Source organism: Cellulomonas sp. Leaf334 (assembly GCF_001424195.1).
Lineage (GTDB): Bacteria > Actinomycetota > Actinomycetes > Actinomycetales > Cellulomonadaceae > Cellulomonas.
On sequence record NZ_LMOO01000005.1, the window covers coordinates 803,965 to 919,307 of the forward strand.

At 72.3% G+C, this 115,343-nt stretch carries 103 protein-coding genes (2 of these 103 only partly in view); 64 read left to right on the forward strand and 39 right to left on the reverse strand.

The annotated features are described in order from the left end of the window. The 3 genes in view from mca to ASF78_RS14050 are tightly spaced (each overlapping or abutting the next) and all read left to right on the forward strand, a layout consistent with a single transcriptional unit that may run on beyond the window. On the forward strand, positions 1-24 hold the 3' end of the coding sequence (gene mca / locus ASF78_RS14040) for a mycothiol conjugate amidase Mca (protein ID WP_082495102.1). 825 nt of this gene lie to the left of the window's left edge; 24 of the gene's 849 nt are visible here — the last part of the coding sequence; the start codon falls outside the window, past its left edge; the stop codon is at positions 22-24. Further along, positions 21-389 (forward strand): hypothetical protein, encoded by a 369-nt coding sequence (locus tag ASF78_RS14045; protein WP_056590377.1) that lies wholly within the window; start codon positions 21-23, stop codon positions 387-389. Before mca ends, ASF78_RS14045 begins: the two co-directional genes overlap by 4 nt. Beyond that, positions 386-1,219: a carbon-nitrogen hydrolase family protein gene (locus tag ASF78_RS14050; protein ID WP_056590380.1), complete on the forward strand. Its 834-nt coding sequence runs from the start codon at positions 386-388 to the stop codon at positions 1,217-1,219. The genes ASF78_RS14045 and ASF78_RS14050 overlap by 4 nt, the downstream gene beginning before the upstream one ends. A gap of 4 nt (positions 1,220-1,223) precedes the next feature. On the opposite strand, the gene ASF78_RS14055 is transcribed toward ASF78_RS14050, so the two are convergent. Next, positions 1,224-1,958 carry a hemolysin III family protein gene (locus ASF78_RS14055; RefSeq protein ID WP_056590382.1) on the reverse strand — a complete coding sequence of 245 codons (735 nt, stop codon included), beginning with the start codon at positions 1,956-1,958 and terminating at the stop codon, positions 1,224-1,226. A gap of 251 nt (positions 1,959-2,209) precedes the next feature. Between ASF78_RS14055 and ASF78_RS14060 the strand changes: the two genes are divergently transcribed. Together ASF78_RS14060 and ASF78_RS14065 are read left to right on the forward strand one after the other, a co-directional pair. Next, positions 2,210-2,971 carry an isoprenyl transferase gene (locus ASF78_RS14060; RefSeq protein WP_056590952.1) on the forward strand — a complete coding sequence of 254 codons (762 nt, stop codon included), beginning with the start codon at positions 2,210-2,212 and terminating at the stop codon, positions 2,969-2,971. A gap of 375 nt (positions 2,972-3,346) precedes the next feature. Further along, positions 3,347-4,726, forward strand: a complete 1,380-nt coding sequence (locus ASF78_RS14065) for a PhoH family protein (RefSeq protein ID WP_056590385.1) — start codon at positions 3,347-3,349, stop codon at positions 4,724-4,726. Positions 4,727-4,798: 72 nt separating this feature from the next. On the opposite strand, the gene ASF78_RS14070 is transcribed toward ASF78_RS14065, so the two are convergent. Further along, positions 4,799-5,311, reverse strand: coding sequence for a MarR family winged helix-turn-helix transcriptional regulator (locus ASF78_RS14070; RefSeq protein ID WP_056590388.1), 513 nt, complete (start codon positions 5,309-5,311; stop codon positions 4,799-4,801). Between the two features lie 58 nt (positions 5,312-5,369). Between ASF78_RS14070 and ASF78_RS14075 the strand changes: the two genes are divergently transcribed. Further along, the gene (locus ASF78_RS14075; protein WP_056590391.1) at positions 5,370-5,984 is read left to right on the forward strand and encodes a class I SAM-dependent methyltransferase; all 615 of its coding nucleotides are present in this window, start codon (positions 5,370-5,372) and stop codon (positions 5,982-5,984) included. A 7-nt stretch (positions 5,985-5,991) separates the two neighbouring features. Here the strand turns inward: ASF78_RS14075 and ASF78_RS14080 are convergent, their stop codons facing one another. From ASF78_RS14080 to ASF78_RS14095, 4 genes are read right to left on the reverse strand one after another with little or no spacing between them, the layout of a single operon-like run. Beyond that, the gene (locus ASF78_RS14080) at positions 5,992-6,714 is read right to left on the reverse strand and encodes an ABC transporter ATP-binding protein (protein ID WP_056590394.1); all 723 of its coding nucleotides are present in this window, start codon (positions 6,712-6,714) and stop codon (positions 5,992-5,994) included. Then, complete coding sequence (locus ASF78_RS14085; RefSeq protein ID WP_082495060.1) at positions 6,711-7,772, reverse strand: ABC transporter ATP-binding protein; 1,062 nt, start codon at positions 7,770-7,772, stop codon at positions 6,711-6,713. The genes ASF78_RS14080 and ASF78_RS14085 overlap by 4 nt, the downstream gene beginning before the upstream one ends. Positions 7,773-7,794: 22 nt before the next feature. After that, a complete protein-coding gene (locus ASF78_RS14090; protein WP_056590397.1) occupies positions 7,795-10,581 on the reverse strand; it encodes an FtsX-like permease family protein in 2,787 nt (928 codons plus the stop codon). Beyond that, positions 10,578-13,871 carry an FtsX-like permease family protein gene (locus ASF78_RS14095; RefSeq protein ID WP_056590400.1) on the reverse strand — a complete coding sequence of 1,098 codons (3,294 nt, stop codon included), beginning with the start codon at positions 13,869-13,871 and terminating at the stop codon, positions 10,578-10,580. The genes ASF78_RS14090 and ASF78_RS14095 overlap by 4 nt, the downstream gene beginning before the upstream one ends. A gap of 187 nt (positions 13,872-14,058) precedes the next feature. On the opposite strand from ASF78_RS14095, the gene ASF78_RS14100 reads away from it, so the two are divergent. Both ASF78_RS14100 and ASF78_RS14105 read left to right on the forward strand, forming a co-directional pair. Beyond that, positions 14,059-14,685, forward strand: coding sequence for a PadR family transcriptional regulator (locus ASF78_RS14100; protein WP_056590402.1), 627 nt, complete (start codon positions 14,059-14,061; stop codon positions 14,683-14,685). Continuing rightward, a complete protein-coding gene (locus tag ASF78_RS14105; RefSeq protein WP_056590404.1) occupies positions 14,675-16,300 on the forward strand; it encodes a DHA2 family efflux MFS transporter permease subunit in 1,626 nt (541 codons plus the stop codon). The genes ASF78_RS14100 and ASF78_RS14105 overlap by 11 nt, the downstream gene beginning before the upstream one ends. A gap of 49 nt (positions 16,301-16,349) precedes the next feature. Here the strand turns inward: ASF78_RS14105 and ASF78_RS14110 are convergent, their stop codons facing one another. Both ASF78_RS14110 and ASF78_RS14115 read right to left on the reverse strand, forming a co-directional pair. Next, positions 16,350-17,747, reverse strand: coding sequence for a class II fumarate hydratase (locus ASF78_RS14110; protein ID WP_082495061.1), 1,398 nt, complete (start codon positions 17,745-17,747; stop codon positions 16,350-16,352). Between the two features lie 22 nt (positions 17,748-17,769). Further along, on the reverse strand, positions 17,770-18,426 hold the full coding sequence (locus ASF78_RS14115; protein WP_056590410.1) for a carbonic anhydrase: 657 nt from the start codon (positions 18,424-18,426) through the stop codon (positions 17,770-17,772). A 96-nt stretch (positions 18,427-18,522) separates the two neighbouring features. On the opposite strand from ASF78_RS14115, the gene ASF78_RS14120 reads away from it, so the two are divergent. Genes ASF78_RS14120 through ASF78_RS14135 form a run of 4 tightly spaced genes read left to right on the forward strand, consistent with a single transcriptional unit; the run spans position 18,523 to position 22,895 of the window. Further along, complete coding sequence (locus tag ASF78_RS14120; protein ID WP_056590413.1) at positions 18,523-19,818, forward strand: extracellular solute-binding protein; 1,296 nt, start codon at positions 18,523-18,525, stop codon at positions 19,816-19,818. Beyond that, complete coding sequence (locus ASF78_RS14125; RefSeq protein WP_056590416.1) at positions 19,815-20,774, forward strand: carbohydrate ABC transporter permease; 960 nt, start codon at positions 19,815-19,817, stop codon at positions 20,772-20,774. Before ASF78_RS14120 ends, ASF78_RS14125 begins: the two co-directional genes overlap by 4 nt. Next, the gene (locus ASF78_RS14130; RefSeq protein ID WP_056590418.1) at positions 20,774-21,622 is read left to right on the forward strand and encodes a carbohydrate ABC transporter permease; all 849 of its coding nucleotides are present in this window, start codon (positions 20,774-20,776) and stop codon (positions 21,620-21,622) included. The genes ASF78_RS14125 and ASF78_RS14130 overlap by 1 nt, the downstream gene beginning before the upstream one ends. A gap of 16 nt (positions 21,623-21,638) precedes the next feature. Then, positions 21,639-22,895 carry an ABC transporter ATP-binding protein gene (locus ASF78_RS14135; RefSeq protein ID WP_056590421.1) on the forward strand — a complete coding sequence of 419 codons (1,257 nt, stop codon included), beginning with the start codon at positions 21,639-21,641 and terminating at the stop codon, positions 22,893-22,895. Positions 22,896-22,943: 48 nt separating this feature from the next. On the opposite strand, the gene ASF78_RS14140 is transcribed toward ASF78_RS14135, so the two are convergent. The 3 genes from ASF78_RS14140 to xseA form a co-directional block, all read right to left on the reverse strand. After that, positions 22,944-23,876: a carbohydrate kinase gene (locus ASF78_RS14140; protein ID WP_056590424.1), complete on the reverse strand. Its 933-nt coding sequence runs from the start codon at positions 23,874-23,876 to the stop codon at positions 22,944-22,946. Beyond that, complete coding sequence (locus ASF78_RS14145; RefSeq protein WP_056590427.1) at positions 23,873-24,163, reverse strand: exodeoxyribonuclease VII small subunit; 291 nt, start codon at positions 24,161-24,163, stop codon at positions 23,873-23,875. The genes ASF78_RS14140 and ASF78_RS14145 overlap by 4 nt, the downstream gene beginning before the upstream one ends. Before the next feature lie 137 nt (positions 24,164-24,300). Beyond that, positions 24,301-25,557, reverse strand: coding sequence for an exodeoxyribonuclease VII large subunit (gene xseA, locus ASF78_RS14150; protein WP_056590430.1), 1,257 nt, complete (start codon positions 25,555-25,557; stop codon positions 24,301-24,303). Between the two features lie 223 nt (positions 25,558-25,780). Between xseA and ASF78_RS14155 the strand changes: the two genes are divergently transcribed. Next, positions 25,781-26,827, forward strand: a complete 1,047-nt coding sequence (locus ASF78_RS14155; protein ID WP_056590433.1) for a 4-hydroxy-3-methylbut-2-enyl diphosphate reductase — start codon at positions 25,781-25,783, stop codon at positions 26,825-26,827. Positions 26,828-27,000: 173 nt separating this feature from the next. Here ASF78_RS14155 and rmuC read toward each other — a convergent pair whose 3' ends face one another. After that, positions 27,001-28,347: a DNA recombination protein RmuC gene (gene rmuC, locus ASF78_RS14160; RefSeq protein WP_056590436.1), complete on the reverse strand. Its 1,347-nt coding sequence runs from the start codon at positions 28,345-28,347 to the stop codon at positions 27,001-27,003. Between the two features lie 78 nt (positions 28,348-28,425). Between rmuC and ASF78_RS14165 the strand changes: the two genes are divergently transcribed. From ASF78_RS14165 to ASF78_RS14200, 9 genes are all read left to right on the forward strand, one after another. Then, positions 28,426-29,193, forward strand: coding sequence for an ABC transporter ATP-binding protein (locus tag ASF78_RS14165; RefSeq protein ID WP_056590439.1), 768 nt, complete (start codon positions 28,426-28,428; stop codon positions 29,191-29,193). Further along, entirely contained in the window at positions 29,169-30,728 is a 1,560-nt protein-coding gene (locus ASF78_RS14170) for a hypothetical protein (protein WP_056590442.1), read from the forward strand. Before ASF78_RS14165 ends, ASF78_RS14170 begins: the two co-directional genes overlap by 25 nt. A 27-nt stretch (positions 30,729-30,755) precedes the next feature. Next, positions 30,756-31,829, forward strand: coding sequence for a redox-regulated ATPase YchF (gene ychF / locus ASF78_RS14175; RefSeq protein WP_056590444.1), 1,074 nt, complete (start codon positions 30,756-30,758; stop codon positions 31,827-31,829). A gap of 90 nt (positions 31,830-31,919) precedes the next feature. Continuing rightward, positions 31,920-32,630, forward strand: a complete 711-nt coding sequence (locus ASF78_RS14180) for a nucleotidyltransferase domain-containing protein (RefSeq protein WP_056590447.1) — start codon at positions 31,920-31,922, stop codon at positions 32,628-32,630. 17 nt (positions 32,631-32,647) lie between these two features. After that, entirely contained in the window at positions 32,648-32,959 is a 312-nt protein-coding gene (locus ASF78_RS22435) for a hypothetical protein (protein ID WP_156374173.1), read from the forward strand. 418 nt (positions 32,960-33,377) lie between these two features. Further along, positions 33,378-33,806 (forward strand): hypothetical protein, encoded by a 429-nt coding sequence (locus ASF78_RS14185; RefSeq protein WP_056590450.1) that lies wholly within the window; start codon positions 33,378-33,380, stop codon positions 33,804-33,806. A 121-nt stretch (positions 33,807-33,927) separates the two neighbouring features. Further along, on the forward strand, positions 33,928-35,001 hold the full coding sequence (locus ASF78_RS14190; protein WP_056590453.1) for a DUF4157 domain-containing protein: 1,074 nt from the start codon (positions 33,928-33,930) through the stop codon (positions 34,999-35,001). Continuing rightward, positions 34,998-35,345 (forward strand): hypothetical protein, encoded by a 348-nt coding sequence (locus ASF78_RS14195; RefSeq protein WP_156374174.1) that lies wholly within the window; start codon positions 34,998-35,000, stop codon positions 35,343-35,345. The genes ASF78_RS14190 and ASF78_RS14195 overlap by 4 nt, the downstream gene beginning before the upstream one ends. A gap of 111 nt (positions 35,346-35,456) precedes the next feature. Beyond that, the gene (locus ASF78_RS14200; RefSeq protein WP_056590459.1) at positions 35,457-36,404 is read left to right on the forward strand and encodes a sugar phosphate isomerase/epimerase; all 948 of its coding nucleotides are present in this window, start codon (positions 35,457-35,459) and stop codon (positions 36,402-36,404) included. A 6-nt stretch (positions 36,405-36,410) separates the two neighbouring features. Here ASF78_RS14200 and ASF78_RS14205 read toward each other — a convergent pair whose 3' ends face one another. Further along, a complete protein-coding gene (locus ASF78_RS14205; protein ID WP_156374175.1) occupies positions 36,411-36,848 on the reverse strand; it encodes a hypothetical protein in 438 nt (145 codons plus the stop codon). A 132-nt stretch (positions 36,849-36,980) separates the two neighbouring features. Then, positions 36,981-37,259, reverse strand: coding sequence for a GlsB/YeaQ/YmgE family stress response membrane protein (locus ASF78_RS14210; RefSeq protein WP_056590465.1), 279 nt, complete (start codon positions 37,257-37,259; stop codon positions 36,981-36,983). 89 nt (positions 37,260-37,348) lie between these two features. Between ASF78_RS14210 and ASF78_RS14215 the strand changes: the two genes are divergently transcribed. Together ASF78_RS14215 and ASF78_RS14220 are read left to right on the forward strand one after the other, a co-directional pair. Continuing rightward, a complete protein-coding gene (locus ASF78_RS14215) occupies positions 37,349-38,014 on the forward strand; it encodes a response regulator transcription factor (RefSeq protein WP_056590468.1) in 666 nt (221 codons plus the stop codon). Positions 38,015-38,055: 41 nt separating this feature from the next. Further along, a complete protein-coding gene (locus ASF78_RS14220) occupies positions 38,056-38,784 on the forward strand; it encodes a class I SAM-dependent methyltransferase (protein WP_056590470.1) in 729 nt (242 codons plus the stop codon). Here ASF78_RS14220 and ASF78_RS14225 read toward each other — a convergent pair. Beyond that, complete coding sequence (locus ASF78_RS14225; protein WP_056590472.1) at positions 38,775-39,443, reverse strand: hemerythrin domain-containing protein; 669 nt, start codon at positions 39,441-39,443, stop codon at positions 38,775-38,777. The two genes, ASF78_RS14220 and ASF78_RS14225, sit on opposite strands and share 10 nt — an antisense overlap. 107 nt (positions 39,444-39,550) lie before the next feature. Between ASF78_RS14225 and ASF78_RS14230 the strand changes: the two genes are divergently transcribed. Then, positions 39,551-40,033, forward strand: a complete 483-nt coding sequence (locus ASF78_RS14230) for a CGNR zinc finger domain-containing protein (RefSeq protein WP_162243365.1) — start codon at positions 39,551-39,553, stop codon at positions 40,031-40,033. Here the strand turns inward: ASF78_RS14230 and ASF78_RS14235 are convergent. Then, on the reverse strand, positions 40,024-40,572 hold the full coding sequence (locus ASF78_RS14235; protein ID WP_056590479.1) for a GNAT family N-acetyltransferase: 549 nt from the start codon (positions 40,570-40,572) through the stop codon (positions 40,024-40,026). The genes ASF78_RS14230 and ASF78_RS14235 overlap by 10 nt on opposite strands. Continuing rightward, the gene (locus ASF78_RS14240) at positions 40,569-41,033 is read right to left on the reverse strand and encodes a nitroreductase family deazaflavin-dependent oxidoreductase (RefSeq protein ID WP_056590482.1); all 465 of its coding nucleotides are present in this window, start codon (positions 41,031-41,033) and stop codon (positions 40,569-40,571) included. Before ASF78_RS14240 ends, ASF78_RS14235 begins: the two co-directional genes overlap by 4 nt. Before the next feature lie 366 nt (positions 41,034-41,399). Here ASF78_RS14240 and ASF78_RS14245 point away from each other — a divergent pair, with 366 nt between their 5' ends. From ASF78_RS14245 to ASF78_RS14255, 3 genes are all read left to right on the forward strand, one after another. After that, entirely contained in the window at positions 41,400-43,238 is a 1,839-nt protein-coding gene (locus tag ASF78_RS14245) for an ABC transporter family substrate-binding protein (RefSeq protein ID WP_056590486.1), read from the forward strand. A 189-nt stretch (positions 43,239-43,427) separates the two neighbouring features. Beyond that, positions 43,428-44,948 (forward strand): ABC transporter permease, encoded by a 1,521-nt coding sequence (locus tag ASF78_RS14250; RefSeq protein ID WP_056590489.1) that lies wholly within the window; start codon positions 43,428-43,430, stop codon positions 44,946-44,948. After that, positions 44,945-46,021, forward strand: a complete 1,077-nt coding sequence (locus tag ASF78_RS14255; protein ID WP_056590492.1) for an ABC transporter permease — start codon at positions 44,945-44,947, stop codon at positions 46,019-46,021. Before ASF78_RS14250 ends, ASF78_RS14255 begins: the two co-directional genes overlap by 4 nt. Positions 46,022-46,044: 23 nt before the next feature. Here the strand turns inward: ASF78_RS14255 and ASF78_RS14260 are convergent, their stop codons facing one another. Next, the gene (locus ASF78_RS14260; protein ID WP_156374176.1) at positions 46,045-46,647 is read right to left on the reverse strand and encodes a PH domain-containing protein; all 603 of its coding nucleotides are present in this window, start codon (positions 46,645-46,647) and stop codon (positions 46,045-46,047) included. 74 nt (positions 46,648-46,721) lie between these two features. Between ASF78_RS14260 and ASF78_RS14265 the strand changes: the two genes are divergently transcribed. From ASF78_RS14265 to ASF78_RS23325, 7 genes are all read left to right on the forward strand, one after another. Then, positions 46,722-48,557, forward strand: a complete 1,836-nt coding sequence (locus ASF78_RS14265) for an ABC transporter ATP-binding protein (protein ID WP_056590498.1) — start codon at positions 46,722-46,724, stop codon at positions 48,555-48,557. Positions 48,558-48,695: 138 nt separating this feature from the next. Beyond that, positions 48,696-50,546, forward strand: a complete 1,851-nt coding sequence (locus ASF78_RS14270; protein ID WP_056590501.1) for an ABC transporter substrate-binding protein — start codon at positions 48,696-48,698, stop codon at positions 50,544-50,546. Positions 50,547-50,652: 106 nt separating this feature from the next. Then, on the forward strand, positions 50,653-52,593 hold the full coding sequence (gene typA / locus ASF78_RS14275) for a translational GTPase TypA (RefSeq protein WP_056590504.1): 1,941 nt from the start codon (positions 50,653-50,655) through the stop codon (positions 52,591-52,593). A 38-nt stretch (positions 52,594-52,631) separates the two neighbouring features. Then, a complete protein-coding gene (locus ASF78_RS14280) occupies positions 52,632-53,561 on the forward strand; it encodes a PIG-L family deacetylase (RefSeq protein ID WP_235518582.1) in 930 nt (309 codons plus the stop codon). A 5-nt stretch (positions 53,562-53,566) separates the two neighbouring features. Then, positions 53,567-53,977 (forward strand): DUF6113 family protein, encoded by a 411-nt coding sequence (locus ASF78_RS14285; RefSeq protein ID WP_156374177.1) that lies wholly within the window; start codon positions 53,567-53,569, stop codon positions 53,975-53,977. Further along, the gene (locus tag ASF78_RS14290) at positions 53,974-54,459 is read left to right on the forward strand and encodes a flavin reductase family protein (protein WP_056590512.1); all 486 of its coding nucleotides are present in this window, start codon (positions 53,974-53,976) and stop codon (positions 54,457-54,459) included. The genes ASF78_RS14285 and ASF78_RS14290 overlap by 4 nt, the downstream gene beginning before the upstream one ends. A gap of 757 nt (positions 54,460-55,216) precedes the next feature. Beyond that, complete coding sequence (locus tag ASF78_RS23325; protein WP_056590515.1) at positions 55,217-57,913, forward strand: VanW family protein; 2,697 nt, start codon at positions 55,217-55,219, stop codon at positions 57,911-57,913. Here ASF78_RS23325 and ASF78_RS14300 read toward each other — a convergent pair whose 3' ends face one another. Continuing rightward, positions 57,914-58,186: a hypothetical protein gene (locus tag ASF78_RS14300; RefSeq protein ID WP_056590518.1), complete on the reverse strand. Its 273-nt coding sequence runs from the start codon at positions 58,184-58,186 to the stop codon at positions 57,914-57,916. It lies immediately after the preceding gene. 84 nt (positions 58,187-58,270) lie between these two features. On the opposite strand from ASF78_RS14300, the gene fdxA reads away from it, so the two are divergent. The 3 genes from fdxA (at position 58,271) to ASF78_RS14315 (ending at position 61,247) form a co-directional block, all read left to right on the forward strand. Continuing rightward, positions 58,271-58,597 (forward strand): ferredoxin, encoded by a 327-nt coding sequence (fdxA, locus tag ASF78_RS14305; RefSeq protein ID WP_028050935.1) that lies wholly within the window; start codon positions 58,271-58,273, stop codon positions 58,595-58,597. A 10-nt stretch (positions 58,598-58,607) separates the two neighbouring features. Further along, a complete protein-coding gene (dapC, locus tag ASF78_RS14310; RefSeq protein WP_200940607.1) occupies positions 58,608-59,738 on the forward strand; it encodes a succinyldiaminopimelate transaminase in 1,131 nt (376 codons plus the stop codon). A gap of 198 nt (positions 59,739-59,936) precedes the next feature. Further along, on the forward strand, positions 59,937-61,247 hold the full coding sequence (locus tag ASF78_RS14315) for a citrate synthase (protein ID WP_056590521.1): 1,311 nt from the start codon (positions 59,937-59,939) through the stop codon (positions 61,245-61,247). On the opposite strand, the gene ASF78_RS14320 is transcribed toward ASF78_RS14315, so the two are convergent. Together ASF78_RS14320 and dapD are read right to left on the reverse strand one after the other, a co-directional pair. Further along, complete coding sequence (locus tag ASF78_RS14320) at positions 61,244-62,122, reverse strand: hypothetical protein (RefSeq protein ID WP_056590524.1); 879 nt, start codon at positions 62,120-62,122, stop codon at positions 61,244-61,246. The two genes, ASF78_RS14315 and ASF78_RS14320, sit on opposite strands and share 4 nt — an antisense overlap. Then, on the reverse strand, positions 62,119-63,078 hold the full coding sequence (dapD, locus tag ASF78_RS14325; RefSeq protein ID WP_056590527.1) for a 2,3,4,5-tetrahydropyridine-2,6-dicarboxylate N-succinyltransferase: 960 nt from the start codon (positions 63,076-63,078) through the stop codon (positions 62,119-62,121). Before dapD ends, ASF78_RS14320 begins: the two co-directional genes overlap by 4 nt. Positions 63,079-63,122: 44 nt before the next feature. Between dapD and dapE the strand changes: the two genes are divergently transcribed. The 6 genes from dapE (at position 63,123) to ASF78_RS14350 (ending at position 69,216) form a co-directional block, all read left to right on the forward strand. After that, positions 63,123-64,211 (forward strand): succinyl-diaminopimelate desuccinylase, encoded by a 1,089-nt coding sequence (gene dapE / locus ASF78_RS14330; protein ID WP_056590530.1) that lies wholly within the window; start codon positions 63,123-63,125, stop codon positions 64,209-64,211. Between the two features lie 47 nt (positions 64,212-64,258). Continuing rightward, entirely contained in the window at positions 64,259-65,092 is an 834-nt protein-coding gene (locus ASF78_RS14335; protein ID WP_056590534.1) for a TIGR00730 family Rossman fold protein, read from the forward strand. Beyond that, positions 65,089-65,997, forward strand: a complete 909-nt coding sequence (gene folP / locus ASF78_RS14340; protein WP_200940608.1) for a dihydropteroate synthase — start codon at positions 65,089-65,091, stop codon at positions 65,995-65,997. Before ASF78_RS14335 ends, folP begins: the two co-directional genes overlap by 4 nt. After that, the gene (locus ASF78_RS14345) at positions 65,994-67,262 is read left to right on the forward strand and encodes a hypothetical protein (protein WP_156374178.1); all 1,269 of its coding nucleotides are present in this window, start codon (positions 65,994-65,996) and stop codon (positions 67,260-67,262) included. The genes folP and ASF78_RS14345 overlap by 4 nt, the downstream gene beginning before the upstream one ends. A gap of 176 nt (positions 67,263-67,438) precedes the next feature. Then, positions 67,439-67,606 (forward strand): DUF3117 domain-containing protein, encoded by a 168-nt coding sequence (locus ASF78_RS22060; protein WP_013772033.1) that lies wholly within the window; start codon positions 67,439-67,441, stop codon positions 67,604-67,606. A gap of 38 nt (positions 67,607-67,644) precedes the next feature. Next, positions 67,645-69,216, forward strand: coding sequence for a M17 family metallopeptidase (locus ASF78_RS14350; protein ID WP_369816334.1), 1,572 nt, complete (start codon positions 67,645-67,647; stop codon positions 69,214-69,216). Positions 69,217-69,355: 139 nt separating this feature from the next. Here ASF78_RS14350 and ASF78_RS14355 read toward each other — a convergent pair whose 3' ends face one another. Together ASF78_RS14355 and ASF78_RS14360 are read right to left on the reverse strand one after the other, a co-directional pair. Further along, positions 69,356-70,240, reverse strand: a complete 885-nt coding sequence (locus ASF78_RS14355; protein ID WP_056590540.1) for a dienelactone hydrolase family protein — start codon at positions 70,238-70,240, stop codon at positions 69,356-69,358. Between the two features lie 283 nt (positions 70,241-70,523). Continuing rightward, positions 70,524-71,156: an O-methyltransferase gene (locus ASF78_RS14360; RefSeq protein WP_056590959.1), complete on the reverse strand. Its 633-nt coding sequence runs from the start codon at positions 71,154-71,156 to the stop codon at positions 70,524-70,526. A 174-nt stretch (positions 71,157-71,330) separates the two neighbouring features. On the opposite strand from ASF78_RS14360, the gene sigE reads away from it, so the two are divergent. The 8 genes from sigE (at position 71,331) to ASF78_RS14400 (ending at position 78,790) form a co-directional block, all read left to right on the forward strand. Beyond that, a complete protein-coding gene (sigE, locus tag ASF78_RS14365; RefSeq protein ID WP_056590543.1) occupies positions 71,331-71,951 on the forward strand; it encodes an RNA polymerase sigma factor SigE in 621 nt (206 codons plus the stop codon). Beyond that, positions 71,948-72,937, forward strand: a complete 990-nt coding sequence (locus tag ASF78_RS14370; protein ID WP_056590546.1) for a zf-HC2 domain-containing protein — start codon at positions 71,948-71,950, stop codon at positions 72,935-72,937. Before sigE ends, ASF78_RS14370 begins: the two co-directional genes overlap by 4 nt. Continuing rightward, positions 72,934-74,499 (forward strand): S1C family serine protease, encoded by a 1,566-nt coding sequence (locus ASF78_RS14375; protein ID WP_056590548.1) that lies wholly within the window; start codon positions 72,934-72,936, stop codon positions 74,497-74,499. Before ASF78_RS14370 ends, ASF78_RS14375 begins: the two co-directional genes overlap by 4 nt. A gap of 60 nt (positions 74,500-74,559) precedes the next feature. Next, positions 74,560-74,961 (forward strand): twin-arginine translocase TatA/TatE family subunit, encoded by a 402-nt coding sequence (locus tag ASF78_RS14380; RefSeq protein ID WP_056590551.1) that lies wholly within the window; start codon positions 74,560-74,562, stop codon positions 74,959-74,961. 71 nt (positions 74,962-75,032) lie between these two features. Then, a complete protein-coding gene (gene trpS, locus ASF78_RS14385) occupies positions 75,033-76,073 on the forward strand; it encodes a tryptophan--tRNA ligase (protein WP_056590554.1) in 1,041 nt (346 codons plus the stop codon). Continuing rightward, positions 76,070-76,642, forward strand: coding sequence for a 2'-5' RNA ligase family protein (locus ASF78_RS14390; RefSeq protein WP_056590557.1), 573 nt, complete (start codon positions 76,070-76,072; stop codon positions 76,640-76,642). The genes trpS and ASF78_RS14390 overlap by 4 nt, the downstream gene beginning before the upstream one ends. 9 nt (positions 76,643-76,651) lie before the next feature. Then, the gene (locus tag ASF78_RS14395; protein WP_056590560.1) at positions 76,652-77,674 is read left to right on the forward strand and encodes a YihY/virulence factor BrkB family protein; all 1,023 of its coding nucleotides are present in this window, start codon (positions 76,652-76,654) and stop codon (positions 77,672-77,674) included. Positions 77,675-77,794: 120 nt separating this feature from the next. Further along, entirely contained in the window at positions 77,795-78,790 is a 996-nt protein-coding gene (locus ASF78_RS14400; protein ID WP_056590564.1) for a YihY/virulence factor BrkB family protein, read from the forward strand. A 6-nt stretch (positions 78,791-78,796) separates the two neighbouring features. Here ASF78_RS14400 and ASF78_RS14405 read toward each other — a convergent pair whose 3' ends face one another. The 5 genes from ASF78_RS14405 to sdhC all read right to left on the reverse strand — a co-directional run bounded on the left by ASF78_RS14405 (position 78,797) and on the right by sdhC (position 83,173). After that, positions 78,797-79,555, reverse strand: coding sequence for an aminoglycoside phosphotransferase family protein (locus tag ASF78_RS14405; RefSeq protein ID WP_235518585.1), 759 nt, complete (start codon positions 79,553-79,555; stop codon positions 78,797-78,799). A 90-nt stretch (positions 79,556-79,645) separates the two neighbouring features. Then, positions 79,646-80,422: a succinate dehydrogenase iron-sulfur subunit gene (locus ASF78_RS14410; protein ID WP_056590570.1), complete on the reverse strand. Its 777-nt coding sequence runs from the start codon at positions 80,420-80,422 to the stop codon at positions 79,646-79,648. Further along, positions 80,422-82,272, reverse strand: a complete 1,851-nt coding sequence (sdhA, locus tag ASF78_RS14415) for a succinate dehydrogenase flavoprotein subunit (protein WP_056590573.1) — start codon at positions 82,270-82,272, stop codon at positions 80,422-80,424. The genes ASF78_RS14410 and sdhA overlap by 1 nt, the downstream gene beginning before the upstream one ends. A 35-nt stretch (positions 82,273-82,307) precedes the next feature. Beyond that, positions 82,308-82,766: a succinate dehydrogenase, hydrophobic membrane anchor protein gene (gene sdhD, locus ASF78_RS14420; RefSeq protein ID WP_056590576.1), complete on the reverse strand. Its 459-nt coding sequence runs from the start codon at positions 82,764-82,766 to the stop codon at positions 82,308-82,310. Next, a complete protein-coding gene (gene sdhC / locus ASF78_RS14425) occupies positions 82,766-83,173 on the reverse strand; it encodes a succinate dehydrogenase, cytochrome b556 subunit (protein WP_082495065.1) in 408 nt (135 codons plus the stop codon). The genes sdhD and sdhC overlap by 1 nt, the downstream gene beginning before the upstream one ends. A 152-nt stretch (positions 83,174-83,325) precedes the next feature. Between sdhC and ASF78_RS14430 the strand changes: the two genes are divergently transcribed. From ASF78_RS14430 to ASF78_RS14475, 10 genes are all read left to right on the forward strand, one after another. Then, positions 83,326-84,426 carry a mannose-1-phosphate guanylyltransferase gene (locus ASF78_RS14430; protein ID WP_056590581.1) on the forward strand — a complete coding sequence of 367 codons (1,101 nt, stop codon included), beginning with the start codon at positions 83,326-83,328 and terminating at the stop codon, positions 84,424-84,426. A gap of 105 nt (positions 84,427-84,531) precedes the next feature. Continuing rightward, complete coding sequence (locus ASF78_RS14435) at positions 84,532-85,704, forward strand: amidohydrolase (RefSeq protein ID WP_056590585.1); 1,173 nt, start codon at positions 84,532-84,534, stop codon at positions 85,702-85,704. A 208-nt stretch (positions 85,705-85,912) separates the two neighbouring features. Continuing rightward, the gene (locus tag ASF78_RS14440) at positions 85,913-87,007 is read left to right on the forward strand and encodes a BMP family protein (protein WP_056590588.1); all 1,095 of its coding nucleotides are present in this window, start codon (positions 85,913-85,915) and stop codon (positions 87,005-87,007) included. Between the two features lie 122 nt (positions 87,008-87,129). Continuing rightward, positions 87,130-88,722, forward strand: coding sequence for an ABC transporter ATP-binding protein (locus ASF78_RS14445; protein ID WP_056590591.1), 1,593 nt, complete (start codon positions 87,130-87,132; stop codon positions 88,720-88,722). After that, complete coding sequence (locus ASF78_RS14450; RefSeq protein ID WP_056590594.1) at positions 88,719-90,008, forward strand: ABC transporter permease; 1,290 nt, start codon at positions 88,719-88,721, stop codon at positions 90,006-90,008. The genes ASF78_RS14445 and ASF78_RS14450 overlap by 4 nt, the downstream gene beginning before the upstream one ends. After that, on the forward strand, positions 90,005-91,306 hold the full coding sequence (locus ASF78_RS14455) for an ABC transporter permease (protein ID WP_056590597.1): 1,302 nt from the start codon (positions 90,005-90,007) through the stop codon (positions 91,304-91,306). Before ASF78_RS14450 ends, ASF78_RS14455 begins: the two co-directional genes overlap by 4 nt. A 5-nt stretch (positions 91,307-91,311) precedes the next feature. Beyond that, positions 91,312-91,707 (forward strand): cytidine deaminase, encoded by a 396-nt coding sequence (locus ASF78_RS14460; protein WP_056590601.1) that lies wholly within the window; start codon positions 91,312-91,314, stop codon positions 91,705-91,707. Further along, a complete protein-coding gene (locus tag ASF78_RS14465; RefSeq protein ID WP_056590604.1) occupies positions 91,704-92,999 on the forward strand; it encodes a thymidine phosphorylase in 1,296 nt (431 codons plus the stop codon). The genes ASF78_RS14460 and ASF78_RS14465 overlap by 4 nt, the downstream gene beginning before the upstream one ends. A gap of 39 nt (positions 93,000-93,038) precedes the next feature. Next, positions 93,039-93,260, forward strand: coding sequence for a hypothetical protein (locus tag ASF78_RS14470; RefSeq protein ID WP_056590607.1), 222 nt, complete (start codon positions 93,039-93,041; stop codon positions 93,258-93,260). A 37-nt stretch (positions 93,261-93,297) separates the two neighbouring features. Further along, positions 93,298-94,455: an adenosine deaminase gene (locus ASF78_RS14475; RefSeq protein WP_082495066.1), complete on the forward strand. Its 1,158-nt coding sequence runs from the start codon at positions 93,298-93,300 to the stop codon at positions 94,453-94,455. A gap of 90 nt (positions 94,456-94,545) precedes the next feature. On the opposite strand, the gene ASF78_RS14480 is transcribed toward ASF78_RS14475, so the two are convergent. From ASF78_RS14480 to ASF78_RS14495, 4 genes are read right to left on the reverse strand one after another with little or no spacing between them, the layout of a single operon-like run. After that, positions 94,546-95,406 carry an aldehyde dehydrogenase family protein gene (locus ASF78_RS14480; RefSeq protein ID WP_056590610.1) on the reverse strand — a complete coding sequence of 287 codons (861 nt, stop codon included), beginning with the start codon at positions 95,404-95,406 and terminating at the stop codon, positions 94,546-94,548. Continuing rightward, positions 95,403-96,899, reverse strand: coding sequence for an aldehyde dehydrogenase family protein (locus tag ASF78_RS14485; RefSeq protein ID WP_056590612.1), 1,497 nt, complete (start codon positions 96,897-96,899; stop codon positions 95,403-95,405). The genes ASF78_RS14480 and ASF78_RS14485 overlap by 4 nt, the downstream gene beginning before the upstream one ends. A gap of 11 nt (positions 96,900-96,910) precedes the next feature. After that, entirely contained in the window at positions 96,911-97,915 is a 1,005-nt protein-coding gene (gene deoC, locus ASF78_RS14490; RefSeq protein WP_056590615.1) for a deoxyribose-phosphate aldolase, read from the reverse strand. After that, positions 97,912-98,880 carry a sugar-binding transcriptional regulator gene (locus tag ASF78_RS14495; protein WP_056590618.1) on the reverse strand — a complete coding sequence of 323 codons (969 nt, stop codon included), beginning with the start codon at positions 98,878-98,880 and terminating at the stop codon, positions 97,912-97,914. The genes deoC and ASF78_RS14495 overlap by 4 nt, the downstream gene beginning before the upstream one ends. A 225-nt stretch (positions 98,881-99,105) precedes the next feature. Between ASF78_RS14495 and ASF78_RS14500 the strand changes: the two genes are divergently transcribed. Further along, positions 99,106-101,418: a DUF6055 domain-containing protein gene (locus ASF78_RS14500; protein WP_056590620.1), complete on the forward strand. Its 2,313-nt coding sequence runs from the start codon at positions 99,106-99,108 to the stop codon at positions 101,416-101,418. Here the strand turns inward: ASF78_RS14500 and ASF78_RS14505 are convergent. The 5 genes from ASF78_RS14505 to ASF78_RS14525 all read right to left on the reverse strand — a co-directional run bounded on the left by ASF78_RS14505 (position 101,415) and on the right by ASF78_RS14525 (position 109,620). Then, positions 101,415-103,256 carry a phospho-sugar mutase gene (locus ASF78_RS14505; protein ID WP_056590625.1) on the reverse strand — a complete coding sequence of 614 codons (1,842 nt, stop codon included), beginning with the start codon at positions 103,254-103,256 and terminating at the stop codon, positions 101,415-101,417. The two genes, ASF78_RS14500 and ASF78_RS14505, sit on opposite strands and share 4 nt — an antisense overlap. Before the next feature lie 13 nt (positions 103,257-103,269). Next, positions 103,270-103,623, reverse strand: a complete 354-nt coding sequence (locus ASF78_RS14510; RefSeq protein ID WP_056590628.1) for a Rieske 2Fe-2S domain-containing protein — start codon at positions 103,621-103,623, stop codon at positions 103,270-103,272. After that, on the reverse strand, positions 103,620-106,124 hold the full coding sequence (gene nirB, locus ASF78_RS14515; protein ID WP_082495067.1) for a nitrite reductase large subunit NirB: 2,505 nt from the start codon (positions 106,122-106,124) through the stop codon (positions 103,620-103,622). Before nirB ends, ASF78_RS14510 begins: the two co-directional genes overlap by 4 nt. Before the next feature lies 1 nt (position 106,125). After that, a complete protein-coding gene (locus ASF78_RS14520) occupies positions 106,126-108,714 on the reverse strand; it encodes a molybdopterin oxidoreductase family protein (protein ID WP_056590631.1) in 2,589 nt (862 codons plus the stop codon). A gap of 66 nt (positions 108,715-108,780) precedes the next feature. After that, positions 108,781-109,620, reverse strand: coding sequence for a purine-nucleoside phosphorylase (locus ASF78_RS14525; RefSeq protein ID WP_056590634.1), 840 nt, complete (start codon positions 109,618-109,620; stop codon positions 108,781-108,783). A gap of 48 nt (positions 109,621-109,668) precedes the next feature. Here ASF78_RS14525 and ASF78_RS14530 point away from each other — a divergent pair, with 48 nt between their 5' ends. Beyond that, positions 109,669-111,126, forward strand: coding sequence for an NAD(P)H-quinone dehydrogenase (locus ASF78_RS14530; RefSeq protein ID WP_056590637.1), 1,458 nt, complete (start codon positions 109,669-109,671; stop codon positions 111,124-111,126). 86 nt (positions 111,127-111,212) lie between these two features. On the opposite strand, the gene ASF78_RS14535 is transcribed toward ASF78_RS14530, so the two are convergent. Both ASF78_RS14535 and ASF78_RS14540 read right to left on the reverse strand, forming a co-directional pair. Next, on the reverse strand, positions 111,213-113,546 hold the full coding sequence (locus tag ASF78_RS14535; protein ID WP_056590642.1) for a glycoside hydrolase family 31 protein: 2,334 nt from the start codon (positions 113,544-113,546) through the stop codon (positions 111,213-111,215). 30 nt (positions 113,547-113,576) lie between these two features. Then, positions 113,577-115,343, reverse strand: partial view of an endonuclease/exonuclease/phosphatase family protein gene (locus ASF78_RS14540; protein WP_056590645.1) — the 3' portion only. The gene runs 189 nt beyond the window's last position; the window shows 1,767 of its 1,956 coding nt (coding positions 190-1,956); its start codon lies off the right edge, out of view; the stop codon is at positions 113,577-113,579.

The window sequence follows — 115,343 nt, forward strand, 5'->3', positions numbered from 1 at the left end:
CTGTTCGCCGGGCTGCGCGGATGATCGGCACCCTGCTCCTCGTCGCACCGAGCCCGTCGCCGACGGACGTCACGATCGACGGCACACCGCTGGGCTCCCCGGGGTTCCTCGGCTTCGTGTTCACGTTCGCGCTCGCGGTCGCCGTCGTCTTCCTGTTCCTGTCGCTCACCAAGCAGCTGCGGATCGTCGACCGCCGAGCGAAGACGCTGGGGCTCGACGACGAGGACGACCGCGCGGCCGGTCCGCACGCGGACCTCGGGCTGGTCGACGCCGGCGCCGGTGGGCCGGACCCCGAGGTCGACGCGGACGTCGAGGTCGCACCCCGGGACGTCCTGCCCGACGACCAGCCGCCCCGGAGCACGCCGGACGACCCGAGCGCCTCCCGATGAGTCCCGCGCCCCAGCCGCCGCAGCGTCCGTCCGTGCGGGTGACGGTGGCGCAGCTGCAGGTCAGTGACGACCACACGGCCAACCGCGAGGTCGTCGAGGACGCGTTCCAGACGGCGTCCCGGGCGAGCGCCGACGTGCTGGTGCTGCCGGAGTACGCCTCCGGGTTCGACCCTCGTGGTGTCGGCGTCGAGCATGCGGAGCCGCTCGACGGCCCGTTCGTGACGATGCTCCGCACGCGCGCGAGGGCGACGGGTGTGGCGGTGCTGGCAGGGACGACCCTCCCTGCGGACGGCGACGACCCGCGTGCGGTGAACGCGGTCGTGGCCGTCGACGGGTCCGGTGCACTGGTCGGCGTCTACCGCAAGGTGCACCTGTACGACGCGTTCGGGCAGCGGGAGTCGGACCGGCTGGTGCCGGGTCCGTCGGACGCGCCGCCCCTCGTGCTCGAGGTGGGCGGCCTGACGTTCGGGGTGCTGACCTGCTACGACCTGCGGTTCCCGGAGTCGGCGCGCCGGCTGGTCGACGCGGGTGCACAGGTGCTCGTGGTCCCTGCCGCGTGGGCGTCCGGCGAGCTGAAGGCGATGCACTGGCGGACGCTGGCCATCGCCCGGGCCATCGAGAACACCGCCGCGGTGGTCGCCGTCGGGCAGGCCGGCCGGGGTGTCGTCGGGCGCTCGCTCGTGGTGGCGCCCGACGGGGTCGTCGGCCTGGAGATGGACGCCGAGCCGCAGGTGCGGACGGTCGATGTGGACGGTGCGGCGCTGCTGCGCGTCCGGGAGCAGAACCCGTCGCTGGGCAACCGGCGCTACGCGGTCGTCCCTGTCGTCTGAGCCGTCAGGCGGACCCGTACGACGCCAGGGACACGGCGACGTAGTGGCAGCCGTACCCGACCACCGTCAGCACGTGGAAGATCTCGTGGAACCCGAACCAGCGGGGGCTCGGGTTGGGCCACTTGGTGCCGTACACCACCGCGCCGAGCGTGTACGCGAGGCCGCCGCCGGCGATGAGCAGGACGATCGCGAGGCCGCCGGACCGGTAGAAGTCCGGGAAGAACCAGACCGCGACCCAGCCGAGCGCCACGTACACCGGGACGTAGACCCAGCGGGGCGCGCCGAGCCAGAACACGCGCGCGAGCAGGCCGACGATCGCGCCCGACCAGACGACGATCAGCAGCGTGCGGGCGGTGTCGGCGGGCAGCAGCAGCAACGTCAGGGGCGTATAGGTGCCGGCGATGATGAGGAAGATGTTCGTGTGGTCGAGCCGGCGCAGGACCCCGGCGACCTTGGGCGACCAGTGGCCCCGGTGGTAGACCGCGCTGGTGCCGAAGAGCATGACGGCGGTGACGCCGAAGACGGCGGTGGACCACTTGGCGAGCGGCGTCGGCGACAGGACGACCAGCACGACCGACGCGACGAGCACGAACGGGGTCACGCCGGCGTGGATCCAGCCCCGCAGGTGCGGCTTCACGCTCTCGGCGACCCGCTCGACCAGTCCCTCGTGCTCGACCTCGGGCGACGCCGGGGCCGGTGCGCCCGGCTGTCCGGGGGCGGGCGCGGGGGAGGAGCTCATGGACCGGACTCGATTCGTCAGCGGGAACCTACGACACCGTAGGTTACGACAGCGTAGGTAAGGTGTCGACCACGCCGTGGGCGATGTGACGCGGTCGACGCGACAGCATCGAAACTACCCCGCGCCGGCCCACCGGCGGGAGCTGTGAAGGTCCCGTGCGCTGACGTCCCACGGGCAGGGGACCGGGTCCGCCGAGCGCCCCCGGCGAGTACGGTGAGCGAGTTCCCGTCGCCTGGACCGAAGGAGTGCGCGTGCGTCTGCCCCACCCGCTCTACGGGCTGTACGAGCGTCGGCTGGCGGCGTCGCTCCCGGAGGACGGACTGCCCCGCCACGTCGGCGTCATCCTCGACGGCAACCGCCGGTGGGCACGCAGCGTGGGGGAGTCCACCCGGCACGGGCACCAGGCGGGCGCGGACAAGATCGCCGACCTGCTCGAGTGGAGCGAGGACATCGGGGTCGAGGTCGTCACGCTCTGGATGCTGTCCACGGACAACCTCGCCCGCAGCGCCGACGAGCTCGAGCCGCTGCTGCGGATCATCGAGGACGCCGTGGCGGCACTCGCGGCCACCGGCCGGTGGCGGATCCAGGCCGTCGGGGCGCTCGAGCTGCTGCCCGAGCAGACTGTGCGGGCCCTCGTGGCCGCGCAGGACGCGACGGCCCTGGTCGTCGGCCTGCACGTGAACGTGGCGGTCGGCTACGGCGGGCGCAAGGAGATCGCCGACGCCGTGAAGTCGTTCCTGCGGGAGCACGCCGACGCCGGCTCGAGCCTGGACGAGCTCGCCGAGGCGTTCGACGTCGAGCACATCGCCGAGCACCTGTACACGAAGGGGCAGCCGGACCCCGAGCTCGTGATCCGTACGTCGGGGGAGCAGCGGCTCGGCGGGTTCCTGCTCTGGCAGAGCGCGCACTCGGAGTTCTACTTCTGCGAGGCGTACTGGCCCGACTTCCGACGTGTCGACTTCCTGCGCGCGGTGCGCGCGTACGCCGCGCGGGAGCGCCGCGGCGGACGCTGACGCCGTCCGGGTTAATTCTGCGGACGCCTGTCCAGGTCCCCCGGGGCCGATCTGCGGCTCCCACCTGCGGCTCTGCGGCGAGCCGGCCGTCGGGGCCGCGAAACGTCAGATGAACGGCGTGTAACACCTTCGCGTGCCTCCCCGTGGCGGCGTCCCGACGGGCTTATGTTCCGCCGTAGAGGACAGCGACCGCCGTCCCCGGGAGGCCAGCCCATGGAGCATCCGCTCCGGGAGGAGGGCCGGATCCGGCCCTCTGTTCCTGGAGGGGCCGACCGCCCCCGTCCCGTCGCCGTACGTCGGTGCGTGGTCCTGCTCTGGCAGGACGCCGGTGTCCGGTGCCCGTCTCGGCGCACCTAGCGCCAGAGGGAGCCTGCCGTGGTCAGCAAGGCGCAGCTCGACCCCCAGTCGACGACCCCCGTCACCGTGACTGATGGCCGCAAGACCCACGTGCTCGACACCTCGGTGCTCCTCTCGGACCCGCGGGCGATCCTGCGGTTCGCGGAGCACGACGTGGTCCTCCCTGTCGTCGTCATCACGGAGCTGGAGGCCAAGCGGCACCACGCCGAGCTCGGGTACTTCGCCCGGTCCGCCCTGCGGATGCTGGACGACCTGCGCATCGAGCACGGCCGCCTCGACATCCCGATCCCCCTCGGCGACGACGGCGGCACCCTGCGGGTCGAGCTGAACCACACCGATCCCAGCGCCCTGCCCGACGGTTTCCGGCTCGGCGACAACGACAGCCGGATCCTCGCCGTCGCGGCCAACCTCTCGGCCGAGGGGCGCGACGTCGTGGTCGTCTCGAAGGACCTGCCCATGCGCGTGAAGGCGTCGGCGGTGGGGCTGACCGCGGAGGAGTACCGCGCGGAGCTCGCGGTCGACTCCGGGTGGACCGGGATGGACGCCCTGGACCTGGCCGAGCAGCAGATGGCGGCCCTGTGGGAGCACGAGTCGGTGCCGCTCGCGGAGGTGGCGACCGGTTTCGGCGGGGGGAGCCAGAACCCCAACGACATGCTCTGCCACACCGGTGTCGTGCTGCACAGCCCTCGCGGGTCCGCTCTCGGGCGGGTCACCGCGGACAAGCACGTCCAGCTCGTCCGGGGCGACCAGGACGTGTTCGGCCTGCACGGACGCAGCGCGGAGCAGCGGATCGCGATCGACCTGCTGCTCGACGAGGAGATCGGCATCGTCTCGCTCGGCGGGCGCGCCGGGACCGGCAAGTCGGCGCTCGCGCTGTGCGCGGGGCTGGAGGCCGTGCTGGAGCGCCGGCAGCACCGCAAGGTCATGGTGTTCCGGCCCTTGTACGCGGTCGGTGGCCAGGACCTGGGCTACCTGCCGGGGAGCGCGGACGAGAAGATGAACCCGTGGGCGCAGGCCGTCTTCGACACCCTGGGGGCGCTCGTCTCCAAGGAGGTCGTCGAGGAGATCATGGACCGCGACATCCTCGAGGTGCTGCCGCTCACCCACATCCGCGGGCGCTCGCTGCACGACGCGTTCGTGATCGTCGACGAGGCCCAGTCCCTCGAGCGCAACGTCCTGCTGACCGTGCTGTCGCGCATCGGGCAGAGCTCGCGCGTGGTCCTCACGCACGACGTGGCACAGCGCGACAACCTGCGGGTGGGCCGGCACGACGGGGTCGCCGCCGTGATCGAGGCGCTCAAGGGCCACCCGCTGTTCGCGCACATCACGCTGACGCGCTCGGAGCGCTCACCTGTCGCCGCCCTGGTGACCGAGCTGCTGGAGAGCATCGAGGTCTGAGGCGCCGTCGGACGCCCGGGCACCCGCAGCGGGGGCCCGGGCGTTCTGCTGCGCCAGGGCGAGGTCCCGTGGTCAGTGGTCGGTGCCGTGCCCGTCGTGGTCGTGCCCGTGGTGGTCGTGCCCGTCGTACCCTCCGTGCCCCGCGTCGAGCTCCCGGACCAGCGCGCCGAGCCCGATGCCGAGCGCGCGCCGTTCGTCGGGGCTCAGCCGCCCGAGCAGCCGGCCGTGGTGCTCGCTCAGATCGGCACCCACCCGCTCGGCGACGTCCAGCCCGGCGGCGGTCAGCTGCAGCCGGTACAGGCGACGGTCGTCGGCGTCACGCTCGCGACTGAGCCAGCCGCGGTCCACCATGCCCGCGGCGAGGCGACTGACCGTGCTCTTCTCGAGCCCGAGCCGGGCGGCCAGCTCCTGCTGGGACAGCTCCCCCGCCTCGACCAGCTCGCCGAGCGCGAAGGTCTCCGACACGGACAGCCGGATGCCGGCGTGCTCGTGGGGCCGCTGGACCGACTCGAGGAAGCCGCTCGAGCGCACGATCTGCTGGATGAAGCGGCGCAGCGCGTCGTCAGGGAAGGTTGTGTTCTGCAACTGTTTCGCCTACTGTCGCCGTAAGAGTTGTGACGTACAACTGTAGGGGAGATCGTTCATGACCGACACCGAGCACCACCACGGGCGTGGGCGCCTGCACGGCCACCTGACCCCCCACGGCCACGGGATGGGCCCCATGAACGACCCGGCGCGGTACGCGCGCGTCTCCGGTCGCCTGTCGGGCCGGCTCTACCGGCGCGTCGCCCGCGACGTCGCTGCCCTCCGGCTCCCCGACGGGGCGCGCGTGCTCGACGTCGGCACCGGCCCCGGGAGCGTGCCGCGCCTCATCGCGGGGGCCGCGCCCGGGCTCCGGGTCGACGGGATCGACCTCGCGCCCGAGATGATCGCCTGGGCGCAGCAGACCGTCACGCCAGGCGTCACCTACACCGTCGCCGACGCCGCCGCGCTGCCGTTCCCCGACGCCACGTTCGACGTCGTCGTCTCCAGCCTCAGCCAGCACCACTGGGCCGACCCGGTCGCCGGTCTGCGGGAGATCCGCCGCGTGCTGCGCCCCGGCGGCCAGGCGTGGGTGTACGACATGCGGTGGGCGCTCCCGGAGACGAGCACCGTGTCCGCGGGGCTCGGCGCCGGGACGTCCGTCGTGCGCGAGCGGCGGCTCGCCCGGACCTCGTGGCTGAACCCCGTCGGGCGCCTCGTGCTGCGTCCCGCCTGACCGGCCGTCAGGCGTCGACGAACTTCCCGTCGGCGATGTGCAGCACGCGGTCGGCCAGCGACACCATGAGCGGGTCGTGGGTGGACACGATGGCGGTCATCCCCTCGGCCTCGACGACCGCGCGGATCAGCGCCATCACCGCCGTGCCGGTCTCGGTGTCCAGCTGCCCCGTCGGCTCGTCGGCCACCAGGAGGCGGGGGGAGTTGGCCAGCGAGCGGGCGATCGCGACGCGCTGCTGCTGACCGCCGGACAGCTCGCCGGGGCGCTGCAGAGCGTGCGGGCCGAGGCCGACCAGGTCGAGCAGGAGCTGCACGCGCGCCTCCCGGTCGGCGGTCGGCAGCTTGCGCAGCCGCAGCGGCACGCCGACGTTCTCCGCGGCCGACAGGACCGGCACCAGGCCGAACGTCTGGAACACGAACGAGACGACGTCGCGGCGCAGCTCGACCAGGCCACGCTCGTCGAGCGTCGAGACCTCCCGCCCGTCCACGACCACGCGGCCGCCGTCGGGCTTGTCCAGCCCGCCGATCACGTTGAGCAGCGTCGTCTTGCCGGATCCGGAGCGGCCGACGAGCGCGACCAGCTCACCGGGCGCGATCGTGAAGGACACGTCCTGGAGGGCGTGCACGGCGGCCGAGCCCGTGCCGTACGTGCGGCTGACGTGCTCGACGCGGACCACGGGCTCCGTGCCGGCGGAGGCCGTCGGGGCGGGGGTGGTGAGGGCGGTGGTCACCGGTCTGCCTCCTGGTCGGCGGGTGCAACGGGCGGAGCCGGGACGACGGGGACCGCCCCCGTGGGGGTCGCGGAGTGCCGGCCCGCAGGCCGAGCGGGGTCGCGCGTCGGCACCGGCCGGTCCGGCCACAGCGAGACGTGCGACTCCTCGAGCGCCAGCCGGACGCGGCCCACCAGGTTCAGGGCGTCCCGGTACTCACGCGGCAGCTGCACCCGGCCGGCCCGGTCGAGCACGGCCAGCTCCTCGGCGACCACGTGCTCGGTGCCGTCGTCGCTGGTGTGCGTCCGCCGGACGGTCTCGGAACTGGTGCGGCCGTCGCGGATGGCGACGGTCCGCTGCACGTGCTCGCTGACCCCGGGGTCGTGCGTCACGACGACGACCGTGGTGCCCAGCTCCCGGTTGACGGTGCGCAGGCCCTCGAGGACGTCGTGCGAGGTCGCGGAGTCGAGCTCACCCGTGGGCTCGTCGGCGAACAGGACCTGTGGCGCGTTGGACAGGGCGACCGCGATCGCGACGCGCTGCTGCTCGCCGCCGGACATCTGCCCCGGCCGGCGGTCGGCGCAGTAGCCGACGCCGAGGACCCCGAGCAGCTCGGACGCCCGACGGTCGCGCTCCTTGCGGGGGACCCCGGCGAGCGCCATCGGGAAGGCCACGTTCTCCGTGCCGGTCAGGTACGGCACGACGTTGCGGGCGGTCTGCTGCCAGACGAAGCCGACCATGGATCGCCGGTACTCCACCCGCTGCTTGCCCGACATCGCCATCAGGTCCCACGGGCCGACGCGCACCTTGCCCGCGGTGGGGACGTCCAGGCCGGACAGCACCGACAGCAGCGTCGACTTGCCCGAACCGGAGGCACCCACGATCGCGACGAGCTCGCCGTCCTCGACCAGCAGGTCCAGGCCCTGCAGCGCCTGCACCTCGACGCCCTCGGACTGGTAGATGCGCACCAGGGAGTCGCACACGATGAGCGCGTGCTCGCCGAAGTCCCCGGTCCGTCTCCGGGCGCGCGCCTCGAGCGTGTCCAGCGTCGGCTCCTCGACCGTCTGCACCGCGTTCATCCGTGCCTCCTTGTCGTCGTGCTCATCGCTCGCCCACCCGCAGGACCTCGCCCAGCCGGTCCCGGCGCCGGACCGCCGACTCCACCGCCACCGCCACCGCGAGCGAGCCCAGCACCACGGCGGTCGCCACGACGATCGGGACCCACGTGACCTGCAGCGACGTCGCCGCCGGGTGACCCGTGAGCAGGTCCAGCCCCAGCGCACCCATGAGCGCCCAGGGGACCGCGATGCCGATGGCCGTCCCCGCCAGCACCGCGGCGAGGGCCAACGGCGCGAGCTCACCGAACGTCATCGCCCGTGCGGTCCGGGCGTCGAGCCCGAGCGTGCGGAGGGCGGACAGCGTGCGACCGCGCTCGCGGCTCGTCGCCACGACGGTGAGCACCAGCCCGAGCGCCGCGTACCCGGCGAGGATCACGCCCGTCGCGACGAGGAGGGCGAGCAGGCCCGCGTTGAGGGGCGACGTCCGCCACGTGCTCAGCCAGTCGACGCGCTCGGTCACGGTGATCCCGGGGGACTCGGCCACCCCCGTGTCGCGCACCGCGGCCACGGCACCGGGACCGTCCACCCAGGTGGTCGTCGCGGGCAGCTCGTCGCCGGACACCGAGGCGAAGAGCTCGCGGTCGACGACGACGACCCCCTTCGCCGTGGACAGCGTCGATGCCTCCGCGGGCAGGACCGGCGGGTTGTCCGCGTCCCCGATGACGTCGAGGGCGACGAAGTCGTCGGCACCCATGATGGCCGGTGCGATGAGCTCCGCCGTGCTGCGCAGGGACGGGGAGATGAGTGCCGGGACGCTGTCGTCGTCGGTGGACCCGAGCGACGTCAGCCCCGGGTCCACAGCGCGGCCGTGGGCGAGGAGGATCTGCGCCAGGTCGGCGGAGTCCACGAGCATGACCTGTGCCTTGACCCCGCTCGACCGGCCGAACGTGCGCTCGCTCAGGACGGTTGCACCGGCGACCGCCGTCACCCCGGGCGCGTCGCGCAGCTCCGCGACGACCGCCGGGTCGAGCCCTCCGTCGATGCGGACCTCCGCGCCGACCACGATCTCGGCGGCGGTGTCCTGGCCCGCGGAGACCGTGACGGCGGTCGTCCCGCAGAAGACCACGAGCGCGATGGCGATGGTCAGGGTGAGGAGCGGGACGCGCGTCCCGGCGGTGCGGCCCGCGCGGGCCGTCGCGACGATGGGCACGAGCGAGCGCTGACGCGCGGCGATGCCGGACAGGCCACGCAGCAGGGGCGGCAGCACGCGCGCCAGGAGCACGGTCGCGGCGCCGGCCAGGAGGACCGGAGTGGACGCCAGCAGCAGGTCGACGCCGCCGGTGGCGGTCTGCACGAGCCCGCGCCCCCGTGCCGAGACCAGCGCCGCGGCGGCGATCACGACCAGTGCGAGCTCGGCCGTCAGGCGGCGCACGCGGCGGCGTCCGAGCACGCGCTCGCGGTCCGCGCGGTTGGCGGGCAGCCGACGCCCCGTCCAGGCTCCGGCCACCACGACCGCCGCGGCGAGCGCGGGAGCCGTCGCGGCGACCAGCACGATCGTCGCGGCCACGACCCACGTGCCCCGGGGGTCGGGCACGATCAGCCATGCCCCGGCGGCACCCACCGCGGTCGCCAGCACGACGATCGGCACGCTCTCGACCAGCCCTCGCAGACCGACCGACGCGACGGACGCACCTCGGGCGCGCTCCGCGAGCAGGAAGGTCTCGCGGCGCACCACCAGCAGGCGCGCGGCGAGGACGAGCGTGAGCGCCCCGACGGCCGCGAGGCCCACGAGGAGAACCGAGGTCTGCGCCGTGCCCGCCAGCAGCCGGGCGTCGGCGACGCGCAGCACCGTGTCCAGGTCGCTGCCGACCGACGGTGGCCGCCCGTCCGACCCGGTCAACGGACCCGGCACCGCGACGATCTGGGTGACCGCCTGCGCGATCGCGCGGGTGTCGGTCGCGCGCAGGTCGGCCGGGACGACCGGGAAACGGTAGCTCGTGCTCATCGAGGTCCCGGTCTGCAGCCCGTCGGGCAGGGACGCGTCCGAGGTGAGCAGGCCTGCGCGACCGACGAGGGCGGCCGTCGCGGGTGCCGGCTGGGGTTCGCGGAGGTCGGCGAACGTGGACCACACGGGTGATGTCGGGTCGACCGGCTCGTACAGACCGGTCACGACGGCCACGGCGTCGCCGCGGGTGGGGCCGGTCAGTGGCAGCCGCGCGCCGATCTGGATCCCGAGCTGCTCCGCAGCGGCGACCGACACCCCGACCTCGACCACGCGCGGGTCCGTCGACCCGGCCGGGAGCAAGGGCGTCATGCGGGGCTCGATCCCGGTGACCCACCGGACGACAGGGTCGTCGGTCGTCGGGGTGCCGAGGTGCACGATCCGGGTGCCGATCAGGTCGTCGCCCAGCCGCGCGGTGAGGGGACCGCTCTGGACCGAGGTGACGACGGGCCCCGTCACGGCCTGGACGGGCTCCGGGAGCGAGGTCGCCATGTCCCTCGCCGCGTTCGCGACCAGGGTCGCCGCGTTGTCGATGCGCTGGGGCCGGCCCGAGGCGTCGACAGAGCCGACTCCCGGCCTGCCCAGCACGGCGACGAGGTCGGCCGCCGGTCCTGCGTCCCGGACGGCGCCCTGGACGCCCGCGTCGGCGGTCCGCAGCACGATCCGGGGGACCGCGAGCGCGATGAGCACGGTGACGGCGAGCACGACGGCGGCCAGCACCAGGAGGCCGGCATCCTGCCGGCTGCGTCGGCGCGCGACGAGGGCCGCGTCTCCCGTGGTCGAGCGCCAGCCCGCCGCGGTCCGTGTGCGCAGCGTCGTGGTCGTCATCGCTCGTCCCCCAGTCGCAGGAGCTCGCCCGACGCGCGCTTCAGCAGGGAGCTGGTGGTGAGCGCGACGGCGCCGCCGACGAGCACGACGAGCACGACGACGAGCGTCGCCTGCGAGAGCCAGGGCCACTGCACGACCACCGCCGGGATGGGTCGGCCGCCCTCGGCTGACACGGTGACCAGCGGGGCGACCACCTGGCCGAGCACGGCGCCGAGGGTGAGCCCCGCGAGCAGGCCGAGCACGCCGAGGATCCCGTGCTCGACCAGCACGGAGCGGACCAGGCCGGACCGTGCCGTCCCGAGCGCCTGCAACCGTGCCAGCTCGAGCCGGCGGGTCCGCACCGCCACGGTCGCGCTCATGGCGAAGCCCGCGACCGCGAGGGCCACCGCGGCGGCGGTCACGATCCACAGCGCAGCCTGCACGCCGACGCGCAGCGGCCCGTCGATGGCGACCGCGCGTGCCGTGACCCGGTCGACGGCGACGCCGAGGTCCTCGTGCCGGACGTGCTCGACCACTCCGGGCGCGCTCGCGTCGGGAACCTGGAACCACCACTCGTCGAGCAGCTGGCTCGTCGACGACCCCAGCAGGCTGGCACGCGTGAGCAGGTCCCGGTCGACCAGGACGGCGGCGCCCTTCGGCAGGCCGGGCAGGTAGGCGACCTCCCGCTCCATGACCACCGGCACCCGCACCCCGTCCAGGTCGAGCACGAGCTCGTCGCCTGCCTGTACCGCGAAAGCGGTGGCCAGCGTGTCGGTCACGACGACCGGGATCGGGCCGGGGGCCTCGAACGTCGCCGCGGCGAACCCGGAGCGCCCGAAGAGGATCACGAACGGGTCGATCGCGCCGGTGATGCGCAGGACCTCGTCGGTGGTCCGGACCGCAAGCAGCGGCCGGGTGTTGTTCTCCTGGAGCGCGCCCTGCACGGTCCAGGGCGCAGCGGTGAGCACGACGGAGGTCACGGTGTCGGCCGTAGCCCCTTCGGGACGCTCGACGACGCGCAGGTCCCGCACGCTGATGTCCAGGCGGGCGTCCGCCAGGCCGTCGCCGAGCAGCGACTCGGGGTCGATGTCGCCGGGAAGGATCTGCGCCACGATCCCGACGAGGCGCAGGCCGCTGGCGGTGTCCGGCAACGGGACGGCCACGTCGTCCGCGACGCCGACCACGGGGATCGGCGTCAGCTCGACCGGGGTGCGTGTGCCGAGCGGGTCCTCGAGGACGACGCTGAGCAGCAGCGTGGCGGCGACGGCGGGGGACAGGGAGCTCTCGATGTCGAGGACGAGGCCGGTGGGCGTGCCCGGGAGCGCGATGCCGGTCGCGGGTGCGGTCGGTTGCAGGGCCTCCGTGACGACGCCCCAGGACGGGGACATGCGGCCGCGCAGGAGGGCGTCCGCCTGGGTCGTGTCGAGCGCGAGGAGGTTCACCGAGCGGCCCCGGCTCTCGCCGGGGGTGTCGGCGGGGTCGCCCACGGTCACCGACCGGAACGTCACCGGGCTGGTGGCCTGCACGTCGGACAGGCCCGCGACGGCGGTCGCCTGCGCGATGCCCGAGCCGCCCATCCGGTCCAGCCGCAGGTCGGTCCCCACGGCGAGGTCCACCTGGTCGGCCTGCGACGTCCGCCAGGTGTCGAGGAAGGACTGCGAGAACGAGCCGACCGCCAGGGCGAGCGTGAGCAGCAGGACCGCCCCTGCCGCCCGGCCGGGCCGGCGACCGACCTCCCAGGCGGCGAGCGGGGCGATGAGCGACCGGCTGCGGGTGGCCAGCCGCTCGCCGAGGTGCGCGACCAGAGGCAGCAGCCGCAGCGCCAGGACGGCCCCGGCGAGCATCAGGAGGGCGGGCGCGGCCACGAGGACCGGGTCGAGACGCGCCGAGCCGGCCTCGACGACGGGCGACTTGTAGGCGCGGAGCTGCCACACCGCGAGGCCGGCGAGCACGAGGAGCGCGAGGTCGACGCCGGACCGGGCGACCCCGCCGCGGCGGTCCTGGCGGACGAGCTGCTGCTCGGCGTCGACGACGCTTCCCCGGCGGCGCAGCAGAGGCCCGAGCAGGACGGCCGCGAGGACGAACGAGGAGACGACGCAGGTGATCCACAGCGACGGCGGGCGGCCCGGGTCGTGGTTCAGGCCCGCCTCGGCGAGCGGGCCGACCGAGGTGATCGCCTGGAAGATCAGGCCCGCCAGCCACGGCGACACGAGGGTGGTGACCAGGGCGACCCCGGCGGCCTCGAGCGCCGCGAGCCCGAGCAGCTGTCGACCGGACGCCCCGCGCGACGACATGAGCGTCTGCTCGGGGGCGCGGCGGTCGGCCAGCAGCCGTGCGGCCAGCAGCAGCACCGTGACGCTGAGCACGACGAGCATGAGCCCGATGATCACGAGGCTCACCCGGGTGACCGCGAGGTTGCCGAGGGCCACGTCGATGGTGGTGTCGAGGCGCGAGCTGAACACCGTGGACACGGTCAGGAGGTCGGTCGCGGCGACCAGGCTGGCCTGGGCGTCCTCGAGCCGGGTACGCAGCGCCTCGACGGCCCCCTGCGGGCTGGCGTCGAGCTGCGGTGACGCGACGAGGGTGGCCCGCGCGACGCCGCCCGGTGCGGCGAGGGCCTCGGGGGCCACGACGAACGGGCCCCAGGCGTCGGTGACGACGAAGCCGAAGCTGCCCGGCACCGGGTACCGCGGATCGTGCTCGGTGCCCACGAGCAGGTCCCGGGTCCAGACGGTGGACGGTCCGTTCAGCTCGTGGATCCCGATGACCACCACGGCGCTGTCCTCGGAGGTCGCGAAGCTCATCACCGGGATCTCGCTGCCGACGGTCCAGCCGTACGTGTCGGCGGCCACCTTCGGGACGGTGACCTCGATCCGTCCGGTGGGGTCGGTCGCCGTCGTGGGCCACTCCCCGGCGACGAGGGTGGCGTGCGACGGCACGTCGGGGTAGGCGGCCAGGTAGGCGAGGGGCGGGATGACATCTCCCTCGCCGGTCAGCCGGTGCATGGGCGAGGTGAGCCACTGGGTCCGGGTGGAGGGGATCTCGCCGAGGAGCTCGTCGAGGTACTCCTCGCCCGCTCTGGCGGCGAGCAGGGGGTCCCCGCGGTCGAGCGAGAGGTCCACGTCGATGTCGGTCGACGTCGCGGGCGCCTGGGTGAGTGCGGCGTCGAGCGCACGGTGCTCGCTGGAGAACAGCAGGAGCGCGAACGTGCCGAGCAGGCTGGCGCCGACGAGCGCGACGGCGACCACCGTGACCAGGAGGGTCCGCTGGGCGGCGGCGCGGTGGCGCAGCACGCGCAGGCTCCAGCCCATTCGACCTCCTCGTCCCGGGGGCGCAGCGGAACGGGGGACGTCGCTGCGCGGTCCGGCGATCGTAAAGGAGCAGACAGGGAGTGTGGGAGCGATCCCGCAGTTGTGATCGAACCGATACGAACCTGCGCGACAGCGGGCACTCCGCCAGGTATATTCCGACCGGAATATTGGATCTGGAGGTGACAGGATGGCCGAGCTCTCGGCGGTCGCGGTGCTGGTGCTCGGGCTCCTGCACGAGCAGCCGATGCACCCCTACCAGCTCCACCAGACCCTCGTGGAGCGCGGGGACACCCGCATCGTCCGCGTCAACCCCGGCGCGGTCTACCACGGCGTCGAGCGGCTCGAGCGCGACGGCCTGGTCGAGGTGGTCGGCACCGACCGCACCGGCAAGCGACCCGAGCGCACCACCTACCGGATCACCGACGCCGGCCGGACAGAGTTCGCCGCCCGGCTCACCAGCCTGCTCGGCGACGAGCACCCGACCTACCCGCTCTTCTCCGTCGGGCTGGCGGAGGCCAACGAGCTGCCGGCCGCCGACGTCGTGGCGCAGCTCGTCCGGCGACGGGACCGAAAGGTCGCCCACCGCGACCACCTCGCCGCGTCCTACAGCACCGTCAGCGGCATGGGCCTGCCCCGCCGGTTCCTCCTCGACGTCGACCACGACCTGGCCACGCTGCGCGCCGAGGTCGACTGGCTCGACCGCACGATCACGGAGCTGCAGTCCGGCGCCCTCGACTGGACCAGCCCGATCCCCGACTCGTTCCACGAGGCCAAGGCCTCGATACGCAACCCGAGGACATCTCATGAGCTCTGAGCAACCCCGCGCGCTCGTCGACCTGCACGGGCGCAGCCCGTGGAGCATCCTGCCCGCCCTGTGCCTCGGCTTCTTCATGATCATGGTGGACACCACGATCGTGAACATCGCCATCCCGTCGCTCGTCGCAGCGTTCGACGCCGACCTGACGGCGGTCGGCTGGGTGAACAGCGCCTACCTGCTCACGTTCGCGACGCTGCTGCTGGTCACCGGCCGGCTGGGCGACCGGTTCGGCCCGCGCCCTGTGTTCGTCCTCGGACTCGTCATCTTCACCGTCACGTCCCTGCTCTGCGGGCTGTCGGGGTCGATCGAGATGCTCATCGCCGCCCGCGCGCTCCAGGGCGTCGGTGCCGCGCTGATGACCCCGCAGACCATGTCGATGATCACCCGGGTCTTCCCGCCGCAGAAGCGTGGTGCGGCGATGGGCCTGTGGGGTGCCGTCGCCGGCATCGCGACGATCACCGGCCCGGTGCTCGGCGGCCTGCTCGTCCAGACGGTCGGCTGGGAGTGGATCTTCTACGTCAACATCCCCGTCGGCGCCGTCGCCCTCGTGCTCGCGCTGCGGACCCTGCCCACGCTCGCCACGGCGAACAGGTCGTTCGACGGCCTCGGTGTCCTCCTCTCCGTCGTCGGCATGTTCCTCGTCGTGTTCGGTCTCCAGGAGGGGGCGACCTACGCCTGGGGGACCATCACCGGACCGATCACGGTGTGGGGCGTCATCGGCGCCGGGCTGCTCGTGCTCGTCGGCTTCGTGCTCTGGCAGCGCCACCGCGGCAGCGACGCGCTGCTCCCGCTGACCCTGTTCCACAGCCGGAACTTCTCGCTGTCCAACGTGGCCGGCGGTGCCGTGACGTTCGCGATGATCGGCATCTTCTTCCCGTTCACGCTGTTCCTGCAGGAGGTGCTCGGCCTGAGCCCGCTGAACGCGGCGCTCGTCGGGCTGCCCGGCTCGCTCCTGTCCGGGGTCGTCGCCCCCTTCGCGGGCCGGCTGTCCGACAAGGTCGCCGGGAAGTGGGTCGTCGCCAGCGGGTTCGCCATCCTCTCGGTCGCGATCACGTGGCTCGCGCTCGCCGTCCAGCCGGACGCTCCGGTGTGGCACCTCGTCCTGCCGATGACCCTGTTCGGCATCGGCACCGGCGCGCTGTTCTCGCCGCTGGCCAACCTGGCCACCTCGGGGCTCGACGGCCGGACCGCGGGCGCCGGTGCGGGGGCGTTCAACACGACCCGGCAGATCGGCGGCGTCATCGGCTCCGCCGCGATCGTCGCGATGCTCACGTCGCGGCTCGCCGTCACCATCCCGGCCGCCGCGGAGGCCGCCGCCGACCAGGTGCCCGAGCAGTTCCGCCGGTCGTTCGTCGACGGGTTCGCGTCGGGGGACTTCGCGAGCGGTGCGGCCCCGCAGCTGCCCTCGTCGGTGCCGGCGGACGTCGCAGCGCAGATCGGGCAGGTCGCACAGCAGGCGGTGCACAGCGGGTTCGCGACCGCCGTGACGCAGACGATGCTGCTCACGGTCGCGGTGCTGGTGCTGGGGCTCGTCTCCAGCCTCGCCATGAAGGGTGGCCGTCCGGTGCACCACGCGCCGGCGGCAGCAGCGAAGGTCCCCGCCGAGGTCTGACGGGTACGACGAAGGCCCCGGGGCGATCCCCGGGGCCTTCGTCGTCGGCTCAGGCCTGCGGCGGCCTCGTCATGCTCAGCACGTCCAGTGCGCTGTCGAGCTGCTCCTCGGTGACCTCGCCGCGCTCCACGAAGCCCAGGTCGATCACGGCCGCCCGCACCGTGATCCCGTGCTTCACGGCGTGCTTGGCGATCTTCGCGGCGGCCTCGTACCCGATCACGCGGTTCAGCGGCGTGACGATCGACGGCGACGACTCGGCCAGCGCGCGGGCGCGCTCCACGTTGGCGACGAGCCCGACCACGGTCTTGTCCGCGAGCAGCCGCGACGCGTTCGCGAGCAGCCGTACCGACTCCAGCACGCCCGCCGCGATCACGGGGATCTGTACGTTGAGCTCGAACGACCCGCTCGCACCGGCCCACGCGACGGTGGCGTCGTTCCCGACGACCCGCGCCGCGACCATGAGCACGGCCTCGGGGATCACCGGGTTGACCTTGCCGGGCATGATCGACGAGCCCGGCTGCAGGTCGGGGATCGCGATCTCGCCGAGGCCCGTGTTCGGGCCGGAGCCCATCCAGCGCAGGTCGTTGCAGATCTTGGTGAGGCTGACCGCGATGGTGCGCAGCGCACCGGACAGCTCGACCAGCCCGTCGCGCGAGCTCTGCGCCTCGAAGTGGTCGCGCGCCTCGGTCAGCGGCAGCCCGGTGTCCTCGCGGAGCAGCGCGATGACGCGCTGCGGGAAGCCGGCCGGGGTGTTGATGCCGGTGCCGACCGCGGTACCGCCCAGCGGGACCTCGGCGGTGCGGGGGAGCGCCGACTCGAGCCGCTCGATGCCGTACCGGACCGCGGCCGCGTACCCGCCGAACTCCTGCCCGAGCGTCACCGGGGTGGCGTCCATGAGGTGCGTCCGGCCGGACTTCACGACGGTCGCCCACTCGACGGACTTCGCCTCGAGCGCCTCGGCCAGGTGCGCCAGCGCCGGGATCAGGTCGCGGACGACGCCCGCCGTCGCGGCCACGTGCACCGACGTCGGGAACACGTCGTTCGACGACTGCGACGCGTTCACGTGGTCGTTCGGGTGCACGTCGCGCCCGAGGCGTCGCGTCGCCAGGGTCGCGAGGACCTCGTTGGTGTTCATGTTCGAGCTGGTGCCCGAGCCGGTCTGGTAGACGTCGATCGGGAAGTCGCCGTCGTGGGCACCGCTCGCGACGTCGTCGGCGGCAGCGACGATCGCGTCGGCGACGTCCTGCTCCAGCACGCCCAGCTCGGCGTTCGCGCGGGCCGCGGCCTTCTTGATGCGGGCCAGCGCCTCGATGTGGCTGCGCTCGAGGCGGCTGCCGGAGATCGGGAAGTTCTCGACCGCCCGCTGGGTCTGTGCGCGGTAGAGGGCGTCGACGGGGACGCGCACCTCACCCATCGTGTCGTGCTCGATGCGGAACTCAGAAGTCATGCGAGCCATCCTGCCGCACCTGTCAGGCCCCGACGTCCCCCAGCGACTCCGTCAGGTGCACGGTCCCGTCGGCCAGCGTGTACTCGAGCCCGATGATCGCCACGCGGCCCTCGGAGACGGACTCCGCGAGCGAGCGTGAGTACCCCTGGATCATCTGCACGGTGTGCCGCACGTGCTCGTGGCCGAGCACCGCGGGGTCCAGGGTGCCCAGCGCGCCCAGGCCGCCGCCGCCCAGGTTGACGATGCTGGGGATGACCCGGTCGACGATCGCGCGCACGAACCCGGTCGGCAGCTCACCGGTCGTCAGCGCGGTCGTCGCGGCGGCGACCGCGCCGCAGCTGTCGTGACCGAGGACCACGACCAGCGACGCCCCGAGCACGTCGACGCCGTACTCGATGGACCCGACGACCGTCGTGTCGAGCACGTGGCCGGCGGTGCGGACCACGAACACGTCGCCGAGGCCCTGGTCGAAGATGATCTCGGCGGCCACCCGGGAGTCCGAGCAGCCGAAGATCACCGCGAACGGGTGCTGGGCGACGCTGAGCTCGGAGCGGTGGTCGACGCCCTGCGACGGGTGGATCATCTCGCCGCGGACGAACCGCTCGTTCCCCTCGCGCAGCGCGGACCAGGCTTCGGCAGGTGTGGTGGGACGAGGCACGGCGCCATGCTCGCAGGTCATGCGGCGAAACGGGAGACCGTCTCCGGTGGCGGGCACCCGACGGGGGGAGTAGCAAAGGACCTGAGGCGACGACGTCTCGGTCTCGGGAGGTGTTCCGTGCGACGACGCACACGAGCTCTCGCCCTCGTCCTCGGTGCTGCGGTCGCTGCTCCGCTGGCGGCGTGCGCGGGATCCGGCGACGGCACCCCGGTGCTCACCTGGTACATCAACCCGGACGACGGCGGCCAGGCCACCATCGCCCAGGAGTGCACGGAGTCCGCGGAGGGCAAGTACGCGATCGAGACGTCCGTCCTGCCGCGCGACGCCAGCGCACAGCGCGAGCAGCTGGCGCGCCGGCTGGCCGCCAAGGACTCGTCGATCGACATCATGAGCCTGGACCCCCCGTTCATCCCGGAGATGGCCGAGCCCGGGTTCCTGGCGCCCGTCCCGGACGACGTCGCGGAGCGCGTGACGCAGAACGTCGTGGCAGGCGCCCTGGCCGGGGCGACATGGGACGACGAGCTGGTCACCGTGCCGTTCTGGGCGAACACGCAGCTGCTCTGGTACCGCAAGTCGGTGGCGCAAGCCGCGGGCCTCGACCCGGCCGCGGCCGCGGTGACGTGGGACCAGATCATGACCGCGGCCAAGGACCAGGACAAGTACCTCGCCGTCCAGGGCACCAAGGCGGAGTCGCTGACCGTCTGGATCAACGCGCTCATCGCCTCCGCAGGCGGGACGATCATCGAGAACCCCGAGGCCCCGGCCGACGAGGTCGAGCTCGGGCTGGAGAGCCCGGCCGGTGAGGCCGCCGCGACGATCATCGGCACGATCGGCAAGGAGAACCTCGGTGGCCCGGGGCTGCCGACGGAGGACGAGGGCGCGTCGCTGTCCATCTTCCAGGGCGACAAGGGCTCCTTCATGGTCAACTGGCCGTTCGTCTGGTCCGCCACGAAGGCAGGCGTCGAGGACGGCACCTTCGACCAGGCCCTGCTCGACGACATCGGCTGGGCGCTCTACCCGCAGGTCACCGAGGACCAGGAGACCGCGCCACCGTACGGCGGGATCAACCTCGGGATCGGCGCCTACAGCAAGTACGTCGACCTCGCCTACGAGGCGGCCGAGTGCATCGTGACCCCCGAGCACCAGGCGCAGTACTTCGCGACGAACGGCAACCCGCCGTCCAACACCGAGGCGTTCGACGACCCCGCCGTCGTCGAGGCGTTCCCGATGGCGGACGTCATCCGGGAGTCGCTCGAGCTCGCGGTGCCGCGACCGCAGACCCCGTACTACAACGAGGTGTCCACCGGTCTGCAGCAGACGTGGCACCCGCCGAGCGCCGTGACACCGGAGGTCACGCCGACCAAGTCGAGCGACCTGATCACCGCCGTGCTTCGAGGGGAGCAGCTCCTATGACCACGGTCGCCGACAAGAGGCCGGACCTGCGCGACGCCGCAGCGAAGGCCGGCCGCAGCGACCGTGCGCGGTCGGAGGCCCGCCTCGGCTGGCTGCTCGCCGGTCCCGCGTTCGTCGTCATGCTCGCCGTCACGCTCTACCCGATCCTGCAGGCGTTCTACGACTCGCTGTTCCACTTCCGGCTCACGGCACCGGACGACAAGGGCTGGGCCGGGCTGAGCAACTACGCGGTCGTGCTGTCCGACCCGCTCTTCTGGCAGGCGCTCGGCGTGACCGTCTTCATCACTGTCGTCACCGTGGTGGTCGAGCTGCTCCTCGGGTTCGCGCTCGCACTCGTCATGCACCGCGCCATCACCCAGCTGCGCGGTCTGCTCCGCACGGCGATCCTCGTGCCGTACGGGATCATCACCGTGGTCTCGGCGTTCGCGTGGTTCTACGCGTTCGACATCAACTCCGGGTACATCAACCACTGGTTCTCGTGGGTGCCCGGGATCAGCACGGACCTGAACTGGTTCGCCCAGCAGGGCACCAGCCTCTTCGTCATCATCATGTCGGAGATCTGGAAGACCACCCCGTTCATCTCGCTCCTCCTGCTCGCCGGGCTCTCGCAGGTTCCGACCGAGCTCGAGGAGGCCGCCGAGGTCGACGGTGCCACGTGGTGGCAGCGCCTGACGCGCGTGGTCCTGCCCAACATGAAGGCCGCGATCATGGTGGCGGTCCTGTTCCGGGCACTCGACGCGTTCCGGATCTTCGACAACGTCTTCATCATGACGAACGGCGCGAACGGCACCGAGGTGCTGTCGCTCCTGGCCTACCGGACATCCATCGGACGGCTCGAGATCGGGCTCGGCTCCGCCATCTCGGTGCTGCTGTTCCTGTGCGTGATCGGCATCTGCTGGGTCGCGGTCAAGCTGTTCAAGGTCGATCTCGCCGGCGGCGCGAGGGGGGCGAGCTGATGAAGCAGCTGTCGGGTCGCGCCAAGGTCGCCTGGGCGCTCATCACGATCTTCGTGCTCGCCTACGCGCTGTTCCCGATCGTGTCGATCTTCGCCACGTCGTTCAAGCTGCCGTCCCAGCTCAATCTCGGGCTGTTCTGGCCGAAGACCTGGTCGACCGTGAACTACGAGGAGATCCTCGCGCCGGACGGCTCCGCGCAGACGCTGTTCCTGTCCTCGCTGCGCAACTCGATCGGCATCTGCCTGATCGCCACGGGCATCGCCGTCGTCCTGGCCACGCTCGCCGCCTACGCGATCGCCCGCCTCGACTTCCCTGGCAAGCGGCTGGTCCTGCTCACCGCGCTCGGCGTCTCGATCTTCCCGGTCATCTCGATCGTGACGCCGCTGTTCAACCTCTGGCGCAACATCGGCCTCTACGACACCTGGCTCGGCCTGATCATCCCGTACCTGTCGCTGACGCTGCCGATCTCCATCTGGACCCTCGCCGCGTTCTTCCGGCAGATCCCGTGGGAGCTCGAGCAGGCCGCCCAGGTGGACGGCGCGACCACGTGGCAGGCCTTCCGCAAGGCGATCGTGCCGCTGGCCGCACCGGGCGTGTTCACCACCGCGCTGATCGCGTTCTTCATCGCGTGGAACGACTTCGTCTACGGCATCTCGCTCACGTCGACCGACCGCGCCCGTCCCGTGCCGGCCGCGCTCGCGTTCTTCACCGGCGCCTCGCAGTTCGAGGAGCCGACGGGGTCCATCTCCGCCGCCGCCATCATCGTGACCATCCCGGTGGTCATCCTCGTCCTGCTCTTCCAACGCCAGATCGTGTCCGGCCTGACCCAGGGCGCCGTCAAGGGCTGACCAGCAAGGAGATCCGATGGCCGCCATCACTCTCAAGGACATCGTCAAGCAGTACGGCGACGGCTTCCTCGCCGTGAAGGGTGTGAGCCTCGACATCGCCGACGGCGAGTTCGTCATCCTCGTCGGCCCCTCGGGCTGCGGGAAGTCCACCCTGCTGCGGATGATCGTCGGCCTGGAGGACATCACTGCAGGTGAGCTGACCATCGGCGGGACCCGGGTGAACGACAAGGCGCCCCGCGACCGCAAGCTCGCCATGGTGTTCCAGAACTACGCCCTCTACCCCCACCTCACCGTCTTCGAGAACATCGCCTTCCCGCTGCGCCTGCAGAAAGGGCAGTTCACCGAGGCGCAGATCCGGGAGAAGGTCGAGCACGCCGCCAAGACCCTCGAGCTGCAGGACCACCTCGACCGCAAGCCTGCCAACCTGTCGGGCGGCCAGCGGCAGCGGGTCGCGATGGGCCGTGCGATCGTGCGCGACGCGGAGGCGTTCCTGTTCGACGAGCCGCTGTCCAACCTCGACGCCAAGCTGCGCGGCCAGATGCGCACCGAGATCGCCCGCATGCAGCGCCGCCTCGGCACCACGACCGTCTACGTCACGCACGACCAGACCGAGGCCATGACCCTGGGCGACCGCGTCGCCGTGCTCCGCAAGGGCGAGCTCCAGCAGGTCGCCAGCCCCCGCGGCCTCTACGAGCAGCCCGTCAACCTCTTCGTCGCCGGCTTCATCGGCTCGCCGCCCATGAACTTCCTGCCGGGGGAGGTCGACGGGTCCACGATGCACCTGCCGTTCGCCGACGTCCCGATCTCCGCCGACCTCGCGTCCAAGCTCGGCGGCAAGGACCTCGTCATCGTCGGGATCCGCCCCGAGCACTTCGAGGACGTCAACCTGCTGGAGGAGTCCAAGGTGTCCTCCGGCGTCACCTTCACCGCGCCCGTGGACGTCAGCGAGTGGCTCGGCTCGGAGCTCTACGCCTACATCCCGTTCGAGACCAACCCGAACGTCGCCCAGACCCTCGAGGAGCTCGACCGCGACCTCGACGGCGAGGGCCTGCGCACCCAGCTCATCGTCACGCTCGGCTCCGAGACGAAGGTCCGCGACGGCGACGACGCCAACCTCTGGTTCGACCCGGCCCGCATGATGGTGTTCGACCCCGAGACCGGCGAGAACCTCACCTGGGACGCCGACGCCGCGAAGACCATCGACCAGGAGAACGAGGCCGACCGCAAGGCGTCGCTGGAGCGCGCGCAGGCGCGCGAGAGGGCCAACGCGTGACGGTCGCGCTCAGCGGGCGTCCGCCGGGCTGGGACGGGCTGGGACGGCTCAGTCGAGCTCGGACGAGCGCGGCGGGTTGGCGCCGGCGCGCGACACGGTGATCGCCGCGATGCGCGCGCACCGCTCCAGCACACCCTCGACGGTCGCCGCGTCGACGTCCGCCAGCGCCTGCCGACGGTCCGCCCCGAGCAGCCCGGCCGACCAGAGCCCGTCGATCAGCCCGCCCATGAACGAGTCCCCGGCACCGACGGTGTCCGCGACCTGCACCTTCGGGGCGGTCACGGAGATCCGCGCACCGGCGGACGTGCTCGCGAACGCCCCCTCGCCACCGTGCGTGACCACGACGAGCGACGGCCCGGACCGACTCCACTCCTCGGCGATCTCCGCCGGTGCGACGCCCGGGTGCAGCCACGCGAGGTCCTCGTCGCTGACCTTCACCACGTCGGCCAGCCGCACCAGTGCGTCGACGACCGGCAGCGCGTGCGCGGGCGAACCCATGAGCACCGGCCGCAGGTTGGGGTCGTACGTGATGGTCGACGTCGACCGGCTCCGGGCCACGATCTTGGCGACCGCTGCACCACCGGGCTGCAGCACCGTCGCGATCGAGCCGGTGTGGACGACCAGCGGGTTGCCGGGGTCCTCGTCCCACGTCTCGGGCAGGTCCCACTCCAGGTCGAACTCGTACGAGGCGGTCCCCTCGGCGTCCAGGTGCGCCGTCGCGACGGGCGTGCGCAGCGCCGAGCGGTTGCCCTTCAGGACGTTGACGCCGGAACCGCGCAGGTGGCGACGCACCAGGTCGCCGTCCGCGTCGTGCCCGAGCCACGTCAGCAGGTCCACGCGCCGACCGAGCCGGCCGAGCCCGAGGGCGACGTTGGCCGGGCTGCCACCAGGGTGCTGCGCGCGTCCGCCGTCCGGGCGCGCGACCACGTCGATGAGCGCCTCGCCGATGACGAGGGCCCGGTCTGCTGTCGGCGTGGTCATCGGGTCTCCTCGTCGTCGGGGCTCTCGCTCGTACCGCGCACCGCGGTGTCCCGGACGGCGGTGAGCCGCTCGCGGGCACCGTCGAGCCACTCCTGGCACCGCGTCGCGAGGGCCTCACCGCGCTCCCAGAGCGCGAGCGACTCCTCGAGCGTCGCCGCACCCGCCTCGAGCCTGGCGACGACCGCGACGAGCTCGTCGCGTGCCTCCTCGTAGCCGAGGGTGGCCACGTCGGCGTTCGGGTCGGGCGGGGGCGGGGCGGACGCGGGGGAGGGGGACGACTTCGGCACGGGGACAGTCAACCAGGACCAGCCCACACGGTCGGCAGGTGCCCGGAACGTGGAGCCGGTGGCCGGTGGCCGGTGGCCGGTGACGGGGCGTTCGAGGCGGGACAGCTGGCCGGCCGGTGGTGACCGTCGCGAGTGGTTCAGCCCGTCGCGACCGTCGCGGTCAGCTCGCCGCGGGCGACGCGGATGCGCAGTGCGTCGTCCGGCGAGACGTCGTCCGGGTCGCGGACCACGTGCCCGTCGGCGCGCTGCACGACGGCGTAGCCGCGGTCGAGGGTGGCGGCCGGTGAGAGGGCCCGGACCTGCGCGGTGAGCCCGGCGACCTCCGCGTGACCGTGCACGAGCGCGGTGTGCAGGGATCGTCGCGCGCTCTCCCGCAGGGCCGCGAGGCGGTGCTCGTGGACGTCGACGAGCGTGGTCGGGTTCGCGAGCACGGGCCTGCTGCGCCAGTGGTCGAGCCCGGTCTGCTCGCGGGTGAGCCGCATGGTCAGCGCCGCACGGGCACGGAGCCGGGCCTGGGTGACCCGCGCCCGCTCCTCGCGGACGTCGGGCACGACCCGCTTGGCCGCGTCGGTCGGCGTCGAGGCGCGAAAGTCCGCGACGAGGTCGAGCAGCGGAGTGTCCAGGTGATGACCGATCGCGCTGACCAGAGGAGTCCGGCAGGCCGCCGCGGCGCGCACGAGGGACTCGTTGCTGAACGGCAGCAGGTCCTCGAACGACCCACCGCCGCGGGCGACGACGATCACCTCGACGCGCGGGTCCCGGTCCAGCTCCGCGATCGCCGCGCTGACCTCGGGGACCGCCCGCGGACCCTGCACCGTCACCCGACGGATCTCGAACTGCACGGCCGACCACCGGGCGCGGGCGTTGGACACCACGTCGTGCTCGGCGTCGCCCTGCTGCGCGACGATCAACCCCACCACCGCGGGCAGGAAGGGCAGCGGACGCTTGCGCGACGGCTCGAACAGCCCCTCGGCTCCCAGCACGCCCTTGAGGTGCTCGATCCGCGCGAGCAGCTCACCCAGCCCGACGAGCCGCACGTCGTCGGCGGCGAACGTCAGCGTCCCCTTCTTGGCGTGGAACTGCGGCCGCGCGTGGACGACGAGGTGCGCGCCGTCCGCGAGCCTGTCCGCGAGCTTGTCGATCGCGACGGCAGGGGCCGTGACCGACAACGACATGTCGAGGTCGGTGTCCCGCAGCGTGAGGAAGTAGAGGGAGTTCCACCGCTTCAGGTTCAGCACCTGCCCCTCGACCCAGACCGGGGGCATCTTCGCGATGTAGTCGGCGATCTTCGGTGCCAGGTGCCGCACCGGCCACGGGCGGTCGGGGGTGGTGTCCGCCGCGCGCAGCGGGGGAGGGCCGGCCGACGCCGGGCTGCTCAGGGGGCCGGTGCTCACGCGCCCCAGCCTGCCCCATGGCGCCGACATCCCGGTCCCCGAGGCGCGCCGCGGGCCTTCGTGACGTGGGTCGCGCTCCCGGGTGACGACGGCAGCTGCCCCGCGGGGACCGGCTCGGCACCGGCTGCCGGCATGTGACGGCGGCGTGCGGGTCGGGTGCAGGTCACACCCCTGGGGCGCCTCCGAGCAGGGCGGACGCGGCTCGCCGATCTAGACTCGGACCGTGACTTCCCCGACCGTCTCCGCCTCCGGCACGCCCGCGACCGGCAAGCGCGTCCTGCTCGCCGCCCCTCGCGGCTACTGCGCCGGCGTCGACCGCGCGGTCATCGCCGTCGAGAAGGCGCTCGAGCACTACGGCGCCCCGGTGTACGTGCGCAAGGAGATCGTCCACAACAAGTACGTCGTCGAGACGCTGGCGTCCCGCGGTGCCGTGTTCGTGAACGAGACCGACGAGGTGCCCGAGGGTGCCCACGTCGTCTTCTCCGCGCACGGCGTCTCCCCGGCGGTCCACGCGCAGGCGGCGGCGCGGAACCTGCAGACCATCGATGCCACCTGCCCGCTGGTCACCAAGGTCCACAAGGAAGCGGTGCGGTTCGCGTCCGAGGACTACGACATCCTGCTCATCGGCCACGACGGCCACGAGGAGGTCGAGGGCACCTACGGCGAGGCCCCCGACCACATCCAGGTGGTGAACTCCCCGGACGCCGTCGCCGACGTGGTGGTCCGCGACCCCGACCGCCTCATCTGGATCTCGCAGACGACGCTCTCGGTCGACGAGACCATGGACACCGTCCGCAGGCTGCGCGAGCGGTTCCCGAACCTGCAGGACCCGCCCAGCGACGACATCTGCTACGCCACGCAGAACCGTCAGGTGGCCGTGAAGAAGCTCGCTCCGGAGTGCGACCTCGTCATCACGGTCGGTTCCGCGAACTCGTCGAACTCCGTCCGGCTGGTCGAGGTCGCCCTGGACGCCGGCGCGCGGACCTCGTACCGCGTCGACATGGCCTCCGAGATCGACCTCGCGTGGCTCGACGGCGTCACCACGGTCGGGGTCACGTCGGGGGCCTCCGTCCCGGAGATCCTGGTCAAGGACGTCCTGGCCCTGCTCGCCGAGCATGGCTTCGGTGACGTCCAGGAGGTCCGCACCGCGACCGAGGACCTCATGTTCTCGCTGCCCCGTGAGCTCCGCGCCGACCTCAAGGCCGCCGGCAAGGCCCCGGTCACCCCCCGCCGCGAGGGCCGCAGGTCGCTGGACGTCCAGCCCGCCTGACCCCGGAGCGCGCTGACGGGCCGCCGCCGCGCCCCCGTCGACCGACCTCCCCCCGTCCCGCAGCGCTCACCAAGCCGTGGGCCACGCATCACGCGCGCCGCGCGGCACCCATGGCGTGCTCGACATGACGCCCATGTCGGGTTCGGCGGGTCGCTCGTCCACCGGGCGACGGGTCAGGCCGTCGTCGCGTCCGGAGTCTGGGTGGCGCGTTCCTCGCGGAGGGCGCGGTCGTCGCGGTCGGCGCGGCCGTCGAACAGGACGATCAGCTCCTCCGCCGATGCCACCAGCTCCGGCGCGCTGACGGCAGACAGCTGCGGGTTCGACGGAGCGGGGGTCTCCAGGTCGCCGTCGACGACGTGCAGGTCGGCGAACCGTCGCGCGCTGACCAGGACCCGGGTCTCCAGCGACGACACCGTCTGGTTGTACGCGCCGGCGGCGGAGTCGATGGCTCGGCCCAGCTTGGCCAGGTGCGCGCCCATGGTGGCGAGGCGGCCGTGCAGCTCCTTGCCGAGCGACAGGACGGCCTGCGCGTTGCTGGCCAGCGCGTCCTGGCGCCAGGCGTACGACACGGTGCGCAGGAGGGCGAGCAGGGTGGTCGGAGTCGCGATGACGACGTTGCGCTCGAAGGCGTACTCGATCAGCAGCGGGTCCTGCTCGGCGGCGGCGTGCAGGAACGACTCGGCGGGCACGAACATCACGACGAACTCCGGCGCGGGGGCGAACTGGTCCCAGTAACGCTTGCCCGCCAGGTCGTCGACGTGCGCGCGGACGTGCCGGGCGTGCGCGGCGAGCCGCTCGACCCGGACGCGCTCGTCGGTGGCCTGCGCGGCGTCGAGGAACCCGAGAAAGGCGACCTTGGCGTCGACGACGACGTTCTTGCCGCCCGCGAGCTTGATGACCATGTCCGGCCGGAGCAGACCGTCGTCGGTGCGCACCTGGTCCTGCTCGACGAAGTCGACGTGCGCGAGCATGCCGGCAGCCTCGACGACCCGCTTGAGCTGCAGCTCACCCCACTTCCCCCGGACCTGCGACGAGCGGAGCGCGGTGACGAGCTGCGCGGTCTCCCCGCGGAGGTGCTCGGAGGCCAGGTGCATCGCGCGGACCTGCTCGCCGAGGGCGGCCTGACCGGCGGCACGGGCCTGCTCGGCGGTCGACAGCTCGGCGCGCACCTGGTCGAGCGTGCGGGACAGCGGCTCGACCATGGCGCGTACGGCCTGCTCGCGCTGGGCGAGCTCCCCGACCTGCGTCTGGTGGTCGGCGGCGAACCGCTGGTGCGCGAGCGCGAGGAACTGGTCGGAGCTCGTCGCGAGGGCGTCGGCGGCCAGGGCGCGGAACTGGTCGGCCAGCCGGTCGGAGTCCGCGAGCCGGGCCTGCGCGCCCGCCCGCTCCGCCTCCAGCTGCGCCTGCGCCCGGGCGGTCTCGAGGTCGGCGGCACGCAGCCGGGCCGATGCGAGCATCCAGCCGGCGAGCGCGCCGACGACGGCGCCGATCGCGAGTCCCAGCAGCAGTCCTGTGTCCATGGGTGAAGGCTCGCAGCACCTACCGACATCCCACCGGAGGAGGAGGCACGACGCACCGACGCCGCCTACGGTGGTCCGATGTCGAACGCACCCGCTCTCGAGCTGCGCGGACTGTGGCGCAAGTTCGGTGACAAGATCGCTGTCTCCGGGATCGACCTCGTCGTCCCCGCCGGTTCGTTCTACGGTCTCGTCGGCCCGAACGGTGCGGGCAAGACGACGACGCTGTCGATGGCGACCGGCCTGCTGCAGCCCGACTTCGGCACCGTGCTCGTGCACGGGCACGACCTGTGGGCGTCGCCCATCGAGGTCAAGGCCATGCTCGGCGTGCTGCCCGACGGCGTCCGCCTCTTCGACCGGCTGACGGGCGAGCAGCTCATCACCTACGCGGGGCTCCTGCAGGGGCTCGACCGCGAGACCGTCGCCGCCCGCGCGACCGACCTGCTCGCCGCCCTCGACCTGACCGCCGACGCGACGAAGCTCGTCGTCGAGTACTCCGCGGGCATGACGAAGAAGGTCGCCCTCGCGTGCGCGCTGGTGCACGCGCCGCGGCTGCTCGTCCTGGACGAGCCGTTCGAGGCGGTCGACCCGGTGTCCGCGGCGAACATCCGCGACATCCTCGGCTCCTACGTCCGCTCGGGCGGGACCGTGATCGTGTCGTCGCACGTCATGGACCTGGTCCAGCGGATGTGCGACCACGTCGCGGTGATCGCGGCGGGGCACGTGCTGGCGGCCGGCACGATCGACGAGGTCCGCGGTGACGGCAGCCTCGAGGACCGGTTCGTCGACCTGGTCGGCGGTCGCGTGAGCGGGGAGGGGCTGGCGTGGTTGCGCACCTCGTCCGCCTGAAGCTGACGCTCCTGCGCAACGCGCTGCGGCGCAGTGCGTGGCAGGTGGTCGGCCTCGTGGTCGCCCTGCTGTACGGACTCGGTGCCCTGGCGATCGTCGTGGGGTCGATGGCCGTGCTGAGCGTGCAGGAGCCGGACATCCGAGGGCTCGTCGTGGTGCTCCTCGGCTCCGTGCTCGTCCTCGGCTGGTGGGTGGTGCCGCTCATCGCGTTCGGTCTGGACTCGACGATCGACCCGGCGCGGTTCGTCACGTTCGCCATCCCGCGGCGTTCCCTCCTGACGGGTCTGGCGCTCTCCGGGGTGATCGGGGTGCCCGGGGTGGTCACGGTCGGTGCGGCCCTGTCGATGGCGGGGGTCTGGTGGCGGACCCCGGCGGCTCTCGTCGTCGGGCTCGTCTGCTCGGTGCTCGCCGTGGCGACGTGCGTGATCGGTGCCCGGGCGACCACCTCGGCCGCGTCGACGCTGGTCACGGGACGACGCTTCCGTGAGGTGATGGCCGCGGTCGCCGTGCTGCCGATCATCGTCATCGGCCCGGTCATCGGTCGCGTGACCTCGGGGACCACGATCACCCAGGACCTGCTCCAGCAGGTGGCCGACGCCGCGTCGTGGACGCCGTTCGGCGCGGTCTGGGCCGTGCCCGGGGACGTCGCCGACGGGCAGTGGGGTCTGGCGGCGGCGCGCTTCGGGATCGCCGTCGCGACGATCGCCGTCGTCGCTGTCGTGTGGGAGCGGGCACTCGCGCACGCGCTGGTCAACCCCGCTCACCAGAAGGTCTCGTCGAAGGGGCGCGGCCTCGGCTGGTTCGACCGGCTGCCGGCGACGCCGCTGGGCGCGGTCACCGCCCGCTGCCTCACCTACTGGGCGCGGGACCCGCGCTACGCGCTCGCTGTCGCCGTTGTACCAGTGCTCGCCATCGTGCTGTACGTCGTCAGCCCGGGCGGTGGCGTGGTCCTGCTCATCGGCCCCATCGCCGCCTACCTGATGGGCTGGGGGATCTCCGCCGACGTCGCCTACGACGGCACGGCGTTCTGGACGCACGTCGCGGCGCCCCTGCACGGGACCGCGGACCGGCTCGGTCGCGTCATCGCCGCCGGGGTCATCGCGCTCCCCGCGGTCGCGGTCCTCGTGGTCGCCTCGGCGCTGGTCGCAGACCAGCCCCACACCATCCCTGCACTGCTCGGGCTGTCGTTGGGCGTGCTGCTCACGTCGCTCGGCGGGTCCAGCGTCCTGTCCGCGCTCGTCGTCTACCCCGTCCAGCTGCCGGGCGAGAACCCGTTCCAGACGAAGCAGGGCGCGTCGACGGCGTCGGTCGTCTCGCAGCTCGTCGGCTGGCTCGTCGTCATGGCGCTCTGCCTGCCCGAGATGATCCTGGCGCTCATCGCCGTGCGGGGCGGGTCGGTCACGCTCGGCTGGGTGACGCTCGCGGTCGGCCTGGTCCTCGGGTCTGTCCTGCTCATCGTCGGTGTCCGCGTCGGCGGTCGGACGCTCGACCGGACGGGGCCGAACCTCCTGAGCAAGATCGTGGCGTTCGCCTGACGGAACGCCCCCGTAGACTTCCCCGACGTGGCACTCACCATCGGCATCGTCGGCCTGCCCAACGTCGGCAAGTCCACCCTCTTCAACGCGCTGACCCGCGCGCAGGTCCTCGCGGCGAACTACCCGTTCGCGACGATCGAGCCCAACGTCGGCGTCGTCCCGCTGCCCGACCCTCGGCTGGAGACGCTCGCCGAGCTCTTCGGCTCCGAGCGGATCCTGCCCGCGACCGTGTCGTTCGTCGACATCGCCGGCATCGTCAAGGGCGCCAGCGAGGGTGAGGGCCTGGGCAACAAGTTCCTCGCCAACATCCGTGAGGCCGACGCGATCTGCCAGGTCACGCGCGTGTTCGCCGACCCGGACGTCGTGCACGTCTCCGGTGCGGTGAACCCGAAGGACGACATCGAGATCATCGCCACCGAGCTGATCCTCGCGGACCTGCAGACCCTCGAGAAGGCGATCCCGCGCCTCGAGAAGGAGGTCCGCGCGAAGAAGGCGGACGCCGGCCTGCTCGCCGCGGCACAGGAGGCGTTCGCGGTCCTCGAGACCGGCCAGACGCTCGCGGCCAGCGGCACGACGATCGAGCACGTCGAGGAGCTGCAGCTCATGACGAGCAAGCCGTTCATCTACGTCTTCAACACCGACGACGCCGGCCTGGCCGACACGGCGATGCAGGACGAGCTCCGCGCGCTGGTCGCCCCCGCCGACGCGATCTTCCTCGACGCCAAGTTCGAGTCCGAGCTCGTCGAGCTCGAGCCTGACGAGGCCAAGGAGATGCTCGCCGACAGCGGCCAGGACGAGGCCGGGCTCGACCAGCTCGCGCGCGTCGGCTTCCACACGCTCGGCCTGCAGTCCTACCTGACCGCCGGCCCCAAGGAGTCCCGCGCCTGGACGATCCACCAGGGCTGGACGGCCCCGCAGGCTGCCGGCGTCATCCACACGGACTTCCAGAAGGGCTTCATCAAGGCCGAGGTCATCTCGTTCGACGACCTCGTCGCCGCCGGCTCCGTCGCCGCCGCGCGGGCCGCCGGCAAGGCCCGCATCGAGGGCAAGGACTACGTGATGGCCGACGGCGACGTGGTGGAGTTCCGCTTCAACGTCTAGCGCTGCGGTGCCGAGAGCTGCCCGCACGGATTATCTGGGATACTGGAAGTACTTCTGGAATACCAGCGATACTTCCGGTATTCTAGTTACATGGACTTCGCCTTTCCGCTCAGTGCGGCCGTGCCCGGTGTGCACGGTCGGGTACTGGCAGTCCTCGCCCGCTCGGGCTTGCCGCAGACCGGGAAACGCATCGCGGAGATGGCGGGAACCTCGGTGGAGCAGACCAGACAGGTGTTGCTCCGCATGAGCGAGTCCGGTCTCGTCGAGTCCCGACGCGCAGGTCAAGCAGTGCTCTATGAGAGCAACCCACGGCATCTGCTGTGGCCGTGGATTGAGCGGCTCGTGATCGAGGCAGATCAGGCCCTGTGGGCTGTGAAGCGGCGCGTCAGCGTGAAGATCGGCGACCTGGTTGCCTCAGCGGACGCAGCCAGGGTCACTGCTGCGCTCTTCGGGTCGGTCGCACGCGGTGACGCTCGACCTGACAGTGACGTCGACATCCTTCTGATCACGCCGGACGAGTTCGCCGAGCTTATGGTCGAAGCGCTCGTTGTCGGTGTGATTCGTGAGGTTGAAGCCGCGACCGGTAACGACTGCAACATCTATCAGGTCAGTCGGGAACGGTTCGACGAGCTCGTCCAGGAGCGCGACCCGATGGTCCTGTCGCTGGCCACGGACGCTGACGTGTTTCACGGTCCCAACTTCCGCCGCAGACTGACAGGAGGACCGTGGGAAGAACCCGGAACACCACACCCAAGGACGATCGAGAGCGGGCCGCTACCGCACGCGAGCACTTCCAGGTAGCGCAGGAGCGTCTGCTGATGGCACCTGACGGAAGCTCGTCGGAAGCACAGGTCGCCGCAGCGAACGCAGTCATCGCAGCGATCGCAGCATCCGACGCGATCTGCGGGCGCGCTCTTGGACACCACTCGACCGAGCAGGACCATCGTGCTGCCGGGAAACTCCTCGAGGCAACTGGGCCAGACGGAACGGTGCTCGCCGCGAAGTTCACACGACTCGCATCCGACAAGACCGACCTGACCTATGGCGGTTGGTGCACCAAGGCCGTGGCCGCTCGCGCTGTGCGGGATGCGCAGGCACTCATCGACGAACTGGATCGACGATCGCTCTAGATGGCGCGTGTCGTTGATCGGCGTCGCAACGTGCGGACTCAAGGTCCAAGCAGAACGAGCGGCATGTGGTGCAACCCCCACTGGACGCGCGGCTGACGGCGACGTGGCGGAGTGTCGCGTCAACGTGTGAACGGTCGGCGGGCTACCGTCGGTCCGGCTCGGACCTGTCTGGCAGCGTGTAGGGACCGCCCTCGTAGAAGACGACGAGGGGTCGACCGGTCTCGTCTTCCCACCGCTCCGCCATGACGACGGTCCTGGCGCGATGCGGTCGAGTTCCGCTTCAACGTGTGACGGCGTCGAAGAGCCTGCGCGCCGAGCGGGTGAACCTCCGTCGGGTGTCCCGGTGTGTCCGGGTTCGGGCGGGGTGACTTCCCTCCGACCCGGCCCGTCGTGACGTGGGCGCCGTACGCTCGCAGGCATGACCCAGGCCGAGGATCTCGCCAGTGTGGAACGCTTGTACGCAACGCTCGAGACGAGCGCGCTGCTGGCGCTCCTGCCGTTGATCGACACGCTCGCGGAGCGGGTTCGTCAGGAGATCGAGCGCATCGGCGGGCCTGTCACGTCCATCTCCGACGCGCAGAAGCACGCCGCCCTGTTCGAGTCCGTCACGGCGGGTCTCACGGGCCTCGCGAACCAGTGGCCGGGCAGCGACGCCTTCCAGGAGATGCAGGCGCAGGTGGACGCCGACAAGGCCAAGCTCCAGGCCCGAGCCGAGTCGGCCCGCGCGTTCGAGGCCGAGGCCCTCGACAGGACGTTCGTGTACTCGATCAACCTGCACCAGCGCAGGCAGCTCGCGATCTTCGAGCTCGAGCGGCGCGGCGTCCTGCCGACGTGGTTCAGCGCGTAGGTCTCTCGGGGGACGGTGGCAGTGGTGACGCCGTCGTGATGCTGCCGTGATGGGGCCGGACGTAGCGTCCTGTCGTCGGCTCCACCGTGCCGGATCCACGGAGCCGGGAATCGAGCGCACGATGCGAGACTTCGCGACCCGCCCGGCAGCCGAGGCGCGCGCGCCGGACCAGAGCGTGCAGGCCCGGTTCGCCCGGGTGGTCGACCATGACACCGCCCGCGAGCGGGATGCGGACGCCGAGGCGTCGGCGGTGCGCGGCCTCGCGCCCCGACAGGGCACGCAGGTCGACGGGTCGCTCGACCGCCCCACGCAGGAGTTCTTCGGACAGCGGTACCACCACGACTTCTCGCAGGTTCGCGTCCACGCCGACGGCCGGGCGGCGGCGGTCGCGGGAGCCCTGGGCGCCTCGGCGATGACGGTGGGTAACGACGTCTACCTCGGAAGGGGTGAGACCGGCACGCATCGTGGCGACCTGCTCGCCCATGAACTCACGCATGTGGTCCAGCAGAGCCGCGCGGGACGGCCGGTCATCCAGCGCAAGCTCTTCGCCACCGGCAGTGCGGCCGACTTCGCGGCGGCCGCCAACGGCATCATCGCGGTCCAGTTCGAGGTGGTGGTGAGCCGGACGGGCGAGGTGACGCTGCGGCGGACGGACGTCCAGGGGCCGTTGACTCCCGAGGCGCAGGAGCTCGTCCGCGTGATCGAGCAGGTGAGCGCGGACGCCAACGACACCACGTTGGAGTTCATCCACGGTCAGACGTCCGCCCGGGCGTCGGACGCCATGGTGCTCGGGGGCAACTTCGGCCTGTCGAGGGTGGACCTCGACGACGTCGCGGCGTTGGGGAGCCAGGGCGCGGTCGGCGTCGGGATGGGACGCACCGGTGGCAGCCTGCTGGCCCACGAGATCCTCGAGCAGTACCGCAAGCAGGTGCATGGCGAGGACTTCGGCCCTGCGCATGCGGCGGCCAGCGCCTCAGAGAACACGGCTGTGGGCGGCACGCGCGGCGCGGAGCGGTTCACCAACCGTGTCGACGTCAACAACTTCACCGTCACCATCCCGTACACGTACCCGGACGGCCATGTCGTGGAGGTCACCTGGGACGTGGTGAACGGGAACTACCAGAACGTCCGGCGCAGCGTCGTCACCCCGCCCCGCGCCATGGGAGGCAGGCCTGCCGCGAGAGGTACGCCATGAGTGCGGAAGCGGTGGCGCTCGCCCTGGCCGGCGGCCCCGTCGCCTGGGAGGGCACGGACCTGGGCCTGTTCCCACGGCTGCCCGCCGAGGAGGAAGGTCTGGCGGTCGAGCTCTCCGAGGACGACATCCCCGTCCTCGTCGACGCGCTCGACAGCGCGGAGACCTTCGTGACGGCCCACGTGCTGCTCACCCGGCTCGCCGGCGGCCCGGGCGAGACGTTCCCCGACTGGAACGGGCTGACCGTCGAGATCGCCGCCGACGGTTCGACCTGGGTCGACCCCGCGCAACGGCCCGCCATCGCGGAACGGTGGCGCCGGTGGCGTTCCGACCAGGAGCCCGACTAGGGCCCTTTCCGATCGGCGCTCGGCCGATTAGCGTGCGTGAGGTACCCGAACGTCGTCGGGGCGGGAAATGCCGGTCGAGCGTTCGAGGACGTGGCGCCTCGGGAGCACCTGATGGGAACCATGCACGGATCGTGGGTCCGCACTCTGCGCGGCCTCGTCATCGCGACGGTGGTCGCGCTCGGTCTCGTCGTCGCCGGGGGTGTCGGCGCGGCGTCCGCGGGTCCTCCGGACCGTCACGGCAGGGGCGTGCCGACGAGCAAGATCTCGGTCCAGCTCTGGACGTTCGCCGAGTACATCGGGTTCGGCACCGACGCCGCGACCATCGCCAGGACCGAGGAGGTGCTCGGCAGCCTGCGCGAGATGGGGTACCGGAACGTCGAGCCGTTCACGCTGAGCGGGCTGACCGCGAAGCAGTACCGCGCGCTCCTCGACAAGTACCGGCTCACGGCGTCGGCGCGGCACGTCGATGTGGGTACTCCGGAGAACCCTGCTGACCTCCACCAGATCCTGCGCGACAACCGGACGCTGGGGATCACGTACTTCGGCTCCGGGTCGACCCCGATCTTCCCGCCGGTCTACACCACCGAGGCCGAGTGGATCGCGTACGCGGAGTACCTAGACGAGCTCGGCGCCGTCGCCCGTCGGCATGGCCAGAGGCTGATGGTGCACAACCACGACATCGAGCTCGAGACCGTCTTCGGCGGCCGGACGGTGTTCGACATCCTCATGGCCAATACGGAGCCGAAGAACGTCGTGTTCCAGCTGGACCTGTACTGGGCGACCAACGGCGGCGGCATCGATGCCCCGATCGACGTGATCGAGCGGTACGGCAACCGGATCACGCTGTTCCACGTGAAGGACATGGCGGCAGGCGAGTTCCCCGGTCGGATCGAGATCGTGGGCGAGGGGATCATCGACTTCCCGTCGATCTTCCGAGCCGCCGGTGGCAGCACGAAGTACTACGTCGTCGAGCACGACCCGCGCTTCGGCGACTCGACGTTCGACCCCTTCGAGGCCGCCCAGAAGGGCTTCGACTACCTGGACCGTGTGAGGTTCTGAGTCAGGTCACCGGCGGGCCGGCACCAGGGTGTGCTCGTCGGTCGACGGGTCGTAGGCGAGCACCGCGGACTCGGCGTCGCCGCCCTCGTGCATGAGCAGGACGGGCTTTCCGGTCGCGCGCCCGACGAGAGCGATCACCGCGAGGACGGCGTCCGCCGACTGCTGGTCGACGAGCTCTCGCAGGTCGATGTCGAAGGCGACGTAGCCCCAGCTCGGGAAGAAGTTCACCTGGACGGTGGGCAGCGGGCGGACGGTCAGCGTCGGGTGCTCGTCCATGTCCAGGGCGGCGGCCAGGTCCGGTGACGTCGGCCATCCTGATCCTGCCAGTGCGTCGAGGACGGCCGGCCAGTCGTCGTCGGTCGACCCGACCGCCTCGGCGTCGGGGAGGTCTCCGGTGTCGGGACCGAAGGCCGCGACGAGGTCCGCGTGCGACGGTGTGCTCACGCGGTGCAGCATGCCATCGGGGGCCGTGGTCGGCCGCGCCGGAGCGTGAGCTGGTTCGGGTGTGACGCCTCGGGGTGGCCCGCACCTCCGGACCGGTCGCGTTGCGCGGACCGGGCCGGAGGCGCGTCCCGGTCAGCGCGTGACCGAGCGCCGACCGCCGACGCGGATCCAGATCAGCAGCACGATGATCGCGCCGATGATCGACCCGATGATCCCGGACGGCTGGAGGAAGCCGTCGGACGCGTCGTTGCGGAACAGCAGGTAGCCGAGGAACCCGCCGACGAACGACCCGATGATCCCGATGACGATCGTCATGGCGATCGACAGGTCCTGCTTGCCGGGGACGACGAGGCGCGCGAGCAGCCCGGCGATGAGCCCGACGATGATGATGGTGAGGATGAGTCCCAGCATGGTGTGCCTCCTAGGGGTGACTGTGTGATTCCACAAGACCACCCCTAGGGCGGCAGCAGTACACCCCTAGGGGGGTCTACGGTCGAGGCATGCCCGCACCTCGCCGCCCGATCACCGTCGCCCTGGTCGACGACTACGACGTGGTCGTGATGGGCGTCGCGAAGATCCTCGACCAGTACCGGGACCGCGTCGTGGTCGCCGAGATCGACACCAACAGCCCGGTCGAGGACGTCGTCGACATCGTGCTGTACGACGCGTTCGCGCAGCCGGAGTCGGACCAGAAGGAGATCGGCGTCCTGCTGCGCAACCCGCGCGCTCGTCGGGTGGTCGTCTTCACGTGGAACTTCCATCCCGACCTGGTGGCCGGTGCCCGGGATCAGGGTGTGCGCGGGTACCTGTCCAAGGCTCTGCCGGCGCGCGAGCTCGTCGCCGCCCTGGAGGCCGTGCACGCCGGGGAGGTCGTGGTGAGCGAGGTCCCCGGCCGCGCCCGCCCGGCCAACGGCCTGGACTGGCCCGGGCGCGACGAGGGCCTGACGGACCGTGAGTCGGAGGTCCTCGCCCTGATCACGCAGGGCCTGAGCAACGCCGAGGTGGCCGCGCACACGTACCTCAGCCCGAACACGGTCAAGTCCTACATCCGGTCGGTCTACCGCAAGATCGGTGTGGACAGCCGCACGAAGGCGGTGCTGTGGGGTGTCGACCACGGGTTCGTGCCGGACCACCGGCGCATCGACCACTGGCGCGGAGGACCGTAAAGACGGAGACGGCACGCCCGGGACGGATCTAGCGTCCGGGCATGGCCGACGACGGTTTCGAGGTGCCCCGCCTCGCCCAGCTCTACGACCCGCTCGACCCGGACCGCAGCGACCTCGACGCGTACGCGGCGATCGTCGACGAGCTCGGGGCGCGCAGCGTCCTCGACGTCGGCTGCGGGACGGGGACGTTCGCACTGCTGCTCGCGGCCCGTGGGCTCGACGTGGTCGGGGTCGATCCCGCGGAGGCGTCGCTCGACGTGGCGCGCAGCAAGCCCGGGGCCGACACCGTCCGCTGGGTGCACGGCGACGCGACGACCGTGGGGGCGGTCGGTGTCGACGTCGCGACGATGACCGGCAACGTCGCCCAGGTCTTCGTGACCGACGAGGAGTGGACGGCGACCCTCGACTCTCTGCACGCCGCGCTCGTCCCGGGCGGTCATCTGGTGTTCGAGACGCGTCGTCCGGAGCGCGAGGCATGGCGGGAGTGGACGCGCGAGGCGACGCACGAGGTCACCGACGTCGTCGGGGTCGGGCCGGTCGAGACGTGGACCGACGTGACGGAGGTCCGAGGAGAGCTCGTGACGTTCCGCGCGACGTGCGTCTTCGCGTCGGACGGTGCCGTGCTGACGTCGGACTCGACCCTGCGGTTCCGGGACCGCCGCTCGATCGAGTCGTCGCTGGCGACCGCCGGGTTCGACGTCGTCGACGTGCGTGAGGCCCCGGACCGTCCGGGCCGGGAGATGGTGTTCGTGACCCGCCGTCAGCCGTAGACCCGCGCCCGGTGCGTGGCGAACCGACGCCGGCCCACGAGCCGCCACAGCACGCGGGCGGGCGCCGGCAGGTTGGTCCGCAGCCAACCGGCGCGCTCGTCGGCGGGCACGACCTCGAGGATCCAGCCGAGCTGCAGCAGCATCCGGTCCTTCGGGATCGACGCCATGCCGTGCTCGTGCAGCAGGCCCCACTCCCGCTGCGACATCACCGTGGACGCCGTCGGCAGGATCTGGGTCTCCTCCTGGCCCAGGTGCGTCAGGAGCGTGTCCCGCACGTCGTCGAGGAGCGCGGCCACGGCGTCGCGCTCGGTGGCGCCGGCCGCCTCCTCCCACGCGTCCATGAGTCCGCCGAGCCGCTCCAGCTGCGCGGCCGTGGCGGCGTGCTGGGACCGCATGAGGCCGACGTGGAGCGCGCAGGCCGGTGCACGCTGCTCGAGGGTGTCCCAGAGCAGCAGGTCCTCGCCCTCGTGGTGGTGGTGCAGGGCCCCGGCGACCTCCCGGACGTGGTCGGCGACGGGGAGCATCCGGGCGGTGTCCCCGTCGGCCACCCCGCGGACCAGGACCGGGACGTCCGTGAAGGCGCGGCGGAACAGCGCGTGGATCGTGAGCATGTCGGAGGTGTCGCAGCCGAGCCTCTCGGTGCTGGTGTCGGCGGTCATCGTGCGTCTCGCTCTCGTGGTCGGGATCTCCTATGCGTCACCAGTAAAACCAGTACGCTGGTGATGACTATGGTGGCGAGCCGTCGACGACGTCAAGGGAGGTGCTCGTGCCGGACCAGCTCGTGCAGTGGGTCGAGCTCGGGGCCGAGCCCGGGGTCGCCCCGGGGTCGCTCGAGCGCGTCCGGGCGCTCCTCAACACCGACGACCGGTTCCACGGCACGGACCACCTGGCCGGTGGCCCCGCCGGTCTGGTGTCGTTCCGCGACGCGCTGCGCCGGTACCTCACGTCCGGCGACGCAGCCGGGCTCGACGCGCTCGCGGCCACCCATCCCCTCGTCGTGACGTTCGGCGCCGGCGCGTCCACGCTGGCGCCCGCGGGTGACGACGAGGTCGTCGCCGGGCTGCTCGCCGAGGTGCACCGGGCGCACGCGCAGGGGGAGTGGCCACGGCTCAAGGCGTGCGCCAACCCGGACTGCCAGTGGATCTACTACGACGGCTCACGCAACCGCTCCGGCCGGTGGTGCTCGATGAACGAGTGCGGGGACGTGATGAAGGCCCGCGCCTACCGCCGGCGAGCCCGTCAGGCCTGAGGGCTCACGAGGGCGTACATGTCCATGTCCCGGCGCTCGTCGCCGACCTTCTCCCACGACCGCAGCAGCCCTTCACGCACGAAGCCCGCGCTCGTCGCCGTCCGCGCGGACGCCACGTTCCAGGGCTCGACGTACAGCTCGAGCCGGTCGATGCCGCGCACCGTGACGGCCCACCGCACCACGGTGCGCAGGGCGTCCCCCGCCAGGCCGCGGCCGCGGTACGGGCGGCCGATCCAGTACCCGACCGTGGCGCGCCCGAGGTCGACGTCGCGCAGCCCGACGAAGACGTGCCCGACGGCGAGGTCGGTGACGCGCTCGGCGACGGCGAACGCGTACCCCGCACCCGTCGTCAGGCGGTCCGCCTGCCGGGTCAGGTAGGCCCGGCATGCGTCGTCGTCACCGGACGCCGGCACCGACGTGATGAGCGGGATGAGCGGGTCCGTCGTCGCCTCGCGGACCAGCGGGAGGTCCGCCGGCGTGAAGGCACGCAGCCGGACGGCGTCCCCGACGAGCGTCGGCAGGACGAGCGGGGCGGTCATGCCCGGGCCAGCCGGAACACCCGCAGCTCGCGGTCGGTGCGCTCGGCGTAGTCCGCGTACGCGGGCCACACGCCGAGCAGCGCAGGCAGCAGGCGGGTGCGCTCGTCCGCGTCGGCGAGGGTCGCGACGACGGGCGTGGTGCGGCCCGCGATCGTGACGGTCGCGTGCGGGTCGGCGAGGAGGTTGCCGGACCAGGCGGGGTGGCGCTCCTGCCCCCAGTTGGACCCGATGAGCACCCAGCCGTCACCGTCGACGGCGTACAGGAGGACGGCCTCGCGGGGCTGCCCGGAGGTCCGTCCGGTCGTCGTCAGGACGAGGTGGGGGAGGGTCGGCCTGCCGAGGACGCTGAGTCGGCCCCGGCTGGCCTTGTGGAGCCGCCGGTCGATCGTGGACGTCACCCGACCGATCCGGGCGAACCAGCGGGTGCGCCCGACCCGGCGGACGAGTGAGGTGAAGCCCATCCGACGAGTCTCCCCGACAGGGAACCTGGACGGATGACAGACGCGCAGGTGGGGCGGTATGTCCGCGGCTCGGGCGCGTTGCTATAGCACGACCCTCTCGGATGGTGTCTGATGGTCCTGTCCGTGGGCGCGCCTCACGTAACGCACCGGAAACAAGCGGTGTGCCACGCGGACGGTTCCAGATGGTGAGACGTACCGCTCAGTATCAATCGCGTAACAATCGGGTTGCGCTCCGTGAACTGTCCGTTTTGTCCACTATTCGCTTGACTACCGTGTCGCCACACCCCGGCGGATCTCTGGACCGCGTGCTGGTCGGGTACTCCCGGCCCACCACCAGAGAGCCCACCACCCTTCTCGGGAGGAAAATTGAGGATCACACGCAAGGCCGCGTTCGCAGCGGTCGCCGCGACGAGCGTGCTCGCTCTCGCGGCCTGCTCCAGCGGCGGCGGCAGTGACGACGCGACCGACGACGCGGGCATCAACACCGAGACGTCGATCAACATCGCCTGGAACCAGCCGTTCTACTCGGCCAACGGGAACAGCACGACGGGTAACGCCACGGCGAACAACGTCATCCTGTACCTGCTCAACTCGGGCTTCTGGTACTACGACGCGGACCTCAACCTGGTCCAGGACGAGTCCTTCGGTACCTACGAGAAGGTCTCCGACGACCCGCTGCAGATCAAGTACACGTTCGCGGACACCGCGCAGTGGTCCGACGGCACGCCTGCCGGCCCCGCCGACCTGCTCCTCGAGTGGGCCGCGCAGAGCGGCAAGTTCAACAACGTCGAGGCGGAGTACGACGACGAGGGCAACATCTCGAACCAGGACGCCCTGGACGCCGGTGTCTACTTCGACGCCGCCTCGCCCGCGATGGCCCTGGTCGAGGAGACGCCCGAGATCGACGGCGACTCGATCACGCTGACCTACACCAAGCCGTTCGCGGACTGGTCGACGGCCATCTCGATGAACCTCCCGGCGCACATCGTCGCGCAGCGCGCCCTCGGGATCGAGGACGCCGAGGAGGCGACCGACGCGCTCGTCGCCGCCATCCAGGACGAGAACGTCGAGGACCTCTCGCCGATCGCCAAGTCGTGGAGCACCGACTGGAACTTCGCCTCGATGCCGTCCGACGAGGACCTCCTCGTCACCAGCGGCGCGTACGAGATCACGGAGTTCGAGCAGGACCAGTTCATCACCCTGACGGCGAGCGACACCTACGAGGGTGACCACAAGCCGGTCTTCAACAAGGTGACGGTCCGCTACAACGGCGACCCGATGGGCCAGGTCCAGGCGCTGCAGAACGGTGAGGTCGACCTCATCAACCCGCAGGCCACGGCCGACGTCAAGACCGCTGTCGAGGCCATCGAGGGCCTCGAGGTCGAGTCCGGCCCCGAGGGGACCTACGAGCACGTCGACCTGCAGTTCGCCAACGGTGGTCCGTTCGACCCGGCGACCTACGGCGGCGACGCGGAGAAGGCCAAGAAGGTTCGCCAGGCGTTCCTCAAGACCATCCCGCGCGAGCAGATCCTCGAGAACCTCATCAAGCCGCTGGACGAGACCGCGGAGCTCCGCAACTCGTACACGCAGGTCGCCGGCTCGCCGATGTACGACCCCATCGTCGAGGCCAACGGCCAGGCCGAGGCGTTCGCCACGGACATCCCCGGCGCCACCGCGCTGCTCGCCGAGGCCGGCGTGCCGGCCGTGTCGGTCCGCCTGCTCTTCGACCCGGAGAACACGCGTCGTCAGAACGAGTACGAGCTCATCAAGGCGTCGGCCGCCCAGGCCGGCTTCGACGTGGTGCCCTACCAGGTCCAGACGGACTGGGGCACGGACCTCTCGAACGCGACGAGCTTCTACGACGCAGCGCTCTTCGGCTGGCAGTCGACCTCCACCGCCGTCACCGACTCGGACGCGAACTACCGCACCGGTGCGACGAACAACTTCTACGGGTACTCCAACGCCACGGTGGACGGGCTCTTCGACGAGCTCCAGGTCGCCACGGAGCAGGAGGACCAGGAGCCGCTGCTGGCCCAGATCGAGACCGAGCTCGTCAACGACGCGTTCGGTGTGACGATCTTCCAGTTCCCCGGCGTCACCGCCTGGAACCCGGAGAAGATCGGCAACGTCTCGAAGCTGACGATCGCGCCGACGATCTTCTACGGCTTCTGGGAGTGGACCGCGGGCGAGGCCGCGGCCGAGTGATCCACGGTTCCTCCGCCGGGCACTGAGCCCGGCGGAGGAACCTCCCGGTCAGACGTCACCGGGGCGCCGGCACCACGAGTCTCGGCGCCCCGGTGACGTGCCTGTGGTCGTTCGACCCCGGACCGCGGTCGCTCGAGGGATACGATCCCCCCGACCCGTGGTGCCCCATCCCAGCGAGGTAGCCCACCCGTGCTGAACTTCCTCCTCCGCCGCATCCTGGCGGGACTGGCCACCCTCCTCGTGGCCCTCTTCCTCATGTACCTCCTGGTCGAACGGGCGATCGATCCGCTCCAGGACCTGCTCGAGAGCACCGCACCGAACAAGCAGCAGCTCATCGACGCGCGCATCGACCAGCTGAACCTGGACACCAACGTCGTTGTCCGGTTCTTCCAGTGGTTCGGCAACCTGCTCACCGGTGACTTCGGCATCGCCTGGCGGTCGGGGCAGCCCGTCGCGGACCTGCTGACGCACGCCATCGGGTCGACCCTGCAGCTCGTCACCGCCGCGACGATCCTGTCGCTGGTCCTCGGTGTCACCGTCGGCGTCGTCAGCGCCCTGCGGCAGTACAGCGGCTTCGACTACGGGATCATCTTCCTGTCGTTCCTGCTCTACTCGCTGCCCTCCTTCTGGGTCGCCGTCCTGCTCAAGCAGTGGGCCGCGATCGGCTTCAACGACTTCCTCAAGGACCCCGTGATCGCCTGGTCGGTGATCGCCGGCATCGCGGTGGTCGCCGGACTGTTCTGGTCGCTCGCCGTCGGTGGGCGCGCCGCACGACGCTGGCAGGTGTTCGGGGTCGCCGCCGCGGCCACGTTCGCGATGTTCGCCTACCTGCAGCTCTCCGGCTGGTGGGAGCGTCCCCAGATCGGCCCCATCCTGCTGCTGATCCTCGCCGGTGGCTCCGCCGTCGCCATCGCCGCGGTGTTCGCGGGCGTGCACAACCGACGCGCCATGTGGACCGCGCTGACCACCGTCGGGGTCGGGCTGGCGCTCTACCTCCCGATGCAGGTCGTCTTCGACTCCATCGACGAGAACAACTGGATCATCTTCGGCTTCGCTCTGGTCGCCATGGCGGTCGGGTTCCTCATCGGTCGCCTGTACGGCGGGCCGGACTGGGGCATCTCCGCGCGCACCGGCGCTGCGGTCGCGTTCATCACCGGCGGGCTCATCTACATCGACCAGGTCATGCAGGTCTGGCCGCCCTACTTCAAGGCGCTGAGCGGGCGGCCCATCCCGACGTTCGGTGACCGCACGCCGAACCTCGGCGGCAACTACTGGGTCGGAGTCCTCGACTCGTTCACCCACCTGCTGCTGCCCACCGCGACGCTCGTGCTCATCGCGTTCGCCGCGTACACGCGCTACTCGCGTTCCAGCATGCTCGAGGTGATGAGCCAGGACTACATCCGCACCGCGCGGGCCAAGGGCCTGCCGGAGCGGGCGGTCGTGGTCCGGCACGGGTTCCGCAACACGCTGATCCCGCTCGCGACCATCGTGCCGATCGACATCATCACGCTCATCGGCGGCGCGGTGATCACCGAGGCCGTGTTCGCGCGGCCCGGCATGGGTCAGCTGTTCGTCCGCTCCCTCGACCAGGCCGAGATCGAACCGGTGATGGGGTACCTCCTCATCACGGCGACCCTCGCCATCATCGCCAACATCGTCGCGGACATCGTCTACGCGTCGATCGACCCGAGAATCCGGTTGGACGCATGAGCACCTCCACGAACCCCGAGACCCCTGCCCCGGGCGACACCGTCGAGAACGCGATCGAGCTCCAGGACGTCGTCGGCCTGTCCCAGGGGCAGATCGTCCGACGCCGGTTCTTCCGGCACAAGGGAGCGCTCATCGGCCTGGCGGCCCTCGGCGCCACGATCCTGCTGGCCGTCACGTCCGTGGGCCTCGGTCCGATCCCGGGCTGGTGGATGTGGACCGGCTACGAGACCGGTAACCCGATGTCGAACCCCGGGGGCTCTCCGACGCTCAGCGTGTTCCCTCCGGCCGTGGGCGACCACCCCTTCGGCCAGGACGAGCTGGGGCGCGACATCTTCGCCCGGGTCATGGAAGGCGTGCAGACGTCGCTCATGGTCATGCTGGTGATCGGCCTCGTGGCCGGTGTGATCGGCGTCTGCGTCGGTGCCGTCGCCGGCTACTACCGCGGCGGCCGGGACACCGCCCTGATGCGGTTCACCGACCTCGTGATCACCGTGCCGACGATCGTCATCGGTGCCGTGATCGGCAAGCTCTCCGGTCAGATCAGCGCGCCGATCTTCGCCATCTCGCTCGGGCTCATCCTGTGGACCACGCTGTCCCGGCTGGTGCGCGGAGAGTTCCTCGCCCTGCGTGAGCGGGAGTTCGTCGACGCGGCCCGGGTGGCCGGGGCGAGCAGTGGCCGGATCATCTTCAAGCACATCCTGCCCAACGCGATCGGCACGATCATCGTCAGCACCACGCTGCTGATGAGCTCCGCGATCCTGCTGGAGACGGCGCTCTCGTACCTCGGGTTCGGCATCCAGCCGCCGACGATCTCGCTCGGCCAGATGATCCAGCAGTACCAGCAGGCCTTCTCCACCCGGCCGTGGCTCTTCTGGTGGCCGGGCATCTTCATCGTGATCATCGCGCTGAGCGTGAACTTCATCGGCGACGGTCTGCGGGACGCGTTCGACCCCCGCCAGAAGCGGATCCCGTCGGAGCGCAAGATGGCACAGGCGATGAAGGCGGACGCCTCGGCGGCGAGCGCGCTCAACTCGAACCTGCCGCCCTCGTCGGGCAAGCTGGCCGGGCTGTGACCGTGCCGACCCTCACGTACGGCTCAGGCGGTGGCCAGGACGGTCGCCGCCAGACCGACGAGCACCACGAGCGCCGCGACCGTCGCGACGTGCCAGTGACGCTCGGGCCGGATGCCACCCGCGGTGCGGGCCTGCTCCGCGTCGCGCAGGAACCCCGCGTCGGTCAGGGCCCGGTGGCGGGCGCCGATCGCGGCCGCGACGTCCTCCGCGGTGGCGGGCAGTCGCGCGTCCTGTGTGGGGGCCGCGACGACCGGGTCGTCGCTGGAGCGGCGCATGCGGGCGGCCGCCCCGCTCGACCGCGGTGCCGCCCAGGCGGTCACGTCGCCGTCGGTGGTGTGCACCACCAGCGACCACTGCACGGTCAGCCCGCTGTAGGTGGGCCACGGCACGTGCGTGCTGCGGAACGGGTTGCGCACGAGCACACCGCCGTCGCTCACGACGACCGCAGGACGCCAGAACAACGCCCAGACGCTCAGGGCGACCGCGCCGGCCAGCGGCAGCGCACGCAGCACCTCGCCCGCACCGTCCTCCACCCACACGGCGACCACGGCTCCGAGGGCGACGACGCCCGCGGCGACCGTGAGCACGCGGCCGTAGCCCGACGAGAACGTAAGAGTGGGACGCACATGCCCATGCTCGCAGAACCGCAGGTGGTGACCGTCCTGACCGGACGCCACCACCGCGCGCAGGAAGGATCCTGATGGCCATCGACACCTCGGACGCCCCGCCGCCCACCGACACCCGCACGCCCGTGCTGCAGGTGCGGGACCTCGGCGTGGACTTCTACGTGGACGGCACCTGGTACCCGGCCGCGACCGGCATCAGCTACGACGTGCGCCCCGGTGAGGTCCTCGCGATCGTCGGCGAGTCCGGCTCCGGCAAGACGCAGTCGTCGATGGCCCTCATGGGCCTGCTCCCGCCGAACGGCCGGGCGCGCGGCTCGGCCGTGATCGGGGACCGCGAGCTCATCGGGATGCCGCCGCACAAGCTGCGCCGGATCCGCGGCAAGGAGATCGCGATGATCTTCCAGGAGCCGATGACCGCGCTGAACCCCGTCTTCACCATCGGCTTCCAGATCGTCGAGACCCTGCGGACCCACTTCGAGATGGGCCCCGCGGACGCCCGCGTGCGTGCGCTCGAGCTGCTGCGCCTCGTGGAGATCCCGAACCCCGAGACGCGGATCGACGCGTACCCGCACCAGCTGTCCGGTGGCCAGCGCCAGCGCGCGATGATCGCCCAGGCGCTCGCGTGCGACCCGAAGCTGCTCATCGCCGACGAGCCGACGACGGCCCTCGACGTCACGGTCCAGGCCGAGATCCTCAAGCTCATGCGCGACCTGCGCTCCCGCATCGACTCGGGCATCGTGCTGATCACCCACGACATGGGCGTCGTCGCCGACATGGCCGACACGATGATCGTGATGAAGGACGGCAAGGTCGTCGAGCAGGGCGAGGCGCGCCAGCTCTTCTCGAACCCGCAGCACCCGTACACGATCAAGCTGCTCGACGCCGTGCCGCACCTCGGGCGCAGCACCGAGACGGAGCCGTCGGCGACGAGCGCGACCCCGGTACAGGACGCCACCGCGGCCACCACCACGGACCGCGCGGTGGTCCTCGAGGCCCAGCAGATGGTCATCGAGTACCCGGGCCGCCGTCGTACGCCCGCCTTCCGCGCGGTCGACGGCGTGGACCTGACCATCCGCGCCGGTGAGGTCGTCGGGCTGGTCGGGGAGTCCGGCTCCGGCAAGACGACGATCGGTCGCGCGATCGTCGGGCTGCAGCCGGTGACGGGGGGTTCGCTGCGGATCGTCGGCCAGGACATGGTCGGGGCGTCCACCAAGGACCTCAAGCCGCTGCGCACCAAGGTCGGGATGGTCTTCCAGGACCCGGGCTCGTCGCTCAACCCGCGGCTGCCCATCGGCGAGTCCATCGCGGAGCCGCTGCTGCTGCACCGCGGCCTGAAGGGCACCGCCATGTCGAAGGCGGTCGAGACGCTGCTGGACCAGGTCCAGCTGCCGCGTGCCATGCGCAACCGGTACCCGCACGAGCTGTCCGGTGGTCAGCGCCAGCGCGTCGGCATCGCCCGCTCGCTCGCCCTGGAGCCGCAGCTGCTGGTGGCCGACGAGCCGACGTCCGCGCTCGACGTCTCGGTCCAGGCGACGGTGCTCGCACTGTTCCAGGACCTCCAGCGCGAGCACGGGTTCGCGTGCCTGTTCATCAGCCACGACCTCGCCGTCGTGGAGATGCTCGCCGACCGGATCGCGGTCATGCACAACGGCAAGCTGGTCGAGGTGGGCGAGACCGCGCAGGTGGTCAACCACCCGAGGGACCCGTACACGCAGCGGCTGCTCGCGGCCGTGCCCGTGCCGGACCCCGCCGCGCAGCAGGCCCGTCGGGAGGCGCGTGACGCCCTCCTCGAGGCGCAGCGCGACGAGCTGGAGCGCGACGAGCTGCAGCACGCCGCCGACGCCGAGAAGATCGACGCGCACGACATCACCGACGTCGACAACGAGCGGATGACCGGCCGCGGGTTCTGACCAGATCTGCCACCCAGCGAGCGCCGTGCCCCCGGGGGACGGCGCTCGCGGCGCGTCCGCCGCTCTTCTGCCGGTTCCGACGCATGTGTCCGGCATGGTTGACCTTCTGGCGGAAACGACCGATACCTCGGTGACGGGGTGCTGTCGTCCGCCTCGATGATGTCGGCCTGCTGGAGGCACGCGGTGTTCAAGGGTTCACGTTCCGGGGTCGTCGCGCTGGTCGCGCTCGTGGCGGTCGGCGGCTGCACGCAGGAGGCGCCCCAGCCCGACCGGACCGGGACGGCGGTCGTGGCGGTGGGGATGCCGTTCACGTCGCTGAACGGCGGGACCGCCGAGGGACGCGCGCCCGGCAGCACCCTGGTCCGGTCCTTGGTGCAGGCCGGGTTCGTCTCGATCGACGAGGACGGCACCGCGGTGCTCGACGAGGGTTTCGGCACCGTCGAGAAGGTCAGCGACGCGCCGCTGACCGTGACGTACACGATCGACGCGGCGGCGACCTGGTCCGACGGCACACCGGTCACCCCCGCCGACCTCCTGCTCGAGTGGGCGGCGCGCAGCGGGCAGCTCGACGACGTGACCCCCGAGCTCGACGCGCAGGGCGGGATCACCAACGACGACGAGCTGGACGCCGGGGTCGCGTTCGCGGCGGCGTCACCCGCCCTCGTGCAGGCGCAGCAGCTGCCCGCGGTCGACGGGCCGACGCTGACCCTCGTCTACGCGACGCCCGTCGCGGACTGGCAGGTCGCGCTCGACGTGAACCTCCCCGCGCACGTGATCGGGCAGGTCGCGCTGGGCGTGGAGGACCCGACGGAGGCCGCAGCCGCGGTGGCGAAGGCTATCGCCGACGAGGACAAGGAGGCGCTCAGCGCGATCTCGGCGGCCTGGCGGACGGACTTCTCCGCGGACGCCCTCGCACAGCACGTCGACCAGGCGGTCTCGACGGGGCCGTACGCGGTGGACCTGATCGTGCCGGGGGAGCGCGTCGAGCTGGTCCGCAACGAGGAGTACGCCGGCGAGGGTGCCGCGGGCTACGACCGGGTGGTCGTGCGCAGCGACCTGGAGCCGCTGGAGCAGGTCGAGGCGCTCGCAGCCGGCTCGGTCGACGTCGTGGCCCCGACGGACACACGGGACGTGCTCGACGCGCTGGGTGAGGTGACCGGTGCGGACGTGCGCACGGGCGGCGACAGCACGCTCCAGTTCCAGGTCCAGGCCGCGGGGGTCGGCGCCTTCGACCCCGCGACGTACGGCGGTGACGCCGCGGTCGCGTCGGCGGTCCGCCAGGCGTTCCTGCTGACGGTGCCGCGGGACGCCCTCGTCGCGAACGTCGTCGCCCCGTTGTGGCCGGAGGCGGTCGTCGCCACCGCTCTGCTGCCGACCGTGGGCCCGGACGCCGGCGGTGACGTGGCGCCGAGCGGTCCGGCGGACATCGCGGGTGCGCGCCGGCTGCTCGACGACGCGGGGGTGACGGAGCCGGTCACGGTGCACGTGCTGGTCAACACCACGGACCCGCTGCGCGCCGCGATGCTCGCGCTGATCACGGAGTCGGCGTCGGACGTCGGCTTCGAGGTCGAGCCCTACACCCCTGTCGACGGTCTCGGTCCGGACCTGGTCGGCGCGCCCGACGCGTGGGACGCGGCGCTGGTGCCCGTGCCGCAGTCCGACCTGCCGCTCGACTCGGTGCTGTCGCGGTGGCGGACCGGCGGCGCGACGAACGTCACCGGCTGGTCCGACGCCGCGACGGACGCGGCCGCGGCGACGCTCGCGCAGACCCTCGACCCGGACGCCGTCGAGGACCAGCTGGCTGCGGTCGCGGAGAGCCTCGACGCCGGCGGCGCGGTGCTCTCGCTGGTGCGGCAGCCGATCGTCGTCGCCACGCGTGGTTCGGCCGCGCCGACCGCCGGGACGACCCCGGCCGCGCCCGACGTGGAGCCGCTGGCGCTCGGTCGGGCGGACCTCACCGACTGGTGGGCGTGGGCCCGCACCGGCTGACGTGGGTCTGGTCACCTTCTGACGCCGGGATGCAGGTGTGCGGGTAGAATCGATCGGCGCGACCGGCGACCCGGCGCGCTCCCCACCTTCTGAGATGAGTTCCCCCATGTTCGAGCCCACGTCTGCGCCGACAGGCACGAGCGTGCGCAACGACCTGCGCAACGTCGCCATCGTCGCGCACGTCGACCACGGCAAGACCACGCTCGTCGACGCCATGCTGTGGCAGTCCGGCTCGTTCGGGTCCCACGCCCACGTGGACGAGCGCGCGATGGACTCCGGCGACCTGGAGCGCGAGAAGGGCATCACGATCCTCGCCAAGAACACGGCGATCCGGTACACGGGTCCCGCGGCGGCGGAGATCGGCGAGCCCGGTGGCATCACCATCAACGTCATCGACACCCCCGGCCACGCCGACTTCGGCGGCGAGGTCGAGCGCGGCCTGTCCATGGTCGACGGCGTCGTCCTGCTGGTCGACGCGTCCGAGGGCCCGCTGCCCCAGACGCGCTTCGTGCTGCGCAAGGCGCTCGTCGCCAAGCTGCCCGTGATCCTCGTCGTGAACAAGACCGACCGTCCCGACGCGCGGATCACCGACGTCGTGCACGAGGCGACCGACCTGCTGCTGGGCCTGGCGTCCGACCTGCACGAGGACGTCCCGGACCTCGACCTCGACGCGATCCTCGACGTGCCCGTCGTGTTCGCCGCCGCCAAGGCCGGCCGTGCGTCGCTGAACCAGCCCGCCGACGGTGGCCTGCCGGACTCGGAGAACCTCGAGCCGCTGTTCAAGACCATCCTCGAGCGCATCCCCGCGCCCACCTACACCGAGGGCGCGCCGCTGCAGGCGCACGTCACGAACCTCGACGCGTCGCCGTTCCTCGGCCGCCTCGCGCTGCTGCGCGTGTTCAACGGCACGATCCGCAAGGGTCAGACCGTCGCGTGGGCGAAGGCCGACGGCACCCTGGCGAACGTCAAGATCACCGAGCTGCTGGAGACCAAGGCGCTCGAGCGGGTCAGCACCGACTCCGCAGGCCCCGGGGACATCGTCGCCGTCGCCGGCATCGAGAACATCACCATCGGTGAGACGCTCACGGACCCGGACGACCCGCGCCCGCTGCCGCTGATCACCGTCGACGACCCCGCCATCTCCATGACCATCGGGATCAACACCTCCCCGCTGGCCGGCCGCGGCGGCAAGGGCCACAAGGTCACCGCCCGCCAGGTCAAGGACCGCCTCGACAAGGAGCTCGTCGGCAACGTCTCGCTCCGCGTCCTGCCCACCGAGCGTCCCGACGCCTGGGAGGTCCAGGGCCGTGGTGAGCTCGCGCTGGCCATCCTGGTCGAGCAGATGCGCCGCGAGGGCTTCGAGCTGACCGTCGGCAAGCCGCAGGTCGTCACCAGGAAGGTCGACGGCAAGGTGCACGAGCCCGTCGAGCGCATGACGATCGACGTCCCCGAGGAGTACCTCGGCGCCGTGACCCAGCTCCTCGCGCAGCGCAAGGGCCGCATGGAGACCATGTCGAACCACGGCACCGGGTGGGTCCGCATGGAGTTCCTGGTCCCCGCACGCGGCCTCATCGGCTTCCGCACGCGGTTCCTCACGGACACCCGCGGCACCGGCATCGCGTCGTCGATCTCCGAGGGCTACGAGCCGTGGGCGGGCCCGATCGAGACCCGCATCAACGGCTCGCTCGTCGCGGACCGCTCGGGCCCCGTGACGCCGTTCGCCATGATCAACCTGCAGGAGCGCGGCTCGTTCTTCGTGCAGCCGACGCAGGAGGTCTACGAGGGCCAGATCGTCGGTGAGAACTCGCGCAACGAGGACATGGACGTGAACATCACGAAGGAGAAGAAGCTCACCAACATGCGCTCCGCCACCGCGGACAACTTCGAGAACCTCATCCCGCCGCGCAACCTCACGCTGGAGGAGTCCCTGGAGTTCGCCCGCGAGGACGAGTGCGTCGAGGTGACGCCGACGGTGGTGCGCATCCGCAAGGTGGTGCTCGACCAGACCGAGCGCGCGCGCATCACGGCCCGCGCGAAGCGCGCCTGACAGCGGGAGTGACTCGCGTGCCCGGCGGAGTTCTTGCTGTGCACGCGCACCCCGACGACGAGTCCCTCGCGACCGGCGCGCTGCTCGCCACCTGGGCGGCCGCCGGTCGGCCCGTCACCGTCGTGACGTGCACGCGGGGCGAGCGCGGCGAGGTCATCGGCGCGCGCCTGGCTCATCTCGAAGGGGACGGGCCGGCGCTCGCCGAGCACCGCGACCACGAGCTGGGCGCGGCGCTGGCCGCCCTCGGCGTGCGCGACCGCGGGTACCTCGACACGATCCCCGGCGGGACCGACCAGCGGTTCGAGGACTCCGGGATGGCGTGGGTGGGCACCGGTCGTGCCGGGCTCCCCGACGAGGTCCCCGACGGGGCGTTCGTCGGCGTCGGGCTCGAGGAGGCCGCCGAGCGGCTGGCCCGCGTGATCCGTTCCCGCCGCCCCGACGTGGTCGTCACGTACGAGCCGGACGGCGGCTACGGCCACCCCGACCACGTCCGCACCCACGAGGTGACCCAGTGGGCGGTCGACTTCGCGGCTTCGCGCCACGACCACGCGTCCCCCGCGCACGCCGTGCCCGTGGTCCTGTGGTCCGTGCAGGGGCGCCTCGCGCTCCAGCGAGGACTGCGCGCGCTGCGCGACGACGCGGTGGTCGCCGCGCTCGGGTCGCTGCACGCGGACCTGGGGCTGCCCGACCCCGCCGGGGAGCTGCCGTCGGTCGCCGTCCCCGACGACGAGATCGACGTCGAGGTCGACGTGCTGCCCGTGCGGGACCGCGTCCTGAACGCCCTGCGCGCCCACGCCACGCAGGTGCAGGCGATCCGAGCCATCGACGGCGACCGTGGTCTCGTCGCCTGCTACGCCCTCAGCAACCGCGTCCTGGCGCCGGTGCTGCCCACGGAGACGTACCGGCGGGGAACGGGCGGGTCGGGTGCGGACGTCGTCTGGCCCGCCGGCGTCCGCCCGGTAACGTGACGCGCGTGCAACGCCTCTCCGCCGGCGCGATCGGCTCGGCCGTCGCGGCCCTCCTGCTCGGGGTCCTGGTCGGCGCCCTCGGCACGGTGCTGCACCGCAGCATCCCGCCGTGGGGGGTCGCGATCTGCCTGACCCTCGCGTTCGCCGCCGCTGTCACCGTCCGCGCGTGGACCGGGTACGTCGCGCTCGCCGGCTACGCGGTCGGCCTGCTCGTCACGGTCCAGCTCCTCACCCAGCGTGGTCCGGGGGGCGACACCCTCGCCCCCGACCAGCAGGCGGTCGGCTGGGTGTGGGTGCTCGGCTCGATCGCCGTGACGATCATCGCGGCCCTCCTGCCGCACGCGCTGTTCGACGACCGGCCCCGCGCGCCGCGGACACCGCCCGTCGACCACGAGCTCGTCGACCCACCGTCGTGAACGAGCCGGACGCGTTCCGCTCCGCCGTCGGTCGGCTGCCCGCGGGGGTCGCGGTCATCACCCTGCGCTGGCGGGGCACCCTGCACGCCATGACGGCCAGCGCGATCACGTCGGTCTCCCTCGACCCGCCGATGCTCCTGTTCTGCGTGCACACCGACGCCCGGTTCCGCGACGCGCTCGACGACGTCGACACGTGGTCCGTGAGCGTCCTGGCCGACGACCAGGGACCGACGGCCGACTGGCTCGCCTCACCGGGTCGGCCCGCCGTCGACCAGCTCGCACGCGTCCCGCACCGCCCGGCCCCTGTCGCCGACGCCGTGTGGATCGACGGTGCCGCAGCCTGGTTCGACTGCCGGACCGACTCCGTGCACCGCGCCGGGGACCACGACGTCGTCGTCGGCTCCGTCCTCGTCGCCGAGCAGGGCGCCGCAGGTGCGGGCGGCCTCGTCCACCTGCGCGGACGTCTGCACCGCGTCCGCTGAGGCGGTTCCTCCCGGTCGCGCCTCGTCGTTCCCCGCACGACCCCCGCAACGAGAGCCTCGGCATCCCGACGGGTGAGAACGGGTGCCCACGTGGTGGCGCAGCCAATTCGGTTCGCCCAGGCACGTAGACTCGCGCGGACGCGTTGTGCGTGCGTGGAGCAGCGGGGGAGCGGATGACTAACGGCACCGAGCGCGACGAGCCGGGACGGCGCAGCGAGGACGGCCCCGAGGGCAGCGGTCCCGCCGAGAGCAGCCGTCCGTCGTCGGACCCGGTCTGGCCCGTGTGGGGCGACGGCGGTGGCACGGAGCCCGTCGCCGAGCCCGAGGCGACCGACGCGCACGCCCCCGACGAGGCTGCACCGGAGGTGACTGCCCCGGACGTCGCTGCTCCCGACGACGAGGCYGCTGACGATGCCGCCGTCGACGAGAACGTCACCGACGAGGCCGCTGACGATGCCGCCGTCGACGAGAACGTCACCGACGAGGCCGCTGACGATGCCGCGACGAGAACGTCACCGACGAGGCCGCTGACGATGCCGCCGACGACGAGAACGTCACCGACGAGGCTGCTGACGATGAGGTCGCTCCCGACGAGGGTGTCGTCGACGAGGCCGCGTCCGACGAGCCCGCGTCCGACGAGCCCGCGGTCGAGCCCGTCATCGACGAGCCGGTCGCTGCTGGTGACAGCTCCGACGCGCCCGCCGAGAGTGAGGCCGCTGACGAGCCGGTCGCGGACGAGCCTGTCACTGACGAACCGGTGGCTGACCAGCCGGTCGCGGCCGGGGCGGTGGCCGACGGCGCGGTCGACGACACCGGGCCGACCGACCAGAGCGACGCGGACGGGACGGACGAGCCGGTCGGCGACCCGCAGGACATCGACGCGGCGGTGGCCGACGAGGCACCCTCCGAGGACATGACCGGCGACGAGCTCCCGGCCGTCGACGACAGCACCAGCGACGCGAGCACGGACATCCATGCGAGCGCGGACACCGACCCGGGGACGGACGCCGACCTCGCCGCAGGAACGGGCGCGGACCTGGCGACCGAAGCCGACGCGGGCACGGGCGCGGACTCGGTTCCCGACGACGTCGCCGACGCGGGTACGGACGCGGAATCGGCACCGACCGACGCGCCCCCGGCCGAGACCTCGGACGCGCCCCCCGCACCGACGACGCCGAACGCGACGGAGCCGCCGACGGCACCGGTCTCGACCGCCGCCGCCCCGGAGCCGCCGAGCGCGCCTGTCGCAACGTCGGCCGCTTCTGGTACGCCGGCCACCACGGAGCCGACTGCGGGGACGGCCGCACCCGCCACGACGACGCCGACGACGCCCGAGGGACCGGCCGGGCAGCCCGGCGGTCGGGACGACGCCACGGCGGTCATCGCGCCCGTCGTCGCCGCTGCGCCGTCGGCTCCTGCTCCGACGCCGCCACCACCGGTGGGGACGCTCGCGACCCCGGTCACCCGCACCGTGCCGGGTCCCGCCTCGACGGCGGTCGCGCCGACCTCGGCCGGACCGGTCACGCCGAGCGTGACCGCTGCCGCAGGAGCGGCCGCGGCTGCAGCAGCGACGGGCGCGGCGGGGACCAGCAAGGCTGAGGCTGCCCCTGCGGTCGCCGCAGCGCCCGTGGCCTCGGCCACGACCCGGCAGCAGCCGCAGACCCCGGTCCAGCCGCAGCCCCCGATCGCGTCGGGCCCGGTCCCGCCGGCGGAGCGCGCAGAGTCGCCGCTGGACGTGTTCGAGGCGGAGGACGGGAAGCGACGCTGGCCCAAGCGACTGCTGATCGTCGCGGGGATCGTCGTCGCGCTGGGTGCGGCGTACGTCGGCGCGTCGTACGCGCTGGCGGACACGGTCCCGCGCGGTGCCACGGTCGCGGGCGTGGACATCGGCGGGCTGTCGTCGGACGAGGCGGTCGCTCGGCTGGACACGGAGCTGGCGGACGCGACGACGCAGCCCATCGAGGTGGTCGCCAACGACGTCCAGGCGACGGTGGACCCGGTCGCTGCCGGGCTGGCGTTCGACTCCCAGGCCACGGTCGACGAGCTGACGGGGGTGGACCTCGCGGATCCTGCTCGGCTCTGGGCGCACCTCGCGGGCGTCGGCCCGCAGGATCCGGTGACGTCGGTCGACGACGAGGCTCTGTCCGCGGCGATCGGTGACCTCGGCACCTCGTTGGCGCTCGCGCCGGTGGACGGCACGGTCGTGTTCGTGGACGCGACCCCGCAGTCGACGGCCGCGGTGGACGGCTGGAACCTGGACCAGGCGGGTGCGACGGACGTGCTGGCGGCCGACTGGCTGGTGGCCGCGCGTCCGATCGAGCTGCCGACCGCGACGGTCGCGCCGGACATCACGCAGGAGGAGACGGACGCTGCGCTGGTCGAGGCGCGGCAGGTGACGTCGGCGCCCGTGACCGTCTCAGCGGAGGGCCGGACGGCGCTCCTCGACGCCGCCACGCTGGCGGCGAACTCGTCCTTCGTGCCGGTCGACGGCAGCCTGGTGCTGCAGATGAACGGCGAGGGCCTGACGGAGGTCGTGCTGGCGCAGCTGCCCGACCTGTTGACCCAGTCCGCCGACGCGCACTTCGAGTTCGTCAACGACGCCCCGGTCATCGTCCCGGGCATCCCGGGTACGTCGCTGGACCCGGCGGCTGTCGCGACGAGCGTCGCGACGGCGACGGCGGCGGCCGACCGCACGGCCCCGGTCGAGCTCGTCCAGGCGGACCCCTCGGAGTCGACGGCCGAGCTCGAGGCGCTCGGCGTCAAGGAGATCGTCTCGGAGTTCTCGACGCCGCTGAACAGCGAGCCGCGCCGCACGGTGAACATCACCAACGGTGCGAGCAAGATCAGCGGCACCCTGATCCGTCCGGGGGAGACGTTCAGCCTGACGGAGGCCCTGGGCCCGATCGACGCCGCGCACGGGTACGTCGAGGCGGGCGCGATCGTGAGCGGCGAGCACACGGACGCGTGGGGCGGCGGCCTGAGCCAGGTCTCGACGACCACGTACAACGCGGCGTTCCTGGCGGGCTTCGAGGACGTCGAGCACCGGCCGCACAGCGAGTGGTTCTCGCGGTACCCGGAGGGGCGTGAGGCGACGATCTTCACGGGGACCCTGGACATGCGGTGGAAGAACAACACGCCGCACGGCGCGCTCGTGCAGGCGTGGGTCTCCGGCGGTCGGGTGTACGTGCGGGTGTGGGGGACGAAGTACTGGACGGTCGAGTCGATCACCAGCCCGCGCTCGGGTGTGGTCTCGCCGACCACGGTGTACTCGCAGTCGCCGACGTGCGAGCCGCAGTCGGCGGGCAACCCGGGCTTCTCCGTCACGGTGACCCGCAAGACGTACCTCAACGGCGCGCTGGAGAAGACGGAGTCGAACTCCTGGCGCTACAAGCCGCAGAACAAGGTCATCTGCGGGGCGCCGCCCGCGGCGACACCGCCGCCGGCCACGCCGTAGTCACGCGCCCGTCGGCCGGTGCCTCCGGTCGACGGGTGCGGGCGGGACCAGCTTGGTGAGCACGATGTCGGCGGCGGGCACCCGCACGTCGCCGCGCCGGGTCCGCACGAGGACGCCGTCGTCGTCCACGTCGAGCAGCTCGCCGAGGACGTCGGTGTGCTGCGGGACGTGCAGGTCGGGGTGGTCGGGGTGCGGCTCGGGCAGGTCGTCGCGGAGCCGCCGGACGACGACGCGCACGCCCGGTGACCAGCTGCGCCAGCCCCCGGAGCTCATGGCTGTCCCTGTGATGGACATCGCGTACCGGGCCTGCGCATGTGAGCGATACTAAGAGGACCCCTGGCCTGTGGAGGACCGACCGTGACGTATGTGATCGCCGAGCCTTGCGTGGACGTCAAGGACAAGGCGTGCATCGAGGAATGTCCCGTGGACTGCATCTACGAGGGCAAGCGATCGCTGTACATCCACCCGGACGAGTGCGTCGACTGCGGCGCGTGCGAGCCTGTGTGCCCGGTCGAGGCCATCTACTACGAGGACGACGTCCCGGAGCAGTGGACCGAGTACTACAAGGCGAACGTCGAGTTCTTCGACGACCTCGGCTCGCCGGGTGGTGCCGCGAAGATGGGTGAGATCGACAAGGACCACCCGATCATCGCGACGCTGCCGCTGCGCGTGCACGGCGACTGACGCCCTCCCGGTGGGTCTGCTGACCGGCGGTCTGCCGGACTTTCCCTGGGACACCCTGACGCCGTTGGCGGAGCGCGCTCGCACGTACCCGGGCGGCATCGTCGACCTGTCCGTCGGCACACCGGTCGACCCCACGCCCGAGCTCGTGCGCGAGGCGCTGACCGAGGCGGCGGACTCCCCGGGCTATCCGACGACCCACGGCACACCCGCGCTGCGGCAGGCGGTCGTCGACTGGTTCGCCCGTCGGCGTGGTGTCCGCGGCCTCGACCCGGCGGCCGTCCTGCCGACGCTCGGCTCCAAGGAGCTGGTCGCGTTCCTGCCGTCCCTGCTCGGTCTCGGTGCGGGCGACGTGGTGCTGCACCCGACCGCGGCGTACCCGACGTACGACGTGGGGGCGCGGCTGGCGGGTGCGACGCCGGAGCCGACCGACGACCCCGCGGGCAGGGTCGCCGGCAGCGACGACGTCCGCCTCGTCTGGCTGAACTCCCCGGGGAACCCCGACGGCTCCGTGCTGGGCGTGGACCAGCTGCGTGCGGTCGTCGACGCGGCGCGCGCGTCGGCCCACCCGGTCGTCGTCGCGTCCGACGAGTGCTACGCGGAGCTGGCGTGGGACGAGCCGTGGTCGTCGACGGGGGTGCCGAGCATCCTCGACCCGCGCGTGACCGGTGGCGACCTGACCGGGCTCCTCGCGGTGTACTCGCTGTCGAAGCAGTCGAACCTCGCGGGCTACCGGGCGTCCTTCGTCGCGGGGGACCCCGTCCTCGTCGCGCGGCTCCTGGAGGTGCGCAAGCACGCCGGGATGATCGTCCCCGGACCGGTCCAGGCCGCGACCACGGCAGCGCTGGCCGACGACGAGCACGTCGCGACGCAGCGGGCCGTCTACGGGCGCCGTCGCCGGGTGCTGCGCGCGGCGTTCGAGAGCGCGGGGTACGCGATCGACCGGTCGCACGCCGGCCTGTACCTCTGGGTGCGCCCCGAGTCCGGCGGTCAGGACAGCTGGGCCACGGTCGCGGACCTGGCCGGGCTCGGGATCCTGGTGGCGCCGGGCGCGTTCTACGGTGACGCCGAGCACGTGCGCGTCGCGCTCACCGCGCCCGACGAGCGCATCGCGGAGGCTGCGGCACGCCTGTCGGGCGCGTAGCCCGTCGGGTGTGATCGTCGTCACAGGGGCACCAACGTCTCGTCGAGGATTGGTCACGGAACGGTTCGCGCGGGTACCGTCGATCCACGCCAACGAGGGCACGCACGCGCAGGCCCAGCAGGCCCATCCAGCGCAGTCGCCGACGACCGGACGCCGCGGGACATCCCCGTCACCCGGGAGTCGCAGGAGAGGAACACCATGTCGGACGTCGTCGCGACGAAGGTTCACCAGCCCGTCCAGCTGATCGTCGACGGACAGTCCAAGGACCTGCCGATCGTGACCGCGACCGAGGGCAACGACGGCATCGTCGTCTCCTCGCTGCTGCGCGACACGGGCAAGGTCACCGTGGACCCGGGCTTCATGAACACGGCCTCGTGCGAGTCGCAGATCACGTACATCGACGGTGACCAGGGCATCCTGCGCTACCGCGGGTACCCGATCGAGCAGCTGGCCGAGCACTCCACGTTCCTCGAGGTCGCGTACCTGCTCATCCACGGTGCGCTCCCCACGACCAGCGAGCTCGAGGCGTTCGAGGAGCGGGTCAACCGCCACACGCTGGTGCACGAGGACTTCCGCACGTTCATGGGGACGTTCCCGCGCCACGCGCACCCGATGGCGGTCATGGCGTCGGCGATCAACGCGCTGTCGACGTTCTACCCGGAGTCGCTGGACCCGTTCGACCCGGAGACCGTCGAGCTGGCCACCGTGCTGATCCTGGCCAAGACGCGGACCATCACGTCGTACGTGCACCGGGCCTCCAAGGGTGAGCCGCTGCTGTACCCCGACTACTCGCGCGGTTACGTCGAGGACTTCCTGCGGATGACGTTCGCGGTGCCGTACCAGCAGTACGAGGCGGACCCGGTCGTCGTGTCGGCGCTGGACCAGCTGCTGATCCTGCACGCCGACCACGAGCAGAACTGCTCCACGTCGACGGTGCGGATCGTCGGCTCCAGCCAGGCCAACCTGTACGCGTCGGTCGCGGCCGGCATCAACGCGCTCTCCGGCCCGCTGCACGGCGGCGCCAACGAGGCCGTGCTGAAGATGCTCACGGAGATCCAGGCCGACGGCGGCGACGCCACCAACTTCATGAAGCGCGTGAAGGACAAGGAGCCCGGCGTCCGCCTCATGGGCTTCGGGCACCGCGTCTACAAGAACTACGACCCCCGCGCGGCGATCGTGAAGAAGAGCGCCGACTCGGTCCTGTCCGCCCTCGGCGGCAACGACGAGCTGCTCGACCTCGCGATGGGGCTCGAAGAGATCGCGCTCTCCGACGACTACTTCATCTCCCGCAAGCTGTACCCGAACGTGGACTTCTACACGGGCCTCATCTACAAGGCGATGGGCTTCTCCGAGGAGATGTTCACGCCGCTCTTCGCCCTCGGCCGCATGCCGGGCTGGATCGCGCAGTGGCGCGAGATGATGACGGACCCGCAGACCAAGATCGGCCGTCCGCGGCAGATCTACACGGGTGCCGTCGAGCGGGACTACACCGAGCTCGACGCGCGCTAACCCGCGAGGGTCAGCCGCACGCTCCCCGCGGGCACGGGCATCTCAGACGGCGTCCAGGTGCCCTCGACCCGGTCCCAGGTGCGGTCGGCGACGGCCACCGACGTGACCGCGAGCGGTTCGGCGACGGAGACGGCCCACTGCGCGACCGCCCAGTCGAGCCGGGTGCGGTCCGCGGCGGCCCCGAAGGCCGACGTGTCGACGACCAGCCCGCCGGTGTCGTCCGCGACGACGGGCAGGCCGCCGAGGTCCCGCTGCACGCGCGCGGCGACCGCGTCGACCGACGCCGTCGCCGGGTCCGCGTCGTGCAGCCGGCAGGTGAGCGTCGCGGGGGACCAGCCGGTGAGCGCGGACGCCCACGCGCGCGAGCGGGTCTCGTGCTGCGCGTACGCGTCGGGGAAGCCGGATCGCTGCACGGCCTGGGCGGCCTCGGTGACCGGCAGGTTCTCGTAGCCCTCGATCGTGACGAGACCGTCGTAGAAGCGCCCGGTGGCGTACACGGGGTCCTGGACCTGCTCCGCGGTGCCCCAGCCCTGCGACGGGCGCTGCTGGAACAGGCCGAGGCTGTCGCGGTCGCCGTAGTCCACGTTGACCAGCTTGGACTCCTGCAGCGCGGTCGCCAGGGCGATCGTCACGGCCCGCGCGGGCAGCCCGCGCTGGACGCCCGTGGCGGCGATCAGCCCGGCGTTCTGCGCCTGGTCGGGGCTGAGCTTCCAGCGGGTGCCGTCGAGCTCCGCGACGCACTGCTGCGCGGTCGGCTGCGACGGGCTCAGGCGCGTCAGGACGGTGACCACCCCGACGACCCCGGCGACCAGCACGGCGACCGCGACGCCGACGGCGAGGCCGGCCCGTCGCGCGCGCCGACGTCGAGCGCTCACTCGTTGGCGTGCAGCGTCGCGTTCAGCTGCACACCCGAGCCCGCTCGGGCGACAGCCTCGACGCCGCCGGTCAGGGAGTTGCGCCGGAACAGCACGCCGTCGCGTCCGGCCAGCTCACGGGCCTTCACGACGCGGGGCGAGTCCTCGAAGCCGACGAGCGCGACCTTCGTCCCCGCGGTGACGTACAGCCCCGCCTCGACGACGCAGTCGTCACCGAGCGGGATGCCGACCCCGGCGTTGGCGCCCAGCAGGGTGCGACGACCGATGGAGACCGTCTCCCGACCGCCGCCCGACAGGGTGCCCATGATCGAGGCGCCCCCGCCGATGTCCGACCCGTCGCCGACGACGACCCCGGCGGAGACGCGACCCTCGATCATCGACGTGCCGAGCGTCCCGGCGTTGAAGTTGACGAACCCCTCGTGCATGACGGTGGTCCCTGCCGCGAGGTGCGCGCCGAGGCGGACCCGGTCGGCGTCGGCGATCCGCACGCCGGAAGGCAGCACGTAGTCGACCATGCGCGGGAACTTGTCGACGCCGAGCACGGTGACCGGGACACCGGTGGCGGCGCGCAGGCGGGCCCGGGTCTCCTCGAAGCCGTCGACGGCACAGGGACCGCGATCGGTCCACACGACGTTGGGCAGCACCCCGAACAGCCCGTCGAGGTTCTGCCCGTGGGGCTGGACCAGGCGGTGCGAGAGCAGGTGGAGCCGCAGGTACGCGTCGGCGGTGCCGGCCGGCGGGGCGTCGAGGTCGACCACCGTGCGGACGACCTCCACCCGGACGCCCCGCGCGTCGTCGACGAGCGTGGAGGCGGTCAGCGACGCCGGTGCGGTGGCGTCGTCAGCGGGCGAGCCCAGGGCCGGGGAGGGGAACCAGACGTCGAGCGTCGTACCGTCGTCGGTCACCGTGGCCAGGCCGTATCCCCAAGCCGATCGCTCAGCCGTCCGTGCAGTCATGGCGACAACCCTAGGTCACCCAGGCATCCCGCTAGGGTCGCGTCGTGGACACCGCCCTGGACCTCTCGTCGGATCTCGTCTCGCTCACCCGCGCCGTGTGCGACCTGCCCTCGGTGAGCGGCGACGAGCGCGCGCTCGCCGACGCGATCGAGACGGCCCTGAAGCAGCACGCCCATCTCGAGGTGCTCCGTGACGGTGACGCGATCGTCGCGCGGACCACCCTCGGCCGGTCGTCACGCGTCGTCGTCGCCGGCCACATCGACACCGTGCCGATCGCCGACAACCTGCCCACCCGGCTCGTCGGGGAGGGTGCGCAGGCGGAGCTCTGGGGCCGCGGCACCGTCGACATGAAGGCGGGCGTGGCGGTGCAGCTGGCGCTGGCGGCGGAGCTGAGCGAGCCGACGCGTGACGTGACGTGGGTGTTCTACGACCACGAGGAGGTCGCCGCCGAGCACAACGGTCTGGGCCGGATCGTGCGCGAGCACCCCGACTGGGTGGCGGGCGACTTCGCGATCCTGGGCGAGCCGACGAACGGGGGCATCGAGGGCGGCTGCAACGGGACGCTGCGGGCCGAGGTGCGGCTCACGGGCGTCGCCGCGCACTCGGCGCGGGCCTGGATGGGCGTCAACGCGATCCACGCGGCGGGCGAGGTGCTGCGCCGGCTGGAGGCGTACACGCCCCGCGAGATCGACGTCGACGGGCTGGTCTACCGGGAGAGCCTGAACGCGGTCCTGGTCTCGGGCGGCACGGCGGCCAACATCATCCCGGACGCCTGCGTCGTCACCGTGAACTACCGCTTCGCGCCGTCGGCGAGCGTGGAGGAGGCGTCGGCCCACGTGCGCGAGCTCTTCGACGGGTACGACGTCGTGATCGTCGACGCAGCGCCCGGTGCTCGGCCCGGTCTCGACGACCCGCTCGCGCAGGAGTTCGCGCAGGCCGTGCTCACGATCACCGGCGGCGCACCCGCGGCCAAGTACGGCTGGACCGACGTCGCCCGGTTCTCCGAGCTCGGGGTGCCCGCGGTGAACTTCGGCCCCGGGGACCCGCTGCTGGCGCACAAGGACGACGAGCGGTGCGTCGTCGGCCAGATCACCGTCGTCCATGCGGCGCTGCGGGACTGGTTGACCGCCTGAGGTGAACTCACCGGCCCCGCGTCCCGCATCGACCTAGAGTCGGGGCCATGAGCGACGACGGCGTGTCCGCCCCAGGTCACGGGTACCGCAAGGGCCCTGTTCTGCTGCGCGGCCAGCAGATCCCCACCACGACCTCCGACCAGCGGCTCCTCAGCGGTGCCGGCGACGCCGAGTGGCTGCGGGGCGACCCGTGGCGGGTCATGCGGATCCAGAGCGAGTTCGTCGAGGGGTTCGGCGCGCTCGCCGAGGTCGGTCCCGCGGTCAGCGTGTTCGGCTCCGCGCGGGTGCCGGTGGACCACCCCGACTACGCCCTCGGCCAGGAGGTCGCCCGGCTGCTGGTGGGCGCGGGGTACGCCGTGATCACCGGCGGCGGTCCCGGGATCATGGAGGCCGCCAACCGGGGCGCCCTGGAGGCCGGTGGGCTGTCGGTCGGGCTCGGTATCGAGCTGCCGTTCGAGCAGGGCATGAACGACTACGTGGACCTCGGCGTGAACTTCCGGTACTTCTTCGCGCGCAAGACGATGTTCGTGAAGTACTCCGAGGGCTTCGTGGTGCTGCCGGGTGGCTTCGGCACGTTCGACGAGCTGTTCGAGGCCCTGACCCTTGTGCAGACGCACAAGGTGATCAGCTTCCCGATCGTCCTGGTCGGCCGCGACTACTGGCAGGGCCTCATCGACTGGGTGAGCGCCGCGGCGCTGCCCCGCGGCATGATCTCCGCGGCCGACCTCGAGCTGCTCAAGGTCGTCGACACCGCGCAGGAGGCCGTCGACCTGGTGCTCGAACGGGGTGTCCAGCTGCGTGCCGAGCAGGAGGCGGCGGCCGCGGCCACCGCGCGCGCCCAGCAGGCTGCCGAGGGCGCGACACCGGGGCGCCGGCGGTGACGTCGCCACCGGCGGGCGCGCAGCTGCGCCTGCGGGGCCGCTGGATCGCGCCCGGTCGCCCGGTCGTCATGGCCGTCGTCAACCGGACCCCGGACTCGTTCTACGCCGCGGCGCGGTTCGACGACGCGTCCGCCGACGCCGCGGTGGCGCGCGCGGTCGAGGAGGGTGCCGACATCGTCGACCTCGGCGGGGTGCGCGCCGGCCGGGGGCCGCGCGTCGAGGCGGCCGACGAGATCGCGCGGGTGATCCCGCTGGTCAGACGGGTCCGGGCGCGCCACCCGGACCTCGTGGTCAGCGTCGACACGTGGCGCGCGGAGGTCGCCCGGGCGGCGGCCGACGAGGGTGCGGACCTGGTCAACGACACGTGGGCCGGCCACGACCCGGCCCTCATGGAGGTCGCCGCCGAACGCGGCCTCGGGATCGTGTGCTCCCACACGGGCGGTGCGCGTCCCCGGACCGACCCGTTCCGGGTGGAGTACGCGGCGGTCGACGCGGACGACCCGCTCGACGGCGTCGTCGAGGACGTCGTCCGCACGGTGTCCGCGGGGGCTGCACGCGCGCTGTCCCTCGGCATCCACCCGGCGAGCGTCCTGGTGGACCCGACGCACGACTTCGGCAAGAACACGTGGCACTCGCTGCACCTGGTCCGGCGCACCGAGGCGCTCGTGGCGCTCGGCTTCCCGGTGCTGATGGCGTTGTCCCGCAAGGACTTCGTGGGGGAGTCGCTCGACCTGCCCGCGGAGGAGCGCCTCGAGGGAACGCTGGCCGCGACGGCGGTCGCCGCGTGGCTCGGTGCGCGCGTGTTCCGTGCGCACGACGTGCGCGCGACCCGGCGAACCCTCGATATGGTCGCCACCATCCGCGGGGACCGTCCCCCGGCACGGACGGTCAGGGGGCTGGCGTGAGCGAGGTGCAAGAGGTCGAGGACCCGGTCGACGAGCCGTCGGCGGAGCCCTCGAACCGCCTCTGGGCGTGGGCCGTCAGCCGACCGTGGTGGGTCCAGGTGCTCCTCGTGTACGCGGCCGCGCGGCTGTACACGACGGCGGTGTTCCTGTGGGTGGCGAGCATCCAGGAGCAGAACCCGTGGACGCCCGAGCACCCGGGCTACTTCCCGTACGTCGGGTTCATGTTCGACGGCTCCTGGTACAAGAACGTCGCCGAGAACGGCTACCCGGCGGAGCTGCCGGTCGATGCGAACGGGCTGGTCCAGCAGAACGCCTGGGCGTTCTTCCCGCTGTTCCCGATGCTCGCGCGCGGGCTCATGGTGGTCACGCGCGGGCCGTGGGAGGTCGTCGCGCCGCTGCTCGCCCTCGTCCTGGGCGCCGGCGCCGTCCTCGCGATCCACCGGACGGTCGTCCGGGGCGCTCCCCGCGCGGTCGCCGCCCGACCGGGCCTCCCGCTGGCGGCGGTCGCCCTGGTCAGCGTCTTCCCGACCGCGGCGGTGCTGCAGGTCGCGTACACCGAGGCGCTGGCGCTGCTGCTCGTCGCGAGCGCCCTGCTGCTGCTCCTGCGTCGCGACTACGGGTGGATGGCGCTCGTCGTCCTCGCGCTGGGGTTCACGCGTGCGGTCGCGCTCCCGATGGCGGTCGTCGTGGTCGTGCACGCTGCGGTCCGCTGGTGGTCGTCGCGCCGCGGCAGCGACACGTGGACGTGGCGCACCGGGACCGGCCTCGCGGGCCTGGCGCTGCTCGCCGGGGCCTCCGGGCTGCTGTGGCCGGCGATCTGCGGCTGGGTGACGGGGGTGCCGGACGGGTACCTGCAGACGCAGGAGGCCTGGCGCGGGGTCCGGGAGGTCGCCCCGTTCGGTGGCTGGTCCTACGTGCCGGAGTTCTGGTTCGGGGAGCGGGCTCTCCTGGTGGTGGGGCTGTCCTTCGCGCTGGTCATCGCGACGCTCGTCGTGCCGGCGGCCTGGCGCCTGGGCAACGAGCTGCACACGTGGGCCGCCGCGTACCTGGTCTACATCGCGGCCGTGGTGGAGCCCGGCAGCAGCCTGGCGCGGTTCCTGCTGCTGGCGTTCCCGCTCGCGGCCGTGACCGCGGGGGTGGTCACGCGGCCTCCGGTCGCGCGCCGCTGGTGGTTCGGCGCGGTCGTCGTGCTCATGCTCTCGCTGCAGGTGCTGTGGGTCAGGCAGATGTGGCACGCGAACCCGGTGGCGGACTGGCCGCCGTGAGGGGTCGGCTGTTGGACATGCGTCCGATCAGTGGGCTGACCGGCGTCGGGACAGGTGAGGGGCCCTGGGTGAACTAGGATGGACCTCGGACAACCGGTAGACGAGGCCGACGTCGCGTGCGCGAAATCGCACCGACGAGCCGCGCGCCGGACGCACGAGCGAAGGAGAGGCCACGCATGGCCGCGATGAAGCCGAGGACCGGTGACGGCCCGCTCGAGGTCACGAAGGAGGGACGCGGCATCGTGATGCGCGTTCCGCTCGAGGGCGGTGGACGGCTGGTGGTCGAGCTCAACGCGACCGAGGCCGCGGAGCTGGGTGAGGCTCTGACGTCCGTCGTCAGCTGACGATGGTCAGGTCAAGCACGGGACGAGCACGGCCGACCGTGGGTCGCACCCCCCCGGAGGTGACCGTCGACGGTGGCAGCATCGCGACGACGACGCTGCTGACCGACGGGTCGACCGATGCGGTCGCCGTTCCCGTGGCGCCCGCACGCGCGGGCGACGACGCGCTGCGCCCGCTCCAGGGCACGGCGGAGGCGGCTGCTCGCTACGGCGTCGACCTGGCGGAGATCGGCGAGCGCGCGCGGCTGACCGGTGCCGCGGGCGAGATCTACGTCCTGCAGCTGCCCCGGCCCGTCGGGTCGTCGGTGACGCTGCCGTGGTCTGGGCTCCCGCCGCGCCTGGTGCTGGTCGGCGTCGGCTCCGGCCGGCCCGCGGACCTGCGGCGTGCCGGTGCAGCGCTCGCCCGGTCCTCCCGGGGGCTGCGGCGGGTGGTCACGACTCTCGGCGCCGAGGCGCACCAGGACGACTCCGCCTCGGCCACCGCCGCGCGCGCCGTCGCGGAGGGCTACCTGCTCGCCGCGTACGTGCCGCCCACCTCGGCGGCTGTCGCGGCGGACGCCCCGTCCCGCGACGCCGCGGAGCTCGTCCTCCTCGGCCGCGACGGCATGCGGCCCACCGCAGCCGTCGCGGAGGGGCGCACGGCGGCCACCGCGACCTGGCTGGTCAGGGACCTGGCCACCACGCCGTCCAGCACCAAGACTCCCGCCTGGCTCGCGGACCAGGCCAAGCGCCTCGGCGCCAAGGCCGGGCTCGAGGTCGTCGTGCGGACCACCCGGGAGCTGACGGCCGAGGGTTTCGGTGGCATCCTCGCGGTCGGCGCCGGCTCCGCGTCGTCGCCGCGCCTCGTGACCGTGTCCTGGACGCCGCCGACCGCGGGCGGTCGGCACGTCGTGGTCGTCGGCAAGGGCATCACGTTCGACACGGGTGGCATCTCGATCAAGCCGCGCGAGGCCATGGTCCCGATGAAGACCGACATGACCGGCGCGGCGGTCGCGCTCGCGACGGTCCTCGGAGCCGCGGCCGCCGGTGTCGCGCATCGCGTCACGGCCGTGCTGCCGCTCGCGGAGAACCACGTCGGGGCCGCGTCCTACCGGCCCGGTGACGTGCTGACGATGTGGGACGGCACGACCGTCGAGATCGCCAACACCGACGCCGAGGGCAGGCTGGTCCTCGCCGACGCGCTGGCGTGGGCGGACGCCACGCTCGACCCCGACGTGCTCGTCGACGTCGCCACGCTCACGGGAGCTGCGACGCTCGGGCTCGGCAAGCAGTACGCCGCCCTGTACTCCGGCGACGACGACCTGGCCGCCGCGCTCGTGGCCGCCGGCGACGCGTCCGGCGAGCTGGCGTGGCACATGCCGCTCGTCGAGGAGTACGAGGAGGCCGTGTCCTCCCAGGTGGCGGACCTGCGGCACGTCCCCGTGGACAAGCACATCGGTGGCGGCTCGATCACCGCGGCGCTGTTCCTGCGGCACTTCGTCGGGAAGCGCACCTGGGCCCATCTCGACATCGCCGGCCCGGCCCGCTCGACGTCGGACAAGCACGAGGTCACCGAGGGGGCGACGGGCTTCGGTGCCCGCCTCCTGCTGCGGTACCTCGACGACCTGCGCTGAGGGTGCCGAGCGCCGAGGACCAGGCGGACTGGCGCTCGGCCGACGAGCTGTGGCGGGAGCACGCGGTGCTGCGCCTGGTTCGCCCGGCCCCGAGGGCACCCCGCGCCGCTCTGGCGACGGCGCGGGGTGCCCGGTCAGGTCAGAACGGGCAGCTCGAGGCCGCGGCCGACAGCGCGGACCCGGACGGCGTCGGGCAGAGGAACTGCGTGAAGCGGGTGTCGTTGTCGACGAACCGCTTGAGCCAGGCGATCGAGTTCTCGGCGATCGTCGTGTTCGAGGAGTTCGGCGCGAAGTGGCTCGCCCCGCGCAGCTCGAGGTACGTGCGCGGTGTCGACGAGGGAAGCGTCTGGTAGAACGGCTTCGCGTGCGACGCGACGGAGGCGACGGAGTCGTTCTGCGCCCCGATGACGAGCGTCGGCGTGGTGACCTCCGGCCACGTCTTGTCGGTGTTCCAGGGTGTCAGCGGGATCGCCGCCTTGAGGGACGGGCGGTCCTTGGCGGCCTCGAGGGTCCCGCCGCCGCCCATCGAGTGGCCGACGACGGCGACGCGGGTGGCGTCGATCCGGCCGGTCACCGCGCTGCGCTGCGTCAGGTAGTCGGCAGCCGCGAGCAGCTGGTCGCCGCGGGAGGAGGGCTGGTCGTAGACCGAGTTCGTGTCGATGGTGAACACGACGAAGCCCTGGGACGCGATGCGCGGCCCGAGCCACGCCATGCTGGACTGCCGGGCGGTGTAGCCGGGGATGACGACGACGGCGCCGAACCTGCCCTGGGACTGGTCGGTCGGGTAGTAGACGGTGCCGCCGCCGAAGCCGCTGACGCCGTAGCGGGAGACGCTCGTCTGGGAGACGGCGAACGACCCGCGGGCCGCCTGGATGCTGGACCGCGACGGGTCGGGACCGCGCTGGTACGGGTTGTCCGCGGCTGCGGCAGGGCTGGCGACGCCGGCGATGCCCCCGACGACGAGGGTGGCGCTGAGCACTGCGGTGGTGGCGACGGTACGGCGCCACTGGGTCAGAGATGTCACGACGTTGTGTCCTCTCGGTGGTGCCCCGCCGACCGGTGACACGCGGGGCGATGGTGGGGTCGACCTCCTCACAACACAAACCGACCGGTCGGTTTTGCAACCTAGCACCGACGCGACCGCATTGTCATCGTTTTGTTGTGACCTAGTCACGGGGCCCGGCAACCGGGCGTCGCTGACCTGCGAGGACGCGCCAGCGTGCTGGGCGTCACCCGGACGTGGTCGACGGGCTCGTCCGGTCGCCGAGACGGAGCTGCGCACCCTCGGTGACCGAGGGCAGCGGGTCCTAGCGCTTCACGGCCACCAGCAGCCCGTCGCCCACGGGCAGGAGGGACGGGAGCAGTCGGTCGTCGGCGCGCACGATGCGGCCGACCTCGCGGATCGTCGTCGTGGTCTCGTCCCGCCGAGCCGGGTCCGCGACCCGGTCGTGCCACAAGGCGTTGTCGACCACGAGCACCCCGCCGGGGCGCAGGAGGCGCACCGCCTGCTCCACGTAGCCGCGGTAGTTCTCCTTGTCGGCGTCGACGAACACCAGGTCGTAGCCGCCGTCGGTGAGCCGCGGCACCACGTCGAGCGCGCGACCCGAGATCGTGCGGGTCCGGGTGGGCTTGACGCCTTCCTCGACGAACGCCTCCTTGGCGGCACGCTGGTGCTCGACCTCGAGGTCGATCGTGGTCAGGACGCCGTCCGCGGGCATCCCGCGCAGCAGGTACAGCGAGCCGACCCCGGTCCCCGTCCCGATCTCGACGACCGCCCGGGCCGCGACCGCGGCGGCGAGCACGCTCAGCGCGGCACCCGCGCCGGGCGTCACCGGGGTGCACCCCAGCTGGGCTGCGCGCTCGCGGGCACGCAGCACGATGTCGTCCTCGGGCAGGAACTCCTCGCAGTAGACCCAGCTCTGGGCCTTGTCGGTGGAGATGGTGGCCTCCCGGGGCGCGACGACGTGGTGGTGCAACGGTCGTCCGCCAGCGTAGTCGCGTGCCTCGGGAGGGTGCGGGGGCGCGCGCGGTCCGCTACCAGCGGAACTTCTCGCCCGCCGCAGGCGTTTCTAGGGTTCGAGGCTCACAGGTCGACCTGGGACACTGGGCCCACGATGTCACGTACCGAGGAGACCAGTCCTGTGGCCAGCCAGCCCGCCACCCAGCCCGCCGCCTGGCAGGCTCCGTCGTGGGAAGAGATCGTCCGCGACCACTCCGCGCGGGTGTACCGGCTGGCGTACCGCCTCACGGGGAACAAGCACGACGCCGAGGACCTCACGCAGGAGACGTTCGTCCGCGTGTTCCGGTCGCTGCACTCGTACACGCCCGGCACGTTCGAGGGCTGGCTGCACCGCATCACCACCAACCTGTTCCTGGACCAGGCCCGTCGCCGCCAGCGCATCCGCATGGACGCGATGGGAGAGGACTCCGAGCGGTACGCCTCGGGCGACCAGCTCGGCGCACCGGAGCGGGCGTTCGAGCACGGCAACCTCGACATCGACATCCAGCGTGCGCTCGACCAGCTGCCGCCGGAGTACCGCGCGGCCGTGGTGCTGTGCGACATCGAAGGGCTGTCCTACGAGGAGATCGCGGTGACCCTCGGCATCAAGCTCGGCACCGTCCGTTCCCGCATCCACCGCGCCCGTGCGCGTCTGCGGGTGTCGCTCGAGCACCGCGCCCCGGCAGCCTTCCTGGAGGCCTCCGCTGACCTGTCTCCGCTGACGGTCCTCGGATGAGCCACCTCGGGTCGCGGATCAGCGCGCTGGTCGACGGGCAGCTCTCGGTGCAGGACACCGAGAAGGCCCTCGCGCACGTCGCCGTCTGCCCCGAGTGCTGCGCCGAGCTGGCCGCGTCCCGCGCCGCTCGCCGTGCCCTGGCGTCCGCCGACGAGGTCGCGCCCAACCCCGACCTCACCGCGCGGCTGCTGTCGCTGGCGGCGAGCAGCCCCAGCGCCGATCCGTTCGCGCCCCCCGTCCGGCAGTCCCGCGACGAGCTGGCCTCGTACGGGGTCGCCAGCGGTGGTCTGGGTTCGCGCGGGTGGCGCGGGAGCGGGTCCCTGCGCGGCGACGTCGGTCACCGGCGCTCGTCCGTCCGGATCGCCGCCGGCTCGATGGCGGGACTCGGCGCGGTCGCGGCGATGCTCTTCGTGCTCGGCGAGCGTCCCGACGTCGTGCCGACCGTGCACCCCGGGGTCGACCTGGGGCTGCTCGGCCAGGCGACCACCGACGACCCGGCGGCGGCGGGCCGCCTCGTCGACACCACCTCCTGGCCGGTCGTCGCCGGGTCCGCGGAGGCCTCCCACCAGACCGTGGCGTGGCTGCGCGCCCACGCCTGGACGTTCCCGGCCGAGCTCCCCGCCGGCTGGTCCGTGACCGCTGTGCGCTGGTCCGGCGACGACTCCCGGGTGCTCGAGGTCGACGTGACGAGCGCCGACGGGACGTCGCTGGTCGTCACGGAGCAGCAAGGGCGGCTCGAGACGACGGCGCTCGACGGCGCCCCGACCAGCTCGATCGGCGGCCGGCAGGTGTACGTGCTCTCGTTCGAACCGTGGCACGTCGTCTGGCAGGCCGACGGGACGGTCGTCCAGGTGGTCGGCTCGCAGTCGTCCGGCTCTGCCGAGACACTTGTGGGAGCCTTTCCTGGCGGCGCCTTCGACGACGGCGTACCCGCGCGGATCACGCGCGGCTGGGACACCGTGACGGGAGCGCTCGAACGGCCATGACGATCCCCGACGACGCGCAGCCCGTGCCCGTCCCCGCCGACGAGGACGCTGTGCGGGCTCCCGCAGGGCCCTTCGTCTCACCGTCCGGCCGCCGCGAGCTCCCGCCGACGCCGCCGACCCCGGAGGCCGCTCCGGTCGACTCCGTCGCCCCGCCGCAGAGCATGCCCGCCTCGAGCCAGCCCGCGCCGAGCATGCCCGCGCCGAGCCAGCCTGCGCCGTCGTCGCCGCACCCGCCGGGGTCCCACTGGTCGGTGCCGCACGGCTCCGTCCCGCCGTTCGCCCCGCCGTCGCCGACCGTCCCGACCAACCCGCACGGCCCGGCCGTCCAGCAGCCCGTGCCGGCGCCCTGGGCCGGGGTGCCGTACACGACGGCCGGCACGACCGCGGGTGCCGACCCGGGACTGCCGCCGGGCGCGTCCGGGGTGCCGCACACCGTCGTCCTGCACCGCAAGCGCCGGCGCACGCTCTCGGCCGCGTGGGTGGTCCCGCTCGTGGTCATCGCCCTCGCGGCGGGTGCCGTGGGCGGCGTCCTGGGCTCGCGGCTCACCGACGACGACCGCCTCGCCGACGCTGGCCTCCCCATCGCGCCGGTCGGTGCCGGGCCGGTCGAGCGGGCCCCGGGGTCGGTGGCCGGGATCGCCGCCGGGGTGCTGCCGAGCGTCGTGTCCATCCAGGTCGACGGCCCCGACGGCAGCGCGACCGGGTCGGGCTTCGTGCTGCGGGGCGACGGGTACCTCGTGACCAACAACCACGTGATCGCGCAGGGCGACGACGCAGGCTCCTCGATCACCGTCACGTTCGGTGACGGGAGCGAGCAGGAGGCGACGATCGTCGGGCGGACGGCCGACTACGACCTCGCGGTGCTCAAGGTCGACGTCGACGGCTTGACGCCGCTGCTGCTCGGCGACTCCGACTCCGTCGTCGTCGGTGACCCCGTCGTCGCCGTCGGTGCGCCGCTCGGCCTGGCCGGGACCGTCACGACGGGCATCGTCAGCGCGCTCAACCGGCCCGTGTCCGCGGGCGAGTCCGACGACCCGAACGACCAGGCCTTCATCAACGCCATCCAGACGGACGCCGCGATCAACCCGGGCAACTCCGGTGGCCCGCTGGTCAACGCGGCCGGCGAGGTCATCGGCATCAACTCGGCGATCGCGCAGCCGCCAGGGTCCCTCTCGATGGTCGGGGGCAGCATCGGCCTCGGGTTCGCCATCCCCTCGAACCAGGTGCGCCGCACGGCGGACCAGCTCATCGAGACGGGCAGCGCGACGTACCCGATCATCGGCGTGATGCTGGACCAGCGGTACACCGGGGAGGGCGTGCAGGTGTCGACGGACGTCTCGGAGGGTCGGCAGCCGGTCACGGCGGGCGGGCCCGCGGAGAGCGCCGGGATCCACCCCGGTGACGTCATCCTGGCCATCGACGGACGCCCGGTGACGGACCCCGACGAGCTGATCGTCGCGATCCGTGCCCGTACGCCGGGGGACACGATCGTGCTGCACGTGCGCAGCGGCTCCAGCGAACGCGACGTGCGCGTCAAGCTCGACGAGTCGCCGACGGACTGACCTCGGCGGGCCGTCCCCAGGCGGCCACCGAGGCTCAGTGTCGGGGGGTACTCTGACCCGGTGTTCGGGATCAACGGCGGTGAGCTGCTGGTGCTGCTCGTCGTCGCCGCGCTGGTCATCGGCCCCGAGCGGCTCCCCGGCTACGCCGAACAGCTCGGTCAGTGGGTCCGTCGCGGCCGCCGGTTCGTCAAGGACGCGAAGGCGCGGGTCGACGAGGAGCTGGGCGAGGAGGTCGGCGACGTCGACTGGGCTGCGCTGGACCCTCGCAAGTACGACCCGCGACGCATCGTGCGCGACGCGCTGCTGGAGGACGACGAGCCGGTGCGACCGGTGAGCACCCCCGCCACCCGGCCACGGACAGGCGCTGCCGCCGCACGCGCAGCCACCGGCGGCGCCGCTGCCGCCGCAGCACCAGCGACCACGCCGGCCGCCCCGACGCCCTACGACGACGAGGCCACCTGACCGGTCCTGCCCCGTCCCCCTCCCTCGGGAGCGCCGGCACGCCGGTCCTCCCGCCCTGACAGAATGGTCCGATGGTCTTGGCGCCGCACCAGTCGCGCATCTTCTCGGGGATGCAGCCCACGTCCGACTCCCTCCAGCTGGGCAACTACCTGGGCGCCCTGACCCAGTGGGTCGCGCTCCAGGAGGAGCACGACGCCATCTACTGCGTCGTCGACCTGCACGCGCTGACGGTCAGCCCCGACCCGGCGGTGCTGCGCGACCGCACCCGGCGGACGGCTGCCCAGTACCTCGCGGCCGGTGTCGACCCGGACCGGTCGATCCTGTTCGTGCAGTCGCAGGTGCCCGAGCACGCCGAGCTCGCCTGGTTGCTCTCGTGCCACACAGGCTTCGGTGAGGCCAACCGGATGACGCAGTTCAAGGACAAGTCCGGCAAGCACGGGACCGACGGCACGACGGTCGGGCTGTTCACCTACCCGGTGCTCATGGCGGCGGACATCCTGCTGTACGACACGACGCTCGTACCCGTGGGGGAGGACCAGCGCCAGCACCTGGAGCTGACCCGGGACCTCGCGCAGCGGCTGAACTCACGGTTCGGTCCGGACACCGTCGTCGTGCCCGAGCCGCACATCGTCAAGGCGACCGCCAAGATCTACGACCTGCAGGACCCGACCGCCAAGATGAGCAAGTCGGCGGAGAGCCCGAACGGCCTGATCGAGCTGCTGGACGACCCGAAGGTCGTCGCCAAGCGGATCAAGTCGGCGGTGACGGACGCGGAGCGGGAGATCCGGTTCGACCCCGAGGCCAAGCCTGGCGTCTCCAACCTGCTGACCATCTACTCGGCGCTGACCGGCCGGGAGATCCCGGCACTCGAGGCCGACTACGCGGGCAAGGGCTACGGCGACCTGAAGGTCGACCTGGCGAACGTCGTCGTCGACTTCCTCACACCGTTCCAGGCCCGCGTGCACGGGTACCTCGCCGACCCGGCGACCCTCGACGAGGTCCTGTCCGACGGTGCCGACCGGGCGCAGGACCTCGCCCGCGGCACGCTCGATCGCCTCTACGACCGCAGCGGTCTGCTGCCTCGTCGCGCACGCGCCCGGGTCGGCGCGTGAGACTGCCGGAACGCTCCGGCAACCAGGTCCGGATCGGGGTGGCCATCACCGTGCCCGAGCCGTACGGCACGGTCCTGCAGGCCGCGCGCGCCCGGTTCGGGGACCCGTGGGCGGAGTTCATCCCGCCGCACATCACCTTGCTGGGTCCGACGGTGATCGAGCACGACGAGATCCTCCCCGTCGACGAGCACCTGGCCGCTGTCGCCGCGCGGCACGCACCCTTCGTCGTGTCGTTGCGCGGGACGGCGACGTTCCGGCCGATCTCGCCGGTGGTCTTCGTCCAGGTCGTCGACGGTGTCACCGGCTGCGAGGGGCTGGAGGGCAGCGTCCGGTCGGGTGTGCTCGACCAGGAGCTCCGCTTCCGGTACCACCCGCACGTCACGGTCGCGCACGAGGTACCTGACGAGCAGCTCGACGCGGCCTTCGCCGGTCTGGCCGACTTCGACGCCTCGTTCGTCGTCGACAGCTTCCACAGCTACGCGCACGGTGACGACGGAGTGTGGCGGCCCGCGCGGGACTTCAGCCTGACCGGGTCGCCCGCGGATGCCGGGGTCGGCACCTCGACCTAGGGTCGGGACATGACGGCCGACGGCACCCCTGAGCAGGACCGGACAGGTCCCGCCGCCGGTGCGGGCACCGCGCACGCGCGTGCCGCGGCAGCAGCGCCGGACCCGCAGGAGGCGCCCCCGAAGCGGTCGGTCGTGGACCGGGCGAAGGCCCTGTTCGCGTGGTGGCAGCACACGCGTCCTGCTCGGGCGAACGCGCGGTTCGGTGCCCGCGGCGGCGGGGTGCTCACCGGCGGGATCGCGTACGCGGCGCTGTTCTCGGTGTTCGCCGCACTGACCATCGGCTACACGATCTTCATGGCCGTCCTGGGCAGCAACGACGAGCTGCGGCAGAAGGTGCTGGACGCGCTGGACGAGTCGCTGCCCGGCCTCATCAAGACCGGCGACGACAGCAGCGGGATGATCGACCCTGACTCGCTGGTGCTCAGCGGCAGCCTCACGGTGACCGGGATCATCGCGGTCGTCGTGCTCCTGCTGAGCGCGATCGCGGCGATGGCAGCCCTGCGGCTCGCGGTCCGGGCGATGTTCGCGTCCGAGGGCGCGGGAGGCAACGCGGTGCTCGGCAAGGCCCGGGAGCTCGGTGGGTTCGTCGGCATGGCGTTCGCGGTGCTGCTGTCCGCCGTGCTCACCACCGGTGTCGCCAGCGCGGCGTCGTGGATCCTCGACTCGCTCGGCTGGGGCGGCTCCACCACGGTCGTCCTGCGGGTGGTCGGCATCCTCGTCGCGTTCGTCATCGACGCTGCCATCTTCCTGCTCGTCGTCACCGTGCTGGCCGGCGAGCACGCGCCGTGGCGGGACCTGCGCTGGGGGGCGGTCATCGCCGGCGTCGGCATCGGGGTGGTCCGCATCCTCGGGACGGAGGTGGTCGCCGGGAGTGTGAACAAGAACCCGCTCTTCACGTCGGTGGCCGTGATCGTGACCCTGCTGGTCTGGGTCAACCTCATCGCCCGCATCGTCCTGCTCGCGGCCGCGTGGACGGCGAACCCCCCGTTCGTCGAGCCGGCGGCCAAGGAGGAGCCGGCCCTCGCCACCTGACTCCGCGCAACGTCCGCACATCCGGTCGTCAGGACGCTCGATCGTGCGGACGTACGGGGCGCCGGCGAGCGGCCGGGTGGGTGCCTGTACCGCATGGGTGGGCCGCCCTAGGGTCAGGCCATGTCAGCCCACGAGACAGGTCCCGCGGCCGCGACCGGGTCGGCGCAGGTGCGTCCCGACGCAGTCCCGCCAGCGACTGCACGGGCCGCGGACGGGCCGTCGCTCACCGTCCGCGGCAAGGCGGCGTTCGTGTGGTGGAAGCACACCCGGCCCGGTCGGGCGAGTGCGCGGTTCCGCGCCCGCAGCGGCGGCGTCCTCTCCGGAGGGATCGCCTACGCGGCGCTGTTCTCGGTGTTCGCGGCACTGACCATCAGCTACACGACGTTCGTCGCGGTCCTCGGCGACAACGACGAGCTGCGCGAGAGGGTCCTGCAGGCGGTCGACGACACCTACCCCCACCTCCTCGACACCGGCGACGGGCTGGGCGCCATCGACCCGTCCGTGCTGGAGCTGTCCGCCAACCTGACGGCGGCGGGCATCGTCGCGGTGGTCGTGCTGCTGCTCAGCGCGATCGCGGCGATGACGGCCCTGCGCAGATCGGTGCGCGCGATGTTCGCGACCGAGCTAGGCGGCAACCCGATGCTCGGCAAGGCGCGCGACCTCGGGGGGTTCGTCGGGATGTCGTTCGCGGTGCTGCTGTCGGCGACGCTGACCACCGGCGTCGGGACGGTCGCGTCGTGGATCCTCGACGCCCTCGGCTGGGACGGTCTGACGACCCTCGTCCTGCGGGTGGTCGGCATCCTGGTCGCGTTCGTGATCGACGCCGCGCTGTTCGTGCTGGTCGTCACGGTGCTGGCCGCGGAGCACCCGACCTGGCGGGACGTGCTGCGAGGTGCGGCGATCGCGGCGACCGGCCTGGGGATCGTGCGGACGCTCGGCACGACCGTGGTCGCGGGCAGCGTGAGCACGAACCCGCTGTTCGCGTCCGTCACCGTGCTCGTGACGCTGCTCGTGTGGGTCAACCTGATCGCTCGCATCATGCTGCTGGCAGCCGCCTGGACCGCCGACCCGCCGTACGTCGAGCCTCCGGGCACACCGCAGGAGTCCACCGGCTGACCCGGTTCACAGCGCGGCGTGCAGCTCCGGCAGCCGCGAGGCCAGGACCGCGAGACGGGCACGGGTGGCCGCGGGCTCACCGGCCTCTCCCAGCCGGAGCATCCCCGGGTCGCCTGCCGCCTGCGCCGCCGCGATCCGGTTCGCCGACTCCGTCATGCGGATCGTCACGCGGTCGAGCACCGCGTGCGGGTCGAGCGCGCCGTACCCGTCCGCGATGGTGCGCAGGACGTGCGCGACCTCGGCTGCGTCGGCGTCGGGGAACAGGACCGCCGTGTTCCACGCGAAGATCGCCACGTCGTCCAGCGGGATCCCCGGGCCGGCGACGTCCCAGTCGAACACCCCCGCCAGGTCGTCGCCGTCGAACGCCATGTTGTACATCGCGCTGTCGTGGTGGCAGACGATCTCGCCGGGGGCCAGAGCGCGCTCGACGAACCGCCAGCGACGGCTCTCCCGCGGGAAGCCGGCGACGGCCGCGTGGTACGACCGCAACCACTGCATCGCGGAGCGCACCTGGGCGTCGCTGAGCGTCTCGCGGCCGATGTCGAGCACCCGCCCGGGCAGGAACGTGAGGATCTCCCGGTCCTTCTCGTCGATGCCGAGGACCCGGGGGATGCGGGGGAGGCCGGTCGTGGCGAGGAAGTCGAGGAGCTCGTGGATCGCGGGGGTCCACGGGCCGGTCGGGCGGCGGACCGTGTCACCGACGCGCACGGCCCCGCCGACGTTGCCCCCGGGCAGCAGGATCTCGTCGTCAGGCCCGTTGTTCACGTCGGGCAGGCTACCGGGCGACCTGCCCCCGCCATCCAGAGGAACCGCCGAGGATTCGTCGGCGGGACCTCGGGATCGTGGGGGCGGGGGTCAGAAGGCGCGCGTGATCATCGCGCGCTTGACCTCTTGGATCGCCTTCGTCACCTCGATGCCACGCGGGCACGCCTCGGTGCAGTTGAAGGTCGTGCGGCAGCGCCACACGCCCTCCTTGTCGTTGAGGATCTCGAGGCGCTGGGCCCCACCCTCGTCGCGGCTGTCGAAGATGAACCGGTGCGCGTTGACGATCGCGGCGGGCCCGAAGTACTGCCCGTCGGTCCAGAACACCGGGCACGACGAGGTGCACGCGGCGCAGAGGATGCACTTGGTGGTGTCGTCGAACCGTTCGCGCTGCTCGGCGCTCTGCAGGCGCTCCTTGGTGGGCTCGTTCCCGGTGGTGATGAGGAACGGCATGATCTCGCGGTAGGAGGCGAAGAACGGCTCCATGTCGACGACCAGGTCCTTGATCACGGGCAGGCCCTTGATGGGCTCGACGATGATCGGCTTGCTGGGGTCGAGGTCCTTGAGCAGCGTCTTGCAGGCCAGCCGGTTGCGGCCGTTGATGCGCATCGCGTCGGACCCGCACACGCCGTGCGCGCAGGAGCGACGGAACGTCAGCGAGCCGTCCTCCTCCCACTTGACCTTGTGCAGGGCGTCGAGGACGCGGTCGGTGCCGTGGGCGCGGACGGTGAACTCGTCCCAGTACGGCTCGGGGGCGCCGGCGCCGTCGTCGGGGAGGTAGCGCCGGATCTTCAGCGTGACGTCGAAGCTGGGGATCGCCCCGGCTGCTGCGTTCTGGGGGGCCGCGGCCCGGTCGAGAGTCGCAGTCATCAGTACTTACGCTCCATCGGCTGGTAGCGGGTCATCGTGACGGGCTTGGAGCCCAGCACGAGCTGGTAGTCGTCGAACACCGTGGTGTGCGCGAAGGAGCCCTTGTGGTCGCCGTCGCCGTCGGTGCCCCAGAGCCGGTGCCCCTTGACGGGCAGCGGACGCCGGTAGGCCATGGTGTGGCGCATGTAGTTCTTGTCGTCGCGGTCCGGGAAGTCCTCGCGGAAGTGCCCGCCGCGCGACTCGTCGCGGTTGAGGGCGCCGACGACGACGGTCTCCGCGATGTCGAGCAGGAAGCCCAGCTCCACGGCCTCCAGGAGGTCGGTGTTGAACATCTTGCTCTTGTCCTGCACGGACACCCGGCGGAACCGCTTGTGCAGCGCCTTGATGTCCTCGAGCGCCTGGGTCAGCGACTCCGAGGTGCGGAAGACCTGGGCGTTCAGGTCCATGGTCTCCTGCAGCGCCTTGCGGATGTCCGCCACGCGGTCGCCGTCGGGACGCGTGCGGATCTCCTCGAGCCCGGCGACGACGGTGGCCGCGGGGTTCTCGGGGAGCTCCACGAACGACGCGGTCGATGCGTAGGCGGCGGCGGAGATGCCGGCCCGCTTGCCGAACACGTTGATGTCGAGCAGCGAGTTGGTGCCCAGGCGGTTGGAGCCGTGCACGCTCACGCACGCGACCTCGCCGGCGGCGTAGAGGCCGCGGATGACGTCGGTGGAGTTGCGCAGGACCTCGGCCTCGATGTTGGTGGGGATGCCCCCCATCGCGTAGTGCGCCGTCGGGTACACCGGCACGGGTTCCGTGTACGGCTCGATGCCGAGGTACGTCCGCGCGAACTCGGTGATGTCCGGGAGCTTGGCGTCGATGTGCGCCGGCTCCAGGTGCGTCAGGTCGAGCAGCACGTAGTCCTTGTTCGGACCCGCGCCGCGTCCCTCGCGCACCTCGTTGGCCATCGACCGGGCGACGATGTCGCGCGGTGCCAGGTCCTTGATGGTCGGGGCGTAGCGCTCCATGAAGCGTTCGCCCTCGGAGTTGCGCAGGATGCCGCCCTCGCCGCGCGCGGCCTCCGACAGCAGGATCCCGAGCCCGGCCAGACCGGTCGGGTGGAACTGGAAGAACTCCATGTCCTCCAGCGGGATGCCGCGGCGGTACGCCAGCGCCATGCCGTCGCCCGTGAGGGTGTGCGCGTTGGAGGTCGTCTTGTAGATCTTGCCCGCGCCGCCGGTGGCCAGGACCACGGACTTGGCCTGGAAGACGTGGATCTCGCCGGTGGCCAGCTCGTAGGCGACGACGCCCGAGACGTTGACCTCCTCGCCGTCCGGCACGTGGCCGGCCGCGAGGTCGTGGTCCACCAGCAGGTCGAGCACGTAGAACTCGTTGAAGAACTCGACGTCGTTCTTCACGCACTGCTGGTAGAGCGTCTGCAGGATCATGTGGCCGGTGCGGTCCGCGGCGTAGCAGGACCGGCGCACGGCCGCCTCGCCGTGGTTGCGGGTGTGCCCGCCGAACCGGCGCTGGTCGATCTTGCCCTCGGGCGTCCGGTTGAACGGCAGGCCCATCTTCTCCAGGTCCAGCACCGCGTCGATGGCCTCCTTGGCCATGACCTCGGCGGCGTCCTGGTCCACCAGGTAGTCACCGCCCTTGACGGTGTCGAACGTGTGCCACTCCCAGTTGTCCTCCTCGACGTTGGCCAGCGCGGCGCACATGCCGCCCTGCGCCGCGCCCGTGTGGGAGCGCGTCGGGTAGAGCTTGGAGATGACGGCCGTGCGCACGCGGGTCGAGGACTCCAGGGCCGCGCGCATGCCGGCGCCGCCCGCGCCGACGATCACGACGTCGTACTGGTGGGTCTGCATCGGTGTCGATGCCTTCCTGTTTCTGGGGGGAGGAGCTACGCCGTGCAGAACGAGGGCAGCAGGTCCGCCGGGGAACCCGACGGGCACGGGTCGAACGTGAAGATGACGAGCGTGCCGAGCACGACGACGACCACGAACGCGAGGTACAGCGACGCCTTGAGGGCCAGGCGCACCCCGTCGCGCTCCGCGTAGTCGTTGATGATCGTCCGCACGCCGTTGGTGCCGTGGATCATCGCGAGCCAGAGCATCAGCAGGTCCCAGACCTGCCAGAACGGCGACGCCCACTTCCCGGCGACGAAGCCGAAGTCGATCGCGGAGACACCCTCACCGGCGACCAGGTTGACGAACAGGTGCCCGAAGATCAGGACGAGGAGGATCACGCCGGACGCTCGCATGAACACCCAGCCGTAGAGCTCGGTGTTGCCGCGCGTGGTCAGGCGGGCGGGGCGGGGCTTCGGGGGCCGCGGGGCCTTCGGGTCGGCGATGGTGGTCATCACTCGCCTCCGAACACGTGCATGAGGTGCCGGGGCAGGAAGCCGGCCATGGTGACGACGAACAGGCCCATCACGACCCAGAGCATCACGCGCTGGTACTTGGGACCCTTGGCCCAGAAGTCCACGAGGATGATCCGGATGCCGTTGAACGCGTGGAACACGATGGCGGCGACGAGGCCGGCCTCACCGATGCCCATGATCGGGTTCTTGTACGTGGCGATGACGTCGTTGTACGCCTCGGGGGAGATGCGCACGAGCGACGTGTCGAGCACGTGCACGAGCAGGAAGAAGAAGATGGCGACGCCGGTCACGCGGTGGGCGACCCACGACCACATGCCTTCCCGCCCGCGATAGAGCGTTCCGGCGGGTACCTTCCGGGCGGCCGGCGCTGGGGGCGCTGCAGGCACTGGGCCCTCCTGGCGAGTCAGAGGTGCGGACGACGGCGTCCTTGTCTCGTCAACTGTAGTGAACCGATCAGTACGCAACCCGTCGGCAGAGGCCGCTTGTGAGGTATTGCACAGCGTCGAGCGCGATCACGGGGCTCGCTACCCTGGCGCCCATGTCGCTCACGATCCCCGGATTCCACGCCGTCGTCCCCGCCGGTGGGGCGGGCACACGCCTGTGGCCGCTGTCGCGCGCGGGTCACCCCAAGTTCCTGCTCGACCTCACGGGATCGGGTCGCACCCTGCTGCAGGCGACCGTCGACCGTCTGCTCCCGCTCACGGGCGCCGGGGGCGTGCTCGTCGTGACCGGGGCCCGCCATGCCGACGCGGTCGCCGCCCAGCTCCCCGAGCTCGGGGCCGCCGACGTGCTCGCGGAGCCGTCGCCCCGTGACTCGATGGCGGCGATCGGTCTGGCCGCCGCCGTCCTGCTCGAGCGGCACGGCGAGGACGTGGTCCTCGGGTCGTTCGCCGCCGACCACGTCATCGACGGGACCGAGGCGTTCGAGCGGACCGTGCGCGAGGGCGTGGTGGCGGCCCGGGCCGGGCACGTCGTGACGATCGGCATCGCCGCCACGGGCCCGTCGACCGCGTTCGGCTACGTCCGTTCGGGGGCGTCGCTGGACCTGCTCGACGCCCCGAGCGTGACGCGTGCCGCCGGTTTCACGGAGAAGCCCGACGCCGTGACCGCGACCGCGTACCTGGCGACCGGCGAGTACCGCTGGAACGCCGGCATGTTCATCGTCCGGGCGCGGGTGCTCCTGGACCACCTGGCCGCCCAGCTGCCGACCCTCGCGGCCGGTCTGGGGGAGATCGCGGCCGCGTGGGACGGGCCGGACCGCGGAGAGGTCCTCGAGCGCGTGTGGCCGGGGCTGACCAAGATCGCGATCGACCACGCCATCGCGGAGCCGGTCGCCGCGGCGGGCGGGGTGGCCGTCGTGCCGGGCGACTTCACGTGGGACGACGTCGGCGACTTCGACTCGCTCGCGCAGCTGCTCGCGTCCGACACGCTCGGCGACGAGGGTCTCGCCCTGCGGATCGACGCCGACGGCGCGTTCGTCGTGCCGGGCTCCGGCAGGACGGTGTCCGTGGTCGGGCTGTCCGACGCGGTGGTCGTCGACACGCCCGACGCGGTCCTGGTGACCACGCGCGCGCACGCGCAGTCCGTGAAGGCGGCGGTCGACGCCTGGCGGGCACGGGGGCGCGAGGACCTGCTCTGACGCGGACACGATCCACTGACCCCGCCGGTCGCGGCTAGGGTCGAAGTCGTGCCCGTTCCCCTCGTCGCTCCGCTGACCAGCCTCCGTCCCGACCCGTCGGAGCCCATGTCGGCACGGCTCGCGGCCCTGGTCGCGGAGCTGCGCGACGAGCTCGTCGAGATCCGACGCGACATCCACGCGCACCCGGAGCTCGGGCGGACCGAGGTCCGGACCACCAAGGTCGTCGCCGAGCGGCTCAGCGCCGCCGGGCTCACCCCGCACCTGCTGCCGGGCAGCGGCCTGGTCTGCGACATCGGTCCCGGACCGGCGGCGAGCGGACGCAAGCGCATCGCCCTGCGGGCGGACCTCGACGCGCTGCCCGTCCAGGAGACCAGCGGGGTGCCGTGGGCGTCGACCGTCCGGGGCGTCACGCACGCCTGCGGCCACGACGTGCACACGACCGCGGTCCTCGGCGCGGGCCTGGCGCTCGCGCAGGTCGCCGACGAGCTCCGCACCGGCGTGCGGCTGGTGTTCCAGCCCGCCGAGGAGGTGCAGCCCGGGGGTGCGCTCGACGTGGTCGCCGCGGGCGGCCTGGACGGCGTCGCGGAGATCTACGCGTTCCACTGCGACCCGAAGGTGGACGTCGGGCAGGTGGGGACGCGCATCGGGCCCATCACGTCCGCGAGCGACGAGGTGACCGTGACCATCTCCGGGGCGGGCGGCCACACGTCGCGCCCGCACCTGACCGGCGACGTCGTCTTCGCGCTCGGCCAGGTCATCACGCAGGTGCCGGCGATCCTGGGCCGGCGGCTGGACCCGCGCTCGGGCGTCAACCTCACGTGGGGTGCCGTGCAGGCAGGGTCGGCGCACAACGCGATCCCCGCGACGGGCACGGTGAAGGGGACGCTGCGGTGCCTCGAGGTGCGGGCGTGGGAGAAGGCGTCGGAGGTGTTCCACTCGGCGGTCGAGCAGGTCGTCGCACCCCTGGGGGTGACCGTCGACGTCCGGCACCACCGCGGGGTGCCGCCCGTCGAGAACGCGGAGCACGCCACGGGGATCCTGGAGGCCGCCGCGCGCGACGTCCTGGGCGCCGGGTCGGTGCTGCTGACCGAGCAGTCTCTCGGCGGCGAGGACTTCGCCTGGTACCTGACGAAGGTGCCCGGGGCGATGGCCCGCCTCGGCACGCGGACGCCCGGCGGCCACACCTTCGACATCCACCAGGGCGACTTGCGCGTCGACGAGCGCGCGATCGAGGTCGGCGCCCTGCTCCTCGCGCGGACGGCAGTTCTCGCTGGCTGAGACGGAAAGTCCGTCACCTGGGCGTTCCCATACCAAGTCGGTAACGGAACCTGGGCGGATACCCACCGGTAACCTGCGCGACACGTCCTGGTCGTTATGGTCCGAGAATCAATGCCGGGCAGCCCCAGACCTTGTGGTGGCACACCGTCGTGCCACCCGCACGGTCGGCCCAGCCGGACCGGCTGCTGACGAGATTCAGGAGAGTCGCGTGAAGAAGATCATTCGAGTGGCCGCGCTCGGCGGGGCGGTCGCCCTTGCGCTTGCGGCGTGTGGCAGTGCACCGGAGGAGACCGAGGAGACGACCGGCGGCGAGACCGCCGCCAGCGTCGACTTCAAGGCGTGCATGGTCTCGGACGCGGGCGGCTTCGACGACAAGTCGTTCAACCAGTCCGGCTTCGAGGGCCTCACGCGTGCCGTCGAGGAGCTCGGGATCGAGGAGGCTCACGTCGAGTCCGCCTCCGACACCGACTACACCCCGAACATCGATGGTCTCGTCGCCGAGAACTGCGACCTGATCATCGGCGTCGGCTTCCTTCTCGAGGACCCGATCCAGGCGGCCGCCGAGGCCAACCCGGACGTCAACTTCGCGCTCGTCGACAGCTCGTTCTCCGACGCGGACTTCGCGCCCGTGACCCTGGAGAACGGCAAGCCGATCCTGTTCGACACCGCGCAGGCCGCCTACCTCGCCGGCTACGCCGCCGCGGCGACGTCCACCACCGGCAAGGTCGCGACCTTCGGTGGCATCCAGATCCCGTCCGTCACGATCTTCATGGACGGCTTCGCCGACGGCGTCGCCAAGTTCAACGAGGACAACGGCGGCTCGGTCCAGCTCCTCGGCTGGGACAAGGCGACCCAGCAGGGTGTCTTCGCCGGCAACTTCGACAGCCAGGACGACGGCAAGAACATCGGCCAGTCCTTCATCGACCAGGGCGCGGACATCATCATGCCCGTCGCCGGCCCGGTCGGTATCGGCACCGCGTCCGTCGCCGAGGCGGCCGGCAACGTCGCGATCATCGGCGTCGACGCCGACTGGTACGAGACCACCGAGTACGGCCCGATCGTCATGACCTCGGTCATGAAGGAGATCGGCCCGGCCGTCTTCGACACGATCAGCGAGGCCGTCGACGGCAACTTCAGCTCCGAGGCGTACGTCGGCACGCTGGAGAACGAGGGCCTCGGCCTGGCGCCGTGGCACGACTTCGAGTCGAAGGTGCCCGCGGACGTCGTGACGAAGATCGACGAGCTCAAGGCTCAGATCATCTCCGGTGAGATCACGGTGGAGTCCGACGCGACGCCCAGCTGATCCAGCACGCCAGCAGGCCGACGGCCCGGGCCCAGCGCCCGGGCCGTCGGCTTGTCCAGCACCGACCTCGCGAGGGGATGGATAGTGTCTGAGGACAGTCGTGACGTCGAGGGAGACGACCGGTGAAGCTGGAGCTGCAGGGCATCACCAAGACCTTCGGGTCGTTGGTCGCGAACGACCACATCGACCTCGTCGTGGAGCCCGGTGAGATCCACGCGCTGCTCGGGGAGAACGGTGCCGGCAAGAGCACGCTGATGAACGTGCTCTACGGGCTGTACGACCCCGACGGGGGGCAGATCCTCGTCGACGACGCGCCAGTGACGTTCGCCGGGCCCGGCGACGCGATGGCCGCCGGCATCGGCATGGTCCACCAGCACTTCATGCTCGTCCCCGTGTTCACCGTCGCGGAGAACGTGGTCCTGGGCCACGAGCCCGTGCGCGGCGGCGGGCTGATCGACCTTCCCGAGGCGCGTCGCCGGGTCAAGGAGATCTCCGACCGGTTCGGGTTCCACGTCGACCCGGACGCGTACATCGAGGACCTGCCCGTCGGCGTCCAGCAGCGCGTCGAGATCATCAAGGCGCTGTCCCGGCAGGCCAAGGTCCTCATCCTCGACGAGCCCACCGCCGTGCTCACGCCCCAGGAGACCGACGAGCTGATCGCCATCATGCGCCAGCTCAAGGAGACCGGGACGTCGATCGTCTTCATCACGCACAAGCTGCGCGAGGTGCGCGCCGTCGCGGACCGGATCACGGTCATCCGGCGCGGCAAGGTGGTCGGCAGCGCCGAGCCGACGTCCACGGAGACCGAGCTCGCCTCGCTCATGGTCGGCCGGTCCGTGTCGCTGGGGGTCGCGCGCACCGCGGCGGAGCCCGGCGAGGCGACGGTCCAGGTCCGCAACCTCACGGTCATCGACGACGCGGGCGTGCGTCAGCTCGATGACATCTCGTTCGACGTGGCTCGCGGCGAGATCGTCTCGATCGCCGGGGTCCAGGGCAACGGCCAGACGGAGCTCACCGAGGTCATGCTCGGGTTGCAGGCGCCGGTCGCCGGGTCCGTCCGGCTCGACGGTGTCGAGCTGGTGGGCAAGTCGGTCAAGGACGTGCTCGACGCGGGCCTCGGGTTCGTCCCGGAGGACCGCTCGACCGACGGGGTGATCGCGGACTTCTCCATCGCGGAGAACCTCATCCTCGACCTGCACCGGCACGAGCCCTTCGCGAAGGGAGTCGCGCTGAAGCCCGCGGCCGTCCGCGCTAACGCGGAGAAGCGGATCGCCGAGTTCGACGTCCGCACCGGCTCGATCGACGCGCACGCGAGCACCCTCTCGGGCGGCAACCAGCAGAAGGTCGTGCTGGCGCGGGAGATGTCGCGGCCCCTGCGCCTGCTCATCGCGTCGCAGCCGACCCGCGGCCTGGATGTCGGCTCGATCGAGTTCGTGCACTCCCGGATCGTGCAGGAGCGCGACAACGGCACCCCCGTGATCATCGTGTCGACGGAGCTCGACGAGGTGCTCGCGCTCGCGGACCGCATCCTCGTCATGTACCGCGGGCGGATCGTCGGCGACGTGCCCGGCGGGACCGACCGCGACGTGCTGGGCCTGATGATGGCGGGCGTGCCGCTGGAGGACGCCGTGCGCCAGGCCGCCGAGCACCACACGACGCTCGGGGAGCTGGACCTCACCGCCGACGCGACAACTCCCGAGGAGGAGCAGCTGTGAGCAGCCAGCCGCCGGTCCCGCTGCCCGACGCCGCGGTGCCGCCCCCCGGCCAGACCGGTGTGGCCGAACCGACGCAGGAGCCCGACGGCGGTCGCCGCATCCTGCACGAGATGCTGACCAGCAGCTGGCTCGTGTCCCTGCTGGCCATCGTGCTGGCGCTGATCCTCGGTGGGCTGCTCATCGCCGCGGCCGACGCCGAGGTGCAGGCGACGGCGAGCTACTTCTTCTCCCGGCCCAGCGACCTGATCTCCGCCGCCTGGACCGCGGTCTCGGAGGCCTACGCGGCGCTGTTCGCCGGGGCGATCTACGACCCGCGGGCCGAGGAGCTGGGCCGTGCGGTCCGCCCCTTCACCGAGACGCTCACCGTCGCGACGCCGCTGATCCTGGCCGGACTCGGTCTGGGCATCGGCTTCCGCGCCGGCCTGTTCAACATCGGTGCCCAGGGCCAGATCATCCTCGGTGGCATCTTCGCCGGGTACATCGGGTTCACGTTCGACCTCCCGCCGTTCGTGCACCTGCTGCTGTGCGTCTTCGGCGCCGCGCTCGGTGGTGCGCTGTGGGCGGGCATCGCGGGTGTGCTGAAGGCGCGCACGGGTGCCCATGAGGTCATCGTCACGATCATGCTCAACAACATCGCGATCTACCTGGTCGCGTACCTGCTGAGCCTCGACGCGTTCCAGCGCCCGGGCAGCAACAACCCGGTCAGCCCGCCGATCCCGGACAGCGCGTCCTACCCGCTCCTGCTGGGCAGCGGCTACCGCCTGCACGCCGGCTTCCTGGTCGCGATCGCCGCCGCGGTGTTCACGTGGTGGCTGATGGAGCGCTCGACCATCGGCTTCCGGTTCCGCGCCGTGGGGTCCAACCCGCAAGCCGCGCGCACCGCCGGCATCTCGGTGAACGCGACCTACGTGTGGGTCATGCTCACCGCCGGTGCGTTCGCAGGGCTCGCCGGTTCCGCGCAGGTGCTCGGCACGGAGCACGTCCTGACCGCCGGGGTCGCGGCGAGCTACGGGTTCGACGCCATCACGGTCGCCCTGCTCGGTCGGTCCAAGCCCTTGGGCACGGTCCTGGCCGGCATCCTGTTCGGCGCCCTGCGCGCGGGCGGCGTGGTCATGCAGGCCCGCACCGGCACCCCGATCGACATCGTGCTCGTCGTGCAGTCGCTCATCGTCCTGTTCATCGCGGCCCCGCCGCTCGTCCGGTCGGTGTTCCGACTGCCGTCACCCGACACGCCTCGAGCCCCGAAGCCGGTCGTCCCCGTCGCAGCGAAGGAGGTCAGCGCATGAGCGCCCCCACGATCGACGCGACGACGCCGGCGTCCGCCCGTCCCGCAGCCCAGCCGGTCCTGCCCCCGATCAAGTGGCACGCACCGATCGCGTACGCGGTGGTCGCGCTGGTCGGCCTCGTCGTGTTCGGGCTGCTCGGGCCGAGCGGCGAGACCAGCACGTTCGCCGTCTCGACCCCCCGTGACTTCATCCAGTTCACGCCGTTCTCGGTGCCGTCGAAGCTGACCGCGATCATCCTGTGCCTCGCGGCGCTCGCCCTGGCCGGGGTGTCGTTCTACGAGACCCGTCGACGGGAGAAGGCCGGCGCCTGGCTGCCGATCACCTACGGGTTCCTCATGGTGTTCGCGTTCCTCGTGTGGGCCGTCGCCGGCAAGGACAGCGGGCTCCCGCTGACCGGGCTGCTGCAGGGCTCGCTGTTCCTCGCGATCCCGCTGGTGTTCGGTGCGCTGGCGGGTCTGCTCTGCGAGCGGTCCGGCATCATCAACATCGCCATCGAGGGACAGCTGCTGGGCGGCGCGTTCCTCGCGGCCGTCGTCGCCACGCTGACCGGCAGCGCGTACGCGGGCCTCATCGCCGCACCCGTCGCCGGCGCCCTGGTGGGTCTGCTGCTGGTGCTGTTCTCGATCAAGTACGTGGTCAACCAGATCATCGTCGGCGTCGTGCTGAACGTGCTGGTCATCGGCGTGACCAGCTACCTGTTCTCCACGGTGCTCAAGGAGAACCCGGACACCTGGAACAACCCTCCGGGCCTGCCCGTCATCAGCATCCCGGTGCTCTCGCAGATCCCGATCCTCGGGCCGGTGCTGTTCCGCCAGACGGCGCTCGTCTACATCATGTACGTCGTCGTGATCCTGCTGCAGATCATGGTCTTCAAGTCCCGCTGGGGCCTGCGGCTGCGGTCGGTCGGCGAGCACCCGAAGGCGGCGGACACCGTCGGCATCAAGGTCAACCGCACCCGCCTGCGCGCCACCGTGCTCGGCGGCGCGGTGGCCGGACTCGGCGGGGCGTTCTTCACCGTCGCGGCGGGGCTGGCGTTCGGCAAGGAGATGACCAACGGCAAGGGGTACATCGCGCTCGCCGCGATGATCCTGGGCCGGTGGAGCCCGAAGGGGGCGCTGGCGGCTGCTCTGCTGTTCGGGTTCGCCAACAACCTGCAGCTCCAGCTGAGCATCATCCAGACGCCGATCCCCAGCCAGATCATGCTGATGACGCCCTACGTCGTGACGATCTTCGCGGTCGCGGGGCTCGTCGGACGGGTGCGCCCGCCGGCCGCCGAAGGCATCCCCTACACGAAGTGAGCACTGTGAACATCGATTGGGAAGCGCTGCGTTCCGCGGCCACCGAGGTCATGCACAAGGCGTACGCGCCCTACTCGAACTTCCCGGTCGGGGCCGCGGCGCTGGTCGACGACGGCCGCGTCGTCGTCGGCTGCAACGTGGAGAACGCCTCCTACGGGGTCACGCTGTGCGCCGAGTGCGCGCTGGTCTCGGGGCTGCACGTCTCGGGCGGCGGGCGGCTGGTCGCGTTCACGTGCGTCGACAAGCACGGCAACGTGCTCATGCCCTGCGGTCGGTGCCGGCAGCTGCTCTGGGAGCACGGGGGAGCGCGGCTCCTGGTGGAGACGACGCACGGCGTCAAGCCGATGACCGAGGTGCTTCCCGACGCCTTCGGGCCGGCCGACCTGGAGGAACGCGCATGAGCAGCGAGTCGTTCGACGCCGTCGACGTCATCGTCGCCAAGCGTGACGGGCACCGGCTGTCCGACGCGCAGATCGACTGGGTCATCGACGCGTACACGCGTGGGGTCGTCGCCGAGGAGCAGATGTCGGCGCTGAACATGGCGATCCTGCTCAACGGCATGGACCGTGCCGAGATCGCCCGGTGGACCGCCGCGATGATCGCCAGTGGCGAGCGGATGGACTTCTCCGGGCTGTCGCGGCCGACCGCGGACAAGCACTCGACCGGTGGGGTGGGCGACAAGATCACGCTGCCGCTCGCGCCGCTCGTCGCGGTGTTCGGGGTGGCCGTCCCGCAGCTGTCCGGCCGCGGACTCGGCCACACGGGCGGCACGCTGGACAAGCTCGAGTCGATCCCCGGCTGGCGGGCCGCGCTCAGCAACGACGAGATGATGGCGCAGCTCGACGACGTGGGCGCGGTCATCTGCCAGGCCGGGTCGGGGCTCGCACCCGCCGACCGCAAGCTCTACGCGCTGCGCGACGTGACCGGCACGGTCGAGGCCATCCCGCTGATCGCGAGCTCGATCATGAGCAAGAAGATCGCCGAGGGCACCGGTGCGCTCGTGCTCGACGTCAAGGTGGGGTCGGGGGCGTTCATGAAGGACGTCGACCGTGCGCGTGAGCTGGCCCGCACGATGGTCGCGCTCGGCACCGACGCCGGGGTCCGGACCGTCGCGCTCCTCACCGACATGTCGACGCCGCTGGGCCTCACCGCGGGGAACGCGCTGGAGGTCCGCGAGTCCGTCGAGGTGCTCGCGGGCGGGGGACCGGCGGACGTCGTCGAGCTCACCGTCGCGCTGGCCGAGGAGATGCTCGCCGCGGCCGGGCGACCCGGCCAGGACGTGGCAGCCGCCCTCCAGGACGGGCGGGCGATGGACGCGTGGAAGCGGATGATCGCCGCCCAGGGCGGCGACCCGGACGCGACGCTGCCGGTGGCCCGGGAGACGTCGCAGCTGCTCGCGGACACCGACGGGGTGCTCGCCGAGGTGGACGCCTACGCCGTCGGCATCGCGGCGTGGCGGCTCGGTGCGGGACGCGCGCGCAAGGAGGACCCGGTGCAGGCGGGTGCGGGCGTCGAGCTGCACGCCAAGCCCGGGGACACCGTGCGGGCCGGCCAGCCGCTGATGACGCTGCACACCGACACCCCGGACCGGTTCGGTCGTGCGCTCGACGCGCTCGCCGGCGCGGTCGTCGTCGCCCCCGAGGGCACCGTGGTGCCCGTCCGGCCTCTCGTGATCGACCGCATCGACGCCTGATCCCTCGCGGAGGCGCTCGGACGGGGGCACGATGGAGCGATGAGCACCGTGCCCGGAAGTGACGCCTGGAAGGACGCCGGCCTCGCGCCGGTGGACCCGGACGGTCCGCGGAGCCTGACCGACGACACGGACCAGTCCGACGACCCCGAGGAGTACGAGCCGGGGTTCGCGCGCGCGGACCGTGACGGCCGTGCCGACGAGGCGGACGTGGTCGAGCAGGACACCGAGGTGCCCGCCGATGATGAGGATGCTGACACCTGATCCGCTTCCTGGCGATCCGTCCCGGTACGGTGAGCCCATGACCTCCCCCTCCGAGCCCTCGGTGGCTGACGCCCCCAGCGACCCGATCGAGGCCACCGACCCCACGGCCGCACTCGTCGCGCTGATCCCGACCTTGCCCAAGGTCGTGCTGCACGACCACCTGGACGGCGGGCTGCGGCCGGCGACGATCATCGAGCTCGCCGCCGAGATCGACCACGAGCTGCCCGCGACGGATCCCGACGAGCTGGGCCGCTGGTTCGTCGAGGCCGCCAGCTCCGGGACGCTCGAGCGCTACCTCGAGACGTTCGACCACACCGTCGCCGTCATGCAGACGGAGGAGGGGCTCCGCCGGGTCGCCCGCGAGTCCGCGATCGACCTGGCCGCCGACGGCGTCGTCTACGCCGAGCAGCGGTACGCGCCCGAGCAGCACCTCGCGAAGGGGCTGACCCTCCAGCAGGTGGTCGACGCCGTGCAGGCCGGTTTCGCGGAGGGCATCGCCGAGGCGGCCACCGCGGGACGCTCGATCCGGATCGGGACCCTCATCACCGCGATGCGGCACGCCGACCGCGCCGACGAGATCGCCGCGCTCGCCCTGGAGAACCGCGACAACGGCGTCGTCGGCTTCGACATCGCCGGCGCCGAGGACGGGTTCCCGCCCTCGCGTCACGCCAGCGCGTTCAGCACGCTCGCGGAGGCCGACTTCCCGACCACCGTGCACGCCGGCGAGGCAGCCGGCGTGGAGTCGATCGCGGAGGCCGTGCACGTCGCGCACGCCTGCCGGATCGGGCACGGCGTGCGGCTCGTCGAGGACATCACGACCGACGAGCTCGGCGACCGGCTGGGCACGCTCGCGCACTGGATCCGCGACCGTCGCATCCCGCTGGAGCTGTGCCCGTCGTCGAACGTGCAGACGGGGGCCGCCGAGTCGGTGGCCACCCACCCCGTCACCCGCCTGCGGAACCTCGGCTTCGCCGTGACGGTCAACACCGACAACCGGCTGCAGTCCGGCACGTCCATGACCCGCGAGCTGACGCTGCTCGTCGAGGAGGCCGGCTGGGAGCTCGTCGACCTGCGCGACGTGGCGGTCACTGCCGCGGCGCACTCGTTCCTGCACCACGACGAGCGCTCCGCGCTGATCGACCAGGTCATCCGCCCGGCGTACGCGTCCGCGCGGGGCGGTCGCCACCGCGCGTAGACCCTGTCCGAGCACGCCATGGGGCACGCCATCGCAGTGGGTGACGCGCCCCATGGCGTTCTCGCGACCGGGGTCTGATCGGTCGACGGGTCAGATCAGGCCCTTCGTGTGCCAGACCGTCTTCGTCTCGACGAAGGCTGTGATGCGGTCGAGCGACGGGGCGGCAGCGTCCGGGCCGTTCTCCGGGGGCAGGACCCGCTTGAGGGTGTCGGCTGCGGCGATCTGCAGGTCGATCCAGTCGAGGGCGCCCGCGCCCACCAGGTCGAGGGCGTTGACGTCCTGGTGGCTGGCCAGCCAGGGGGCGATCTCCGCGGGCGAGCCCGTGAGCACGTTGACGACGCCCTTGGGCACGTCGCTCGTCGCGAGGACCTCGGACAGGCTGATGGCCGACAGGGGGAGCTTCTCCGACGCGACGACGACGACCGTGTTCCCGGCGACCAGGGCCGGAGCGACCGCGGACACGAGCCCGAGCAGCGACGAGTCCTGCGGCGCGATGATCGCGACGACGCCGGTCGGCTCGGGGACCGAGATGTTGAAGTACGGGCCGGACACGGGGTTGGCGTTGCCCGCGACCTGCGCGTACTTGTCCGTCCAGCCCGCGTACCAGACCCAGCGGTCGATGGCCGTGTCCACCTGGGCGTTCGCAGCCGCGGCGGTCACACCCTCGGCGTCGACGATCTCGGCGACGAACTGCGCCCGCCGGCCCTCGAGGAGCTCGGCGATCCGGTAGAGGACCTGACCGCGGTTGTACGCGGTGGCACCCGACCAGCCGCCGACGGCCGCGCGGGCGGCGACCACCGCGTCGCGGGCGTCCTTGCGGGACGCCTTCGCGGCGTTGGCGAGGAAGGCGCCCTTCGCGCTCACGATCTCGTAGGTGCGACCCGACTCGCTGCGCGGGAACGCCCCGCCGATGTAGAGCTTGTACGTCTTGGGGACGGCGAGGCGGGTCACTTGCTGGCTCCCTTGGTGATGGGCGTGCGCTTCGCCGGGGCGGTGACGGCCGTGGGGGCCGCGGTCTTCAGGTACGCGGCGATGCCGTGGCGGCCACCCTCGCGGCCGTAGCCGGACTCCTTGTAGCCGCCGAACGGGCTGGACGGGTCGAACCGGTTGAACGTGTTGGCCCAGACGACGCCGGCGCGCAGCTTGTCGGCGACGGCCAGGATGCGGCTGCCCTTGTCGGTCCAGATGCCCGCGGACAGGCCGTAGGGGGTGTTGTTCGCCTTGGCGATCGCCTCGGCGGGCGTGCGGAACGTGAGCACGCTGAGCACCGGGCCGAAGATCTCCTCGCGGGCGATCCGGTGGCTGGTGGACACGTTGGTGAAGATCGTCGGTGCGAACCAGAACCCGTTGTCCGGGATGGTGCACGCAGCCGTCCACCGCTCGGCGCCCTCGGCCTCGCCCACGTCGCTCAACGACCGGATCCGCTCGAGCTGCTCGGCGCTGTTGATCGCGCCGATGTCGGTGTTCTTGTCCAGCGGGTCGCCCAGGCGCAGCGTCGACAGGCGCGTCTTGAGCCGGTCGATGACCTCGTCGTGGACCGACTCCTGGACCAGCAGGCGGCTGCCCGCGCAGCAGACGTGGCCCTGGTTGAAGAAGATGCCGTTGACGATGCCCTCGATGGCCTGGTCGATGGGCGCGTCGTCGAACACGATGTTCGCCGCCTTCCCGCCGAGCTCGAGGGTCAGCTTCTTGTTCGTGCCCGCGACCGACTTCGCGATCGCGCGGCCGACCGACGTCGACCCGGTGAACGCGACCTTGTCGACGTCGCCGTGGCCGACGAGCGCGGCGCCGGTCTCGCCCGCGCCGGTGATGATGTTGACGACGCCGGGCGGCAGGTCGGCCTGCTGCACGATCTCGGCGAACAGCAGCGCGGTCAGCGACGTGGTCTCGGCCGGCTTGAGCACGACCGTGTTGCCGGCCGCGAGCGCCGGGGCGATCTTCCACGCCAGCATGAGCAGCGGGAAGTTCCACGGGATGACCTGCGCGGCGACGCCGAGCGGGGCGGGGGCGGCGCCCAGGCCGACGTGGTCGAGCTTGTCCGCCCAGCCCGCGTAGTAGAAGAACCAGGCCGCGACCAGCGGCACGTCGACGTCGCGGCTCTCCTTGATGGGCTTGCCGTTGTCCAGGCTCTCGGCGACGGCCAGCTCACGGCTGCGCTCCTGCACCAGGCGTGCGATGCGGAACAGGTACTTGCCGCGGTCGGCGCCGGACATGCGGGACCAGACCCTGTCATAGGCCTTGCGGGCGGCGGCGACGGCCACGTCGACGTCGTCTGCCGACGCTGTCGAGATCGTCGTGATGTGCTTCTCGGTCGCAGGGTTGATCGAGGCGAACGGCTTGCCGCCACCCGACCGGAACTCGCCGTCGATGAAGAGGCCGTACTCGCTGCGCAGGTTCAGGATCGCCTGCGACTCGGGCGCCGGGGCGTACTCGAGGAATGACATCTGTGGGCCCTTCAGTCGATCGTCACGTAGTCGGGGCCGGAGTAGTGCCCGGTCGTCATCTTCTGGCGTTGCAGCAGCACGTCGTTGAGCAGGCTGGAGGCGCCGAACCGGAACAGGTGCGGCGTCAGCCACTCCTCCCCGACCGTCTCGGCGACCGTCACCAGGTACTTGATCGCGTCCTTCGACGCCCGGATGCCCCCGGCCGGCTTCACGCCGACCTTGTCGCCGCTGAGCCGGTGCCAGTCGCGCACGACCTCCAGCATCAGCAGCGTGACCGGCAGCGTCGCGGCCGGGGCGACCTTGCCGGTGGACGTCTTGATGAAGTCGCCGCCCGCCAGGATGCCCAGCCACGAGGCGCGGCGGACGTTGTCGTAGGTGTTGAGCTCACCCGTCTCGAGGATGACCTTGAGGTGGGCGTAGGTGCCGTCCGCGCGGCGGCAGGCCTCCTTGACCGCGACGATCTCGTCGTAGACCTGGCCGTACCGGCCCGCGAGGAACGCCCCGCGGTCGATGACCATGTCGATCTCGTCGGCGCCCGCGGCCACCGCGTCGGCGGTGTCCTCGAGCTTGATCGACCGTGACGAGCGACCGCTCGGGAACGCGGTGGCGACGGCCGCGACCGCGATCTTGCCCTGGTCCGGGTCGCCGTGCGCCGTGCCGAGCGCCTGCACCGCGTGCGGGACCATGTCGCCGTACACGCAGACCGCCGCGACGCGCGGGCAGCTCGGGTCGGCCGGGTCGGGCGTGACCGCCTTGGCGACGAGCGAGCGCACCTTGCCGGGCGTGTCCGCACCCTCGAGCGTGGTCAGGTCGACCAACCCGATGATCCGGTCCAGCGCCCACGCCTTCGAGGTGGTCTTGATCGAGCGCGTCCCGAGCCCCGCGGCGCGCTGCTCCAGCCCGACCGCGTCGACCCCGGGGATGCCGTGCAGGTAGCGACGCAGGTTGGCGTCGTTCGCCTCGCCGCCCAGGAGAGCGACGGCGCGCTCCCCGGGGACGATCTGGGTGCCTGTCATGAAGGGTCCTCGCTGTTCGTGTGCTTCTCGATGAGGTGCGTGGCGGTCTGCTCGTCGGTGACCAGCACCGTGCAGAGGCCGCTGGAGACGACCGCGTCGGCGACCGCGTGCTTGGCCGCCCCCGCGATGACGGCGATGCTGAGCTGGGCCGCGCGCAGGCGCTCCAGCGGGAGGCCGATGGTCCGCTCGTCGAGCCCTTCGTCGACGATGGCTCCGGAGGCGTCGACGTACCGGCCGACGACGTCGCCGACGGCACCGCGGCGGACGAGCCCCGCGACGTCGTCGGGGGTCAGGTAGCCGCTGTCGACGAGGACCGAGCTCGCGTCGGCCGCCCCGGCGCTGAACAGGTAGGCGTCGGCGCTCGCGGCGAGGTCGAGGACGGCGGCCACCGCGCGGTCGGACTCGATGGCGCGCTTGGTCTCCAGCCGCTCGAGGATCGCCGGGCTCGGCAGCAGCGTGGCGTGCCCGCCGGCCTTCTGCGCGATGGTGACGGCGGTGGACGCCGCGGTGCCCGCCCGACGGTTGAGGCTGACGCCACCGTTGATCTGCACGACGTCGACGCCCCCGGCCCAGCCGTCCTCGAGGTGCCGCGAGACGTCGTCCAGCGTGCGACCCCAGCTGATCCCGAGGGTGCGGGGGACCGGGCGCAGGGTGGCGAGGTAGTCGGCGGCAGCCTGCGCCGTGCGTGACTGGAGCTCGTCCTGGTCGTCGACGCCCGAGCTGGACACCACGATCGCGTCGGACAGGCCGCAGGTCTCGCGCAGCCGACGCTCGACCGGCAGCCGGCGCGCACGGGGGTGGACGATCTCGATCCGGACGAACCCGGAGGCCTTGGCCTGCGCCAGCAGCCGGCCGACCTTCCAGCGGGTGAGCGCGAGGATCGACCCGATCTCGTCCTGGGTCTTGTCCTCCTCGTAGTACAGCTCGGCGGCGCGGATGGACAGCAGCTCGTCCGACTCGATCATGCGGTTCCTCTCCCGTCGTCCCACAGTAGGCACGGTCCGCGCGCATCGCAACACTCGTAGCGTTCTTTGCTCATATGAGCAGGCCCGCGGGCCGATGGGACGAATCACCCGATCGGTGGTTGTGCCCGCAATTGACTCGTCCCGGGTGGTCAGCGACAGTGGGGCAGCCATCCGGCCGGAGCCGGAGCGCGCACCATGCGGGAGGCAGGCGAGGGGACAGCACGGATGGGACGGTGGGGACGCGGCGCGGTCGCCGTCGTCGTCGTCCTCGGGTTCCTCGGCGCCGGGATCGGCGTGGGTGCCGCGGTGCGCAACCTCCAGGCCGCCAAGACCGTCGTCGTGCCGGTCGCGTGGCAGCCGGCCTGGAAGGACGCCCACGTGCGCGAGGGGCGGGACGTGATCCTGGCCTGGGGCGACCGGGCCGGCGCAGACCCCACACGAGCACCTGCCGAGCTCCGGTTCGACGCAGCACGTGCCGTCGCCCAGCTCGACGCCCTGTACGCCCTCGACGTCCACGACCTCGACGTGGTCGCCGAGGACGGCGCGATCGCCCGGCACAAGATCGTGGTCGTGGTCGACGGGACCTGGTCGACGGGACCCGGCGCACCCGCGAGCTCCGTCGTCGTGCCGCACAGCGGTGGGCTCGCCCGGTCCGAGCGCGGAGCGACCGGCTCCGTCGTCGACGGGGTCGGTGTGCTGCGCGTCGACGTCCCGTCGCTGACCGCCCGCGGTCACGAGTCCGCGACGGCACCGGTCACCGAGGCGCCCGCGCTCGTCGGCGGCTCCGAGTTCGACCCGTCGTGGGAGCTGGCCCGTGGCTTCGCCGAGGTCGTGCAGGGCTTCGCCGTCCTCGACACGCCCGGTGGCTTCGCGACGGACGACGCCGCGACGTTCTGGGCCGCCAGCGCGGCCTACCTGGCCACCGTGGCCGCGCCCGGGGGAATCGGCGACCCTGCCGACCTGGTCCGGAGCCCCCAGCTGCACTGGGCGAGCCCGCGTCTCGGCGACGGCGGCTGGCTGCTGCTGCAGTACCTGGCGGAGCGCGACGGCGAGCAGCTGCTCGGGACCATGTGGCGGGAGGCGGAGGCCGGCGAGGACCCGCTCACCACGTACAAGCGGCTCACCGGGCTGAGCCAGGCGGACCTGAACCGCCGCGTCGCGGAGTACGCCCTGCGGACCGTGACGTGGGACTTCATGGACCGCAGCGCGATCGCCGCCGGGGTCGACCGGCTCGACCCCGTGCTGCTCGCGGACCGGACCACGCCCGTCGAGGCCGTCGAGGGCGACCCCGGCCACTACCGCGTCCTCGACGCGTTCGCCCCGTCCGACTACGGCTTCACGATCGTGCGGCTCCAGCCCGACCCCGGGGTGCAGGACATCCGGGTGCGGGTGCGGGGCCACGACGCCGCCGCGGACGCGGGACTGAGCTTCGGGTTCGTCGCGATGCGCGGAGGCGTCCCCCGGTACAGCCCGGTGACCGAGAGCCTCGACGAGCAGGTCCAGCTCCGGCTGCGGACGGGCGAGAACGAGGCGTACCTCGTGGTCGTCGGCACCCCGACCGTGAACCATCGGCACGGCGCGGGCGACGCGTACGGCGACGTCGCGCGGTACGCGTACGAGTTCCGGGTCTCGGGCGCGACCGTGGCCGACGACCCGCCGGACCCGGCGACGCTCGGGGGCCACCACCACGTCAACGGGGGCGGCTTCGTGGACGATCTCGCGACGGTCGACCCGACCGCCTACGTCGGCCCCGACGCGGTGGTCCGGGGGGATGCGCGGGTCCTCGGCGACGCGCGCATCGAAGGGCGAGCGTGGGTCGAGGCGGGTGCGGTGGTCGAGGACCAGGCGGTCGTGCGGGACGTCGCGATCGTCCGGGCGGGCGCCCACCTGAGCGGGACCACGGTCGTGGCGGGCGACGCGGTCGTCGGCTTCACGTGCGCCGCGGGGAGCTACCCGACGTTCGACCCGGCGCGCTGGTGCGACGGCCGCGTCGTGTCCGCCGACCCCTCCCAGGCCATCACCCCGTTCGCGGCGGCCGACCTCCTGCTCACCGACGTGCCCGGACCCACACCGACCCCGACGCCCGAACCGTCGACCCCGACCGAGACCCCGACGCCGACGCCGACGCCCACCGCCACGCCGAGGCCGCAGCACACCGCGACCGTGCCGACGCCCACGGTCGGCGGCGTCGAGCCCCCGGAGCCGATCACCGCGAGCGCGTGCTCGGCCACCTACACCGTGGTCAACCACTGGAGCTCGGAAGGGCAGAACTGGTTCCAGGTGGAGGTGGTCGTGTCCGCGGGCAGCGCCGGGGTCGACGGGTGGGCCGTCTCCTGGGCGCTCGCGCCAGGCGTCCAGGTCACGGACAACGTCTGGAACGCGCGGCTCGGCACCAGCGGCTCGACCGTGACCGCCGAGAACATGACCTACAACGGCAGCCTGCGCGACGGGGGCACCGCGACGTTCGGCTTCCACCAGACGGGACCGGTAGACAGCGGCCTGCTGGTCCCGCAGGTCACCTGCACCCGGACCCGCTAGATCCCGAGCGCCGCCCGCACGTCGGCCGCGACCGCGTCCAGACGGCTGCGGGCGTCGTGCCGCGCCCGGCCGACGGTCGCGTGGTCCGCCGCCGGGTCGAGCGGGAGGACGACTTCGAGGTAGCACTTGACCTTCGGTTCGGTCCCGCTGGGCCGCACGATGACGCGGGTGCCGTCGGCCGTGTGCAGCCGCAGGCCCTCCGTGGGCGGCAGCCCGTCGCGGTCGTCCTCCGACCCCGAAGCCAGGTCGACGACCTCCGTCACGCGGGACCCGGCCAGCGACGACGGTGGCCGGCTCCGGAGCCGGTGGACGGTCTCACCGATCTGGGAGAGGTCGGCGAACCGCGCCGAGACCTGGTCGGTGAGGTGCAGGCCGTGCGCGCGGGCGAGGTCGTCGAGCGCGTCGGTCACGCTGCGCCCCTCGGCCTTGAGGCGCGCCGCGAGGCCGGCGACGAGCAGCGCCGCGGAGATGCCGTCCTTGTCGCGCACGTGCGCCGGGTCGACGCAGTAGCCGAGCGCCTCCTCGTACCCGAAGACCAGCCCGTCGACGCGTGAGATCCACTTGAAGCCCGTGAGCGTCTGCGCGTGGCGGTAGCCGGCGGCGGCCGCGATCTTGCCGAGCAGTCGCGACGAGACGATCGAGCTGGCGAACGCGGCCCCGTTCTGCGGCGCGGTCCCGGCGACGCGTGCCCCGAGGAGCGACCCGGTCTCGTCGCCGTGCAGGATGCGCCAGCCCTCGGCCTCGGCGGTGTCGGGCCCGCGGAACGAGCGGTGGCGCAGGTCCTGGATCCCCACACCGCAGCGGTCCGCGTCGGGGTCGAGCGCGATGACCAGGTCCGCGCCCTCGTCGCTGGCCAGCCCGATGGCGAGGTCGATCGCACCGGGCTCCTCGGGGTTGGGGAAGGCGACGCTCGGGAAGTCACCGTCCGGCTCCGCCTGCTCCGGCACCACCAGCACGTCGGTGAACCCGGCCTCCGCGAGCACCCGCTGGGCGACCTCGCCGCCGACGCCGTGCAGGGGGGTCAGGACGATGCGCAGGCGCTTGGCGGCGGCCCGGGTGGCGTCGTCGGTGGGTGCCAGCGCGACGACCGACGCCACGTACGCGTCGAGCAGCTCGGGACCGAGCACGGTCCAGCCGCTCGCGGCGCGCGGGACGGACGCGACCGAGGGGACGTGCGCGATCTCGGCGGCGATCGCCGCGTCGGCGGGCGGCACGATCTGGGCGCCCTGGCCGGAGTCGGTGACCACCCGGCCGCCGAGGTAGACCTTGTAGCCGTTGTCCTGCGGGGGGTTGTGCGACGCGGTGACCATGATCCCGGCGTCGGCGCCCAGGTGGCGGACCGCGAACGCGAGCACCGGGGTGGGCAGCGCCGACGGCAGGACGAGCACCTCGATGCCCACCGCCGTGAGGACCGCCGCGGAGTCCCGGGCGAAGTCGACGGACTTGTGCCGGGCGTCGTACCCGATGACCACGCGCGGCCGGGGCTGCACGCCGTCCAGCTCACCCAGCAGGTAGTCCGCGAGTCCCGACGCCGCGCGGATGACGACCGCACGGTTCATCCGGTGCGGGCCACCACCCAGCCGTCCGCGCAGGCCCGCGGTGCCGAACTGCAGGAGGCCTGTGAACCGGTCCGCCAGCTCCTCGCGCGCAGCGGTCCGGGCGTCGAGCGCCTGGCGCTGCGTCGGGTCGGGCTCCCGCCCCGGCGCGATCGTCGGCGGTGCGGCGCGGGCCACGTCCAGCAGCCCGCGCAGCTCGTCGGCCGTCTGCGGGTCGGGATCGTCCTCGATCCAGGTCTGCACCCGCGCCTCGAGGCCTGCCCATGCGTCGTCGCCGGTCATGGGGCCAACGTACTCAGCCGGTCCGGTCGGCGCTCCCCGACGTGCCCGGCAGCACCACGACGACCAGACCCTCCTCGACGCGCACCGCGTAGGACGCCACGTCGTCCTGCCCCGACCGGCACGCGCCGGTGCTCAGGTCGAACACGTGGGCGTGCAACGGGCACACGACGACGTCGGCGTCCGTCTGCCCGTCGGCCAGCGGTCCTCCGCGGTGCGGGCACACGGCGTCGAGCGCGCGGACGGTGCCGTCGCGGAGCCGGAAGACGGCGACCTGCCGGCCGGCGACCGCGTAGGCGCGGCCCTCGCCGGGCGGGATCTCGGACAGCCTGCCCAGCACGTGCTCGACACCGACGGCCTGCGTGCTCATCGGACCGGGACCTGCGGCAGCACGGTCAGCGGCAGCGCGGTGCGGAACTGGCCCGGTTCGGCCGGGTCGTCGCGCTCCTTCCAGGGGTCGCGGTACGCGTCGACGGACGCCTGCACCGCGGCGTCCAGCGTCGCGGCCATGCCCTCGGCATCCTCCACGACGACGGCGCGGATGTGCTCGATCCCGAGCCGGGGCACCCACGCGTAGGTCCGCTCGAGCCAGTTCGCCGTCTCGCGGTAGTACTGGATGAACCGACCCGTCAGCGTGGTGACCTCCTCGGGGGTGTCGACGGTCGTGAGCAGGTCGCCCTTGCGGATGTGCGCCCCGGCGGCCCCGCCGACGTAGATCTCCCAGCGCCCGCCGTCGACCGCGACGACCCCGATGTCCTTGACGTAGGCCTCCGCGCAGTTGCGGGGGCAGCCCGTCACGGCGAGCTTGAGCTTCGCCGGGCTCTCCAGGCCCTGGTACCGGGTCTCGATGGCGATGCCCAGTGCGGTGGAGTCCCCGAGGCCGAACCGGCAGAAGTCGCTGCCGACGCACGTCTTCACCGTCCGGAAGGACTTGCCGTACGCGTAGCCGGACGGCATGTCGAGGTCGGCCCACACCCTCGGCAGGTCCTCCTTGCGCACGCCGAGCAGGTCGATGCGCTGCCCGCCCGTGAGCTTGATCATCGGGATGCGGTGCTTGTCCGCGACGTCGGCGATGCGGCGCAGCTGGTCGGCCGAGGTCACGCCACCCTTCATCTGCGGCACCACGGAGAACGTCCCGTCGCGCTGGATGTTGGCGTGCACGCGGTCGTTGATGAAGCGGCCGTCGCGCTCGTCGACGACGTCGGCGCCCCAGATCGTGCGGAGCAGCGAGGTCAGCCCCATCTTCGAGCGGGCGTCCTCGACCCCGCCGGGTGCGAGGGCGGCGAACACCGCCGACACCGAGCGCAGGTCCTGCTCGCGGACGAGGGCGACGAGCTCGGCCTTGGCGTGGGGGACACCGGGCACGTACCAGGACGCGGACTCGTCGACCACCAGGTCGCCGTCGGCGGCCCACTCGACGACCTGCGCGACGAGCGTCGTGCACGACCCGCAGCCCTTGCCTGCCCGGGTCGCGTCCATGACCCCCGCCACGGAGGCGACCCCGCCGCGGACGCACGCCGCGATCGTGCCCTTGCTGACGCCGTTGCAGTTGCAGACGATCGTCTCGTCGGGCAGCTCCGCGACGCCCACCTCGGCGGGCGCGGTGCCCAGGTCGAACAGCAGCGCGATGCGGTCCTCGGGCAGCGGCGAGCCGCGGTCGAACGCCTGGATGAGCGGCGCGACCTTCTCGAGGTCCCCGACGAGGGTCGCCCCGATGAGTCGGTCGTCGCGGACCACCACGCTCTTGTACAGGCCGCGGCGCGGCTCGGAGACGATGATGTGGTCGTCGTCGGGACGCTCCGGCGCCGTGACCCCCATGGACGCGACGTCGATCCCCGCGACCTTGAGCTTCGTCGCGGTGCGCGAGCCGTGGTACTGCGCCGACGGGTCGGTGCCGGTGAGCACGTCGGCGAGCACCCGGGCCTGCTCCCACAACGGTGCGACCAGCCCGTAGACCTGGTCGCGGTGCTGCACGCACTCGCCGACCGCGAACACGGCCGGGTCGGGCGTGCCCTGGTCGTCGAGCGCGTGCATCTGGTCGTCGACGACGATGCCGCGCTCGACCAGGAACCCGCTCGTTGCCGCCACCGACGAGTTCGCCCGGATGCCCGCGGCCACCACGACCATGTCGCACGGCAGCACGCGCCCGTCGGCGAGCTGCACACCCGTGATCCCCGTGTCGCCGAGCACGCCGACGGTGCGGGCCGACGTCTCGACGGCGATCCCCAGCGTCTCGACGCCGCGCCGAAGCACGTACCCGCCCGCCGCGTCGAGCTGCTGGTTCATCAGGTGCGCCGGACCGTGAACCACGGTGACGTCGACGCCGTGCGTCTGCAGGCCGCGCGCCGCCTCCAGCCCGAGCAGACCGCCGCCGATGACCACCGCCCGCTCGTGGGTGCGGGCGTACCGGATCATCGCGCGGGTGTCGTCGAGCGTGCGGAACCGGAACACGCCCTGGTGGAAGCCGCGCCCGACCGTGCGCATCCCCGGGATGTCCGGGACGAACGCGCTGCTGCCGGTCGCGATCACGAGCGCGTCGTAGGGCGTGCGGCTGCCGTCGGTGGCGCGCACCGTGCGGGCGTGCCGGTCGATGCGACCCACCCGTACCCCCGCGTGCAGGGTGATCGCGTTGTCCCGGTACCAGGCCATCGAGTTGAGGAAGATGGCCTCCTCGCTCTCCAGCCCGGCCAGGACGTTGGACAGCATGATCCGGTTGTAGTTGCCGTACGGCTCCTCGCCGAACATCGTGATCCGGAACTGCTCGGCGCCTCCGCGCTCGAGGATCTCCTCGACCGTGCGCGCACCCGCCATGCCGTTGCCGACGACGACGAGGTCGCGCCGCCCGTCGTCGTCGCGTGTGCGCCGGGCCACGTCACACCTCCACGAGACCGAGGTCGATGACCAGGACGCCCGAGACGCCCGCCGCACCGGCCGCGTGCACCTCGAGGGTGGTGCCGGGCTCCAGGTCCTCGACGACGCGCAGCGGCACGTGCACGTCGCCCTTGGCGGCGATGGGGAAGTAGCGCATCGGCACCCCGTCCCGCACCAGCACGACGACGACGAGCTCGTCCGTGCTGTTGCCGCCACGGAAGTACACCGTCTGCGCCACCGCACCGTCGGGGACGGTGTAGCTCAGGCCCGGGTCGAGGAGCTCGGGTGCGGCGAGGCCCTTGCCGGTCAGCGCGTAGACGCCCTGCAGGAAGGTCGGGTGACTGTCCAAGGCAAGTCCCTTCGGTCGGACCGGTGGCCACGGAGAGCGGGAGCGCCCTGTGGTCGTGCCGGCCTGTGGTGTGCTGCGTGAGACGAGCGGGGCGACGGCCACGGCGCACGCCTTGAACGCGGGCATGCGCGAGACCGGGTCGAGGGCGTCGTGCGTGAGGGTGTTCGCGCGGGACTCGCCGGACCAGTGGAACGGGACGAACACGGTGTCGGTCCGGATGCCCGTGGTCAGCCGGGCGCGGAACACCGCGACGCCCCGGCGGGTACGCAGCCGCACGGGCTCACCGTCGACGACGCCGCAGCGGCGGGCCAGGTCGGGGTGCAGCTCGGCGTGCGGCAGCACCGTCCCGTCGGGCCCGACCTCGTCGCCGGCCAGTGCCGCGACCCGCCGCGTCTGCGTGCCGCTCTGGTACTGCCGCATCACCCGTCCGGTGGTCAGGACGTACGGGAACTCCGGGTCGGTGCGTTCCGCGGGCTCGCGGAACTCGGCCCTCGTGAACCGGGCGAGCCCGTCGGGGTGCGCGAACCGCCGTCCGAACAGCCTCGGGGTACCCGGGTCGTCGGCGTCGGTGCACGGCCAGAACACACCCTGCCCCTCCTCGATGCGGTCGTAGGTGATGCCGGCGTAGTCCGCCACGCCGCCCGCGCTCGCCCGGCCGAGCTCGGAGAACGCGGACGCCGCGTCGGTCGTCATGAGGTGCCCGTGCCCGAGGCGGTCGGCGATGCCCGCGAGCACGTCGAGGTCGGTCCGCACGCCCGGCGGCGGGTCGAGCGCGCGGCGGCGACGCAGCACCCGGCCCTCCAGGTTCGTCATCGTGCCCTCCTCCTCGGCCCACATCGCCACGGGCAGCACGACGTCCGCACGGGCGGCCGACTCGGACAGGAACAGGTCGGCGACCATCAGGAAGTCGAGGGCGTCGACGCGGTCGGTCACGGAGCCCGCATCCGGTGCGGACACGGTGACGTTCGACGCGAGCAGCAGCAGCGTCCGCACGCCGCCGGGGGTGCCCAGCGCGCGCAGCATCTCGGTGGCGGACACGCCCGGCCCCGGCAGCCGTGTCGGGTCGACACCCCAGACGCCGGCGACGTGCGCCCGGTGCGCGAGGTCGGTGATCTTCCGGTACCCGGGCAGCTGGTCGGCCTTCTGGCCGTGCTCCCGACCACCCTGGCCGTTGCCCTGGCCCGTGAGCGTCCCGTAGCCCGAACCCGGCCGGCCCGGCAGCCCGAGCGCGAGCGCGAGGTTGATGAACGCCTGCGCCGTGGCCGTGCCCGACGCGTGCTGCTCGGCGCCGCGGGCCGTGATCACCATCGCCGACGAGGCCGTCCCCAGCAGCTCCGCCACGGCCTCCAGGTCCGCCGCGGGCACCCCCGTGATCCGCTCGACGCGGTCGGGCCAGTACCCGGTCACCGACTCCCGGACCGTCTCGAACTCCACCGTCCGGGCCGCGACGTACTCCTCGTCGACCCACCCGCGGCGCACCACCAGATGCAGGAGGCCGTTCGCGAGCGCGGCATCGGTCCCGGGTCGCGGTTGCAGGTGCAGGTGCGCCGTGCGGGCCGTCGCTGTCACGCGCGGGTCGACGACGACGTGACGCGCACCGCGCTCGCGGCCCGCCTCCAGGTGCTGCATCAGCGGGGGCATGGTCTCCGCCGGGTTGGCACCCACCAGGAGAAGCACGTCCGCGAGCGCCAGGTCCGCGACCGGGAACGGCAGCCCGCGGTCGATCCCGAACGTGCGCGTCGCCGCCGCGGCCGCGGACGACATGCACCAGCGGCCGTTGTAGTCGATCGACCGTGTGCGCAGCACCGTCCGCGCGAACTTGCCGAGCAGGTAGGCCTTCTCGTTGGTGAGGCCACCGCCGCCGAAGCACCCCACGGCATCCCGTCCGTACCGGCGCTGCGTCGCCCGGACAGCCTCGGCGACCGCGTCGAGCGCCTCGTCCCACGTCGCGGGGCGTAGCGGCGACGAGCGGTCCCCGGGGACCGTCCGCACCAGGGGAGCGGTGAGCCGGTCGGGGTGGGTGAGCAGGTCTGCGGCCGACCAGCCCTTCGCGCACAGACCGCCGCGGTTGGTCGGGAAGTCCGTCGGGGTCAGGCGGACGTCTGGTCGCTCGGACTCCGGCCGCTGCGTGACCGACAGCTCCATGCCGCACTGCAGCGCGCAGTACGGGCAGTGCGTCGCGACGGTCCGGGCAGCGTCAGGAGCCCGTCCGACCGTCGGCGACCCGAGCTCCTGCCTCATCGCTCGATCGTGCGGTGCCCCCGTTACGCGCGGCCTGCCGCCGGGTTACCGCAGGGTTTCCCCTGCCTAGAGGCGTCGCACGATCTGGGCGAGCAGCGCGCTGATCCGCGGGCCCGCCGCGCGACCGGCCTCGAGCACCTCGTCGTGCGAGAGGGGCTCGGGGCTGATGCCTGCGGCGAGGTTGGTGACCAGCGAGATGCCGAGCACCTCGATGCCGGCCTGACGCGCCGCGATCGCCTCGAGCGTCGTCGACATGCCGACCAGGTCACCGCCGAGCGTGCCCGCCATCCGCACCTCGGCGGGGGTCTCGTAGTGCGGGCCGCGGAACTGCACGTAGACGCCCTCGTCGAGCGACGGGTCGACCTCGCGCGCGACGGCCCGCAGGCGGCTGGAGTACAGGTCGGTGAGGTCGACGAACGTCGCACCCTCCAGCGGTGACGTCGCCGTGAGGTTCAGGTGGTCGTTGATCAGGACCGGCGTGCCCGGGGCCCACGCGGGGTTGAGCCCGCCGCAGCCGTTGGTCAGGACGACGGTCGACGCCCCCGTCGCGGCCGCGGTCCGGACCCCGTGCACGACGCGGCGCACACCCCGGCCCTCGTACAGGTGGGTGCGCGAGCCGAGGACCAGGGCGTGCCGGTCGGTGCCCTCGATCCGGATGGACCGGATGGTGCCGACGTGCCCGACGACGGCGGGTGCCGCGAACCCGGGGACGTCGTGGCTGGGCAGCTCCGCGACCGTCTCGCCCAGCAGCTCCGCGGCACCGCCCCAGCCCGACCCGAGCACCAGGGCGACGTGGTGACGCTCCACGCCCGTGGCCTGCGCGATGTACGCGGCGGCCTCCCGGGCGACGTCGAACGGGTCGGTCGCGGGGTCGTCGAGGTCAGGGGCCGGTGTGACGTCGCTCATGGACCGAGGCTAACGCGCTGGCCGCCGGCCGACAGACGGGCAGAATGGATGCTCGTGAGCACCCCAGCGCCCGAAACGCCCGCCGCCCGCGTCGTCATCGTCGGCGGTGGACCCGGAGGCTACGAGGCGGCGCTCGTCGGTCGCCGGCTCGGCGCGGACGTCACGGTGGTCGAGGCCGCCGGGCTGGGCGGCGCCGCCGTGCTGACCGACGTGGTCCCGTCCAAGACGCTCATCGCGACCGCCGAGTGGATGACGATCGCCGACCGCGCGCCCGAGCTGGGCATCCGGCTCGACGGCACGCCGCTGTCCGGCGCCGTCGGCGGCACGCTCGAACAGCTACGCCACCGCATCGACCTCGCTGCCGTGAACACCCGCGTCAAGGCGCTCGCGGCCGCGCAGTCCGCCGACATCCGCGCTCGCCTGGAGCGCGAGGGCGTGACGATCGTGATCGGCCGCGCGCGGCTCGACGGACCCTCGAAGGTGGTCGTGACCCGGCAGGACGGGGTCGACGACCTCACGCTCGACGCCGACGTCGTGCTGGTCTCGACCGGCGCGACGCCGCGCACGCTCGACACCGCCCGGCCCGACGGCGAGCGGATCCTCACCTGGACGCAGCTCTACGACCTAGACACCCTGCCGACGCGGCTGATCGTCGTGGGCTCCGGCGTGACCGGTGCCGAGTTCGCCGGTGCGTACACCTCGCTCGGCGCCGACGTCGTCCTCGTCTCCAGCCGCGAGCGTGTGCTGCCGGGGGAGGACGCCGACGCCGCCCAGCTGCTCGAGGACGTGTTCAAGACCCGCGGCATGACGGTCATGTCCCAGTCGCGCGCCGCGGGCGCCCGGCGGACCGCGCAGGGCGTCGAGGTCACGCTCGCCGACGGCCGGGTCGTCGAGGGGTCCCACGTCCTGTTCGCCGTCGGCTCGATCCCGACCACCGCGGGCCTGGGGCTGGAGGAGGCCGGCGTCCGGCTCACCGCGTCGGGGCACATCGAGGTCGACAAGGTCTCCCGCACCAACGTCCGCGGCGTCTACGCAGCCGGTGACGTGACGGGCGTGCTGCCGCTCGCGTCCGTCGCGGCCATGCAGGGTCGGCTCGCGATGGCCCACGCGCTCGGCGACGCCGTGAAGCCGCTGTCCCTGCGCGGGGTGTCCGCGAACATCTTCACGTCGCCCGAGATCGCGACCGTCGGCTCGTCCGAGGCGCGCCTGACCGAGCAGGGCGTGAAGTACTCGGTGAGCATGCTGCCGCTGGCCCGCAACCCGCGCGCCAAGATGCTCGGCGTGCGCGACGGGTTCATCAAGATCTTCGCCCACGCCGGCACCGGGACCGTGCTGGGTGCTGTGGTGGTCGGCCCCCGCGCGAGCGAGTCGATCTACCCGCTGACTCTCGCGGTCACGCACCGCCTCACGACCGACCAGCTCGCGGAGACGGCGACGGTCTACCCGTCGATGTCGGGCACGATCGCGGAGGTCGCCCGCATCCTCCACCACCGCATCGACGACTGACCCGCGCACGCGGCCGGGCGAACCCGACATGGGTCTCGTTCTGAGCCTCTGAACGGGCACCCAGGTCGGGTTCGACCTGGGGTCACTCAGGTGCGGGCCAGCAGGAGCTCGCCGACGGCCGTGGACAGCGGGCTGTCCAGGTCGAGGGACTGCAGGTGGCTGATCCGGACCGACAGGGGGGCGTCCGACGTGGCGATCTGGTGGATGCGTGACTTGAGGTCGTAGCCGATCTGGGCGCGGTCCAGCAGCGTGAAGAGGCGGCCGGCCACGTCGTTCGCGATCGGCTGGGCGTCCGGGCCCAGGTGGACCGTGAGCGAGCTGCCGACCGGGACGTCGTCGACGGTGACCGAGACGCGGTCGTCGCCGCGCACGACGCGGCTCGCGTACCCCGGCACCTCCGGTGAGCCGTCGGACGCCAGGAACGTCACGGTCCACGTGCGGGTGGCGGGCAGGCAGTCGACGGCCCCCTCGGCGGGATGCACCGTGAAGGCACCGTCGGAGTACGTGAGCGTCGTGCGGGCCACCCCGTCGTCGGTGCCGTCGTCCTCGACCAGCGTGAACGACCCGTCGGCACCGACGACGACGAGGACCTCCAGCGACGCCGGGTTCACGGGGTCGTTGCCCGGGACCGCGGCGCCGTCGAGCGGGACGATCGCGCCGGCGGCGGCGAGGACGGGGATGCTGGCCAGGTCACGGTGCAGCAGGACCTCGCGGCCGCCGTCGTAGACGACGCCGGTGAACACGTCGACCCACGTTCCTGCGGGCAGCCAGGCGCGGACGGAGGCCAGCCGGGTGTGCCGGTCGGTGGGGGACGTCAGGGGCGCCACCAGCAGCTGGTCGCCGAACAGGAACTGGTTCGGCTGGTCGTATGCCTCGGGGGCGTCGGGCCACTGGTGGTACAGCGGCTCCACCAGCGGCCGACCCGCGGCCGCGCGGTGGTTCATCGTGTGCAGGTACGGGACCAGGCGGTGCCGCAGGCGCAGGTGCTCGGTCATGACCGCCTGCGCGGCGGGCTCGAACGTCCACGGCTCCTTCGTCGTGAACGGGTTGGCGCCCGAGTGCAGCCGCAGGATCGGGGAGAACACCCCGAGCTGGACCCAGCGGGTGGCCAGCTCGTCGTCCTTGCCGCCGAACATGTGGCCGCCGACGTCGTGGCTCCACCAGCCGTAGCCGATGTTCGACGCGGTGGCCGTGAAGTACGGCTGGAACGCCAGGGACGCCCACGAGATGACGGTGTCACCGCTGAACCCGACGGGGTAGCGGTGGCTGCCAGGACCGGCGTAGCGGGAGAACGTCAGCGGCCGACGGCCGTCGCGCGCGCTGTCGAGGAAGTGGAAGTGGTTGAGCATCCACAGCGGGTCGATGCCGGCCACGCGCGAGTGCGGGCCGGACTGCCAGTCGAGCCACCAGAAGTCCACGCCGTCGGCCTCCAGGCCGCGGTGCAGGACGTCGAAGTAGGCGTCGAGGAACGCGCGGTCGGTGACGTCGAACGGGATGGGGTCTCCGTCCTGCGTCCCGAGCGCCGCAGCCATCGCGGGGTAGGCGTCCTCGTGCGGGCGGACGCCGTCGGCGGGGTGCACGTTGAGCGTCACGCGCAGACCGCGCTCGTGCACGGACGCCAGGAACGCCGCCGGGTCGGGGAACAGGGACCGGTTCCACGTGTAGCCGGTCCAGCCGCTGCCGAGGGCGGGGTCGACGTCGGTGACGTGCCAGTCCATGTCGATCACGGCGACGGAGAACGGGATCCCCTCGTCGTCGAACCGGTCCAGCAGCGCCGCGTAGGTGTCGGAGGTGTACCGGTGGAACCGGCTCCACCAGTTGCCGAGCGCGAACCGGGGGAGCAGGGGGGTCCGGCCGGACACCGCGTAGAACGCCTGGAGCGCGTCGCGGTGGTCGTGCCCGTACGCGAACACGTAGAGGTCGGTGCGGGACCCGTCGCGCGGGGCCACCCAGCCGTCGTCGAGGAGCATCGACCGGGAGTCGTCGAGGACCGCGAAGCCCTGCCGGGAGACGATGCCGGGCTCCAGCGGGATGGCGCCGTCGGCCAGGTCGAGGGTGCGTGCCGTCCCGCCCAGGTCGGACGGTTCCTCGCCGAACCGCCACACCGAGTGGTACGAGCTGACGCCACCCAGCACGGAGACGCTCAGGCCGCTGGTGCTGAACGGTCGGCGGTCGTAGACGAGGTGGAACCGGGCGGTGCGGACCTCGACGTGGGTGTCGGTCTCGACCACCCGGAAGTCCGGCACGGGCAGGTCCCGGTGCAGGGCGAACGTCGACGCGCGGTCCTCGAAGACACCGTCCGACGAGTGCTCCAGCCGGACCAGGCCGTCGGTGAGCACCGTGATCCGGTACGTCGGTCCGACGACGACCGCGCGCGGGTCGGCGACGGGGCGGGAGGGCAGGGGCTGGCGGGACGTCATGCGACCCAGTGTCCCCCGGCCCGACGGGTGTCAGTCGATCGTGAACTCGGCGACGACGGGGCGGTGGTCCGAGTAGGGCGTGATCGAGACGGACGTCGTGCTGAACGTCACGCCCTGCCCGAACACCCAGTCGATCTTGTGCTCCGGGTCGCCCGCCGGTGAGGTGAGCAGCTCCGACTCCGACGGCACCCAGCCGGCGGCCTCCAGCAGCTCGATCTCCCGCCAGCCCGGCTCCGCGTTGAAGTCGCCCGCCAGGAGTGCGGGTGGCGTCACCGGCTCCGCCTGCGCCAGGGCTTCCAGCTGGTCCAGCCGGGTCGGCGTGTTCGACTCGCGGTGCTGGGTGTGGATCGACGTCACGCGCAGGGGTGTGCCGTCGGCGGTGGTGAGAGTGGTCGACAGTGCGGACCGGCTCTGCGGGCCGGCACCGTACGGCAGGGCGTGGACGACGACGTCGGTCAGCTCGGAGCGAGCCAGGACCGCGTTCCCGAACTGGTGGTCGGCCGCAGGCGCGAAGTGGATCGTCATGTCGAGGCGGTGCGCCAGCCACGTGGCCATGTCGGACCCGCCGCCGAACACCCAGCCGCGCTGGACCTCCTGCAACGTGACGACGTCGGGGTCCTCCGCCTCGATGGTCGCGGCGATGCCCTCCAGGTCCACGGCGGTCAGCGGCGAGACGCCGTAGTGGAGGTTCCAGTCGACCAGCGTCAAGGGCTCGTCGGCGGCGCGCTCCGGCACGTCGGACCCGGTGGTGCTCGTCGTCGACGGCACCAGGCCGACCACCGCGAGGACGACCGCGGGCAGGATCAGCAGCCGGACGGAGCTCGTGCGTGCGGGCAGACGGTCGGGGCTGGTGATCGCCGGGACGGCCCCGGGCGTGCGGCGGCGCAGGCCGGACAGCGCCAGGCCGAGCGCAGCCAGGACCATCACCCAGACGTTGTCGACGGGCAGCGGGACGTCGTAGTCGAGCATGTAGAGCAGCAGCGGGCCGATGGTGCCGAGCCCGACGACGACCGTCGCAGCCCCCGTGCGAGGGATCCCGCGCGGAGCGGGTCGGTGGGCGCTGAGCGCCGCGGAGAGCACGATCCCGAGCGTGAGCTGGAGGACGACCACCGCAGCCAGCGCCGCGATCCCCGTGAGCCACAGCGCGCACGCCACCCCGGCGACGAGCAGCACCGCGGCGGCCACGCGCACCCCACCCGGCCACGGGTCGGGTCGCAGCAGGGTCCAGGCACCGAGGGCGTTCGCGACGACGACGACGAGCCCCGCCCACCCGAGCGCGACCCCGGACTGCGACGCCACGAACGCCGGGTTCGCGACGATCATCGCGGCGAGCGCCAGGAACAGCCCGAGCACCCACAGCCGCCGCGGACGACCGGTCGCCTCCGCCGACGACGCGGCCGTGAACGCGACGAGCCCGCGCGCGGTCACGACGACGCCGACGGCGAGCACGACGGCGACCACCCAGCCGGTCCAGCCGTCGCGCCACACCGCGTCCCACGTCCCCAGCACCAGCTGGAGCCCGACGGACAGGCCGCAGCCGATCACCAGCCCGATGGCCGCCTGCCGGCCACCGGCGGGGCGTCCCGCGACGAACGCGACCGCCAGGGTCAGCACCCCCACGGCCACGGCGACGGCGACCAGCCCGACGACGAACAGCGCCCCGCCGTCGAGGGCCTGCACCACGAGGCGCAGCACCCCGAGCACGCCCGCGCCGACGAGCAGCGTGCGGGCGTCCGGGGTGCCCGACGTCCGCCCCACGACGAGCAGCAGGAGCGCCGCCACCAGGCCGGCCGACGC

Bases quoted from the DNA above. Each gene is read 5' to 3' on its own strand.
- ASF78_RS14045 (WP_056590377.1), top strand. From the start codon at position 21: ATGATCGGCACCCTGCTCCTCGTCGCACCGAGCCCGTCGCCGACGGAC.
- ASF78_RS14050 (WP_056590380.1), top strand. From the start codon at position 386: ATGAGTCCCGCGCCCCAGCCGCCGCAGCGTCCGTCCGTGCGGGTGACG.
- ASF78_RS14055 (WP_056590382.1), bottom strand. From the start codon at position 1,958: ATGAGCTCCTCCCCCGCGCCCGCCCCCGGACAGCCGGGCGCACCGGCC.
- ASF78_RS14075 (WP_056590391.1), top strand. From the start codon at position 5,370: ATGACCGACACCGAGCACCACCACGGGCGTGGGCGCCTGCACGGCCAC.
- ASF78_RS14085 (WP_082495060.1), bottom strand. From the start codon at position 7,772: ATGAACGCGGTGCAGACGGTCGAGGAGCCGACGCTGGACACGCTCGAG.
- ASF78_RS14090 (WP_056590397.1), bottom strand. From the start codon at position 10,581: ATGACGACCACGACGCTGCGCACACGGACCGCGGCGGGCTGGCGCTCG.
- ASF78_RS14095 (WP_056590400.1), bottom strand. From the start codon at position 13,871: ATGGGCTGGAGCCTGCGCGTGCTGCGCCACCGCGCCGCCGCCCAGCGG.
- ASF78_RS14100 (WP_056590402.1), top strand. From the start codon at position 14,059: ATGGCCGAGCTCTCGGCGGTCGCGGTGCTGGTGCTCGGGCTCCTGCAC.
- ASF78_RS14105 (WP_056590404.1), top strand. From the start codon at position 14,675: ATGAGCTCTGAGCAACCCCGCGCGCTCGTCGACCTGCACGGGCGCAGC.
- ASF78_RS14110 (WP_082495061.1), bottom strand. From the start codon at position 17,747: ATGACTTCTGAGTTCCGCATCGAGCACGACACGATGGGTGAGGTGCGC.
- ASF78_RS14115 (WP_056590410.1), bottom strand. From the start codon at position 18,426: ATGACCTGCGAGCATGGCGCCGTGCCTCGTCCCACCACACCTGCCGAA.
- ASF78_RS14125 (WP_056590416.1), top strand. From the start codon at position 19,815: ATGACCACGGTCGCCGACAAGAGGCCGGACCTGCGCGACGCCGCAGCG.
- ASF78_RS14130 (WP_056590418.1), top strand. From the start codon at position 20,774: ATGAAGCAGCTGTCGGGTCGCGCCAAGGTCGCCTGGGCGCTCATCACG.
- ASF78_RS14135 (WP_056590421.1), top strand. From the start codon at position 21,639: ATGGCCGCCATCACTCTCAAGGACATCGTCAAGCAGTACGGCGACGGC.
- ASF78_RS14140 (WP_056590424.1), bottom strand. From the start codon at position 23,876: ATGACCACGCCGACAGCAGACCGGGCCCTCGTCATCGGCGAGGCGCTC.
- rmuC (WP_056590436.1), bottom strand. From the start codon at position 28,347: ATGGACACAGGACTGCTGCTGGGACTCGCGATCGGCGCCGTCGTCGGC.
- ASF78_RS14165 (WP_056590439.1), top strand. From the start codon at position 28,426: ATGTCGAACGCACCCGCTCTCGAGCTGCGCGGACTGTGGCGCAAGTTC.
- ASF78_RS14180 (WP_056590447.1), top strand. From the start codon at position 31,920: ATGGACTTCGCCTTTCCGCTCAGTGCGGCCGTGCCCGGTGTGCACGGT.
- ASF78_RS22435 (WP_156374173.1), top strand. From the start codon at position 32,648: ATGGCACCTGACGGAAGCTCGTCGGAAGCACAGGTCGCCGCAGCGAAC.
- ASF78_RS14185 (WP_056590450.1), top strand. From the start codon at position 33,378: ATGACCCAGGCCGAGGATCTCGCCAGTGTGGAACGCTTGTACGCAACG.
- ASF78_RS14190 (WP_056590453.1), top strand. From the start codon at position 33,928: ATGCGAGACTTCGCGACCCGCCCGGCAGCCGAGGCGCGCGCGCCGGAC.
- ASF78_RS14195 (WP_156374174.1), top strand. From the start codon at position 34,998: ATGAGTGCGGAAGCGGTGGCGCTCGCCCTGGCCGGCGGCCCCGTCGCC.
- ASF78_RS14200 (WP_056590459.1), top strand. From the start codon at position 35,457: ATGGGAACCATGCACGGATCGTGGGTCCGCACTCTGCGCGGCCTCGTC.
- ASF78_RS14210 (WP_056590465.1), bottom strand. From the start codon at position 37,259: ATGCTGGGACTCATCCTCACCATCATCATCGTCGGGCTCATCGCCGGG.
- ASF78_RS14215 (WP_056590468.1), top strand. From the start codon at position 37,349: ATGCCCGCACCTCGCCGCCCGATCACCGTCGCCCTGGTCGACGACTAC.
- ASF78_RS14220 (WP_056590470.1), top strand. From the start codon at position 38,056: ATGGCCGACGACGGTTTCGAGGTGCCCCGCCTCGCCCAGCTCTACGAC.
- ASF78_RS14225 (WP_056590472.1), bottom strand. From the start codon at position 39,443: ATGACCGCCGACACCAGCACCGAGAGGCTCGGCTGCGACACCTCCGAC.
- ASF78_RS14235 (WP_056590479.1), bottom strand. From the start codon at position 40,572: ATGACCGCCCCGCTCGTCCTGCCGACGCTCGTCGGGGACGCCGTCCGG.
- ASF78_RS14240 (WP_056590482.1), bottom strand. From the start codon at position 41,033: ATGGGCTTCACCTCACTCGTCCGCCGGGTCGGGCGCACCCGCTGGTTC.
- ASF78_RS14255 (WP_056590492.1), top strand. From the start codon at position 44,945: ATGAGCACCTCCACGAACCCCGAGACCCCTGCCCCGGGCGACACCGTC.
- ASF78_RS14265 (WP_056590498.1), top strand. From the start codon at position 46,722: ATGGCCATCGACACCTCGGACGCCCCGCCGCCCACCGACACCCGCACG.
- typA (WP_056590504.1), top strand. From the start codon at position 50,653: ATGTTCGAGCCCACGTCTGCGCCGACAGGCACGAGCGTGCGCAACGAC.
- ASF78_RS14300 (WP_056590518.1), bottom strand. From the start codon at position 58,186: ATGAGCTCCGGGGGCTGGCGCAGCTGGTCACCGGGCGTGCGCGTCGTC.
- ASF78_RS14315 (WP_056590521.1), top strand. From the start codon at position 59,937: ATGTCGGACGTCGTCGCGACGAAGGTTCACCAGCCCGTCCAGCTGATC.
- dapD (WP_056590527.1), bottom strand. From the start codon at position 63,078: ATGACTGCACGGACGGCTGAGCGATCGGCTTGGGGATACGGCCTGGCC.
- ASF78_RS14335 (WP_056590534.1), top strand. From the start codon at position 64,259: ATGAGCGACGACGGCGTGTCCGCCCCAGGTCACGGGTACCGCAAGGGC.
- ASF78_RS22060 (WP_013772033.1), top strand. From the start codon at position 67,439: ATGGCCGCGATGAAGCCGAGGACCGGTGACGGCCCGCTCGAGGTCACG.
- sigE (WP_056590543.1), top strand. From the start codon at position 71,331: ATGTCACGTACCGAGGAGACCAGTCCTGTGGCCAGCCAGCCCGCCACC.
- ASF78_RS14370 (WP_056590546.1), top strand. From the start codon at position 71,948: ATGAGCCACCTCGGGTCGCGGATCAGCGCGCTGGTCGACGGGCAGCTC.
- ASF78_RS14375 (WP_056590548.1), top strand. From the start codon at position 72,934: ATGACGATCCCCGACGACGCGCAGCCCGTGCCCGTCCCCGCCGACGAG.
- trpS (WP_056590554.1), top strand. From the start codon at position 75,033: ATGGTCTTGGCGCCGCACCAGTCGCGCATCTTCTCGGGGATGCAGCCC.
- ASF78_RS14395 (WP_056590560.1), top strand. From the start codon at position 76,652: ATGACGGCCGACGGCACCCCTGAGCAGGACCGGACAGGTCCCGCCGCC.
- ASF78_RS14400 (WP_056590564.1), top strand. From the start codon at position 77,795: ATGTCAGCCCACGAGACAGGTCCCGCGGCCGCGACCGGGTCGGCGCAG.
- ASF78_RS14410 (WP_056590570.1), bottom strand. From the start codon at position 80,422: ATGACTGCGACTCTCGACCGGGCCGCGGCCCCCCAGAACGCAGCAGCC.
- sdhA (WP_056590573.1), bottom strand. From the start codon at position 82,272: ATGCAGACCCACCAGTACGACGTCGTGATCGTCGGCGCGGGCGGCGCC.
- sdhD (WP_056590576.1), bottom strand. From the start codon at position 82,766: ATGACCACCATCGCCGACCCGAAGGCCCCGCGGCCCCCGAAGCCCCGC.
- ASF78_RS14430 (WP_056590581.1), top strand. From the start codon at position 83,326: ATGTCGCTCACGATCCCCGGATTCCACGCCGTCGTCCCCGCCGGTGGG.
- ASF78_RS14435 (WP_056590585.1), top strand. From the start codon at position 84,532: ATGTCGGCACGGCTCGCGGCCCTGGTCGCGGAGCTGCGCGACGAGCTC.
- ASF78_RS14455 (WP_056590597.1), top strand. From the start codon at position 90,005: ATGAGCGCCCCCACGATCGACGCGACGACGCCGGCGTCCGCCCGTCCC.
- ASF78_RS14465 (WP_056590604.1), top strand. From the start codon at position 91,704: ATGAGCAGCGAGTCGTTCGACGCCGTCGACGTCATCGTCGCCAAGCGT.
- ASF78_RS14470 (WP_056590607.1), top strand. From the start codon at position 93,039: ATGAGCACCGTGCCCGGAAGTGACGCCTGGAAGGACGCCGGCCTCGCG.
- ASF78_RS14475 (WP_082495066.1), top strand. From the start codon at position 93,298: ATGACCTCCCCCTCCGAGCCCTCGGTGGCTGACGCCCCCAGCGACCCG.
- ASF78_RS14485 (WP_056590612.1), bottom strand. From the start codon at position 96,899: ATGTCATTCCTCGAGTACGCCCCGGCGCCCGAGTCGCAGGCGATCCTG.
- deoC (WP_056590615.1), bottom strand. From the start codon at position 97,915: ATGACAGGCACCCAGATCGTCCCCGGGGAGCGCGCCGTCGCTCTCCTG.
- ASF78_RS14495 (WP_056590618.1), bottom strand. From the start codon at position 98,880: ATGATCGAGTCGGACGAGCTGCTGTCCATCCGCGCCGCCGAGCTGTAC.
- ASF78_RS14500 (WP_056590620.1), top strand. From the start codon at position 99,106: ATGGGACGGTGGGGACGCGGCGCGGTCGCCGTCGTCGTCGTCCTCGGG.
- ASF78_RS14505 (WP_056590625.1), bottom strand. From the start codon at position 103,256: ATGACCGGCGACGACGCATGGGCAGGCCTCGAGGCGCGGGTGCAGACC.
- ASF78_RS14510 (WP_056590628.1), bottom strand. From the start codon at position 103,623: ATGAGCACGCAGGCCGTCGGTGTCGAGCACGTGCTGGGCAGGCTGTCC.
- ASF78_RS14520 (WP_056590631.1), bottom strand. From the start codon at position 108,714: ATGAGGCAGGAGCTCGGGTCGCCGACGGTCGGACGGGCTCCTGACGCT.
- ASF78_RS14525 (WP_056590634.1), bottom strand. From the start codon at position 109,620: ATGAGCGACGTCACACCGGCCCCTGACCTCGACGACCCCGCGACCGAC.
- ASF78_RS14530 (WP_056590637.1), top strand. From the start codon at position 109,669: ATGCTCGTGAGCACCCCAGCGCCCGAAACGCCCGCCGCCCGCGTCGTC.
- ASF78_RS14535 (WP_056590642.1), bottom strand. From the start codon at position 113,546: ATGACGTCCCGCCAGCCCCTGCCCTCCCGCCCCGTCGCCGACCCGCGC.